At 64.1% G+C, this 113,313-nt stretch carries 110 protein-coding genes, 3 tRNA genes and 1 riboswitch (1 of these 114 running past the window's edge); of the genes, 51 read left to right on the top strand and 62 right to left on the bottom strand.

Annotation, left to right across the window (positions count from 1 at the left end; translation table 11 throughout):
* Positions 1–389, top strand: the 3' portion of a protein-coding gene (locus V8J55_RS13555; RefSeq protein WP_336446157.1) for an alpha/beta hydrolase. It extends 733 nt beyond the left edge of the window; only the last 389 of its 1,122 coding nucleotides appear in the window; its start codon lies beyond the left edge, outside the window; it ends in the stop codon at positions 387–389.
* A gap of 3 nt (positions 390–392) precedes the next feature.
* Here the strand turns inward: V8J55_RS13555 and V8J55_RS13560 are convergent, their stop codons facing one another.
* The 4 genes from V8J55_RS13560 to lepB are packed head-to-tail and all read right to left on the bottom strand — an operon-like array spanning position 393 to position 3,242.
* A complete protein-coding gene (locus V8J55_RS13560; RefSeq protein WP_336446158.1) occupies positions 393–833 on the bottom strand; it encodes a hypothetical protein in 441 nt (146 codons plus the stop codon).
* Between the two features lie 23 nt (positions 834–856).
* The gene (gene era, locus V8J55_RS13565) at positions 857–1,750 is read right to left on the bottom strand and encodes a GTPase Era (RefSeq protein WP_336446159.1); all 894 of its coding nucleotides are present in this window, start codon (positions 1,748–1,750) and stop codon (positions 857–859) included.
* Positions 1,747–2,427, bottom strand: coding sequence for a ribonuclease III (gene rnc / locus V8J55_RS13570; protein ID WP_336446160.1), 681 nt, complete (start codon positions 2,425–2,427; stop codon positions 1,747–1,749). The genes era and rnc overlap by 4 nt, the downstream gene beginning before the upstream one ends.
* Entirely contained in the window at positions 2,424–3,242 is an 819-nt protein-coding gene (gene lepB, locus V8J55_RS13575) for a signal peptidase I (RefSeq protein WP_336446878.1), read from the bottom strand. The genes rnc and lepB overlap by 4 nt, the downstream gene beginning before the upstream one ends.
* A gap of 197 nt (positions 3,243–3,439) precedes the next feature.
* On the opposite strand from lepB, the gene pgi reads away from it, so the two are divergent.
* The 3 genes from pgi (at position 3,440) to V8J55_RS13590 (ending at position 7,458) form a co-directional block, all read left to right on the top strand.
* A complete protein-coding gene (gene pgi / locus V8J55_RS13580; protein ID WP_336446161.1) occupies positions 3,440–4,945 on the top strand; it encodes a glucose-6-phosphate isomerase in 1,506 nt (501 codons plus the stop codon).
* 110 nt (positions 4,946–5,055) lie between these two features.
* Positions 5,056–6,402 carry a glutathione-disulfide reductase gene (gene gor / locus V8J55_RS13585; RefSeq protein WP_336446162.1) on the top strand — a complete coding sequence of 449 codons (1,347 nt, stop codon included), beginning with the start codon at positions 5,056–5,058 and terminating at the stop codon, positions 6,400–6,402.
* Positions 6,403–6,441: 39 nt separating this feature from the next.
* Positions 6,442–7,458: an NAD-dependent epimerase/dehydratase family protein gene (locus V8J55_RS13590; protein ID WP_336446163.1), complete on the top strand. Its 1,017-nt coding sequence runs from the start codon at positions 6,442–6,444 to the stop codon at positions 7,456–7,458.
* On the opposite strand, the gene V8J55_RS13595 is transcribed toward V8J55_RS13590, so the two are convergent.
* Positions 7,455–8,864 (bottom strand): helix-turn-helix domain-containing protein, encoded by a 1,410-nt coding sequence (locus V8J55_RS13595; protein WP_336446164.1) that lies wholly within the window; start codon positions 8,862–8,864, stop codon positions 7,455–7,457. The genes V8J55_RS13590 and V8J55_RS13595 overlap by 4 nt on opposite strands.
* Before the next feature lie 202 nt (positions 8,865–9,066).
* Here V8J55_RS13595 and V8J55_RS13600 point away from each other — a divergent pair, with 202 nt between their 5' ends.
* The 10 genes from V8J55_RS13600 (at position 9,067) to V8J55_RS13645 (ending at position 18,388) form a co-directional block, all read left to right on the top strand.
* Positions 9,067–10,599, top strand: coding sequence for an acyl-CoA carboxylase subunit beta (locus V8J55_RS13600; protein WP_336446165.1), 1,533 nt, complete (start codon positions 9,067–9,069; stop codon positions 10,597–10,599).
* 12 nt (positions 10,600–10,611) lie between these two features.
* Positions 10,612–11,070: an OsmC family protein gene (locus V8J55_RS13605; RefSeq protein ID WP_336446166.1), complete on the top strand. Its 459-nt coding sequence runs from the start codon at positions 10,612–10,614 to the stop codon at positions 11,068–11,070.
* Positions 11,067–11,504: a methylmalonyl-CoA epimerase gene (mce, locus tag V8J55_RS13610; RefSeq protein ID WP_336446167.1), complete on the top strand. Its 438-nt coding sequence runs from the start codon at positions 11,067–11,069 to the stop codon at positions 11,502–11,504. Before V8J55_RS13605 ends, mce begins: the two co-directional genes overlap by 4 nt.
* A 79-nt stretch (positions 11,505–11,583) precedes the next feature.
* Positions 11,584–13,731, top strand: coding sequence for a methylmalonyl-CoA mutase (scpA, locus tag V8J55_RS13615; RefSeq protein ID WP_336446168.1), 2,148 nt, complete (start codon positions 11,584–11,586; stop codon positions 13,729–13,731).
* Entirely contained in the window at positions 13,728–14,174 is a 447-nt protein-coding gene (locus V8J55_RS13620) for a hypothetical protein (protein ID WP_336446169.1), read from the top strand. The genes scpA and V8J55_RS13620 overlap by 4 nt, the downstream gene beginning before the upstream one ends.
* 20 nt (positions 14,175–14,194) lie before the next feature.
* Positions 14,195–15,232, top strand: a complete 1,038-nt coding sequence (gene bioB, locus V8J55_RS13625) for a biotin synthase BioB (RefSeq protein ID WP_336446170.1) — start codon at positions 14,195–14,197, stop codon at positions 15,230–15,232.
* The gene (locus V8J55_RS13630) at positions 15,229–15,438 is read left to right on the top strand and encodes a hypothetical protein (RefSeq protein WP_336446171.1); all 210 of its coding nucleotides are present in this window, start codon (positions 15,229–15,231) and stop codon (positions 15,436–15,438) included. Before bioB ends, V8J55_RS13630 begins: the two co-directional genes overlap by 4 nt.
* Positions 15,438–17,444, top strand: coding sequence for an acetyl/propionyl/methylcrotonyl-CoA carboxylase subunit alpha (locus V8J55_RS13635; RefSeq protein ID WP_336446172.1), 2,007 nt, complete (start codon positions 15,438–15,440; stop codon positions 17,442–17,444). The genes V8J55_RS13630 and V8J55_RS13635 overlap by 1 nt, the downstream gene beginning before the upstream one ends.
* 106 nt (positions 17,445–17,550) lie before the next feature.
* The gene (locus tag V8J55_RS13640) at positions 17,551–17,922 is read left to right on the top strand and encodes a tRNA-binding protein (RefSeq protein ID WP_336446173.1); all 372 of its coding nucleotides are present in this window, start codon (positions 17,551–17,553) and stop codon (positions 17,920–17,922) included.
* Between the two features lie 58 nt (positions 17,923–17,980).
* Positions 17,981–18,388 (top strand): MAPEG family protein, encoded by a 408-nt coding sequence (locus V8J55_RS13645; RefSeq protein ID WP_336446174.1) that lies wholly within the window; start codon positions 17,981–17,983, stop codon positions 18,386–18,388.
* On the opposite strand, the gene V8J55_RS13650 is transcribed toward V8J55_RS13645, so the two are convergent.
* On the bottom strand, positions 18,385–19,149 hold the full coding sequence (locus V8J55_RS13650; RefSeq protein WP_336446175.1) for a cyclase family protein: 765 nt from the start codon (positions 19,147–19,149) through the stop codon (positions 18,385–18,387). The two genes, V8J55_RS13645 and V8J55_RS13650, sit on opposite strands and share 4 nt — an antisense overlap.
* A 108-nt stretch (positions 19,150–19,257) precedes the next feature.
* On the opposite strand from V8J55_RS13650, the gene V8J55_RS13655 reads away from it, so the two are divergent.
* Together V8J55_RS13655 and alr are read left to right on the top strand one after the other, a co-directional pair.
* Positions 19,258–20,883 carry an MFS transporter gene (locus V8J55_RS13655; RefSeq protein ID WP_336446176.1) on the top strand — a complete coding sequence of 542 codons (1,626 nt, stop codon included), beginning with the start codon at positions 19,258–19,260 and terminating at the stop codon, positions 20,881–20,883.
* Between the two features lie 44 nt (positions 20,884–20,927).
* Entirely contained in the window at positions 20,928–21,977 is a 1,050-nt protein-coding gene (gene alr, locus V8J55_RS13660) for an alanine racemase (RefSeq protein ID WP_336446177.1), read from the top strand.
* Here the strand turns inward: alr and V8J55_RS13665 are convergent.
* Together V8J55_RS13665 and V8J55_RS13670 are read right to left on the bottom strand one after the other, a co-directional pair.
* Entirely contained in the window at positions 21,974–22,885 is a 912-nt protein-coding gene (locus tag V8J55_RS13665; protein WP_336446178.1) for a 2OG-Fe(II) oxygenase, read from the bottom strand. The genes alr and V8J55_RS13665 overlap by 4 nt on opposite strands.
* Before the next feature lie 155 nt (positions 22,886–23,040).
* Entirely contained in the window at positions 23,041–26,202 is a 3,162-nt protein-coding gene (locus V8J55_RS13670; protein ID WP_336446179.1) for a TonB-dependent receptor domain-containing protein, read from the bottom strand.
* A 518-nt stretch (positions 26,203–26,720) separates the two neighbouring features.
* Between V8J55_RS13670 and phaR the strand changes: the two genes are divergently transcribed.
* The 6 genes from phaR to V8J55_RS13700 all read left to right on the top strand — a co-directional run bounded on the left by phaR (position 26,721) and on the right by V8J55_RS13700 (position 33,000).
* Positions 26,721–27,263: a polyhydroxyalkanoate synthesis repressor PhaR gene (gene phaR, locus V8J55_RS13675; protein WP_336446180.1), complete on the top strand. Its 543-nt coding sequence runs from the start codon at positions 26,721–26,723 to the stop codon at positions 27,261–27,263.
* 43 nt (positions 27,264–27,306) lie between these two features.
* A complete protein-coding gene (proS, locus tag V8J55_RS13680; protein WP_336446181.1) occupies positions 27,307–28,833 on the top strand; it encodes a proline--tRNA ligase in 1,527 nt (508 codons plus the stop codon).
* 71 nt (positions 28,834–28,904) lie between these two features.
* Complete coding sequence (locus V8J55_RS13685; protein WP_336446182.1) at positions 28,905–29,255, top strand: DUF6152 family protein; 351 nt, start codon at positions 28,905–28,907, stop codon at positions 29,253–29,255.
* 10 nt (positions 29,256–29,265) lie between these two features.
* Positions 29,266–29,751: a hypothetical protein gene (locus tag V8J55_RS13690; protein WP_336446183.1), complete on the top strand. Its 486-nt coding sequence runs from the start codon at positions 29,266–29,268 to the stop codon at positions 29,749–29,751.
* 151 nt (positions 29,752–29,902) lie between these two features.
* Complete coding sequence (locus V8J55_RS13695; RefSeq protein ID WP_336446184.1) at positions 29,903–30,634, top strand: hypothetical protein; 732 nt, start codon at positions 29,903–29,905, stop codon at positions 30,632–30,634.
* A gap of 47 nt (positions 30,635–30,681) precedes the next feature.
* Positions 30,682–33,000, top strand: coding sequence for a ribonuclease R family protein (locus V8J55_RS13700; protein ID WP_336446185.1), 2,319 nt, complete (start codon positions 30,682–30,684; stop codon positions 32,998–33,000).
* Between the two features lie 59 nt (positions 33,001–33,059).
* On the opposite strand, the gene V8J55_RS13705 is transcribed toward V8J55_RS13700, so the two are convergent.
* On the bottom strand, positions 33,060–33,719 hold the full coding sequence (locus tag V8J55_RS13705) for a hypothetical protein (RefSeq protein WP_336446186.1): 660 nt from the start codon (positions 33,717–33,719) through the stop codon (positions 33,060–33,062).
* A 90-nt stretch (positions 33,720–33,809) separates the two neighbouring features.
* Positions 33,810–36,089, bottom strand: a complete 2,280-nt coding sequence (locus V8J55_RS13710; RefSeq protein WP_336446187.1) for a hypothetical protein — start codon at positions 36,087–36,089, stop codon at positions 33,810–33,812.
* 149 nt (positions 36,090–36,238) lie between these two features.
* On the opposite strand from V8J55_RS13710, the gene V8J55_RS13715 reads away from it, so the two are divergent.
* Positions 36,239–36,535, top strand: coding sequence for an Hpt domain-containing protein (locus tag V8J55_RS13715; protein WP_137888017.1), 297 nt, complete (start codon positions 36,239–36,241; stop codon positions 36,533–36,535).
* A 205-nt stretch (positions 36,536–36,740) separates the two neighbouring features.
* Positions 36,741–38,066: a tetratricopeptide repeat protein gene (locus V8J55_RS13720; protein ID WP_336446188.1), complete on the top strand. Its 1,326-nt coding sequence runs from the start codon at positions 36,741–36,743 to the stop codon at positions 38,064–38,066.
* Between the two features lie 80 nt (positions 38,067–38,146).
* Here the strand turns inward: V8J55_RS13720 and V8J55_RS13725 are convergent, their stop codons facing one another.
* Positions 38,147–38,620, bottom strand: a complete 474-nt coding sequence (locus V8J55_RS13725) for an Lrp/AsnC family transcriptional regulator (RefSeq protein ID WP_037510868.1) — start codon at positions 38,618–38,620, stop codon at positions 38,147–38,149.
* Between the two features lie 169 nt (positions 38,621–38,789).
* Here V8J55_RS13725 and V8J55_RS13730 point away from each other — a divergent pair, with 169 nt between their 5' ends.
* From V8J55_RS13730 to V8J55_RS13745, 4 genes are all read left to right on the top strand, one after another.
* On the top strand, positions 38,790–40,436 hold the full coding sequence (locus V8J55_RS13730; RefSeq protein WP_336446189.1) for a histidine kinase dimerization/phospho-acceptor domain-containing protein: 1,647 nt from the start codon (positions 38,790–38,792) through the stop codon (positions 40,434–40,436).
* Between the two features lie 33 nt (positions 40,437–40,469).
* Positions 40,470–41,507: a polysaccharide deacetylase family protein gene (locus V8J55_RS13735; protein WP_336446190.1), complete on the top strand. Its 1,038-nt coding sequence runs from the start codon at positions 40,470–40,472 to the stop codon at positions 41,505–41,507.
* 67 nt (positions 41,508–41,574) lie between these two features.
* Positions 41,575–41,650: transfer RNA gene (locus V8J55_RS13740), tRNA-Ile, on the top strand.
* Positions 41,651–41,718: 68 nt separating this feature from the next.
* Positions 41,719–43,194: a M20 family peptidase gene (locus tag V8J55_RS13745; protein ID WP_336446191.1), complete on the top strand. Its 1,476-nt coding sequence runs from the start codon at positions 41,719–41,721 to the stop codon at positions 43,192–43,194.
* Between the two features lie 17 nt (positions 43,195–43,211).
* Here V8J55_RS13745 and V8J55_RS13750 read toward each other — a convergent pair.
* From V8J55_RS13750 to V8J55_RS13765, 4 genes are all read right to left on the bottom strand, one after another.
* Positions 43,212–43,288, bottom strand: a tRNA-Pro gene (locus V8J55_RS13750).
* A gap of 39 nt (positions 43,289–43,327) precedes the next feature.
* Complete coding sequence (locus V8J55_RS13755) at positions 43,328–43,759, bottom strand: VOC family protein (protein WP_336446192.1); 432 nt, start codon at positions 43,757–43,759, stop codon at positions 43,328–43,330.
* A gap of 48 nt (positions 43,760–43,807) precedes the next feature.
* Complete coding sequence (locus V8J55_RS13760) at positions 43,808–44,143, bottom strand: hypothetical protein (protein ID WP_336446193.1); 336 nt, start codon at positions 44,141–44,143, stop codon at positions 43,808–43,810.
* Positions 44,144–44,347: 204 nt separating this feature from the next.
* Positions 44,348–45,739, bottom strand: a complete 1,392-nt coding sequence (locus tag V8J55_RS13765; protein WP_336446194.1) for a M28 family peptidase — start codon at positions 45,737–45,739, stop codon at positions 44,348–44,350.
* 130 nt (positions 45,740–45,869) lie between these two features.
* On the opposite strand from V8J55_RS13765, the gene ettA reads away from it, so the two are divergent.
* Both ettA and V8J55_RS13775 read left to right on the top strand, forming a co-directional pair.
* Positions 45,870–47,549, top strand: coding sequence for an energy-dependent translational throttle protein EttA (gene ettA, locus V8J55_RS13770; protein WP_336446195.1), 1,680 nt, complete (start codon positions 45,870–45,872; stop codon positions 47,547–47,549).
* A 14-nt stretch (positions 47,550–47,563) separates the two neighbouring features.
* Complete coding sequence (locus tag V8J55_RS13775; protein WP_336446196.1) at positions 47,564–48,013, top strand: PaaI family thioesterase; 450 nt, start codon at positions 47,564–47,566, stop codon at positions 48,011–48,013.
* A gap of 328 nt (positions 48,014–48,341) precedes the next feature.
* On the opposite strand, the gene V8J55_RS13780 is transcribed toward V8J55_RS13775, so the two are convergent.
* The 3 genes from V8J55_RS13780 to V8J55_RS13790 all read right to left on the bottom strand — a co-directional run bounded on the left by V8J55_RS13780 (position 48,342) and on the right by V8J55_RS13790 (position 50,378).
* Entirely contained in the window at positions 48,342–49,043 is a 702-nt protein-coding gene (locus V8J55_RS13780) for a DUF899 family protein (protein WP_336446197.1), read from the bottom strand.
* 101 nt (positions 49,044–49,144) lie between these two features.
* Complete coding sequence (locus tag V8J55_RS13785) at positions 49,145–49,726, bottom strand: hypothetical protein (RefSeq protein ID WP_336446198.1); 582 nt, start codon at positions 49,724–49,726, stop codon at positions 49,145–49,147.
* A gap of 13 nt (positions 49,727–49,739) precedes the next feature.
* Positions 49,740–50,378 carry a carbonic anhydrase gene (locus V8J55_RS13790; protein WP_037510889.1) on the bottom strand — a complete coding sequence of 213 codons (639 nt, stop codon included), beginning with the start codon at positions 50,376–50,378 and terminating at the stop codon, positions 49,740–49,742.
* 62 nt (positions 50,379–50,440) lie between these two features.
* Here V8J55_RS13790 and lipA point away from each other — a divergent pair, with 62 nt between their 5' ends.
* From lipA to V8J55_RS13805, 3 genes are all read left to right on the top strand, one after another.
* Complete coding sequence (gene lipA, locus V8J55_RS13795) at positions 50,441–51,376, top strand: lipoyl synthase (protein ID WP_336446879.1); 936 nt, start codon at positions 50,441–50,443, stop codon at positions 51,374–51,376.
* A 7-nt stretch (positions 51,377–51,383) separates the two neighbouring features.
* Positions 51,384–51,824, top strand: coding sequence for a type II toxin-antitoxin system RatA family toxin (locus tag V8J55_RS13800; protein WP_336446199.1), 441 nt, complete (start codon positions 51,384–51,386; stop codon positions 51,822–51,824).
* 45 nt (positions 51,825–51,869) lie between these two features.
* Positions 51,870–51,975: riboswitch (SAM-I-IV-variant riboswitch) on the top strand.
* 39 nt (positions 51,976–52,014) lie between these two features.
* Positions 52,015–53,010: a homoserine O-succinyltransferase gene (locus V8J55_RS13805; RefSeq protein WP_336446880.1), complete on the top strand. Its 996-nt coding sequence runs from the start codon at positions 52,015–52,017 to the stop codon at positions 53,008–53,010.
* Here V8J55_RS13805 and V8J55_RS13810 read toward each other — a convergent pair.
* Entirely contained in the window at positions 52,956–53,510 is a 555-nt protein-coding gene (locus tag V8J55_RS13810) for a CinA family protein (protein ID WP_336446200.1), read from the bottom strand. The two genes, V8J55_RS13805 and V8J55_RS13810, sit on opposite strands and share 55 nt — an antisense overlap.
* 4 nt (positions 53,511–53,514) lie before the next feature.
* The gene (locus V8J55_RS13815; protein WP_336446201.1) at positions 53,515–54,693 is read right to left on the bottom strand and encodes a bifunctional 2-C-methyl-D-erythritol 4-phosphate cytidylyltransferase/2-C-methyl-D-erythritol 2,4-cyclodiphosphate synthase; all 1,179 of its coding nucleotides are present in this window, start codon (positions 54,691–54,693) and stop codon (positions 53,515–53,517) included.
* 97 nt (positions 54,694–54,790) lie between these two features.
* Here V8J55_RS13815 and dusB point away from each other — a divergent pair, with 97 nt between their 5' ends.
* From dusB to hflX, 7 genes are all read left to right on the top strand, one after another.
* Positions 54,791–55,789, top strand: a complete 999-nt coding sequence (dusB, locus tag V8J55_RS13820) for a tRNA dihydrouridine synthase DusB (RefSeq protein WP_336446202.1) — start codon at positions 54,791–54,793, stop codon at positions 55,787–55,789.
* Entirely contained in the window at positions 55,786–56,877 is a 1,092-nt protein-coding gene (locus V8J55_RS13825) for a two-component system sensor histidine kinase NtrB (protein ID WP_336446204.1), read from the top strand. Before dusB ends, V8J55_RS13825 begins: the two co-directional genes overlap by 4 nt.
* Positions 56,874–58,283: a sigma-54-dependent transcriptional regulator gene (locus tag V8J55_RS13830; protein WP_336446205.1), complete on the top strand. Its 1,410-nt coding sequence runs from the start codon at positions 56,874–56,876 to the stop codon at positions 58,281–58,283. Before V8J55_RS13825 ends, V8J55_RS13830 begins: the two co-directional genes overlap by 4 nt.
* 123 nt (positions 58,284–58,406) lie before the next feature.
* Positions 58,407–60,668: a sensor histidine kinase gene (locus tag V8J55_RS13835; RefSeq protein ID WP_336446206.1), complete on the top strand. Its 2,262-nt coding sequence runs from the start codon at positions 58,407–58,409 to the stop codon at positions 60,666–60,668.
* Positions 60,658–62,037: a nitrogen assimilation response regulator NtrX gene (ntrX, locus tag V8J55_RS13840; RefSeq protein ID WP_336446207.1), complete on the top strand. Its 1,380-nt coding sequence runs from the start codon at positions 60,658–60,660 to the stop codon at positions 62,035–62,037. Before V8J55_RS13835 ends, ntrX begins: the two co-directional genes overlap by 11 nt.
* Before the next feature lie 118 nt (positions 62,038–62,155).
* Positions 62,156–62,656: an RNA chaperone Hfq gene (gene hfq / locus V8J55_RS13845; RefSeq protein ID WP_056375239.1), complete on the top strand. Its 501-nt coding sequence runs from the start codon at positions 62,156–62,158 to the stop codon at positions 62,654–62,656.
* A gap of 59 nt (positions 62,657–62,715) precedes the next feature.
* The gene (gene hflX / locus V8J55_RS13850; RefSeq protein WP_443030825.1) at positions 62,716–64,005 is read left to right on the top strand and encodes a GTPase HflX; all 1,290 of its coding nucleotides are present in this window, start codon (positions 62,716–62,718) and stop codon (positions 64,003–64,005) included.
* Here the strand turns inward: hflX and mazG are convergent.
* The 11 genes from mazG to V8J55_RS13905 all read right to left on the bottom strand — a co-directional run bounded on the left by mazG (position 63,983) and on the right by V8J55_RS13905 (position 73,844).
* Positions 63,983–64,756: a nucleoside triphosphate pyrophosphohydrolase gene (mazG, locus tag V8J55_RS13855; RefSeq protein ID WP_336446209.1), complete on the bottom strand. Its 774-nt coding sequence runs from the start codon at positions 64,754–64,756 to the stop codon at positions 63,983–63,985. The two genes, hflX and mazG, sit on opposite strands and share 23 nt — an antisense overlap.
* Positions 64,757–64,913: 157 nt before the next feature.
* A complete protein-coding gene (locus tag V8J55_RS13860; RefSeq protein ID WP_336446210.1) occupies positions 64,914–65,513 on the bottom strand; it encodes a dihydrofolate reductase family protein in 600 nt (199 codons plus the stop codon).
* A 196-nt stretch (positions 65,514–65,709) separates the two neighbouring features.
* Entirely contained in the window at positions 65,710–65,886 is a 177-nt protein-coding gene (locus tag V8J55_RS13865) for a hypothetical protein (RefSeq protein WP_336446211.1), read from the bottom strand.
* Positions 65,883–66,647: an MBL fold metallo-hydrolase gene (locus V8J55_RS13870; protein ID WP_336446212.1), complete on the bottom strand. Its 765-nt coding sequence runs from the start codon at positions 66,645–66,647 to the stop codon at positions 65,883–65,885. The genes V8J55_RS13865 and V8J55_RS13870 overlap by 4 nt, the downstream gene beginning before the upstream one ends.
* A gap of 13 nt (positions 66,648–66,660) precedes the next feature.
* On the bottom strand, positions 66,661–67,437 hold the full coding sequence (locus tag V8J55_RS13875) for a TatD family hydrolase (protein WP_336446213.1): 777 nt from the start codon (positions 67,435–67,437) through the stop codon (positions 66,661–66,663).
* Positions 67,437–69,014 (bottom strand): methionine--tRNA ligase, encoded by a 1,578-nt coding sequence (gene metG, locus V8J55_RS13880; protein ID WP_336446214.1) that lies wholly within the window; start codon positions 69,012–69,014, stop codon positions 67,437–67,439. Before metG ends, V8J55_RS13875 begins: the two co-directional genes overlap by 1 nt.
* A gap of 38 nt (positions 69,015–69,052) precedes the next feature.
* Positions 69,053–70,111: a DNA polymerase III subunit delta' gene (locus V8J55_RS13885; protein WP_336446215.1), complete on the bottom strand. Its 1,059-nt coding sequence runs from the start codon at positions 70,109–70,111 to the stop codon at positions 69,053–69,055.
* Entirely contained in the window at positions 70,033–70,650 is a 618-nt protein-coding gene (gene tmk, locus V8J55_RS13890) for a dTMP kinase (protein WP_336446216.1), read from the bottom strand. Before tmk ends, V8J55_RS13885 begins: the two co-directional genes overlap by 79 nt.
* Complete coding sequence (locus tag V8J55_RS13895; protein ID WP_336446217.1) at positions 70,647–71,885, bottom strand: D-alanyl-D-alanine carboxypeptidase family protein; 1,239 nt, start codon at positions 71,883–71,885, stop codon at positions 70,647–70,649. Before V8J55_RS13895 ends, tmk begins: the two co-directional genes overlap by 4 nt.
* Before the next feature lie 11 nt (positions 71,886–71,896).
* Complete coding sequence (locus tag V8J55_RS13900) at positions 71,897–72,835, bottom strand: septal ring lytic transglycosylase RlpA family protein (protein WP_336446218.1); 939 nt, start codon at positions 72,833–72,835, stop codon at positions 71,897–71,899.
* A gap of 13 nt (positions 72,836–72,848) precedes the next feature.
* Entirely contained in the window at positions 72,849–73,844 is a 996-nt protein-coding gene (locus V8J55_RS13905) for a lytic murein transglycosylase (protein ID WP_336446882.1), read from the bottom strand.
* Between the two features lie 212 nt (positions 73,845–74,056).
* Here V8J55_RS13905 and V8J55_RS13910 point away from each other — a divergent pair.
* Positions 74,057–74,146, top strand: a tRNA-Ser gene (locus V8J55_RS13910).
* A gap of 4 nt (positions 74,147–74,150) precedes the next feature.
* Here the strand turns inward: V8J55_RS13910 and V8J55_RS13915 are convergent.
* Together V8J55_RS13915 and V8J55_RS13920 are read right to left on the bottom strand one after the other, a co-directional pair.
* Positions 74,151–75,242, bottom strand: a complete 1,092-nt coding sequence (locus tag V8J55_RS13915; protein ID WP_336446219.1) for a flavin reductase — start codon at positions 75,240–75,242, stop codon at positions 74,151–74,153.
* Positions 75,243–75,356: 114 nt separating this feature from the next.
* Entirely contained in the window at positions 75,357–76,337 is a 981-nt protein-coding gene (locus V8J55_RS13920; RefSeq protein ID WP_336446220.1) for an NAD(P)H-dependent flavin oxidoreductase, read from the bottom strand.
* 120 nt (positions 76,338–76,457) lie between these two features.
* Here V8J55_RS13920 and V8J55_RS13925 point away from each other — a divergent pair, with 120 nt between their 5' ends.
* From V8J55_RS13925 to V8J55_RS13950, 6 genes are all read left to right on the top strand, one after another.
* Entirely contained in the window at positions 76,458–77,639 is a 1,182-nt protein-coding gene (locus tag V8J55_RS13925) for an acyl-CoA dehydrogenase family protein (RefSeq protein ID WP_336446221.1), read from the top strand.
* A 110-nt stretch (positions 77,640–77,749) separates the two neighbouring features.
* On the top strand, positions 77,750–78,844 hold the full coding sequence (locus tag V8J55_RS13930; RefSeq protein ID WP_336446222.1) for an acyl-CoA dehydrogenase family protein: 1,095 nt from the start codon (positions 77,750–77,752) through the stop codon (positions 78,842–78,844).
* Positions 78,841–80,046, top strand: a complete 1,206-nt coding sequence (locus tag V8J55_RS13935; RefSeq protein ID WP_336446223.1) for an acyl-CoA dehydrogenase family protein — start codon at positions 78,841–78,843, stop codon at positions 80,044–80,046. Before V8J55_RS13930 ends, V8J55_RS13935 begins: the two co-directional genes overlap by 4 nt.
* Positions 80,047–80,058: 12 nt before the next feature.
* Positions 80,059–80,841 carry an SDR family NAD(P)-dependent oxidoreductase gene (locus V8J55_RS13940; RefSeq protein WP_336446224.1) on the top strand — a complete coding sequence of 261 codons (783 nt, stop codon included), beginning with the start codon at positions 80,059–80,061 and terminating at the stop codon, positions 80,839–80,841.
* A 26-nt stretch (positions 80,842–80,867) separates the two neighbouring features.
* Positions 80,868–82,118 (top strand): acetyl-CoA C-acetyltransferase, encoded by a 1,251-nt coding sequence (locus V8J55_RS13945; protein ID WP_336446225.1) that lies wholly within the window; start codon positions 80,868–80,870, stop codon positions 82,116–82,118.
* 16 nt (positions 82,119–82,134) lie between these two features.
* Positions 82,135–83,265, top strand: coding sequence for a CaiB/BaiF CoA transferase family protein (locus tag V8J55_RS13950; protein ID WP_336446226.1), 1,131 nt, complete (start codon positions 82,135–82,137; stop codon positions 83,263–83,265).
* Positions 83,266–83,268: 3 nt separating this feature from the next.
* Here the strand turns inward: V8J55_RS13950 and V8J55_RS13955 are convergent, their stop codons facing one another.
* Both V8J55_RS13955 and V8J55_RS13960 read right to left on the bottom strand, forming a co-directional pair.
* Positions 83,269–83,970 (bottom strand): acyl-CoA dehydrogenase family protein, encoded by a 702-nt coding sequence (locus V8J55_RS13955; protein WP_336446227.1) that lies wholly within the window; start codon positions 83,968–83,970, stop codon positions 83,269–83,271.
* A complete protein-coding gene (locus V8J55_RS13960) occupies positions 83,967–85,106 on the bottom strand; it encodes an acyl-CoA dehydrogenase family protein (RefSeq protein WP_336446228.1) in 1,140 nt (379 codons plus the stop codon). The genes V8J55_RS13955 and V8J55_RS13960 overlap by 4 nt, the downstream gene beginning before the upstream one ends.
* Before the next feature lie 51 nt (positions 85,107–85,157).
* Here V8J55_RS13960 and V8J55_RS13965 point away from each other — a divergent pair, with 51 nt between their 5' ends.
* Both V8J55_RS13965 and V8J55_RS13970 read left to right on the top strand, forming a co-directional pair.
* Entirely contained in the window at positions 85,158–85,961 is an 804-nt protein-coding gene (locus V8J55_RS13965; RefSeq protein ID WP_336446229.1) for a crotonase/enoyl-CoA hydratase family protein, read from the top strand.
* A 2-nt stretch (positions 85,962–85,963) separates the two neighbouring features.
* Positions 85,964–86,743, top strand: a complete 780-nt coding sequence (locus V8J55_RS13970) for a tyrosine-protein phosphatase (RefSeq protein ID WP_336446230.1) — start codon at positions 85,964–85,966, stop codon at positions 86,741–86,743.
* A gap of 3 nt (positions 86,744–86,746) precedes the next feature.
* Here the strand turns inward: V8J55_RS13970 and V8J55_RS13975 are convergent, their stop codons facing one another.
* From V8J55_RS13975 to V8J55_RS13995, 5 genes are all read right to left on the bottom strand, one after another.
* The gene (locus V8J55_RS13975) at positions 86,747–88,081 is read right to left on the bottom strand and encodes a Xaa-Pro dipeptidase (RefSeq protein ID WP_336446231.1); all 1,335 of its coding nucleotides are present in this window, start codon (positions 88,079–88,081) and stop codon (positions 86,747–86,749) included.
* 74 nt (positions 88,082–88,155) lie between these two features.
* Positions 88,156–88,779 (bottom strand): phosphatase PAP2 family protein, encoded by a 624-nt coding sequence (locus tag V8J55_RS13980; RefSeq protein WP_336446232.1) that lies wholly within the window; start codon positions 88,777–88,779, stop codon positions 88,156–88,158.
* A 121-nt stretch (positions 88,780–88,900) separates the two neighbouring features.
* Positions 88,901–90,298, bottom strand: coding sequence for a dihydrolipoyl dehydrogenase (gene lpdA / locus V8J55_RS13985; RefSeq protein ID WP_336446233.1), 1,398 nt, complete (start codon positions 90,296–90,298; stop codon positions 88,901–88,903).
* A gap of 7 nt (positions 90,299–90,305) precedes the next feature.
* The gene (locus V8J55_RS13990; RefSeq protein ID WP_336446234.1) at positions 90,306–90,572 is read right to left on the bottom strand and encodes a hypothetical protein; all 267 of its coding nucleotides are present in this window, start codon (positions 90,570–90,572) and stop codon (positions 90,306–90,308) included.
* Positions 90,573–91,895 carry a pyruvate dehydrogenase complex dihydrolipoamide acetyltransferase gene (locus V8J55_RS13995; RefSeq protein ID WP_336446235.1) on the bottom strand — a complete coding sequence of 441 codons (1,323 nt, stop codon included), beginning with the start codon at positions 91,893–91,895 and terminating at the stop codon, positions 90,573–90,575.
* A 160-nt stretch (positions 91,896–92,055) separates the two neighbouring features.
* On the opposite strand from V8J55_RS13995, the gene V8J55_RS14000 reads away from it, so the two are divergent.
* Positions 92,056–92,511: a universal stress protein gene (locus V8J55_RS14000; RefSeq protein WP_336446236.1), complete on the top strand. Its 456-nt coding sequence runs from the start codon at positions 92,056–92,058 to the stop codon at positions 92,509–92,511.
* Here V8J55_RS14000 and V8J55_RS14005 read toward each other — a convergent pair.
* A complete protein-coding gene (locus tag V8J55_RS14005; protein ID WP_336446237.1) occupies positions 92,508–92,897 on the bottom strand; it encodes a hypothetical protein in 390 nt (129 codons plus the stop codon). The two genes, V8J55_RS14000 and V8J55_RS14005, sit on opposite strands and share 4 nt — an antisense overlap.
* A gap of 117 nt (positions 92,898–93,014) precedes the next feature.
* Here V8J55_RS14005 and V8J55_RS14010 point away from each other — a divergent pair, with 117 nt between their 5' ends.
* A complete protein-coding gene (locus tag V8J55_RS14010) occupies positions 93,015–93,797 on the top strand; it encodes a helix-turn-helix domain-containing protein (RefSeq protein ID WP_336446238.1) in 783 nt (260 codons plus the stop codon).
* Positions 93,798–93,893: 96 nt separating this feature from the next.
* Here the strand turns inward: V8J55_RS14010 and V8J55_RS14015 are convergent, their stop codons facing one another.
* From V8J55_RS14015 to V8J55_RS14115, 21 genes are all read right to left on the bottom strand, one after another.
* Positions 93,894–94,154 (bottom strand): DUF1467 family protein, encoded by a 261-nt coding sequence (locus tag V8J55_RS14015; RefSeq protein WP_336446239.1) that lies wholly within the window; start codon positions 94,152–94,154, stop codon positions 93,894–93,896.
* A gap of 17 nt (positions 94,155–94,171) precedes the next feature.
* Complete coding sequence (locus tag V8J55_RS14020) at positions 94,172–95,806, bottom strand: ribonuclease J (RefSeq protein WP_336446240.1); 1,635 nt, start codon at positions 95,804–95,806, stop codon at positions 94,172–94,174.
* Positions 95,803–96,588, bottom strand: a complete 786-nt coding sequence (locus V8J55_RS14025) for a type III pantothenate kinase (RefSeq protein ID WP_336446241.1) — start codon at positions 96,586–96,588, stop codon at positions 95,803–95,805. Before V8J55_RS14025 ends, V8J55_RS14020 begins: the two co-directional genes overlap by 4 nt.
* Position 96,589: 1 nt before the next feature.
* Positions 96,590–97,390, bottom strand: a complete 801-nt coding sequence (locus V8J55_RS14030; RefSeq protein WP_336446242.1) for a biotin--[acetyl-CoA-carboxylase] ligase — start codon at positions 97,388–97,390, stop codon at positions 96,590–96,592.
* Entirely contained in the window at positions 97,312–98,745 is a 1,434-nt protein-coding gene (nuoN, locus tag V8J55_RS14035) for an NADH-quinone oxidoreductase subunit NuoN (RefSeq protein ID WP_336446243.1), read from the bottom strand. Before nuoN ends, V8J55_RS14030 begins: the two co-directional genes overlap by 79 nt.
* Positions 98,742–100,295 (bottom strand): NADH-quinone oxidoreductase subunit M, encoded by a 1,554-nt coding sequence (locus tag V8J55_RS14040; protein ID WP_336446244.1) that lies wholly within the window; start codon positions 100,293–100,295, stop codon positions 98,742–98,744. Before V8J55_RS14040 ends, nuoN begins: the two co-directional genes overlap by 4 nt.
* Positions 100,292–102,340 carry an NADH-quinone oxidoreductase subunit L gene (nuoL, locus tag V8J55_RS14045; protein ID WP_336446245.1) on the bottom strand — a complete coding sequence of 683 codons (2,049 nt, stop codon included), beginning with the start codon at positions 102,338–102,340 and terminating at the stop codon, positions 100,292–100,294. Before nuoL ends, V8J55_RS14040 begins: the two co-directional genes overlap by 4 nt.
* A gap of 4 nt (positions 102,341–102,344) precedes the next feature.
* Positions 102,345–102,650: an NADH-quinone oxidoreductase subunit NuoK gene (gene nuoK, locus V8J55_RS14050; RefSeq protein WP_003051614.1), complete on the bottom strand. Its 306-nt coding sequence runs from the start codon at positions 102,648–102,650 to the stop codon at positions 102,345–102,347.
* Complete coding sequence (locus V8J55_RS14055; RefSeq protein ID WP_137887997.1) at positions 102,647–103,258, bottom strand: NADH-quinone oxidoreductase subunit J; 612 nt, start codon at positions 103,256–103,258, stop codon at positions 102,647–102,649. The genes nuoK and V8J55_RS14055 overlap by 4 nt, the downstream gene beginning before the upstream one ends.
* Before the next feature lie 12 nt (positions 103,259–103,270).
* Positions 103,271–103,759 carry an NADH-quinone oxidoreductase subunit NuoI gene (gene nuoI, locus V8J55_RS14060; RefSeq protein ID WP_037510831.1) on the bottom strand — a complete coding sequence of 163 codons (489 nt, stop codon included), beginning with the start codon at positions 103,757–103,759 and terminating at the stop codon, positions 103,271–103,273.
* Complete coding sequence (nuoH, locus tag V8J55_RS14065) at positions 103,756–104,799, bottom strand: NADH-quinone oxidoreductase subunit NuoH (RefSeq protein WP_336446247.1); 1,044 nt, start codon at positions 104,797–104,799, stop codon at positions 103,756–103,758. The genes nuoI and nuoH overlap by 4 nt, the downstream gene beginning before the upstream one ends.
* Complete coding sequence (locus V8J55_RS14070) at positions 104,796–104,933, bottom strand: hypothetical protein (protein ID WP_156419661.1); 138 nt, start codon at positions 104,931–104,933, stop codon at positions 104,796–104,798. The genes nuoH and V8J55_RS14070 overlap by 4 nt, the downstream gene beginning before the upstream one ends.
* A complete protein-coding gene (nuoG, locus tag V8J55_RS14075; protein WP_336446248.1) occupies positions 104,930–106,942 on the bottom strand; it encodes an NADH-quinone oxidoreductase subunit NuoG in 2,013 nt (670 codons plus the stop codon). Before nuoG ends, V8J55_RS14070 begins: the two co-directional genes overlap by 4 nt.
* Positions 106,935–107,645, bottom strand: coding sequence for a hypothetical protein (locus tag V8J55_RS14080; RefSeq protein ID WP_336446249.1), 711 nt, complete (start codon positions 107,643–107,645; stop codon positions 106,935–106,937). Before V8J55_RS14080 ends, nuoG begins: the two co-directional genes overlap by 8 nt.
* A gap of 5 nt (positions 107,646–107,650) precedes the next feature.
* Entirely contained in the window at positions 107,651–108,940 is a 1,290-nt protein-coding gene (gene nuoF / locus V8J55_RS14085; RefSeq protein WP_336446250.1) for an NADH-quinone oxidoreductase subunit NuoF, read from the bottom strand.
* Between the two features lie 109 nt (positions 108,941–109,049).
* Positions 109,050–109,718, bottom strand: coding sequence for a complex I 24 kDa subunit family protein (locus V8J55_RS14090; RefSeq protein ID WP_336446251.1), 669 nt, complete (start codon positions 109,716–109,718; stop codon positions 109,050–109,052).
* The gene (locus tag V8J55_RS14095) at positions 109,718–110,158 is read right to left on the bottom strand and encodes a hypothetical protein (RefSeq protein ID WP_336446252.1); all 441 of its coding nucleotides are present in this window, start codon (positions 110,156–110,158) and stop codon (positions 109,718–109,720) included. Before V8J55_RS14095 ends, V8J55_RS14090 begins: the two co-directional genes overlap by 1 nt.
* Positions 110,155–111,411, bottom strand: a complete 1,257-nt coding sequence (locus V8J55_RS14100) for an NADH-quinone oxidoreductase subunit D (RefSeq protein ID WP_058537970.1) — start codon at positions 111,409–111,411, stop codon at positions 110,155–110,157. Before V8J55_RS14100 ends, V8J55_RS14095 begins: the two co-directional genes overlap by 4 nt.
* Positions 111,408–112,310, bottom strand: coding sequence for an NADH-quinone oxidoreductase subunit C (locus V8J55_RS14105; RefSeq protein WP_336446253.1), 903 nt, complete (start codon positions 112,308–112,310; stop codon positions 111,408–111,410). Before V8J55_RS14105 ends, V8J55_RS14100 begins: the two co-directional genes overlap by 4 nt.
* Positions 112,310–112,864: a NuoB/complex I 20 kDa subunit family protein gene (locus V8J55_RS14110; RefSeq protein WP_058537972.1), complete on the bottom strand. Its 555-nt coding sequence runs from the start codon at positions 112,862–112,864 to the stop codon at positions 112,310–112,312. Before V8J55_RS14110 ends, V8J55_RS14105 begins: the two co-directional genes overlap by 1 nt.
* Positions 112,861–113,235 carry an NADH-quinone oxidoreductase subunit A gene (locus tag V8J55_RS14115; protein ID WP_037510808.1) on the bottom strand — a complete coding sequence of 125 codons (375 nt, stop codon included), beginning with the start codon at positions 113,233–113,235 and terminating at the stop codon, positions 112,861–112,863. Before V8J55_RS14115 ends, V8J55_RS14110 begins: the two co-directional genes overlap by 4 nt.
* Positions 113,236–113,313: the final 78 nt, after the last annotated feature.

The raw sequence follows: 113,313 nt of genomic DNA on the forward strand, positions 1-113,313 counted from the left end.
CCCGGCTGGCGCAGAATAATTGCGTCGCCTTCAACAAGAAGCCCAAGCTCGGCACGATCCTTGGCATCCTCACCATCGCCCGCGCGACGAAAAACAAGGACATCGCGAAGATCGAGCCCTTCGGCTCCTTCGCACGCACCAACAGCGTCGATCCCGCACGCGTGCCCGGACCGCTGCTGATCGCGCAGAGCCGCAACGACACGATTGTCGCGCCCGCGGTCACGCGCAAATTCGCCAAGGCGGTGTGCAGGCGCGGAACGCCGCTGCGCTGGATCGACATGACGGGAGATCATGGCGCAAGCGCGCGCGAAAGTTCGCAGGAAACGATCGGCTGGATCACCTCGCGCTTCGACGGCAACACGCCGCCCAACGATTGTCGGCGGACATAGCGACTAGCGGAAGGTGTCCGGATCCACGGGCGGCTTACGGTTGAACCATGCGATGGAATCGGCACGGAACAGCATGTAGGTCGCAGCGCCTTGAATGACGGTGATGACGAGCGCCACGCCCAGTGAGATACCCTGCGGCCCGAGCGGGTTGCTGAGGTTGCTCAGCATCGAAATCAGGCCGATGACGAAAAAGGCGGTCAGAATCCATTTGGCAATTTTGCTCGCCCGCGCCGAAATGAAATACCAGATGATCAGGTTGAGGATCATCCCGATGGCGAAGGATGCGATGAGAAAGCCCGTTCCAAAGCCGGTCGCTGCGAATTCCGGCGCGCGGGCGATCTTAGCCGACATATCGCTCCACGCGAACAGGAAGTTCAGTACGCCAAGCGCCAGCGATACCAGGAAAAGGCGGTCGAATAATATGATGGAATCGGGTTTGGTCATTTTCTAGCCCCCTCACTTCGTTCTCAATCGACCCAGTCGAGCCCCATGTCGCGATAGACGCCGCGGTCTTCGTCCCAGTTCGCCTTGACCTTTACGTGCAGGAACAGGTGCACCTTGCGCCCCAACAGCTCGGTCAGCTCGGCGCGCGACTTGCTGCCGATCTCCTTGATCCGCTCGCCCTTGTGGCCGAGGATGATTGCGCGCTGGTTGTCGCGTGCGACGAGGATCTGCTGGTGAATTTCGGCGCTGCCGTCGGGGCGCGTCGTGAATTTCTCGGTCTCGACCGTTGACTGATACGGCAGCTCTTCGTGGAGCTGGCGATAGAGCTGCTCGCGCGTAATCTCGGCCGCGAGCATGCGTTCGGGGGCGTCGCTGACCTCGTCCTCGGGGAAATGCCACGGCCCCTCGGGCATCAGCTTCGCCAGCGTCGCCTTGAGTTCGGGCACGCCGTCGCCGGTGCTCGCCGAGATGAAGAAGGTTTCGTCGAAGGCGACCCGCTCGTTGAGCTGCGTCGCGATCGTCAGCAATTTGTCCTTCTTGGTCAGATCGACCTTGTTGAGAACAAGGAACTTCTTCTCGGGCCGTCCCTCGATCCCCTGCAGCACGCGTTCGGCGCGCTCGCCGAGCTTCGCCGCGGCATCGATCATCACGAGGATCGCCTCGGCCTGGTCAAGGCTGTTCCACGCGGCGGCGACCATCGCGCGGTCGAGCCGGCGGGTGGGGGCGAAGATACCCGGCGTGTCGATCAGGACGATCTGCGTTTCGCCGTCCATCGCGACGCCCATCAACCGCGTGCGCGTCGTCTGCGCCTTCGGACTGACGATCGCGACCTTCTGGCCGACGAGCGCGTTGACGATCGTCGATTTGCCCGCGTTGGGCGCGCCGACGACGGCGACAAATCCGCAACGGTGGGTCATTCCTTTAATCCTTCGAGTTCGGCGAGCAACGCGGCCGCTGCCGCCTTTTCCGCTGCCTGTTTTGATGCGCCTTCGGCTTCGGCGCGCGCGAGCTTGCCGATGCTGACCGCGATACGGAAGCGCGGCGCATGGTCGGGGCCTTCGCGCGCGATGATTTCATATTCGGGCGGGCGGCGCTTGCGCGCCAGCGCCCACTCCTGCAGCGCGGCCTTCGGGTGTTTCGGCGCCGCCTGCTGCCCGTCGATCATCTCGCCCCAATGCGCCAGGATGAAGCGGCGCGCGGCGTCGGCGCCCTGATCGAGATACAGCGCGCCGATCAGCGCCTCGATCGCATCGGCGGCGATATTGTCGCTATACCGTCCGCCATCGTTGCGCGCCTGCGCGCCGAAGCGGACGAGGTCGGTGAGTTTCAGCCGCTGCGCGATCGCGGCGCAGGTTGCGCCCGATGCGAGCACGTGCAGCCGCGACGACATCTCGCCCTCGCTGGCCGAGGGAAAGCGCGTGTAGAGTTCGGAGGCGATGACGAGCCCGAGCACGCGGTCGCCGAGGAATTCGAGCCGCTGATAATCGGCGCGCCCGGTGCTGCCGTGCGTCAGCGCCAGATCGTAGAGCGCCGGGTCGTCCGGGGTGCAGCCGATGATCTCGGCGAGCGCCCCGGTGTCGAGAGGATCGTTCAAAAACCTTCCCCGATGCGGCCCCAGCGCGCCGCGGTGAACCAGCTGACCGGGTTGATCCAGCTCGCCGAGCCGTCGGTCGAGAACATGCCGACGAGCGCGTGGCCGACCAGATTTTCCTCCGGCACCAGCCCGATGCCCTGATTTTCCATCGCGGGGAAACGGCTGTCGGCGCTGCGGTCGCGGTTGTCGCCCATCAGGAACAGATGGCCCGCGGGCACGACGACGAGCGGGGTATTGTCCTCGGGGATCGTCGTGATGTCGAGGATGTTATAGCTTTTGCCGCTAGGCAGCGTTTCCTTGAACTGCTTGTAACGGCACTGGCGCTGGCCGTCGGCAGCGATTTCCTCGAACTCGGGCGAATAGCAGGGCAGCGTGCCCGTCATGCGCGAGGCTTCGACCATGTTCGGGGTCACCGGGATGACGAAATCGGCGATGGCTTCGCGCTTCAGCGGCTTGCCGTTCAGCCAAACGATGCCCTCTTTCACCTGCACGCTGTCGCCGGGCAGGCCGATGACGCGCTTGATATAATCATTGTCGGCGACCGGCGGCGCCTTGAACACGACGACGTCGCCGCGTTCGGGGGTGCGCGCGAAAATCCGGCCCGGGATCAGCGGCGCGCTGAACGGCAGGCTGTATTTCGAATAGCCATAGGCCATCTTGTTAACGAGCAGATAGTCTCCGATGAGCAGCCGCGGCTGCATCGATTCCGACGGGATGTTGAACGGCGACAGGAAAAAGCTGCGAAAAATCAGCACCGCGATCGCGAGCAGCGCGAGGAAACGGACGGTGTCGACCGCCTCTTCCTTGGCGGACACCGGTGCCGGAGTCGGGGACGACGGCGCGGGTCCGGTCGGGGGCGTGACATCGGCGGTAAAGCTGGCATTGGTCATGCCGCGCATTGGCGATGAATAGGTTGCCACGTCAAGCAAATATCGGCGGACGACACTGGCGCGCGGGGGACGGCAGGCTTAGAGAAAGTCCGCGATTCACTCCCCTTCGAGGACAATAGACGATGACAACCGCATCCGACGCCTGGCAGGCCCTTTCGAACTGGCAGCCGCAGAAGCTGACCGATCTGGTCGCCGCCGACCCCGAAATGCGCCTGCAGGCGCTGGTGCGGAGCGTCGCCGACATCCGCTTCGACTTTGCCAAGACGCACCTCGATACGGCGGCTGTCGACATTCTCTCGGGCCTTGCCGATGCGCAGGATTTCGCCGGCCGGCGCAAGACGCTTTTCTCGGGCGGCATCGCCAACCCGACCGAAGACCGCGCCGCCGAGCATAGCGCCGAACGCGGCGACGGCGCGCCGGATTCGGTCCACGCCGCGCAGGCGCTGCATCAGCGGATGCGGATGATGATCGACGCGATCGAGGCGGGTGCGTTCGGCGAGATCCGGCACCTGCTCCACATCGGCATCGGCGGATCGGCGCTCGGTCCCGATTTGCTCATCGACGCGCTCGGCCGCCACAGCGACCGTTATGACGTCGCGGTGGTTTCGAACGTCGACGGCGCCGCGCTCGACGAGGTCTTCGCCAAATTCAGCCCCGAACATACGCTGGTCGCGGTGGCGTCGAAAACCTTCACCACCACCGAAACCTTGCTCAACGCCAATTCGGCGCTGCTCTGGCTCGAAGAGGCCGGGGTCGCCGATCCGCTCGGCCGCTTCATCGCGCTGACCGCGAAGCCCGAACGCGCGATCGAGTGGGGCATCGATGAAACGCGCATCCTGCCGTTCAACGAAAGCGTTGGCGGACGCTATTCGCTCTGGTCGTCGATCGGCTTTCCCGCCGCGCTCGCGCTCGGCTGGGACGCTTTTGCCGACCTGCTCGAGGGCGCGGCCGAAATGGACCGCCATTTCCGCCTCGCCGACGGCGCCGACAATATCTGCCTGCTCGCTGCCTTCGCCGACCAGATTTATGCGAACCGGCTCGGCTGCCAGACGCGCGCGGTCTTTGCCTATGACGAACGGCTGCGGCTGCTTCCCGATTATCTGCAACAGCTCGAAATGGAATCGAACGGCAAGTCGGTCACGTTGGACGGCCAGCCGGTCGGGCGCGAGAGCGCGCCGATCACCTGGGGCGGCGTCGGCACCGACGCCCAGCATGCGGTATTCCAGCTGCTGCATCAGGGGACGCACCTGACCCCGGTCGAGTTCGTCGTCGCGCGCGAACCCGACCATCTGCTCGACGACGCGCATCACGAAACGCTCGTCGCAAACTGCATCGCGCAGGGGGCGGCGTTGATGACGGGACGCGCGAGCGAGGATGGTGCGCGCAATTATCCCGGCGATCGCCCCTCGACGACGATTCTGCTCGATCAGGTCACGCCGCGCAGCCTCGGCGCGCTGATCGCCTTCTACGAGCATCGCGTGTTCGCCAATGCGGTGCTGCTCGGCATCAACCCGTTCGACCAGTTCGGGGTCGAGCTGGGCAAGGAAATGGCGAAGGGCCTTGCCGAAGGAACGGTCGAATTCGACGCAGCAACGCAGGCGCTGATGAAGGCCGCACTCGGCGAATAGCCCTCCGCTCCATCACTGTGACCGCAAAATTCGATTGGCATCGCAAGCGGGGGTAACCACATAGGCCGCCGACGCGAACTGCACGCGACCACAAGGATCAGGGGTTTTTAATGAGCGAGTTTGATTACGACCTGTTTGTCATCGGCGCCGGGTCGGGCGGGGTTCGCGCCTCGCGCATCGCCGCTTCGCACGGCGCGCGCGTCGCGCTGGCGGAGGAATATCGCGTCGGCGGCACCTGCGTCATCCGCGGCTGCGTACCCAAGAAGCTGCTCGTTTATGGTGCGCATTTCGCCGAAGATCTGAAGGACGCACGCAAGTTCGGCTGGGACGTCCCCGACTGCAAGTTCGACTGGAACCGCCTCCGCGACAATGTGCTCGCCGAGGTCGACCGGCTCGAAGGGCTCTATGGCCAGACGCTCGACAATCACAAGGTCACGCTGTTCAAGACCCGCGCGACGGTCATCGGCCCGCAGAAGGTGCGGCTCGCCGACGGGCAGGAAATCAGCGCCGAACGCATCCTGATCGCGACCGGCGGCTGGCCGCATGTTCCTGAATTCCCGGGCAGCGAACATGCGATCACCTCGAACGAGGTCTTCCACCTCGAAACGCTGCCGAAGCGCGTCGTGATCGCGGGCGGCGGCTATATCGCCAACGAGTTTGCCGGCATCTTCAACGAATTCGGCAGCAAGGTGACGATCGTCAACCGCGGCGACACGATCCTGCGCGGCTATGACGAGCAGATCCGCGACCGGCTGCTCCAGATTTCGATGACCAAGGGCATCGAATTCAAATTCAACGCGCCCTTCCAGTCGATCGAGAAGAATGACGACGGGTCGCTGACGGTCCACCTCGAAGGCTGCGATCCGATCCAGGCCGACGCGGTGCTCGTTGCCGCGGGGCGCGTGCCGAACAGCAAGGGCCTTGGCCTCGAAGAGGTCGGCGTCGAATTCGACAAGGACGGCGCGATCAAGGTCGACGAGACGAACCAGTCGTCGGTGCCGAGCATCTATGCCGTCGGCGATGTCACCAACCGCATCCAACTCACCCCCGTCGCGATCCGCGAGGGGCAGGCGTTTGCCGACAGCGTCTTCGGCGGCAAGCCGACGGTCGTCGACTATGCCAATGTCCCGAGCGCGGTGTTCAGCCATCCGCCTATCGGCGCGGTCGGGATGACCGAAGCCGAGGCGCGCAACAAACTCGGCTCGATCCGCGTCTACACCAGCGATTTCCGCGCGATGAAAAATGTCCTCGCGGGCCGCAACGAACGCGCGCTCTACAAGATGGTCGTCAACGCAGCGACTGATCAGGTCGTCGGGTTGCACATGATCGGCCCCGATGCGCCGGAGATCCTGCAGGCGGCGGCGATCGCCGTGAAAGCGGGGCTGACCAAGGCCGATTTCGACGCGACGGTCGCGCTGCATCCGAGCATGGCCGAGGAATTGGTGCTGCTGAAATAATCCTGTTACCCTCCTTGCTCGACGAGCGAGGAGGGGCGCATGACGGGAACGGCATTGGTCACCGGGGGCAGCGGCTATATCGCGGGCTTCCTGATCCGGCAGCTGATCGAGAATGGCTGGACCGTCCACACGACCGTCCGCAGCCTGAAACGCGAAGCCGAGGTGCGCGGCTGGCTCGGCGTCGACAACGCGAAGCTGCGCTTCTTCGCCGCCGATCTCGAAAACGACGCCGGCTGGGCGGATGCGATGGCGGGGTGCAGCCATGTCGCACATGTCGCCTCGCCCTTTCCACTCGACGTGCCGAGCCATGCGGACGAGCTGGTCGTTCCGGCGCGCGAGGGTGCGCTCCGCGCGTTGCGCTTCGCCAAGGCGGCAGGCGTTAGGCGGTTCGTCCTGACCTCGTCGATGGCGGCGATCGCTTATGGTCATCGCAGGGGCCGCGACATCTATAACGAAGCCGACTGGACCAATCTCGATAACCCCGAAGTCATGCCCTATCCGCGCTCGAAGACCGTCGCCGAGCACGCGGCGCGCGACTGGGTGAGGGCGGAGGGCGGCGGCATGGAATTCGCCTCGGTCAATCCTGCCGCAGTGTTTGGGCCGTTGCTGTCGGACGACCTCTCGACCTCAATCGAGCTGGTAAAACAATTGCTCGAGGGCAAGGTGCCAATGTGCCCCGACATCGGTTTCGGCATCATCGACGTCCGCGACGTCGCCGACCTTCACTACCGCGCGCTGACCGCGCCCGCGATCCACGACGAACGCTATGTCTGTTCGGGACCGTTCCTGAAGATGATCGACGTCGCGAACCTGCTGCGTGCGAACCTTGGCGAGCAAGCGCGGAAAGTGCCAACGCGGAAGATGCCCGACTGGCTGCTCAAGCTGCTCGCGCTGGTGCGACCCGAACTCAAGCAGCTCGTCGCCGAACTCGGCAATGTCCGCGGCGGCGATAGCAGCCATGCGATGAAGTCATTGGGCTGGACGATGCGCACCCCCGAGGAGGCGATCCTCGCGACGGCGCATAGTCTGATCGAGCGGGGGATCGTGAAGGTTTAACCGATCCGGTAGGGCACAACATCCCGCCGATCCGGGTCCACCAATATCGGCCGGTCGCTCGGGGGGAAGGCGCGCTGGTCGCAATCGTCGCGCGGGCAGATCCGGCACGACAACCCGATGCGCGTCGCCGCCTGCGGCGCGGCAACATCGACGCCGTCGGCATAGACGAAATCGCCCGCATATTGCGCCTCGCAGCCGAGCGCGACGGCGTAGCGGCGGGGCGAGCGCGCATAGCTGCCCGACGGCTTCACCAGCCCCTTCGCCATCGACACATAACGCAGGCCGTCAGGCGTCTCGGCGAGCTGGAACAGGATGCGGTCGGGGATCGCCGCCGCCTCATGCACGATCCACAGCGGGCAGGCGCCACCGAAGCGTGCGAATTGCAGCCGCGTCGCCGAATGCCGCTTGGTGATATTGCCCGCCATGTCGACGCGGCAGAAGAACATCGGGATGCCGCGCGCGCCGGCGCGCTGGAGTGTCGAGAGGCGGTGGCACGCCTGTTCGAAGCTCACGCCATATTGCATCCGCAGCCGGTCGATATCGTGCCGCACCGCGCGCGCGCTGGCACGGAAGGGAGCATAGGGCATCAGCACCGCGCCCGCGGCATAATTGGCGAGGCCGACATGGAGCAACTGCCGCGCCGCCGCCGTACGCAGCGGCGACGCTTCGACGACCGCCGCGATTTCGTTCGCCAGCGCGAGCGCGGCGAGCTGGTGCGCGAGCTGGAAGCGCCGGCTTTCGGCGGGCAGCGACGGATCGATCACCAGATGGCGCATCGTCGCATCGAAATCGCGCAGCGCCTGCGCTTGCTGATAGACGATCGAAATGCCGAGCGCATCGCGTAGCCGCCGCTCGATCGTTTCGACGGACGGAGAGGGGTCGCGCCCGCGCAACTGGCCCGCCAGCGCCTCCGCCGCGCGATCGATGCTGTCGACATAATTGCCCGCGTCGTGGAACCAGTCGCGCACCTCTTCCCACGGCAGGCGGCTGCCCTCGGCGGTGCCGCCGGTCAGTGCCTCGTCGATGATCTGGAGCCGCTGCCCGGCGCGGCGATAGGCCGCATGGAGCGCGACGAACTGCTCGGCGAGTTGCGGCTGTTGCAGCGCGGCGCGTTCGAGCTGTTCGGGTGCAAGCGGCGAGGCCGCGAAAAGCGGATCCGCCGCGGCTTCGCGAAGCGCCCCCGCACGGCGGTCGCCGGCATCCGCCGCGACTTCTTCCCATTCCAGCGGAAACAGCCTTTGCAGCCTGTCGAGCAGAGCGGGCGTGAGCGGGCGATCATCATGCTCGATCTGGCTGAGGTAGGAAATGGAGATGCCGAGCCCGCCCGCGAAATCGGCCTGTTTGGCTCCCCGCGCGATGCGGAGTTCGCGGAGCTTTGCTCCAGCAAAAATGCGCTGCCTTGCCATCGAAATGGGCTCCATTGCGATGGGTGTCGAGCCGCCGCGGGAGTTTAGGGAGGGGTATTGCGACGTCTCGACACCCTTAAAACGTTTGAGCGGACAATATACGGCTATTTGCAAAGTAACAATTTACAACTTTGCAAATTCACATTTGCGCGGACGGTGCAATCGGAGCAGACGACGCCTTCCAATTCCGATGGAGAAGCCAGTGTCCGCCAATATCGCCGAAATGGAACGCCGCCGCGCCGCCGCAGCCTTGGGAGGCGGGCAGAAGCGCATCGATGCGCAGCACGCCAAGGGCAAGCTGACGGCGCGCGAACGGCTCGACGTGCTGCTCGACGAGGGCTCGTTCGAAGAGCTCGACACTTATGTCGAGCATAATTGCACCGATTTCGGCATGCAGGACCAGGTCGTTCCCGGTGACGGTGTCGTCACCGGTTCGGGCACGATCAACGGGCGCCTCGTCTATGTCTTCAGTCAGGACTTCACCGTCTTTGGCGGCTCTCTTTCGGAGCGGCATGCCGAAAAGATCATGAAGGTCATGGACAATGCGATGAAGGTCGGCGCGCCCGTTATCGGCCTCAATGACAGCGGCGGCGCGCGCATCCAAGAGGGCGTCGCGTCGCTCGGCGGCTATGCCGAGGTGTTCCAGCGCAACGTGCTCGCCTCGGGCGTCGTGCCGCAGATCAGCCTGATCATGGGCCCCTGCGCGGGCGGCGCGGTGTACAGCCCCGCGATGACCGACTTCATCTTCATGGTGAAGGATAGCTCGTACATGTTCGTCACCGGTCCCGACGTCGTGAAGACCGTGACCAACGAGGTTGTGACGCAGGAAGAGCTCGGCGGTGCGATCACGCACACGACGAAGAGCTCGGTCGCCGATCTCGCGTTCGAAAATGATATCGAGGCGCTGCTCGCGGCGCGCGATTTCTTCGACTATCTGCCCGAAAACAACCGCAGCGGCGTTCCGGTGCGCCCGACGAGCGATCCCTATGACCGCACCGATACGAGCCTCGACACGCTGATCCCGCCCAATGCGAACCAGCCGTACGACATGCACGAGCTGATCCGGAAGACCGTCGACGAGGGCGATTTCTTCGAGGTGCAGCCGGCGCATGCCGCGAACATCATCTGCGGCTTCGGACGCATCGAAGGGCGCACGATCGGCATCGTCGCGAACCAGCCGATGGTGCTCGCGGGCGTGCTCGACATCAATTCGTCGAAGAAGGCCGCGCGCTTCGTCCGCTTCTGCGACGCGTTCGAAATCCCGATCATTACCTTCGTCGACGTCCCCGGCTTCCTGCCCGGCACCGCGCAGGAATATAACGGCATCATCAAGCATGGCGCGAAGTTGCTCTTCGCCTATGCCGAGGCGACGGTGCCCAAGATCACGGTGATCACGCGCAAGGCCTATGGCGGCGCCTATGACGTGATGGCGTCGAAGCATCTGCGCGGCGACCTCAACTACGCCTGGCCGACCGCCGAGATCGCGGTGATGGGCGCGAAGGGCGCGGTGGAGATCATCTTCCGCAGCGACATCGGCGACCCCGAAAAGATCGCGCAGCGCACGAAGGAATATGAGGACCGTTTTGCGAACCCGTTCGTCGCGGCCTCGCGCGGCTATATCGACGAGGTCATCCACCCGCACAGCACGCGCAAACGGATTGCACTGGGACTGAGGAAGCTCAGGAACAAGAGCCTCGAAAATCCGTGGAAGAAGCACGACAATATTCCGTTGTAAGGATCTATTAGCATGGCGACATATCAAGCGTTGATCGAATGGGAGGCGTCGCCTTCGGACGATGTTGCGGGCGGCAAATACAGCCGCGGCCATCGCTGGACATTCGATGAGGGCATCACCGTTCCGGCATCATCGTCGAAACATGTCGTGCCGCTCCCCTGGTCGGTCGAAGCCGCCGTGGACCCGGAAGAGGCGCTCGTCGCGTCGGCTTCGAGCTGCCACATGCTGACCTTTCTGTACATCGCGACAAAGGCCGGATTTCCGGTTCGATCCTATCGCGATGCCGCCGTCGGAACGATGGCCAAGGGCGAGGACGGCCGGGTCCAAATTACGCGGGTCGAGCTTTTTCCCGAAATCGAGTGGGAGGGATCGGCTCCCGATGCGGACACCTTGAACCGTCTGCACCACGACGCCCACGACCAGTGCTTCATCGCCAACAGCGTCAAATTTCCTATCGAGGTGATGACATGAAACTCGGCCGCCTGAACCATATCGGCGTCGCGACACCGTCGATCGCCGACAGCATCATTTTCTATCGCAACGTCATGGGCGCGACGCAGATCCATGAGCCGTTCGACCTGCCCGAACAGGGGGTGAAAGTCTGCTTCGTCGACACGCCGACCGACACGGGACTGAACGGCACACAAATCGAGCTGATCGAACCATTGCCGGGCAATGCATCGATCGCGGCCTTCCTGCAAAAGAACCCCGCAGGGGGGCAGCATCATCTGTGTTACGAAGTGCCCGACATCCACGCGGCCAAGGCCGAGTTCGAGGCGCTGGGCAAGCGCGTGCTCGGCGAGCCGCGCATCGGCGCGCACGGGACATTGATCTTCTTCGTCCACCCCAAGGATATGGGCGGGGTGCTGACCGAGATTATGGAGACGCCGAAGGCGGCGCACTGACCTGTGATCCCCGGCGCAAGCCGGGGCCCACTACTTCTGGACCCCGGCTTTCGCCGGGGAACGCAAAACGAGACTGCATATGACCGACAAGCCGACCATCGACCAATGGGCCGCCGCCGCCGACAAGGAGGTGAAGGGCAAGGACCTCACCTGGGCGACGCCCGAGGGGATCGACGTCAAGCCGCTCTATACCGCCGAGGACGTGCAGACCGACCCGGGCCTGCCCGGTTTCGCGCCCTTCACGCGCGGCGTGCGCGCGTCGATGTATGCGGGCCGGCCCTGGACGATCCGGCAATATGCGGGCTTTTCGACCGCCGAGGAATCGAACGCCTTCTATCGCCGCAATCTCGCCGCGGGACAGAAAGGCCTGTCGGTCGCCTTCGATCTCGCGACGCACCGCGGCTATGACAGCGACCATCCGCGCGTCGTCGGCGACGTAGGCAAGGCGGGCGTCGCGATCGACAGCGTCGAGGATATGAAGATCCTGTTCGACGGCATCCCGCTCGACCAGATGTCGGTTTCGATGACGATGAACGGCGCGGTGATCCCGATCCTCGCCTTTTTCATCGTCGCGGGCGAAGAGCAGGGCGTCGACCGCAAGCTGCTCGACGGAACCATCCAGAACGACATCCTCAAGGAGTTCATGGTCCGCAATACGTACATTTATCCGCCCGAGCCGAGCATGCGGATCATCTCGGACATTTTCGGCTACACGAGCCGCGAGATGCCGAAATTCAACAGCATCTCGATTTCGGGCTACCATATGCAGGAAGCCGGCGCGACGCAGGTGCAGGAGCTCGCCTTCACCATCGCCGACGGCGCCGAATATGTGCGCTACGGCGTCGCGTCTGGGCTCGACATCGACAAGTTCGCGGGGCGTCTATCCTTCTTCTTCGCGATCGGCATGAACTTCTTCATGGAGATCGCGAAGCTCCGCGCCGCGCGCGTGCTGTGGCACCGCGTGATGACCAACCTCGGCGCCAAGGACGAACGCAGCAAGATGCTGCGCACGCATTGCCAGACCTCAGGCGTCTCGCTGACCGAGCAGGACCCGTACAACAATGTGATGCGCACGACGATCGAGGCGATGGCGGCGATGCTAGGCGGGACGCAGAGTCTCCACACCAACGCGCTCGACGAAGCGATCGCGCTGCCGACCGATTTCTCGGCGCGCATCGCGCGCAACACGCAGATCGTCATTCAGGAAGAGACGGGGATGACCAAGGTCGTCGACCCGCTCGGCGGCTCTTACTATGTCGAGGCGCTGACGCAGGAACTCGTCGACAAGGCGTGGGAGATCATCGAGCGCGTCGAAAAGGAAGGCGGCATGGCGAAGGCCGTCGCCGCGGGCTGGCCCAAAGCGATGATCGAGACCGCCGCCGCGGCGCGCCAGGCGCGCGTCGACCGCGGCGACGATGTGATCGTCGGGGTGAACAAATATCGCCTGAAGGACGAGGACCTGCTCGAAACGCTCGAGGTCGATAACGCCAAGGTGCGCGAAGGGCAGATCGCACGGATCAACCGCATCAAGGCGAGCCGCAACGAGGCGGCATGTGCCGCGGCGCTGAAGGCGCTGCGCGACGGCGCGGCGCAGCCTTCGAGCATAGAGAACAACCTCCTCGCGCTCGCGGTCGAGGCCGCCCGCGCCCGCGCGACGCTCGGCGAAATTTCGTCGGCGATGGAGGAGAGCTTCGACCGCTACGGCACCCAGCCGACCCCGGTGAAGGGCGTCTATGCTGCGCCCTATGAGGGCGACAGCCGCTGGCAGCAGGTGCTCGACGGCGTGAAGGCAGTCGAACGCCGCATGGGGCGCAAACCGAAGCTGCTCGTCGCCAAGATGGGGCAGGATGGGCACGACCGCGGCGCGAACGTCATCGCGTCGGCGTTCGGCGACATGGGCTTCGACGTTGTTTCGGGCCCACTGTTCCAGACCCCCGACGAGACGGTCGTACTGGCACTGGAAAGCGGCGTCGATGTCGTCGGCGCATCGAGCCTCGCCGCCGGCCACAAGACCTTGATCCCCGAACTGATCGGCAAATTGAAGGAAGCCGGGCGCGGCGACATCAAGGTGATCGCGGGCGGCGTCATCCCGCCGCAGGACTATCAATATCTCCGCGACGCGGGCGTGCAGGGCATCTATGGGCCCGGCAGCAATGTGGTCGAATGCGCCGCCGACGTGCTGCGCCTGCTCGGCCACAATATGCCGCCGCTGGAGGATGCCGCTTGAACCCTTCGCTTCGCCTGATGATCGCCGGACTTGGCGCCGTCGCGGCCGTTGCTGCGCACGCCGAGTCCGCGAGCCGCCCGAGCGAATTCCGCAAGGATGTCGCCGTCGAGTGGATCTACCGGCAGCAGATCGACGACGTCTATTTCACCAACTGGTACGGCCGCCTCGAAAAGACCGACGGCCCCTGGCGCGACATCTATTTCGAGACGAGCGACAAATATGTGAACAAGGGGCTGGTTCGGCTCAACTGCGACGATCCCGAAGCCGATATCGCCTTCACGCTCTACGGCGTCGGCGAATATGGCGATGCCGAAACCGGGCGGCAGGTAACGATCAGCTATGGCGACCGCCGGCCATGGGCGGACGGCAATTATCAGGACATGTTCGGCGAAACGCCGACGATCGAATTTTACGGCGCCGCGCTCGAGCGCTTCTGCAAATAACATCAAAGGGCCGATAATCCATGAACCTCTCCCAACCTGCAATGCAAGACGATCAACCGCGCACCGACTGGACGCGCGAGGAGATCGCCGAGCTGTTCGACCTGCCGTTCGACGAACTGATGTGGGAGGCGCAGGGCGTCCACCGCCGTCACCATGCGCATGGACAAGTCCAGCTTTGCACTTTGCTCAGCATCAAGACCGGCGGCTGCGTCGAGGATTGCGGCTATTGCTCGCAGTCGAAGAGCGCCGACAGCGGATTGAAGGCCACGAAGCTGATGGACGTGCGCGCAGTGCTGCAATCGGCGGCGCAGGCGAAGGATTCGGGCTCGAAGCGTTTCTGCATGGGCGCCGCCTGGCGCAACCCCAAGGAGCGCGACATGCCCGCGATCGTCGAGATGATCGAGGGCGTGCGCCAGATGGGCATGGAAACCTGCATGACGCTGGGCATGCTGACGAAGGAACAGGCGCAGACGCTCGCGGTCGCGGGGCTCGATTATTACAACCATAATATCGACACGAGCCCGGAGAATTACGAGAATATCATCTCGACTCGCACCTTTCAGGACCGCCTCGATACGCTCGAGGAAGTCCGCAACGCCGGGATCAACGTCTGCTCGGGCGGCATCGTCGGGCTGGGTGAGAACCGGCAGGACCGCGTCGGCTTCATCCACGCGCTCGCGACGCTCGAACGCCATCCCGAAAGCGTGCCGGTCAACGCGCTGGTCCCGGTGAAGGGCACCGTGCTCGGCGACATGCTCGCCGACACGCCGCTCGCAAAGATCGACGACATCGAATTCGTCCGCACGATCGCGGTCGCGCGCATCACCATGCCGAAATCGATGGTCCGCCTGTCGGCGGGGCGCGAAAGCATGTCGGAGGCGACGCAGGCGCTCTGCTTCATGGCGGGCGCGAACAGCATCTTCACCGGCGACAAGCTGCTCACCACCGGCAACCGCGGCGACAATGCCGACGCGGCGCTGTTCGCAAAGCTTGGCCTACGGCCGATGGAGAGCGAAGAGCCGATGCGCCAGAGTGCGCAGATGGAGGCGGCGGAGTGACTGCGAAGCGTGTCACTTCTTTTCTGCTGACGCTGCTGGCGATCGCTTTTTGGCTTTCGGCTGGCATCTACTTCAGCACCGGCGCGATCTCGATTGGGTTGAAAGCGGCGGGACTGGATTCGCGCTGGGCAGTTCTGGGCGGACTCCCGATAACTCTCGTTGGAATATTCCTGTCAATTTGGGCGCTTCGGCGCTGGAGCAAATGATGTTCAAGAAAATCCTGATCGCCAACCGCGGTGAAATCGCCTGCCGCGTCATCAAGACCGCGCGCCGCATGGGGATCGCGACCGTGGCCGTCTATTCGGACGCCGATGCGCGCGCCCCCTTTGTGCAGATGGCCGATGAAGCCGTGCATATCGGGCCGTCGCCCGCGTCCGAATCATACCTGATCGCCGACAAGATCGTCGCCGCGTGCAAGGCGACGGGCGCCGAGGCCGTACATCCGGGCTATGGCTTCCTCTCCGAACGCACCAGCTTCGCCGAGGCGCTCGCCAAGGAAAATATCGCCTTCATCGGCCCGCCGGTGAACGCGATCGCCGCGATGGGCGACAAGATCGAGTCGAAGAAGCTCGCGAAGGAAGCGGGCGTCAACGTCGTCCCCGGCTTCGTCGGCGAGATCCGCGACACCGAGCATGCGGTCGAGATTTCGAACGAGATCAGCTACCCGGTGATGATGAAGGCGTCCGCCGGCGGCGGCGGCAAGGGCATGCGCCTCGCCTATGACGAAAAGGACGTCCGCGAAGGCTTCGAGGCGACCAAGCGCGAAGGGCTCAACAGCTTTGGCGACGACCGCGTCTTCATCGAGAAATTCATCCTCAACCCGCGCCACATCGAGATCCAGATCCTCGGCGACCAGCACGGTAACGTCCTCTATCTTAACGAGCGCGAATGCAGCATCCAGCGCCGCCACCAGAAGGTGGTCGAGGAAGCGCCGTCGCCGTTCGTCACCGAGAAGATGCGCAAGGCGATGGGCGAGCAGTGCGTCGCGCTGTCGAAGGCCGTCGGCTACTACAGCGCTGGCACGGTCGAACTGATCGTGTCGGGCGCCGACCCGACGGGCGAAAGCTTCTACTTCCTCGAAATGAACACGCGGCTTCAGGTCGAGCACCCGGTGACCGAGGCGATCACCGGCATCGACCTCGTCGAGCAGATGATCCGCGTCGCCGCGGGCGAGAAGCTCGATATGACGCAGGACGACATCAGGATCGATGGCTGGGCGATCGAAAACCGCGTCTATGCCGAGGACCCGTACCGCGGCTTCCTGCCCTCGACCGGGCGGCTCGTGCGCTACCGCACCCCCGTTCCGGCGTGGGACGGCGACGAGCGCGGCGTCGATGGCGTGCGCGTCGATGCGGGCGTCGAGGAGGGCGGCGAGGTGTCGATCTTCTACGACCCGATGATCGCCAAGCTCGTGACGTGGGGCGCGACGCGCGACGAAGCCGCCGACCTGCAGATCGCGGCGCTCGACCGTTTCGAGCTCGAAGGGCTTGGCCACAACATCGATTTCGTCTCGGCGATCATGCAGCACCCGCGCTTCCGCTCGGGCGAACTGACGACCGGCTTCATCGCGGAGGAATATCCGGAAGGCTTCCACGGCGCGCCGACCGACGCGACGATCACACGCGCGCTCGCCGCGATCGCGGGCTTCATGGCGAGCGCCGAGGCCGATCGCGCCCGCCGCACCGATGGCCAGCTCGGCGACCGGCTGGAACCGCCCGCCAAATGGCAGGTCTCGATCGACGGCACGCCGCACAAGGTCAAGATCGGCGAGAAGCATATCAAGGTCGAGGGCGACCGGATCGACATCGCGCTCGAATATACGCCGGGCGACCGGCTCGTCGTTGCCGAGATCGACGATAGGGAACTCGCGGTAAAGGTCGCGAAGACCCGCACCGGCTGGAAGATGACGACGCGCGGGCATATCCATGATGTGCGTGTGCTGCCGTGGCATATCGCGGCGCTGTCGTCGCACATGATCGAGAAGATCCCGCCCGATCTTTCGAAATTCCTTATCTGCCCGATGCCCGGTCTGCTCGTCACGCTGCACGTTGGCGAAGGCGACAAGGTCGAGGCGGGCCAGCCGCTCGCGACGGTCGAGGCGATGAAGATGGAAAACATCCTCCGCGCCGAAAAAGCGGGGACGGTGAAGAGCGTCAACGCCGCGCAGGGCGACAGCCTTGCGGTCGACGCGGTGATTTTGGAGATGGAATAGCTTTTCTGCACTTCGTCATTGCGAGGAGCGAAGCGACGAAGCAATCGAGTGCGGCGTAGACCCGCTCTGGATTGCTTCGCTTCGCTCGCAATGACGGATTCAAGAAATGCATCTCAATCACGACAACGACACGCCCGCAGCCACCCCCATCAGCTTTGACGATTTCCTTCGCGTCGACATCCGCATCGGCACGATCGTCGAGGCCGAGCCCTTTCCCCAGGCGCGCAAGCCCGCGTTCAAGCTGAAGATCGATTTCGGACCCGCAATCGGGGTGAAGAAAAGCAGCGCGCAGATCGTCGATCGCTATGCGCTGGAAGAGCTTGCGGGGCGGCAGGTCGCCGCCGTCGTCAACTTCCCGCCGCGCCAGATCGGCAAATATATGTCCGAAGTGCTGACGCTCGGCTTCGCCGATGAGGAAGGCGCGGTGATTTTGTTCGCGCCCGACCGCGCGGTGCCGGATGGCTCGCGCCTCTTCTGACCTTTCCCGCACGGCACTTGCCGGTTAGGTTGCGCGCGGGAAACAGGGGAGAGGGACGATGACTTTACCGGTAACCGCTTTTGTGGCCGCCGTTTGCGCGCTGCTGCTCCTCGCGACCGCGATCGACACAGTGCGCCAGCGGCTGCGCCTGAAAGCCGCGTTCGGCGATCACGGCGATGCGAAGCTGATCAGCGCCAGTCGCAGCCACGGCAATCTGGCCGAATATGCGCCGATCACGATCATCCTGCTCGGCCTGCTGGAGACGGCACGCGCCAATCATATGGCGCTGATGATCATCGGCGCGATCTTCCTCATCGGCCGCGTTGCGCATGTGATCGGGCTCTATACACCGTCCGAGCCGGGGAAGGCACCGCTCGGACGACAGGTCGGCGTCGCAGCCACCTTTGGTACGCTGCTCGTGCTCGGTCTCTGGACGCTGTGGATCCTTGCAACGCAGAACCTCTAGTCGACCAGCGCCACCGCGCGGATCCATCCCGCGCTCGCGCGCTCGATCTTCACCGGAAAGCAGCTGAAGGTGAAGCCGGTGGCCGGGATCGCCGCCAAATTGGTAAGCTTTTCGATCTGGTAATAGGGCCGGATGCGCCCCGCCTTGTGGCCTTCCCAGATGATCGACGGGTCGCGCGTCTCGGCCCAGCGCCTTGCGGTGTGGCTGAACGGTGCGTCCCAACTCCATGCGTCGGTGCCGACCACCTGCACGCCGCGCTCCGTCAAATAGAGCGTCGCCTCAGCGCCCATGCCGCAGCCCTGGTCGGTGAAATTGTCGGTGCCGTAGATCGCCCCCGACTGGACAAGCACGATGTCGAGCGGCTGCAACGCGTGCCCGATGCGCATGAGTTCGGCCTCGACCTCGGCACCGCTGACGACATGGCCGTGCGGGCGGTCCGAAAAATCGAGCTTCACCCCGGGGCGAAAGAAGAGGTCGAGCGGCGCTTCGTCGATCGACGGGGCAGGTGAGGCGCCACTGTCGGTCGTCGAATGATAATGCCACGGCGCGTCCATATGCGTGCCGTTGTGCGTGCTGAGCGACAGCATCTCGACCGCCCAGCCTTCGCCGTCGGGCAAATCCTCCTTGGTCAGCCCGGGAAAGAACATCGCGATCTGCTCCCACGTGTTTTCGTGGGTCATATAGGTAATGTCGGGGCGCATCACCGGCGGGTCAGACACGACGTCGTTGGTGATCGGGATCGAAAGGTCGATGAACTGCATGCGCTGCATCCTGCCACCGGAATGACGCTACGCCAAGAAGGCTTGCACGGCGGCGCTTGCCCGGTAGAGAAGGGCGAAAGCTCCATGCAATGGGGCGGGGGAGAGTATATGACCGAAAGTGCCGCCGCCGGACCCGGCGCCGTTTACGAACCGACCGCGAAAGACATCCGCATGGTCATCGCCGCCTCGTCGGCGGGCACGGTGTTCGAATGGTATGATTTCTTCATCTACGGCACGCTCGCGGCGATCATCGGCAAGGCCTTTTTCCCCAGCGACAATGCGACGCTCGAAACGCTGCTCGTCTGGGCGGGGTTCGCGGTCGGCTTCGGTTTCCGTCCGTTGGGCGCGGTCCTCTTCGGTTTCCTCGGCGACCGCCTGGGGCGAAAATATACCTTCCTCGTCACCGTCACCTTGATGGGCATTGCCACGGCAGGCGTCGGGATGATCCCATCGGCCGCCACCATCGGCATCGCCGCACCGATCATCGTCATCCTGCTTCGCGTGCTGCAAGGGCTGGCGCTCGGCGGCGAATATGGCGGTGCGGCGGTCTATGTCGCCGAACATTCGCCGCCCGGAAAGCGCGGTTTCTATACCAGCTTCATCCAGGCGAGCGTCGTCGGCGGGTTCGTGCTCAGCTTGATCGTCGTGCTCGGGTGCAAGGCGCTGATGCCCGACGCCATCTGGGAAAGCTGGGGCTGGCGCGTGCCTTTCCTGCTCTCGATCATCCTGCTCGCCATTTCGCTCTGGATGCGCCTCAAGCTCTCCGAAAGCCCAGTGTTTCAGGCGATGAAGGCGGAAGGCGAGCTGGCGAAAAATCCGCTCAAGGAAAGCTTCACCTATCCCGGCAACCCGCGCCGCATCTTCATAGCCTTGTTCGGCATCGCCGCTGGCCTGACCGTCATCTGGTACACCGCGATGTTCTCGGGCCTGTCGTTCCTCAAGGGGCCGATGAAGGTCGAGGATACCGCCGCCGAAATCATCGTCGGTTGCGCCGCCGCGGTCGGCATGGGTTTCTTCATTTGGGCGGGGCGCCTCTCGGACCGCATCGGGCGCAAGAAGCCGATCGTATGGGGCTATGCCGCGACGCTCGTGCTGCTGTTCCCGATCTTCTGGTGGATGGGCAGCGTCGCGAACCCGGCGCTGTCCGCCGCCGCCGAACGCGCACCGGTGACCGTCACCGGGTCGCAGTGCAGCTTCGACCCCTTTGCGCAAAAGCAGGGAACCGCATGCGGCCGCACGCTTGGCGAACTCACCAAGCTCGGCGTCCCTTACACAATCACCCAGACCGATAGCGGCTTCGACAGCGTCAAGATTCGCATCGGCGACCGCGAGGTCGCGAGCGAGGATCCCGCGCTGCTGCAGCCCGCGCTCGAGGCAATGGGTTATGATTTCGCCAAGCAAATCCCGAGCATCGGAAGCATCGCGATTATCTTCCTCGCCTTGCTCGGCCTCAGCGCGCTGTCGGGCTTCACCTACGGCCCCGTCGCGGCGCTGCTCTCAGAAATGTTCCCGCCGCACGTCCGCTATTCGTCGCTGTCGATCCCATATCATCTCGGCACCGGCTATTTCGGCGGTTTCCTGCCACTGATCGCGAGCTTCATCATCGCGAAGACCGGCAATGCCTATGCCGGGCTGTGGTACACTTGGGGCGTCGTCCTCGTCGCTTTCCTCGTCACCGCCTTCATGCTCAAGGACCCCGTCGAAGGGCAGTGGGACAAGCCGGCGGCCCGCTGATCACCCCATTGGCGCAGCCCGCGAAGCTGTATAGGGGCAGGGGCATGATCGAAGTCCCGTCGCCGCTCCGTCTCCGTCTCGACAGCCACGCCCTCGTCGCCAACTGGCGCTGGCTCGCCGCCCAGAGCGGCGGCGCGGCGTGCGGCGCCGCGATCAAGGCCGACGGCTACAGCCTTGGCGCGCGGGCGGTAATGCAGCATCTCACCGCCGCGGGCTGCCGCGATTTTTTCGTCGCGACCTGGGCCGAGGCCGCCGCACTGATGCCCTTGGCCGAAGGCGTCTCATTGTCGGTGCTGCACGGTGTCGGCGCAAGCGATATGGTGGCGGCGCGCACCCTCGCGGTACGCCCCGTGCTGAACAGCGTCGAACAGGTCGCGCGCTGGCGCGAAGCGGGCGAGGGGCGGCCGTGCGATGTGATGGTCGATACCGGGATGAACCGCCTCGGCCTCAGCGTCGACGAAGCCCTGGGCGGTGCGCTCGACGGGCTTTCGATCGAAACTCTGCTCAGCCACCTCGCGTCGGCCGACGAGGACAGCGACCAGAATGCGCGGCAACTCGCGGCGTTTCAGGCGATCCGGCAGGTCATTCCCGCGCGGCGATACAGCCTCGCCAACAGCGCGGGCATCTGCCTTGGCACCGACTATGCGTTCGAGCTGACGCGCCCCGGCATCGCGCTTTACGGCGGAACGCCGCGCGGCGAAGCGCAGGGCCATATTCGCCAGGTCGCCTTTCCCGAGACGCGCGTGCTGCAGCTGCGCACGGTGCGCAAGGGCGAAACAGTGGGATATGGTGCAACCTGGACCGCACCGCGCGATAGCCGGATCGCGGTTGCCAATATGGGCTACGCCGACGGCTATCTTCGTTGTCACGCCGGGGCAGGTGGCGGTGCGACGTGGCAGGCGCGCGCGCTGCCGCTGATCGGCCGCGTTTCGATGGACCTCATCGCCTTTGACGCGAGCGACGTCGGCGTGGTCGGCGAGGGTGACTGGCTCAGCCTCGACTATGACCTGCCCTCGGCGGCTGCGCGCAGCGGGTTATCGCAATATGAGTTGCTGACGGGGCTCGGTGTGCGGTTCGCGCGGGTGTGGAGCTAGACTCCCGGACGATAAGTCCACGGATCATAACGAGCCTCACGGATCCACCGCGTCGCGATCCACTTGACGCCCCGAGCGACGGGCAGGCCCGCGTGCCGCGATGCCGGATCGGGCGATCCATCGCTTTTGACATTGTCGAAGACGATGACGTCGCCCTGCCGCCCCGCGATTTTCGGGCCATACTCGAACAAAGTTTCGCCGCCTTCATAGCCATGGTTCAGATAGATGATCGCGGTTTTGATCCGCTGATTGTTCGTGCCCGACAGCGCGTCGATATGCATCCGGTATTGTTGCGAGATGTCATAACGCATGACCGACAGCGGTTCGCCCTGTTCGGTGGCGGTGCCGGTGATTGCGGCAAGACGGTGATTGATCGCACGAATGACAAGGCCTTCGTTTGCGGGTCCGATCACGGCCGCCATCGCGGTCCGCACAGGATGTGGGCGGACCGCGCCGGTGGATGGATCGACGATCGCGGACGGTTCCAGCATCGGTCCGGCTACCGCCGCGATGCGCGCGCATTCCTCGGGCGAGAGCAGCGCAGGATAGCGGACGACATGGGGGACGTCGGAAAGCGGTTCGTCGCGCGGGAGCACCGCAGGTCGGCCTTCGCCGTCGAGCGTCATGCGCTCGACCAGCGCAAGCTGCTCAGCGGCGACCGGATCGCCTCGCGCCGCCGTTCTCAACAAGGCTAACGCGCCAGCCCAGTCGGGATGCGCCTGGCCCGATCCGTTTGCGACCAGCGCGACTTCCATCAACGCACCGTCGACATGACCGATTTCGACTGCGCGCCGCAGCCATTCGCGCGCCCGGCACAGGTTTCGGGGCGCGCCATGGCTCCCTGTAAGATCGAGAACCGCCAGCTGCATCAGCGCGTCGACGTCGCGGTCGTCTCCGGCGCGCGCCAACAGCGCGACTCCCTCCTCGACGCGGCCCTGCGCAAAGAACTGGTTTGCTTGTTCGATAGTCGATCCGTCCGGCATGGCCGGATTGTAACGGCCTCGACCACAAAAAAAAGGGGGCCAGATCGCTCCGGCCCCCCACTATTTTCGGTAATCGCCGATTAGAACTTGGCGGTCACGCCGGCGTAGAAGAAGCGTCCACGAACGTCGTAGATGCCGCTGCCTGCGCCGATCCCCGTCAGGCCGAACGGCGGCTTCTTGTTCATGAAGTTGTCGACGCCAAGGTAGAACTGCGAGTTTTCCTTGAAGTCCCAACCAATGCGCGCGTCATGATAGACGACCGACGGATACCACTGGCTATCTGCATAGTCGGCATCCTGCGGCGCACGGCCTTGAACCGAGAAGATATCTTCATACTGGTTCAGGACCATCTTGCCGATGTAGCGCAGCTGGTAACCAACGCTGACCTGGCCCGACTTCACGTTCAGGTCGAACTTGAACTCGTCGCGCGGGTCACCCAGTTCGTACAGCAACCGGTCGGCACGACCAGCATCCGACGGATTGAGGAACGTGTCGTTCTGCAGCACATGCGTGTAGTTCAGCTTGGCGCTGATCGTACCGAAGCCTTCGAAATTGTGCCGATAGGCGATCTCGGTGTCGATGCCGCGAACCTTCAGCGCTGCGTAGTTCAGCGGAATAACCAGCAGCGTGCCATCCAGGATCTGACCCGGATCTTCATCTTCCGGACCCTGACCCGGTCCGGCATGACGATCGAACAGATCGCAGAACTGGTTGTTCAGATCCACCGCATCGTAACAGGCGTTGACGATCTGCTGCGCCGTCGGCGAGGTGATCACATCATCGACCTTGATGCTGTAATAGTCGACAGTGAGCGACAATCCGGGGGCGAAGCTCGGCTGATACACGCCGCCGATCGTCCACGAATTCGACTTTTCCTGCTTCAGGAGTTCGTTGCCGCCGCTCAGGGTTTCGAGCGAATAGGCCGGAAGATCGAAGCCCGCGAAATTGGCACCCAGCTCAGCGCGGCAGTTGGCCTCACGCGTCGCCGACCCGGCACCGATGTTGGCCGGACGGCACGGATCCTGGAAGCCCGGCGCGAAGTTCTGACCAACCGACGAACCGGTCTCGACCAGGTTCGGGGCGCGAACCGAGCGAGCATAGTTCACGCGGAGCCGCAGATCCTCGATCGGCTTCCACTCGGTGCCCACATTATAGGCGAACACCGTACCCGTCGTACCCTTGTAGTCCGCGACGCGGCCAGCGGCGGTAACCGTCAGCTCCCGAACCAGCGGGACGTCGGCGAGCAGCGGCAGGCGAAGTTCGCCGAACAATTCCTTCACTTCGAACGCCGGAGCCGAGAAGGTCGGCAGGGCGTTATAGAAGGTCATGCCGTTTTCGACGAGCGGATCGGCCTGGAACTTCAGCTTTTCACGGCGATATTCACCACCGAAAGCAAAGCCGACCGGGCCGCCCGGGAGTTCGAACCACTGGCTCGAATCGCCGCTCACGAACGCGCTCAGGATGAACTGCGTCTGCTTCGCACGCGAAATCGTGTCCTGCACGATATAGTCGCGCGCGCCGCTCACATCGCCGCGTCCGAACGGATTGAGCGGGACGCAGGCCGCGATATCCGCAGCAAGCTGGGCGTCGGCAAAATCGCCGCCGATGCCGTCGCCGCCACCCGGACGGGGAGCGAACTGCGAGCGGCAGCGGATCGTGTTCGTCACCGGATCGAGGCCGGCGTCCATCGCCAGCAGGAAGCGCTGGACATTGATGTTGCCAAGAACCTTCGTGTCTTCCTTGAACTCGCCGTAGTTGGCCGAAACTTCATACTGCCAATCTTCGTTGAACGTGCCGCGAAGGCCGGCAACCGCACGGAAAGTGCGGCGATCCGAATCTTCGTTGCGAACGCCGAGGTCGGTGAAGTTCTTGCGATACGCGACGCGGAAGGTGCCGGCGGCGATCGCTGCGAGGTTTGCAGCGGTGAGCGCCGTCGGCGTCGTCAGATTGGGGTTCACGCCCGAAGCAAGAATCTGATCCGTGATCAGCGTGCGCATCTGCGGCGTCAGGAACGGGTTGTCGAGACGGATACGCTCGCGGTCGGCGTCGATCGAGCTACCCTGGACGAAGGCCGGACCACTGGAGCGACCCTGTGCGCGCGTCTTGGTGTATTTCACTTCGACGAACGGTTCGAGCGCGTCCGAGATCGTATAGTGAGCAAGCAGATTGGCGCTGTACCGGTTGTAGTTCGGATAGAGAACCATCAGATTCTCTTCGCGGTTGCTCGGGCCATTGCCACCGATGAACGCGCCGTTCGGGCCGAAACCCGCACGCGTGCCGGTCTGCGGCGTCAGCGTGCGCCCGTCGTCGGTCACGAGGAAGTTACAGTTATACGCCTGTTGCGACGATCCCGGGTTGGTGCCGAGGCCGCAGCGCGGGTTTGCGACACGGTTGACGAACGAGAACATGCCGGCGCTCGAGATGGTCGAGCCGCGGATGTCGCGGAAGAAGACGCGGTCGGGATTGCCGTCGCTGCCGTTCGGCGTGCCACCCGGATCCGAGTCGACCTGGACAAAGGCGTCGTTGCGCAGGATATGCGGACGCTGCGCGCCATACACGAGATCCTGATGCGCATATTCGCCGTGCAGCACGACGTTGCCGCGGCCGTCGGCGAAATTCTTGCCGATCATGCCGGCGACGACGTACGAACCGGCATCGCCATATTTGCTGAGGCCGCCCTGCGCACGCAGACGGGCGCCTTCAAAGTCCTTTTTCAGGATGAAGTTGACGACACCCGCGATCGCGTCCGAACCATAAACGGCCGAACTGCCGCCCGTCACGATGTCGACACGCTCGACCAGATCCGAAGGAATGGTGTTCACGTCGACCGACACGCCGCTGGCGAGCGGATCGCCGGCAACATGGCGGCGGCCGTTCACCAGCACGAGCGTGCGCTCGGTGCCGAGGCCGCGAAGGTCGAGAAGGTTCAGGCCGACGGTGCCAAGGAAGCGACCGGCGTTCGACTGGCTGAACGTGCTGCGCAGGGCGGGAAGCTCGTTCAGCACGTCACCGACGGAGATCTGGCCGGTCTCGAAAAACTGCTCACCCGAAATTGCCGTAACGGGAACGGCCGATTCAAGGTTAGGGCTGCGAATGCGCGAGCCAGTGACGACGATCGTTCCTTCGTCCGCCGCTTCCGCCGTATCGTCTGCAGGAGCAACCTCCTGAGCCATCGCGGGCATTGCGCTGAACAAAGCAAGAGTCAGAGCGGAGCCCTGAACTAGCAGGCTAGTCTTCTTCATGATGTAATTCCCCGGTTACCGTTCAGAAAGTGGGAGTGAACGGATTGCGCTCTAGAAAGACAGAAATTTTCGGCGGCACAAGCCTTTGATGTAAAATTTCTGACAGTCTTGAGACTCCGCTTCGGCAGTGTGGCTTTTTCGCAACAGGGTCAGCCGTTCGCCAGCACGGAGCCATTGAAATCAAAGTGCCCGACCGCGAAAGGAACAACCTTGGCGAGCACTGCCAGGCGTCAAAAATGCCAGCAGACTGATTTCCATTGAAACTAAATTACGTTTACCCAATTGGGGCCTGCGCGAGCCGGCACGCGGACCGCCGATTGCGAGGGGCGCTTCGTCGCAATCAGATGCGCCTTTTCGATCGGATGCGATTCGCGGCTCCGTGCCTTATTTCGGCACGAGTAGCGCATGTTGCGATGCATCATAATTTGATGCTAATGTGGGGCTTCGCATGCCCGGGCGGTGCCACTCGTCATATCCCGGAAATACCATGTCCCGATATACAAGGAGCGCAGGTCAAAATGGCGAAGTCCAGGGCGGGGGCGACGGAAGATGACGTCGTCACGATCAAGAAATACGCCAACCGGCGGCTCTACGATACCGAGCGCAGCTGCTACATCACGCTGGAGGATCTGGGCACGATGGTCCGCGACGGCCGCGATTTCCGCGTCGTCGATGCCAAAAGCGGCGACGACATCACGCACAATGTCTTGACGCAAATCATCATGGACGAGGAAACGCGCGGCGAAACGCTGCTCCCGGTCAATTTCCTGCGCCACCTGATCGGCATGTACGGCGACAAGATGCAGTCGATGGTGCCGCAATATCTCGAAGCCTCGATGACCGCGTTCCGCAAGAACCAGCAGGACGTCCGCTCGGCGCTCGAAGGCGCTTTGGGATCGAATCCGCTCGCCGAGCTGACGCGCCGCAATATGGAGATGTTCCAGCAGGCGGCGGGGGCGTTCATGCCAGGCGCCGGCGGCAGCAAGACCAAGGATGCCGAGATCGCTGCGCTCAAGGCCGAAGTCGCCGAACTCAAGGCGGCACTCGCCAAAAAGAATTAATCGGGCCGCCACGGCGCCCCAGCTACGGAAAATACGAAATATCATGGTCAAACATGCGCTCAGCGTAACCCGGCAGGCCGATTTCGCGGCCTGGTATCAGGATGTCATTGCCGAAGCCGATCTTGCCGAGGAATCGGGTGTGCGCGGCTGCATGGTCATCAAGCCGTGGGGCTATGGCATCTGGGAACGCATCCAGACGGTGATGGACGCCGCGATCAAGGATGCCGGGGTCCAGAATTGCTATTTCCCGCTCTTCATTCCTTTGAGCTTCTTTGAGAAGGAAGCCGACCATGTCGATGGTTTTGCGAAAGAAATGGCGGTCGTCACGCACCACCGCCTGATCGCTGATGGCAAGGGCAAGCTCGTCCCCGATCCCGACGCGAAGCTCGAGGAACCGCTGATTGTTCGCCCGACGTCGGAAACGGTGATCGGCAACGCGATGAGCCGCTGGGTGCAGAGCTGGCGCGATCTGCCGCTCAAGGTCAATCAGTGGGCAAACGTCGTGCGCTGGGAAATGCGCACGCGCATGTTCCTGCGCACCAGCGAATTTCTGTGGCAAGAAGGCCATACCGCGCACGCCGACAAGGATGACGCGATGGCCGAGACGCTGCGCGCGCTCGAAATGTACCGCGCCTTTGCTGAGGATGTGCTCGCGATGCCCGTCATCGCCGGCGAAAAGCCCGAAAATGAGCGTTTCCCGGGCGCCGTCGCGACCTATTCGATCGAGGCGATGATGCAGGACGGCAAGGCCCTGCAGGCCGGCACCTCGCATTATCTCGGCACCGGCTTCGCCGAAGCGGCGAACATTCGTTACCAGGACAAGGACGGCGGCCACAGCCTCTGCCACACGACAAGCTGGGGCACGTCGACGCGCATGATCGGCGGGGTCATTATGACGCATGGCGACGACGACGGCCTCCGCTGTCCGCCGCGTATCGCGCCGCACCAGATCGTGATCGTACCGATGCTCCGCGACAATGAGGAGGATCAGGCGATCCTCGACTATTGCCGCGACCTCGAAAGCCAGTTGAAGGCGCTCGACGCCTTCCGCGAACCCGTGCGCGTGCTGCTCGACGCGAGTGCGAACAAGGCGCAGACCAAGCGCTGGGGCTGGGTCAAGAAGGGCGCACCGATCGTCGTCGAAATCGGTCCGCGCGACGTCGCCGGCGGTAATGTCGCGGTGATCCGCCGCGACCGGCTGTACAAGGACGACGGGAAGCTCAATTCGGCGTTCGTCGCCAAGGGCGACTTCGTGGCCGAGGCGGTGGCGACGCTGGAAGATATCCAGTCGAGCCTCCACGCCGAGGCAAGGGAACGCCTGCATGCGAACATCCGCCGGGACGTCACCGACCTGAAGGCGCATTTCGCCGGCGACGACAAATTCGTCGGCTGGGCCGAAGTGCAGTGGTCGCGGCCGAGCGGTGCGGCGCTCGACGACATCGTTGCCCAGCTCAAGGCGCTCAAGCTGACGATGCGCAACACGCCGCTCGATGCGGCGCCGGCAGACGGCGCCTGCTTTTTCACCGGCGAGCCTGCGGTCGAGCGCGTGCTGATCGGGCGCACCTACTGAGCCCGGTCGCCCTTGCACCAGGGGCGCCGCACCTTTAGCCTTCGCGCCGAGGGGCTCGAAGGAGACTGTCGATGCGCTTTTCCCTGTTGATCGCGGCGGCGACGCTGGCCTTCGCCGCGCCTCCCGCCGCGGCCCACCATGGCTGGTCGTCCTATGACGAGACCAAACCGGTCACCCTGACCGCATCCTTCTCCGAATTGTCGTGGGGAAACCCGCATGGCAGCGCGAAAATGCGCTGGCAGGGCAAGGTCTGGGACGTGATATTGGCGCCGGTCGGCCGCATGGAGGCGCGCGGGCTGACGCGCGCGGAGATCGAACCCGGCAAACGCTTTCGCCTGACCGGCTATCTTCGGCGCGACGGCACCGCCGAAATGCGGGTCGAGCGCGTGATGGTCGGCAAGAAGACCGTCGAGCTGCGCTGAGGGAAGCCGCATGGAGCCCGTCCTGACCGCCGCCGCGGCGTGGCTCGATGTGGCCGGCATCGGGCCGTGGTCGCGCGGATCGGCGCTGGTCTATCCCATTGCCAATACGCTGCATCTCCTGGGCCTTGTCATGCTGGTCGGCGGAATCGGCGTCGTTGACCTGCGGATCGTGGGTTTATGGCAGAGGCTGCCGGTGGCGGAACTGTCGCGCGCCCTGACGCCGGTTGCCGTCGCCGGACTGATCCTGATGGCGGCCAGCGGCGTGATCCTGTTCGCCGCCGACGGCGCTGCGCTGGCACGGTCGGCTATTTTCGAACGAAAATTGGCCATCGTCACCGCGGCGCTGGCGAACGCCGTCGCCTTTCGATGGATCTGGAATACGCATATGGCGCGCTGGACGGATGGGGCACCCCACGCAGCACGGGTGATGGCGGGGGTGTCGCTGCTCCTGTGGCTCGCAGCGGGCGCGTCGGGCCGCTGGATCGCCTATGGCTGACAAAGGGCGGACTCAATGAGCGATCGCCCGGCACGGCCGTGAAAATGGTTCGGCGCCTGTCATAAATCTGGTAGAATGCAGCGGCAAGGATCGGGCGATGGACCCGGCCTGCGTCGGGCGCATCCTTAGACTTTTGACAGGGGAAAAGGTCATGAAAAGACAGATTGCTGGATCGACGATCATCGCAGCGATGTTGCTTGGCAGCATTGCGCCGGCCGCGGCCAAGCCGCCCTCGGACATATCCGACCTGCCCGGTTCGCGCGCCGCCGGCGCCGAAACCGCTATGGAATCGCGCGGATATGAAATGACGAAGACCAGCGGCGGCGCGCAATATTGGTGGAACAGCGAGACGAAGACTTGCGTCAGCGTCGTCGTATCCAACGGACGCTACGCCAACGTCGACAAGACCGATTCCAGCAACTGCGGCCATGGTGGAGGTGGCAATGCGGCCGCAGCCGTCGGCGCGATTGCCGCGGTCGGCCTGATCGCGGCGCTCGCCAGCCACAAGAAAAAGCATGGCGATCACGGTGACGGCGACCATGATGGCGATTATGGCCGCGGCTACAATGACGGCCTCTATGGCGGTCAATATGACCGCGACGACAGCGAAGCCTATCACGACGGCTTCATGGCGGGCGAGGCCGAGGCCGCCAATCGCCGTAATGCCAACCGCTCCTATGCGCGCGGCGGCCCCGATGCGGCACGGACCGCGTGCGAACGCCGCGCCGATCAGTATCAGAACGCTCCCTGGGGCAGCAGCGTCGCGGTCAGCCAGCGCACCACGGGCGGCGGCAACTATGAGTTCACAATGGCGACTGGCCATTATCGCTCGACCTGCAAAGCAAGCCCTTCGGGTCAGGTGATCGACATTTCGCCCTATTGATCCGCGTTGGGGGTGACGGGCCGCCCGTTACCCCCTATCCGCAGACAATGGCCCGCAAACAACATCACGGACTGCCTAGTCCTGAGCAGATCCTTCGTTTCATCGAAGAGAGCAAGGACGCGGTCGGCAAGCGCGAGATTGCGAAGCATTTCGCGCTCCACGGCAACGACAAGATCGCGCTCAAGGCGCTGCTCAAGGACATGACCGACGAGGGGCTCGTCGATCTGGCCCCCGGACGCGCGTTCCACAAGCATGGTGGTCTGCCCCGCGTGACAGTGCTGCGCGTCGCCGCGATCGAAGGCAGCAATGTCTGGGCGGTGCCCGAACGCTGGGAGGCCGCAACGCCGGCACCGCGCCTGCGCGTGATCGAGCAGGGTCGCAAGGGCGCGTTCGGCGTCGGCGACCGCATCCTCGCGCGCACCGAGGAACGCGGCAGCGGCCATGTCGCGCACCCGATGAAGCGCTTGGCAGCGAGCGCCGAGATGGTGATCGGCGTCCTTGTCGAAGACACCGGCCCCGGCGGCAAGCCGATGGTCTGGCTGCGTCCCGCCGACAAGCGCGCGCGCTATGACTTTGCCGTCGCCGACAAGGGCGATGCCGATATCGGCGATCTCGTCCGCGCCGAACTCACCGGACGCGGCCCCGCGATCAAGGCAAAGGTCGTCGAGCGCCTCGGCGATCCCTTCGCACCGCGCGCCCTCAGCATGATCGCGATCGCGCGCCACGAAATCCCGCATGTCTTCGGCGCCGAAACGCTCGCCGAGGCCGAGAAGGCGGCGAAGCTACCGCTCACCCCCGAGGGCCGCGAGGATCTGCGCGACCTGCCGATCGTCGCGATCGACCCGATCGACGCGCGCGACCATGACGATGCCGTCTGGGCGATCCCCGATGACGACACGTCCAACAAAGGCGGTTTCCGTGCGATCGTCGCGATCGCCGATGTGAGCTATTATGTCCGCCCCGACGGCGATCTCGACCGCGAAGCACGTCGGCGCGGCAACAGCGTCTATTTTCCCGACCAGGTCGTGCCGATGCTCCCCGAAACCCTCTCGGCGGGCGTCTGCTCGCTGAAGGCGGGGCAGGACCGCGCCGCGATGGCGTGCCATCTTGTCATCGACAAGCATGGCAAGGTGACGTCATGGCGCTTCACGCGCGCCCTTGTCCGGCTCCGCGCCAACATCGCCTATGAGCATGCGCAAGCCGCCTATGACGCCGACGCGCCGCGCGACGAATGGGATGCCGATGTGCTCCCGACGCTCAAGAATCTGTGGGCCTGCTGGACGCTGCTCGCCAAGGCGCGTGCGGCGCGCGCACCGCTCGATCTCGACCTGCCCGAACGCCAGGTCATTCTCGACGAGCAGGGCGGGATCGCCGAAATCCGCGTCCGCGACCGGCTCGATTCGATGCGGCTGATCGAGGACTATATGATCGCGGCGAACGTCGCCGCGGCGAAGGCGCTCGAGGCGAAGAAATCGCCCGTGATGTACCGCATCCACGAGCCGCCGAGCCGCGAAAAGCTCGTGAGCCTCAAGGATTATCTCGAAACCTTCGAACGGAGCTTCGCGCTCGGGCAAGTGATTACGCCCGCGGTCTTCAACCGCCTGATCGACGGTTTTTCCGAGGACGACCGGTTGCCCGAGATCATGCAGGCGATCCTGCGCAGCCAGACGCAGGCCTATTACGGTCCCGCCAACGCGGGCCATTTCGGCCTCGCGCTCGGCAGCTATGCGCATTTCACGTCGCCGATCCGCCGCTACGCCGATCTCGTCGTCCACCGTGCGCTCGTCGATAGCTATAAGCTCGAAGTGCCGGGCAAACCCAAGGATCTGCCCGCGCGCACTGGCCTCGGCGAAGCCGACGCCAAGGGTCTGTCACGCATCGGCGAGACGATCAGCGCGCTCGAACGCCGCGCGATGGAGGCCGAGCGCGAAACCGTCGACCGCTATGTCGCCGCCTACCTATCGACCAAAAAGGGCGAGATCGTCGCGGCGCGGATCACCGGCGTGCAACCCTTCGGCTTCTTCGCGACCGTCGACGGGCTGGGCGGCGACGGGCTGGTGCCGGTCTCGACGCTCGGCAGCGAGCGCTTCTTCTACGACGAAGCCGCGCGCAGCCTCGACAGCGAACATGGCCGCGTCAGCTTCACGACGGGCCAGCGACTCGACCTGAAGCTGATGGACGCCAACCCGATCAGCGGCGCGCTGCGCTTCGAACTTCCCGACGCGCCCGAGGGCGGTTTCCGCAATCGCCCGCCACGCCGCGACGGCGTGAAGGGGAAGGGAGCAGGGAAGGATAAGGCCGGCAAGCATATGGTCGGCAAGCGCGGCCGGCCGGCGAATATCAAGCACAAGGGCAAGCGGCGCTAAATCTCTAACTTCGTCATTCCCACGAAAGCGGGAAGGCGGGCGTTACTGACTTCCAGATGCTAGCGCATTGCCATCACGTAGGCGTCTCGTTCTATTTCAGGTAGCGTCGAGATATAGCCAGCTTCCGCAGCCTCGCCGAAGTTCCGCAATGAAATCAGATCGCCATTCTCAAATTTGCCGCATATATACTGGATAATGCGGCCATCATCCCCAACCAGTTTCAGCTCCGCACCTTTTCGATTGAAAAGATCCCAACCTCGACCCGGAAGCTGAACTCGCAGGCCATATCGAGCCAGCCCAGACGCGATTGTTCCCAAAAAATATCGCTCGATATGCTGTTCGCCCGCTGGCTGAAGCGTGATGCCATTTCCTGCGCGCGTGAACCGGAACGACGTTTCCGTCCCAAGACGTTCCACCTCACGATAGCGTATCGCCATAAACAACGGCCAGTCGAAGAGCACCAAGCAATGACGTTGAGCCGTCGAAAGCTCAGGCCAAGGCTTGGCATTGGTTGCCCGAAAAATTGCCTCATGCGACATCGGGAGCCGGTCGATAATCTTTTGTATAACCAATGCTAAGCAGACCAATAAGCAGAACAAGCCCCATGCAGCAGGAGCGGACCCGCCCGCCACATTCTGAGCAATTAGGTACAATCCCGTTGCGACCACCAACAAGCAAACGGTCGACAGGCTAATCTGGTATCGCGACATGGCGCCCACTTTTTCTCCATCGACGGGTGGTCGCGCACTTCCGGTGTGGCGGCAGCCGGATGAAACCGGCCTTTCGAGTGAACTGCAGTTTGGGTGTGCTTAGTTCCGCAGGCGATCGATCGCCTGTGCCAGCGCGACATACAGCTTGCCGATATCCGACGAGAGCAAGGTCACGCTGATCGCCGAGCCGTCGCGCGCGCCGATGAGCACGCGCAGCATCGCTTCGAAATCGTGGATGAACTGGTTCACCGCTGCGTGGAAGCCATCGTCGGCCTGATAGATGCGCAGGATTTCCTTGGCCTCGCTATTGTCGATCAGCTTGACCGCGCGCCGCGCGAACACGCCGCGATCGCCCTTGAGGTACGCGTCCCATGCGATGTCGCTGACTTCGCTCGACAGGATCTTGGTGACGTCGATCGCGGTCGATTTCAGCGACTCGGTCAGCAGACCGACCTGTTTCGCGAGCGAGTCGCGGTCCGACGCCGCGATCGCCTGTTCGGCTTCGCTGACGCGCTGCTCGACGCTCGCACTGGTGTCCATGATCGTGATCAGCTGGCGCATCAACCGGTCGGCGGCGCCGTTGGCGGCGGCAACCGCGCGCGCCGAGGCATCCTCGATCGCGGTCAGTTGTGCCATGATCTCGTTCTTGAACGCGGCGTCGATCGCGTCGGTCGCGGTCGCCTGCATCGTCTCGCGCGCGCTCGACACCAGCTTTTCGAGCGTCAGTCGCGCTTCGTCGGCCGCCGAATCGGCGGTGGCGCGAACCTCGCCGAGCGTCGCAATCATGCGCGCGCCGCCCTGTTCGGCGAAGTCGTCGGCGCCCTCGCGCAGCTTGGCGAGCGCCGTCTCGGCGTCGGCGAGCGAGCCGTTGATGCGGTCGACGAGCGCCTGCTGGCTGGTCGCATGACCCACCATCTGTTCCTCGTTCGCTTTGAGCGTCGCCTGCACGGCGTTGACGTGCGACGCCGTCGATTGCGCGACGAGTTCCGACGCATCGAGGATCGGGCGGAGCTGCGACAGCGCCGTCTGCGTCGTCTTGCCGTGCGAGGTGATCCGGTCGAGCGCGTGCGGCAGCGTTTCGTCGAGTTCGCGCGTCACGGCATCGAGCGCGAGAAGCAGCGATTCGGCATGGGTGATGAGTTGATGCGCCGAGGCGTTGCCGCTCTGCACTTCCTGAATGAAGGCGACGAGCTGCGCCTTGGTGTCGTCGATCGAACGGCCGATGACCCCGGTGCTGGCGCTGACGCTGACATCGAGGATTTCAAGCTGCTTGCCGACTTCGGCGACATGCGCGGTGATGCGTGAGGCGAGTGCGTCGCTCGCGTCGGCATGCGCCGCGAGCTGCGCGCCCATAGCATTTCCGGCGTCGCGGGCGAGGCCGAGCTTCGCATCCATGAGAGCGCCGGCGTCGTCGACGCCTTCGCGAAACTGCCGCCAGCTTTGATCCATCTGGCCCGTCATCGCCGTGACGGTCGAGGCCATTTCAGCGCGTGCCGAGGCGGCCACATTCGTCATTTGCGTTAGCGCCGCACCTTGCACGTCGGCGACCCGGGCCGACGCGGCGAGCAGATCCGATTCGGTTTCCTTCGTCTGCTCCTGCAGCGCGACGATCGCCTCGAGCATGGTCGCGGTCGTTTCGGTTCCGGTCTGCGCCGCCTTCGCCGCTTCCTCGCCGAGCGCCGCGAGCCGGGCTTCGAGGTTGGCGCCCTGCTGGTGCGCGACGAGTCCCGCCTCGCGGAAATTGACCGCGAGCCGCTGCGCGACGTCGTCGATCCGTGGTAAGCCCGCGAGCAGCCCATCCATCCGCTGCAGCGCGACATCGCCTGAGCGCGCGAGCTGGTCGTGCGCATTGGCGATGACCGAGGCGTTGCTGGCGAGCTTGTCGCTGCTTTCGCCCAGCCGCAACACGGTGTCGAGCCCGAGCTGCTGGACGATCTTCGCCTGATCGCCGAGCTGCTTTTGGGCATCGGCAAGATGCAGGCCGAGCGAATGCATCGACTGGTTGAGCGCCATATTCTCTTCGCGAAGCGCGGCCGCGACCCGGGCGAAACGCGCCTGTTCGGACCGGCCCGATCGGAGCAAGGCCATCCACAGCACCACCAGCAGCGTCAATGGCATCGCGATCGTCGCGACGAGCGACGGCCAGGCGGAGAGGGCCGGGCTGCGTGCAAAGCCGCCCGTCGCGACGGAAAGCGCAAACCCCGTCCAGCCGATCGCCAGAAGGATAAGCAGTGCCGGTGCACCGCGTTCGCGCCAGGCCGGCGCAGCGCGTGGCGCTTCGTCGATATCCCCGGCGTCATCGAGCGAGGACATGTCGAGCCAATTCCGTTCGGTGGGCGCCTCGATTTCGGGCGAGAGCGCGGGTTCGGACGCCGTCACTTCTGCCGGTTCCGCGCTGTCCGCTTCCGGGTTCGCCGCGGAATTCCGCCACAAACCGACAATTTTCTTTTCCCCCGTCATCCTGCCATCTTAGCAGCAAATGGCCGCCATGAAACGGAAACTTAACTACAAGCTGCCAATCCTGTGGAATGTCTTTCGACAGCGGCCCTCTTGACCGATATCTCAGCGCCGCTTTCGGCGATGACCCCGCTATGGCGATGGATTTGCGCACCGCCTTCACGGGCAGCGCGCGCGACCTGTCCGATCTGATGCGCCGATCGCGCTGCGATGCGAACTGGGAAATGGCGGCAATCCGCCTGAAAGGGCTCGCCGCGACCTTTGGCATCATCCCGCTGATCCAGCTCGCCGAAGCGGCGATCGAGGGCGCGCCGGGCGACCCCGCCGTGCTGCGCCGGATCAACCTGGCAATCGACGCGATCGCCTGACCGCCGGCCCTGACGCTGCGCGGCCCGGACCGGCAGACCGGGTTCAATTTCGGTTCAGCCGCTTTTCTCCATTGAAATATCGATACTGCCTGTCTTGCCTTGGCAACGCGACGGGTTTAGCCGCGTTAACGACGCGCGGCCGAACCTGTGTGCGCCAAAGGTGCATGCTTGGGCGAAGGCGGCCGAGTTCTAAGGAGAGATTTCGATGTTCAACCGTTTCCGCTCGATGCCCGCAACGGCGATAGCCGCTGTGCTGGGCTGCGCGCTGATGGCGACTGCGACCCCGGCTGCCGCGCAGAAGAAAGAAAAGCCGAAGAAGGAAGAAGCGGCGAAGGGCAAGGGCCTGTCGGCGAGCAAGGGGTTCGGCCCCGCACTCAAAAAAATGACCGACGCGACCACCGCAAAGGACGCCGCGGCGTTGCAGGCGGCGCTGACCGAAGGGCAGGGGACCGCCACTGCGCCCGACGATAAATATCTCCTCGGCTTCTACCAGCTTCAGCTCGGCATCTTGAACAAGGACCAGGCGGTTCAGGGACAGGCGCTCGACGCGATGCTCGATTCGGGGCTGACCCCGCCGGAAAATCTCGCGGTTTACAGCTTCTTCTCAGGCAATTTCGCTTATGCGGCGAAGGATTATCCGAAGGCGATCAAGCGCCTCGAAGCCGCGCGCGCCGCAGGATCGACCGAAGCCAATGTGCCCGTACTGTTGATGGACAGCTATCTCAGCTCGGGTCAGGTCGATCAGGGCATCGCGACCGCTAAGGCCGCGATCGAAGCAAGCCGTGCGGCGGGCCAGCGTCCGTCGGACGAACTTTATGTTCGGCCGATCAGGGCTCTGCAGGCCGCAAAGCGCAACGATGAGATGCTCGGCCTGATGACCTTGCGCCTGCGCGACTATAGTCTGCCGCAGGTCTGGCGTCAGACCTTGTTTTCGGTGTTGCAGGCCGGCCCGGCTACCGGGACGCCGAAAGAACAGGAATCCGTCACACTCGACGTCATGCGCCTGATGCGCGCGGCGGGCGCGATGACGGAACGCCTCGAATATGACGAGTATAGCGCGCTTGCGGCCAGCGACGGCCTGCCGGGCGAAGCCGTCGCCGTTATCCAGGAAGGCGAGCGGAAGAAGGTTTTCCCGGGCACCGACGCGAAGCTGGCGGCCCGACGCGATGACCAGAAGGCGCGCGCCGGCAACGAGGCATCGACCATCGTGGCCTATTCCAAGCAGCCTTCGACGCTGACCAACCCCAAGACGGCGGGGGCCACGGCCGACGCGCTGGTCGGCTATGGTCATTATGCCGATGCGATTCCGCTCTATCAGGCGGCAGCAAAGGGCGCAGCGGACAAGGACATGTGGACGTATCGCCTCGGCGTTGCCCAGGCACTGTCGGGCGACAAGGCAGCCGCCAAGGCCAGCTTCGGCCAGGTAGCTGGCCCCCGCAAGCGGCTGGCCGACCTGTGGGTGGTCAAGTTGGATGCACCCGCGGCGGCTCCCGCTGCGGCGGCCACCCCGGCGGCTCCCGCGACGAACTGATCGCGCGCTTCGCACAGCACAAAAGAAAAGGGCGCCATCCGGTCAGGATGGCGCCCTTTTCTTATGGCCGACCGGCAATCTCAGGGTTCGACGGGAATTCCCGCCAGCTGTTTCGCGGTGCGAATCGTCAGCGACGTTTTGACGCTGGTGACATTGGGCGCCGACGTCAGGTGCGCGGTCAGGAACGACTGGAAGCTCTGCAGGTCGCGCGCGACGACCTTCAGCAAAAAGTCGATCTCGCCGTTCAGCATATAGCATTCGCGCACCTCGGCGAGCCCGCCGACATAGTCCTCGAACGCCTTCAGGTCGGACTCGGCCTGGCTGCGCAGGCTGACCATCGCAAAGACGGTAATTCCATAGCCGAGCTTCGATGCATCGAGGTCGGCGTGATAGGACCGGATGACCCCCGATTCCTCGAGCGCCCGGACTCGGCGGAGGCATGGCGGCGCCGTCAGCCCCACCATCTGTGCCAGTTCGACATTCGTCATCCGCCCGTTTTTTTGCAGCTCGCCCAATATCTGCAAATCAATCTGATCGAATTTCTGACTAGCCATCGTTGAAACATCCGCTTTCCAAAACTGCGGCGACCATAATATTATTTCAGGCGATTGCAATTGTCCCACAATGCGACGTGGACGGTTAAGGCACTTTCATGGCCGGATGATTCACGCTAGCCGGTAAGCATATGCTAACCAACGACCAGGGCTGTGGGGCTGATTTCGCGTGACTGCTGACTCGATGATTGCGACCATCTTGCGCCAGGCGCCTGCGGATCGCCGGGCGAGCATCACTGCCTGGCGGCAACTTACCGATATTCTGGCGCAGCGCGGCAATCAACTTTCCGATGACGATATTCGCCGCAGCCTGCACGCGCTCGCCGTGCTCAGGCCGCGCGTTCCCGAATCCGTACGCCGCGACTGTGCGCGCGCCGTCGCGCGCCATGGCCGCTTCGCACCGCTGGTCGCGCTTTACGCCAACGATGTTCCCGCGGTGTCGGCGACCATGCTGCGCGATGCGCGGCTCGCCGAAGCTGACTGGCTAGCCCTCTTGCCGGCAACGAGCGCGATGGCGAGGTCGGTGCTGGCGGGCCGTTCCGACCTGCCCAGAGGTGTCTATCGCGCGCTCGCCAGTCTTGGCTGTGCGTCGGTGGCTTTGCCCCAGCCCGAAGCCGTGGTGCAGGAGGAGCCTGCGCCGTCAACGGACGCGGCGCCCGTACCGGCAACCGCGACCGAGAGCCATCCGAGCCAGATCAGCGAGCTCGTCCGCCGTATCGACAAATATCAGTCCACGCGCGCCCAGCCCGCCCAATCGCGGGCGCCGCGCGCGGCATTCCTGTTCGAAACGGGCCCCGACGGCGTGGTCCATTGGGTCGAGGGCGTAACGCGCGGCGCGGTGATCGGCCTGTCGATCGCCGAGGCGGCCTATGGCGGTGAGCCCGGCACCGATGGCGTTGCGGCCGGCGCCTTTCGCCAGCGCGCCGAGATCATCAACGCGCGAATGCTGCTGGAGGGGGCGCCGGCGGAGGCGGGCGAGTGGCGTTTTTCGGCGCTGCCCTGGTTCGACCCGGCGACGGGGCAGTTCCGCGGCTACCGCGCGAGTGCGCGCCGCCCGCACCGCAATGAAATACCCTATGGGCGGCCGACGGCCGAAGATTCGGGCGATTCGATCCGTCAGCTCATCCACGAGCTTCGCAGCCCGCTGAATGCCATTTCGGGTTTTGCGCAGATTATTTCGGGGCAGATGTTCGGACCCGTCAGCCACGGTTATCGGGGGATGGCCGAAACGATCGTCGCCGATGCGGCGTCGGTGCAATCGATCATCGACGATCTGGAAACCGCGGCACGCAGCAGCTCGGCGGGCACCGGCGCCCCGTCGGAAGAGGTCGTCGACATCGGCGCGGTGGTGGCGCAGGTCGAAAGCGAACTTGCGGCACTGCTCGCCGACCAGCGCGTCGATCTCAGCATATCGCGGGTCGGAGGGCCGTTCCGTGGGCTTGCCAGCGACGCCGATGTCCGGCGGATGGTCGGCCGCCTGCTGACCGCGCTGGTCGATGTGTCCGAACCGGGGGCAATTTTAGTCGGGCAATTGGTGACCGAGTCGCGGCACGACGACATGCTTCAGCTGCGCATCGTCCGCCCCGCGGCGATCCGTTTTGCCACGGCCGCCGAGCTGCTCGACCCGGGCTTCAGTCCCGAAGGCGAAGCGCCCGGCGCCGCGGTGCTCAGCCTCGGTTTCTCACTCCGCCTCGTCGACAGCCTCGCGCGCGCCGGCGGCGGACGCCTCGATATCGGGCATAACGCCTTGACCTTGCACCTGCCCTCCGCCAACTCAAAGGCCGAAGTCGAGCTGGAAGCCCAGCAAGGCGAATAGGCCGGTCCGTCGGCTTTCGGGGCAAAGGGGAGCATGGTGCAGCCTGCGGGCAATTTCTTTGCGTATCCGGCCGCATCGGACTTGATCGAGCTGGAAGCGGACGAACGGCCGCGCTTTTGGGTCACGATCGATACCGAAGAGGATTTCGACTGGGCGGCGCCCTTTTCGCGCACGGGTTACCGCCTCGCATCGGTCCCCGCGCTTGCCGAATGCCAAAGCTATTTCGAGCGCGCCGCGGTTCGACCCATCTATCTGGTCGACTGGCCGATCGTCGCCGACGACCGCGCGGTCGAAATTCTCGGCGCCGCGCGGGATGGCGGCCGATGCGAAGTCGGGGCGCAGCTCCATCCCTGGGTGACCCCGCCGCACGACGAGGATGTGAGCGAGCGCAACAGCTACACCGGAAACCTGCCGGCCGATTTGCAGCGCGCGAAGATGATGGCGCTGCGCGATGCGATCCGCGACCGTTTCGGCATTGCACCGATCGTCTATCGCGCCGGGCGATATGGTCTGGGCCCCGATAGCGCCGCGATGCTCGCCGAACTGGGCGTCCGCTGCGACACGTCGGTTCGCAGCGGCTTCGATTATCGCGCCGGGTACGGCCCCGACTATCGCGAGGCGCCGCTGCATCCGTGGTGGGTTCGTACCGGGCAGGGCGCCGTGCTTGAGATGCCGGTCACCACCGTCTTTGGTGGCTTGTTCGGGGCGGCGGGGCGCCGCGTCTATCACCGCGTTGCACGAAACGGCACGCACGCCGGCGCCGCGCTCGCGCGTCTGAGGCTTGTCGAACGGATCGCGCTGACGCCCGAAGGAATTCCCGCCGAACGGGCGTGCAAGGCGATCGATATCGCGATCGCGGCGCGTCTGCCGGTGCTCAACTTTTCGTTCCACTCGCCGTCGCTGCAGCCGGGTAACACGCCCTATGTCCGCAGCATTGCGGATCTCGACCTCTTCTATCGCTGGTGGGACATCGTGCTCGACCACCTGGCGCGTCGCGGCGTGGAGGCGACGACCGCCGCCGAAATATTGGCGATGGCCGAACGGAAGGCGCTGACAAAGCCCGCATCCTGATCGTTCACGCTTGCCAATGCGGCGCGGCCTCCGCTATCGCCCGCACACCCCCACCGGGTTGAAAAGGGGGCCTGTAGCTCAACGGTTAGAGCTGGCCGCTCATAACGGCTAGGTTGCGGGTTCGAGTCCTGCCGGGCCCACCATTTCCCTCAAGTTTCCCTTGCAAATCGAAACCGATACCTCTCCATTGCGCGGGCAGAAGGAGAGGGACATGGGGAAGCGGCGGACGATTTTGCTCGGCGGTCTTGCGATCGTTGCGGTGGTTGCGGGGACGGTGGCGGTACGGACCGCGACCTTTGCGCCCAAGGACATCGCGGACGGCAGCGCTATCCGGCTCGCCGCCGTGCCGGCCTATGATCTCGATGCCGCCGTCGGGCATCTGAGCGCCGCGGCACAGATCAAGACGATTTCGCATCAGGACCCGGCCGAGAATGACATTGCCGAATGGGACCGGCTACACAGCTGGCTCGCGGCGACTTATCCGGCGACCCACCGCGTCATGGCCCGCACGATCCTGCCGAACCGGACGCTCGTCTATCATTGGCCGGGCAGCGACGCGTCGCTCGCGCCGATCATCGTCATGGCGCATCAGGATGTCGTGCCGGTCACCGAGGGGACCGAGGGCGACTGGAAATATCCGCCCTTCGCCGGGACGATCGCCGAAAAGGCGGTGTGGGGCCGCGGCACGGTCGACGACAAGGGCTCGCTCATTGGCCTGTTCGAGGCGATCGAGGCGCTGGCGGCGCAAGGCTTCCAGCCCAGGCGCGGCATCTACCTCGTGTCGGGGCATGACGAGGAAGCGGGCGGATCGGGCGCTGTCGCAGCCGCCGCCAAGCTGAAGGCCGAGGGCGTGCGCGCGCTCTACACGCTCGACGAGGGCAGCGTCGTGCTGCGCGACACGCCGGTGATCGACGGGCCCGCCATCCTGATCGGCGTCGCCGAAAAAGGCTATGCGACGCTCAAGGTCACCGCCAACGCACCCGGCGGGCACAGCTCGATGCCGCCCGCCGAAACCGGCGTGACGACGCTGGCGCGCGCCGTGCTTGCGATCACCGAAAACCCGTTCCCGATTGAGATGCGCGGCCCGGGCGCCGCGATGGTCGAGGCGCTCGCTGCGCACAAGGGCGGCACGACGAAGCTGGCGGTCGCGAACCAGTGGCTGCTTGGTTCGGTGCTGAACAAGCAGCTTTCGGCGTCGCCCTCCTCGGCGGCCGCTTTCCACACGACGATAGCACCGACGATGCTGCAGGGGAGCCCCAAGGAGAATGTCCTGCCGCAATCGGCCAGTGCGTTGATCAATTATCGGATCGCGCCATGGAACAGCTCGGCCGATGTGATGGCGCGCGCCAAGGCGGCGGTCGGCGATGCGCCGGTCGAACTCAGCTGGGTGAAGCCGCCGAACGAGCCGTCGCGCGTGTCGTCGACCAGCTCGCAGGGCTGGAAATACGTCGTAGCGGCGGCGCGTGCCGATGCACCCGATGCCATCGTCGCGCCTTTCCTGGTCGTCGGTGCGACCGACAGCCGCAGCATGGGGCCGATTTCAGAGGATGTGTATCGCTTCATGCCGATGCATTTCACGCTCAAGGAAACCGCGATGATCCACGGCACCAACGAGCATATGACGATCGACAGCTTCAAGCGGATGATCGATTTTTACGCGCGTTTGATTGCGACGTCGGCCGGGTAAGATTGTTGGGAGGATAGTGGTCGGGGAGACAGGATTCGAACCTGCGACATCCTGCTCCCAAAGCAGGCGCGCTACCGGGCTGCGCTACTCCCCGACTACTGCCCCGCGCCTTAGACAGCGCGGGGCCGCAAGTCTATATGCTGCTTGTCGCGGGACCCTTGAGTTCGATCAGATTTCCCTCGGGATCGCGGAAATAGAGCGACGGGCCTTCACCCTCTGCGCCGTATCGGGGTCCCGATTGCTCGATCGCGACGCCGTGGTGATCGAGGTGTGCGCGGATCGCGGCTTCGTCGAACGGGTCGATGGCGAGCGCGAAATGGTCGACGTTGCGCCCCTCGGCCCCCGGTGCGGTGCCGCCGGCCGCGCCGAGCGGGCCGTCGATCGTCACAAGGTCGATCAGCGAATGGCCGGCGCGAAGCTGGAATAACCCGATTTCCGCCTGTTCGCGCTCGTTGCTGCAGCCAAGGATCTCCTGGTAAAAGGCGCGCATGCGGTCGAGGTTTGTGACCCGCAAGACGATATGATCGAGCCCCTTCAGCGAAAAGGGCGGGTTGGCGATCGGCATCAGTGCAGTCCTTGCAAAAATCGGGATGATGCAATGACGCTCCATCCCCTAGACGGGTTTCATGTCCGCCGCGTAGGCATAAAAAAAGACGGCCTTCCCGAAGGAAGACCGCCCTTTTTTTGTTTCAGTCAACGCCCCGAAGGGCTGCGACTTACTTCTTTTCTTCAGCCGGAGCAGCAGCGGCCGGAGCAGCAGCGGCGTCAGCCGGAGCAGCGGTGGCAGCAGCAGCGTCAGCAGCCGGAGCAGCAGCTTCTGCACCAGCAGCAGCAGCGTCGGCACCAGCGGCAGCGGCTTCAGCGCCAGCAGCAGCGGCGTCGGCGCCTTCTTCAGCAACCGCTTCAGCGGCCGGAGCTTCGGTGGTGGCTTCTTCAGCAGCCTTTTCACCGCAAGCGGCGAGGGCGAACATGCTGGCAGCAACGGCGATAGCAGCAAACTTCTTCATGATGTGTGGGCTCCCTAAAATGCCTTAACGCGTCCGGGAAAACTTCCCGTACCGCGAGCCGCGGGATTTAGCCGTTCCGCATGAATCGTCAACAAAAATAATTGAGATGGTCGGCGGCGGCGGGATTCTGTCATTTCTCCGTCACACTAGGGAAGCTCGTCGTTCGAGCTGTTCGCCAGAATCGCCAGAGTCGCGGCCCAAACCGTCACATTTTGCCGCAATTGCACGGGGTCGATCTTGTCGAGCGTGTCGTCCGGCGTGTGGTGGAGGTCGAAATAACGCGTGCCATCCTGGGCCAGATCGATCGCCGGAACCCCGGCCTGCACGAGCGCGCCGATATCGGCCCCACCGTTCGCCGGCAGCTTGCCGCGGACGACCCCGAACGGCATCACCGCGGCGGCGATCCGGTCCGAAAGCCCCTTGGCGCTGTCGGGCAGCTTGAAGTCGACCCGCCATACGCGGTCGGCGCCGAAATCGGATTCAAGAGCGACGGCATGCTTCTCTTTCCCATGCGCATCGAAATAGGCCTTGCCGCCGAATACGCCGACCTCTTCGGCGCCCGCCCACAATATGCGGATCGTGCGGCGCGGCTGGCCGGCCGCCATGACGTGCTTCGTGGCGGCGGTGATGATCCCGCAGCCCGCGGCATCGTCGATCGCTCCCGTACCGAGGTCCCAGCTGTCGAGGTGGCAGGCGATGATGATCGGACTCGCACTGGGGTCGCTGCCCGGCACTTCGGCGATGACATTGCCCGACTTGCGGGTGCCCAGGTTCTGCGGGGTCAGGATGAGTTTCATCTTGAGTAGTGGGGTTGTGCTGGTGCGCACCGGCTGCGGGCGCCGCCACTGCCGGACAAGCTGATCGGCATCGGGGTTCGAGATCGCGCCCGCCGGGATCGGCTTCACTCCGGCGTCGAAATTGGTGATGCCGGTGTGCGGGTTCCGGTGGTTGTCGGTGCCGATCGAGCGGATCACGATCGCGATCGCGCCCTTCTTCGCTGCGACATTGGGTCCGGTGAACCGGCCGCGCCCATAATAGCCATAGCCGCTTCCATCCTGCGTCGGCTTCATGTCGTGGTCGATGAAGACGATCTTGCCCCTCACCGCCGCGTCGGGCGCCGCGGCGAGCGCGTCGAAGCTCTCGAAATAGGCGATTTCGCCCTCGATCCCCTTTGGTCCGGTCGAGGCGCTGTTCCCGAGCGCGGTGATCGCGAGCTTCTGCGGCACGAGGCTGCTGGTCAGCCAGGCCTCTTCGGCGCCGCGTACCCACACGGGCATGTCGAACGCTTCCTCGCGGACATGAGCGAAGCCCATTGCCTGCAGCCGCTGCACGGCCCAGCGGCGCGCGACGGCTTCGGCGTCGGTCCCGGCCATGCGCGGACCGACGTCGGTCGTCAGGTCGCGGGTGATCGCCCATGCGGGATCCTCGCCTTGCTGCGCCAGTTCAGCGGCGCTCTGAGCCGGTTGGGCGGAAGCAGCGGAGGAAAGGAGAAGGGCGGCGATCCCGGCTAAGCGGGTGGAGCTATGGGGGATTTTCATGCCGCTTTCGTAACGGCGCGCCCCGCGCGCGCAAGCGCCGATTGCCAACCGCGCGCCCATTCGCTAACCGGCGCGCAACTCAAACTCTCCCCGGCCGCGCCCGCGGCCCAGCCCATACCGGAGCATATCCATGGCCGCCCAATATAGTTTCGTGATGAAGGGTCTGACCAAGACCTATCCCGGCGCGCAAAAGCCGACACTGAACAACCTCAGCCTGCAATTCTATCCCGATGCCAAGATCGGCATCGTCGGCCCGAACGGCACGGGTAAGTCGACGCTGATGAAGATCATGGCGGGCATGGACACCGAGTTCACCGGCGAAGCATGGCCGGGCGAAGGGATCACCGTCGGCTATCTGGCGCAGGAGCCCGAGCTCGACCCGACCAAGACGGTCAAGGAAAATGTCATGGACGGCGTCCGCCCGGTTGCCGACATGATGGAGCGTTTCAACGAGATCAGCACACTGATGGCCGATCCGCCCGCCGACGCCGATTTCGACGCGCTCATGGAGGAAATGGGTACGCTCCAGGAAAAGATCGACGCGGTCGATGGCTGGACGCTCGACAACCAGCTCGAAATCGCGATGGAAGCGCTCCGCTGCCCGCCGGGCGACTGGAGCGTCGAGAATCTGTCGGGCGGCGAACGCCGCCGCATCGCGCTGACCCGCCTGCTGCTCGAGAAGCCTTCGATCCTGCTGCTCGACGAACCGACCAACCACCTCGACGCCGAAAGCGTCGCCTGGCTCGAAAAGCATCTCGTCGACTATCCGGGCAACGTCATCCTCGTCACCCACGATCGCTACTTCCTCGACAATGTCGTGAACTGGATCCTCGAACTCGATCGTGGCCGCTATTTCGTCTACGAAGGCAATTATTCGACCTATCTCGAAAAGAAGGGCAAGCGCCTCGAACAGGAAGCGCGCGAGGACGCCGGCCGCCAGAAGGCGATCAAGGACGAACTCGAGTGGATCCGCCAGTCGCCGAAAGCCCGTCAGGCCAAATCGAAGGCGCGTATCAAGAGCTTCGACCAGCTCATCGAAGCGCAGGAAAAGCGCATTCCCGGCAAGGCGCAGATCGTCATCCAGGTCCCCGAACGCCTCGGCGGCAAGGTCATCGAGGTCGAGGGCATCTCGAAAGCTTATGGCGACAAATTGCTCTTCGAAGACCTGTCCTTCACGCTCCCGCCCGGCGGCATCGTTGGGGTCATCGGCCCGAACGGCGCGGGTAAATCGACTTTGTTCAAGCTGATTACCGGGCAGGAAACCGCCGACAGCGGCAGCGTCGCGATCGGCGACACGGTGCGCCTCGGCTATGTCGACCAGAGCCGCGACGCGCTCGATCCCAACAAGAATGTCTGGGAAGAAATCTCGGGCGGCTCCGAGATGATGAACATCGGCAAGCACGAGATGCAGACGCGGGCCTATGTCGGCGCGTTCAACTTCAAGGGCGTCGATCAGCAGAAAAAGGTCGGCCAGCTCTCGGGCGGTGAACGCAACCGCGTCCATATGGCCAAGATGCTGAAACAGGGCGGCAACGTGCTGCTGCTCGACGAACCGACCAACGATCTCGACACCGAAACGCTCGCGGCGCTCGAAGAAGCGCTCGAGAATTTCGCCGGCTGCGCCGTGGTCATCAGCCACGACCGCTTCTTCCTCGATCGCCTCGCGACGCACATCCTCGCGTTCGAGGGCGACAGCCATGTCGAATGGTTCGAAGGCAATTTCGAAGCCTATGAAGAGGACAAGATTCGCCGCCTCGGTGACGATGCGACGCGCCCGCACGCGACGTCGTACAAGAAACTGACGCGCTGACCGGCATGACCGGCATGACCGGGGAAGGACAGTCGCCAATATCGTCGAGCGCAATCCGTTTGGATGCGGACGCGCTCAACGCCTTCATGGCGGAAGCCTTCCCCCATTCGGCCCCGGGGTCGCGCGGTCATGTGGTTTCGGCGTCACCCGGGCATATCCAGGCACGGCTTGACCCGAATGAAAATGCGCTGCGTCCCGGCGGGCTGATCTCCGGCCCGACGCAGATGGGGTTCGCCGACATGGCGGCCTATGCGCTCGTCCTCGCCCATATCGGCCCGGTCGCGATGGCGGTGACGAGCGCGCTCAACTACCAATTCCTGCGCCCGTGCCGCCCGGGACCGCTGTTCGCCGACGCGCATATGCTGCGCCTTGGCAAGCGGCTCGCGGTGATGGATGTGCGGATATGGACCGACGACGCCGACAAGCCGGTCGGGCAGGCGAATGTAACCTACGCGATTCCCTGACGGGATTGCCGATCGTCCGTTGTCGGTCAGTTGCTGCCGCTAGAGATGCTGCCGCTAGAGATGTGTGCCCCGGCGAAAGCCGGAGTCCAGAAGCCTGGCGCAAACCTAGCATTTTTTGCACTGGGCCCCGGCTTTCGCCGGGGCGCACAAAAGGAAGTTCCCGCCCTATAGCAGACCCGTCGCAGCTCAAAACACAGCTTTCCTACATTGTGTCGCTGTGCCAGCATCCCTGCTGGCTCTTTGAACCGTCAGAATTCCGCTCTTTCGCCTAAAGCGACAAAGGACACAATTCCGATGCGCGCATGCGGGGCTTTTGTGGCTTTAAGCCTCAATATTCCAGCGACGGATACCAGTCGGTCCCGCGGCCCGAGGGCGTGAGGTCGAGGATGTTCCACAGGCTCGCAATGTCGGGCGCGTCGCGCGGGTCCTGGCCCGGATCGGCCATCTCGCTCGTCATCTCGCTTCGCCAGAACAGCCGCACGTCGTTGCCGCGCTTCTTGAACACCGCGAGCGCAGGATTTTCGCTGCCGTCGGCGTTCAGCAGCCGGAAGTCGCGAGCGTAGTCATCGCCAACCAGTTGCAGGAAATCGAGCGCCTGCCATCCGCGTTCGAGCGCAAACGCCTTTTGCCGCTCGACCGGGCTGCGGCCGAAGATCTTGAACGCGACGCGCTGTTTCAGGTCGTTGGCGTTGCCGTCGACCGAGCCCAGCCAGTTCGTGCACATCGGACAAGGACGCTCGCGCTCGGGGCCGTACATCCAGAAATAGGCGACCAGCGTATCATGCGCGCCGAACAACTCGGCTAGCCCCAGTTCGGCGCCGTTGGCGTCCTTGAACCGGTAATCCTTCATCAGCGGCCCCGGCGGCAGCTGACGCCGCTGTTCCGCGATCCGCGTCATCTTGCGCCGCAGGTCGATTTCTTCGGCCAACAGCGATTTTCGGGCCTTGGTGTAGGATTCGTCTTCGCCGGGAAAAGCACGTCTACGGGAAGCAAGCGCCGGCGCAGCCGACAGGGTTTGGCGAAGGGCCATCAAGTTCTCCTTTTTTGGGAGAACGTGCCGTTAACGCCATTGTTGCAGCGGGATTTCACGGTTGCCCGCAGCCCTGCGTCGGTTCGTCGCGCGCGGTCGCGTCAGGCGGTCGCGGCCTCCCACAGCATCAGCTTGGTCGCGTGGACATTCTCTCGCGCGCTTTTGGCGTCGAGCCGGGTCAGTTTCACGTCGCCCTTGAGCGCGCCCATTTCGATCATCGCGTGGATTACCACGACGCCGCCCGCGCCGATATCGATCTCGAACTCGGCGGGCCGCGCGAGGCTCGCCTTTGCGGTCGCGACGTGGAGATGATGCTTGCCGGAATCGATATCGGCCATCAGCATCTGGCCCGATTTGATCTGGCCGCTGGTCGTGCCGTCGAGCGTGACGTTCATGCCCTGGAGCGCGGCGACGAAGCCGCGGCGACAGACATAGATGCGCGCTTTGCCTTCAGGGGGTTCCATCCTCCGGGCATCGGCGACAAGGCTCTCGTCGGCCTTCACCGCGCGCTTGTTGCTCGACAGCGCCCAAACGATAACGCCGATGAACAGGATAAGCAGGATGGGCGCGACGATCATCATCGTCTCGTCGCCGATCGCTTCAAAGACTGGCGGGCCGATGAAGGCGCCGAAAACGGCCGCGATCGCAATGATCGTCAGCCACATGGCATTTTTGCCGCTCATCCCACTCTCCCTCTCAGGCGGGAGAAAATTCTCCCGATGTTTCGTCCATCACGTGCAGTACGCCGTCGCTGATCGCGAAAAAGGCGCCGCGCAGCTTCAGCGTGCCGCGATTTTCCTTTTCCTGGATACAGGGGAAAGTCCTGAGATTCGCTATGCTCACGCGCACAGCTTCCATCTCCATGGCGCGGCCCGCATCGCGATTATCGAAATCGGGATATTGCGCGCGAATCTCTTCGCTCGCCTCGTCGAGCATCGCGATCCAGTCGGCGATGAAGCCGCCGCGGCCTGGCTCGGCGCCCGCCATCGAACGGTGCAGTGCGGCGTGGCAGCCGCCGCACATGCCGTGACCCATCACGACGATTTCCTCGACCTTCAGAAACTGGACCGCGAATTCGAGCGCGGCGGAGACGCCGTGACGTCCGGGTGTCGTTTCGAACGGCGGCACCAGCGCCGCGACATTGCGAACGACGAAGATTTCGCCCGGATTGGTGTCGAAAATCTGCGACGGTTCGGATCGGCTGTCCGAACAGGCGATCACCATCACCTTGGGCGATTGGCCCTCGGCAAGTTCGTTCCAGCGTTCGCGCTGTTGCTGCCAACCGCCGTTACGGAAACGACGGTAGCCATCGATCATATCTGCAAAGTGAGTCATGCGTCGCCCTTAGCATAGGTAGAGAGGTTGAGAAGAGGCGCGTGCGCGACTATGTGGGCGAAATGAACGCTCCCGCATCGCCCGCCACCACGCCCAGTCAGCGCCAGCGCAAGCCCGACTGGATCCGCGTCAAAGCCCCGACCAGCCCGGGCTACGCCGAAACGCGCAAGCTGATGCGCGAGCTCAACCTCAACACGGTGTGCGAAGAAGCCGCGTGCCCGAACATCGGCGAATGCTGGACGAAAAAGCATGCGACGGTGATGATCCTCGGCGACACCTGCACGCGCGCCTGCGCTTTCTGCAACGTTAAGACCGGCATGCCGCGCCCTGTCGACCTGCTCGAGCCCGAGCATACCGCGATCGCCGCGGCGAAGATGGGGCTCAGCCACATCGTCATCACCTCGGTCGACCGCGACGACTTGCCCGACGGCGGCGCGAGCCAGTTCGTGAAGGTCATCAACGCGCTGCGCCGCGAAACGCCGCAGACGACGATCGAGATCCTGACGCCCGACTTTCGCAACAAGCCCGAAAGCGCGGTTGCCGCGATCGTCGATGCGCGCCCCGACGTCTATAACCATAATCTCGAAACCGTCCCGCGACTCTATCCGACGATCCGCCCCGGCGCGCGCTATTATGCCTCGCTCCGCCTGCTCGAAAGCGTGAAGCGCCGCGATCCGTCGATCTTCACCAAGTCGGGCGTGATGCTCGGCCTCGGCGAGGAGCGGATGGAGGTGCATCAGGTGATGGACGACATGCGCAGCGCCGACATCGATTTCATGACGATGGGCCAATATCTCCAGCCGACCCCGAAGCATGCGAAGGTGATCGACTTCGTGACCCCGCAGGCGTTTGACGCCTATGCGCAGATCGCGCGCGCCAAAGGCTTCCTGCAGGTCGCTTCGTCGCCGCTGACGCGTTCGAGCTATCACGCCGGCGACGATTTCGAACGCATGCGCGCCGCCCGCGAAGCGCAGCTGGCGCGCGTCAAGGCCGGCTGATCGGTCTTTGCCAAGGCACCACGAAACCCGCGTCCTGCCGTACAGCGACGAGCAGATGTTCGCGCTCGTCACCGATATTGCGCGCTATCCCGAGTTCCTGCCGTGGGTCATCGCGCTGCGCATCCGCAGCGACAGCGAGCATGAGGCGGTCGCCGACATGATCGTCGGTTTCAAGGGACTGCGCGAAAGCTTTTCGTGCCGCGTTCACAAGCAGCGGCCGGGCGAGGTTTGCGTGAGCTATATCGACGGGCCGATGAAGCATCTCAACAATGAATGGCATTTCCAGCCCGCCGAGGGCGGGGGCTGTCGCGTCGATTTCCTCGTCGATTTCTCGTTCCGCAGCCGGATGTTCGAGGCGCTCGCCGGGCAAATGTTCGACAAGGCGCTGCGCAAGATGATCGCGGCGTTCGAAGCGCGCGCCGACGAACTTTACGGCGTTGTGGCCTGACTCAAAACCGGCCGTTGCCGAATCAGCGCCAGCGACGTAAGACAAAATCAGCATCAAGAGTTGGGGCGACGCCCAACGCCAACCTGCCGATCCGGGCAAGGTGGCACTCCGCAAGGAGGATGTGGCCGGGCCGGCAACTAAAGCGGATCAAGCCACCAAGCGTCGAACCCGAAACAGGAAACGACGCACCGTGCCCATAACGATACCCGATCAACTCCCTGCTCGACATACTCTCGAAGCCGAGGGCGTCATGGTGATGGGTGAAGCCGACGCCGTACGCCAGGACATCAGGCCGCTGCGGATCGGCTTGCTGAACCTCATGCCGAACAAGATCGACACCGAAACCCAGCTAGCCCGGCTGCTTGGGGCAACTCCGCTTCAAATCGAATTGACGCTGGTGCGGATGACGGATCATGTTTCGCGCAACACGCCGGCCGATCACATGGCGGCCTTCTATCGGCCGTGGAGCGACGTCAGCGCCGAGCGATTCGACGGCTTCATCATCACGGGCGCACCGGTCGAGCGGCTACCTTATGAGGATGTTCGCTATTGGCCCGAACTGCGGTCGATCCTTGATTGGACCCAGACGCATGTCCATCGCTGCTTCACGATCTGCTGGGCTGCTCAAGCCGCCCTTTTTCACTTTCACGGCGTTCCAAAGCGCGACCTGTCGCGCAAAGCTTTCGGCGTGTTCAGGCACCAAAATCTGGCCCCCACGTCGCCTTATCTAAGGGGTTTTCCGGACACATTCGATGTACCCGTCTCGCGCTGGACAGAGGTTTGCCCGTCCGCTTTGGTCGGCGCCAAAGGGCTGCATGTTCTTGCAGGCAGTGTCGAAGTCGGCGCCGGCCTTGTCGACGACCGCGCCAACGGAATGCTGCACATGTTCAACCATCTTGAATATGATACCGGCACGCTTGCCTCCGAGTACAACCGCGACGGCGCCACGCATTTACCGAAAAGCTATTTTCCTGCCGACGATCCTGAGCGGCCCCCGCAGAACCGGTGGCGCGGCCATGCTCACTTGCTGTTCGCGAACTGGATCAACGAAATTTATCAAACAACGCCATTTGATTTCACGGATAGCGTGAACGCGAAAACTCCGAAGCCGAAGGCGCCGCTCCTGCGCCCTCAAGCCGGCAGGGTGATATCTTCCGACGGCCGCAGTTCGTCCTTGCCGGGCTGAAGCAGGTCGAGCGCGAACAGCGTAGCGGCATGGCGGATCGCGGCGCGATCGGTCGATTCGAATTGCACCCGCTGGGTAAAATAATCGTCGGGATCCTGCCCGCGCAGTGCGCGTGCAAACACGACCTGACCCACCGGCTTCTTCTCCGACCCGCCCCCGGGTCCGGCGATTCCGGTGATCGCGACCGCGACATCGGCGTCGCTGTTGGCCAGCGCGCCCGCCGCCATCGCCCACGCGGTCGCGAGCGAGACTTCGCCAAAGGTTTCCAGGATCTCGCTGCTGACGTCGAGCTGGCTCTGCTTGGCATGGCCCGAATAGGTGACGAAGCCCGCGCTGAACACGTCCGAGCTTCCGGCAATATCGGTCAGCGCGACCGATACCATGCCGCCCGTGCAGCTTTCGGCCACGGCGACTTTCCGCCCCGCGACGCGGTTGTTCGCAAGGACGGTTGCGGCAAGGTCGTCGCGCGCGGTAAGGCGCGTTTCAGCATCGGACAGCACGAGTTCAATTCTCCGGAAGTTGCAGGGTCGCGACGGCCTGGGCCGCGATCCCCTCGCGGCGGCCGGTGAAGCCCAGCCGCTCTGTCGTAGTCGCCTTGACACTAACCCGTTCGAGCGGAATCGCAAGGATTTCGGCAATCCGTGCCCGCATCGCGGCGCGGTGCGGGCCGATCTTCGGCGCTTCGGCGATGATCGTCAGGTCGACATGGTCGATGCGCCCGCAGCGTGCGGTCACACGCTCGGCGGCAAAGCCAAGGAAGCGGTGCGACGCCGCGCCGCGCCATTGCGGGTCGCTCGGCGGGAAATGATCGCCGATATCGCCGTCGCCGAGCGCGCCGAGGATCGCATCGGTCAGTGCATGAAGCGCGACGTCGGCATCACTATGGCCTTCAAGTCCATGACTATAGGCGATTTCTATTCCCCCGATCCACAGCGGCTTGCCCGCCACAAGGCGGTGGACGTCATATCCCATACCGACGGCAGTGCGCGTCATTCGATCGATCCCCAGCAAGCCGTTCAGGATCGCCATATCCTCGGCATATGTCAGTTTATGGAGGCGGGCGTCGCCGGGCACCGTAGCGACCGGCACGCCGAGCCGCCGGACGAGTTGCGCGTCGTCCGTCGCGGCCGCCTCGACGGCTTCGGCATGCGCGCGGCGCAATGTGCCAAGATGGAACGCTTGCGGCGTCTGGACGCGCGCCAGCGCGCTGCGGTCGACAACATCACCGGCAAGATGGGCGGCTTGTTCGACCAGCGTGTCGGGAACCGGAAGCGTCGGGATCGCCGCTTCGGCATCGTACATCGCCGCGAGCAGGCGATCGATCACCTCGGCGGTCACGCCGGGCCGCGCGGCGTCATGGACGAGCACGAACGCATCATCGCCCCAATCGGCCAGCATCGCGATCGCATTCGCGACCGATTGCTGTCTTTCGGCGCCCGGATCGGCAGAAATCCATCCCTTCGGCAGGCTGGCGATTGCTGCCGTGACGTCATCGTTGGCCACCAATACGCCGCCGTTGATCGCGGGATGCGCGGCAAAAGCGTCGAGGCTCCAGCGCAGCACCGGCTTGAGCCCAAGCGGCGCAAGCTGTTTCGGCAGCTCGAAGCCCGCGCGCGTTCCCTGGCCGCCGGCGAGCAGCACGACCGCGACAGGCGGCAAGAGGGAAGGGGCGGACTCGGTCATCTCGCGCGCCGTTAGCGTAGCCGCGGCTTGCGGGAAAGCTGCTTAACGTGTAGGGGCGCTGCTTATTTTTTAGGCAATTTGACGAAAGCATCCCGCCATGGCGCCGCTGCGGCCCATTCAGATCGGCAACATTACCATCGCGGATCCCGTGATCCTCGCGCCGATGACGGGCGTCACCGACCTGCCGTTCCGTAAGCTCGTCCGCTATTATGGCTCGGGACTCAACGTCACCGAGATGATCGCGAGCCAGGCTGCGATCCGCGAGACGCGCCAGTCGATCCAGAAGGCGGCGTGGGATCCGGTCGAAGAGCCGGTGTCGATGCAGCTTGTCGGCTGCACGCCTTATGAGATGGGCGAAGCGGCCAGGCTCAACGAAGATCGCGGTGCGTCGATCATCGACATCAACATGGGCTGCCCGGTACGCAAGGTCACCAACGGCGATGCGGGCTCGGCGCTGATGCGCGACCTGAAACTCGCGGCGGCGCTGATCGAATCCTGCGTGAAGGCTGTCTCGGTGCCGGTGACGGTCAAAATGCGCATGGGCTGGTGCCATGACAGCCTGAACGCGCCCGAACTCGCGCATATCGCAGAGGATCTGGGCGCAAAGCTTGTCACCGTCCACGGCCGCACCCGCAACCAGATGTATCGTGGCGAGGCCGACTGGGGCTTTGTCCGCAGCGTCAAGGATGCGGTGTCGATCCCCGTTATCGTCAACGGCGACATCTGCTCGGCCGAGGATGCGCGTACCGCGCTGGCGCAAAGCGGCGCCGATGGTGTGATGATCGGCCGCGGTGCTTATGGCCGTCCTTGGCTGCTCGGACAGGTCATGGCGGCGCTGCGCGGCGAAACCAATCGGCCCGATCCCGGCATCGACGAGCAATATGACGTAATTACATCGCATTACCGCGCGATGATCGACCATTATGGCGAAGTGACCGGCGTCAATATGGCGCGCAAGCATCTCGGCTGGTACGTCAAGAGCCTCCACGGCTCGGCCGAGTTCCGCAACAAGGTCAACCGGATCCCCGACAGCAAGGGCGTGCTCGACGCGCTCGAAGCCTTCTACGGCCCGCATCTGACCAAGGCGGCGGCGTGAGCGCGCTCACGTCGAGCATCCCGAATTTCGACCACGACGAGCTGATCCAGTCGCACCCCGTTCCGACGCTGTTGATCGACGGCGGCGGGGTGGTGCTGTTCGTCAATGCTGCCGCCGAGCAGCTCTGCAACGTCAGTCGCTCGGCGATGGTTGGCCGTGTCATCTATGACGTCATCGAGATGGATCGCAGCTATCGCCAGCGGATGAGCGACGCCTCGACGTCGGCGCTCTTCGCGCATCGCACTGAGATTTCGGCGGCCGGTCGCCGGTCCTTTTTCGTCGATATGCAGATGGTGCCCTATGGCCAGAGCGGCCACCGTATCCTCGCGCTCGTGCCGTCGCAGAGCGACGCCGAGTTGATGGGCGGCGCGATCGGGCGTTCGGGCCGCGCGGCGGGCGCGGCGGCTTCGATGCTGGCGCACGAGATCAAGAACCCGCTCGCGGGCATCAAGGGTGCCGCGCAGCTCCTCGCGCGCAAGACCGACGCTGGGGGCGAGCGCTTCACGACGCTGATCTGCGCCGAGGTCGACCGGATCGCGACGCTGATCGACCAGATGGAGCATTTCTCGCGCGGGCAACCGATCGCGTGCGGCCCGATCAACCTCTATCAGCCGATCCATCAGGCGATGGAAACTGCGCGTGCGCGGCAGTTCGCTGGCGTCCGCTTTGCCGAGGATTTCGATCCGTCGCTGCCGTTGGTGCACGGGAACCATGACGCCATGGTGCAGATATTGCTCAACCTGCTCACCAATGGGTGCGAGGCATTGGGCGGGCGCGACGATGGCGTGGTGCGGCTGACGACCGCCTATCGTCACGGCCTGTCGATCGACAATGGCGATGGACGCGGCCGCATCGCACTGCCGATCGAGGTCAGCGTCAGCGACAATGGTCCGGGCGTCCCCGCCGACATCCGCGGCGATCTGTTCGATCCCTTCGTAACGACGAAGCGCGAGGGAAGGGGGCTCGGCCTTGCGCTCGTTGCGAAGCTCGCGCGCGATATGGGCGGCACCGTCCAGCATATCCGCGACGGCGAATGGACCCGCTTCCGCGTCCACCTGCCCGTCGCGCAAAAAGGACGCCCGGTATGAGCAAGGCGAAGACGATCCTGCTGGTGGAGGACGACCCGACGATCGCGATGATCATCCGCGAAACGCTCGTCGGCGAATGCGGCCATTTTGCATCGGTAGCCAGCATCGCTGAACGCAATGCCTGGCTCGCCGACAACCGGCCCGACCTCGTCATTACCGATGTCGTCCTGCCCGACGGCGACGGCATCGATTCGCTGCGGGTCGATGCCCGTACGCCGGTGATCGTCCTGTCGGCGCAAAATACGCTCGACACCGCGGTGCGTGCAACCGGGATCGGCAGCTATGATTATCTGCCCAAGCCGTTCGATCTCGACGAACTGACCGCGAGCGTCCGAGCCGCGTTACAGAGAAAGGCGGAACCCGCGGCAAGGGACGCGGCGGCGCCGGCGGACAGCCATGGCCTCGTCGGCCGCGCCCCGGCGATGCAGGCGGTTTATCGCACGATCGCGCGGCTCGCCTCGAACGATCTGGCAGTGCTGATCCTCGGCGAATCGGGGACGGGCAAGGAGGTCGTGGCCCGCGCGATTCACGCGACCGGCCTGCGCCGGAGCGGACCTTTTGTGGCGATCAACATGGCAGCAATCCCGCGCGAACTGATCGAAGCCGAACTGTTCGGCCACGAAAAGGGCGCCTTCACCGGCGCGCACAGCCGCAATGCCGGTCGCTTCGAACAGGCTGCGGGCGGCACGCTCTTCCTCGACGAGATCGGCGACATGCCGCTCGAGGCGCAGACGCGCCTCCTCCGGGTTCTGCAAAGCAACGAATATTCGACCGTCGGCGGTAGCCAGGCGTTGCGCGCCGATGTGCGCGTCATCGCCGCGACGCATCGCGACATGCGCACCCTGGTCGCCGACGGCCGCTTCCGCGAGGATCTCTTTTACCGTCTTAACGTCATTCCCGTGACGCTGCCACCGCTCCGCGACCGGCGCAGCGACATCGCGGCGCTCGTCCGCCACTTTGTCGAGGCCGGGCGCGGTTCAGGGCTGCCCGATCGACAGTTCGCGCCCGCCGCGATGCAATGGCTCGAACGTTACGACTGGCCGGGCAATGTTCGCGAACTCGGCAACGTCGTCCAGCGGCTCGCTGTCCTGTCGCGCGATGTCGTCGTGACGGTGCGCGATGTCGAGACGGTGCTGCACGAAAGCGGCGAGGGCGGCGGCACGGTCGAGCCCGCCGCGCTGATCGCCCGCGCGGTCGATGATTGGGCGCGCGAGCAGATGGCGGATACGGCGAGCGACGGCGATATCCACGACCAGCTGGAGGCAATCGTCGAGACAGCACTTTTTCGTCGCGTCTTGCGCGACGTTCGCGGTAACCAACTGGAGGCGGCGCGCCGCCTTGGTATCAACCGTAACACGCTGCGCAAGCGCCTCGGTCAGCTCGATATCGATCCCGCTCAGCCTTGATTGGCAAAGACAAACCCGGAATCGGGGCAATTGGGCGACACTCGCGTAGATTGTGTGTTTTCTATGCAACAGGATTGTCGTAGCGTGGCAACAATGACGCAATCCCCCACTCTGGCTCTCGACATGGATTCGGACGGCCAGGAAGTGCGCTCGGGCTTCTGGCGCTTTGCCGCACCGGAATATTATACGCTCGCCATCATCATCAGCGTGGCCATCGCGACCTACATCTTCGTCACCGGCGATGCGCAGAGCGAGCGGTTGCTGACCCCCGCGCTGGTCGCGGCGATCATGGTCGTCAATCTCGTGCCGGCGATGGCGCTGATCGTGCTCATCGGCAGCCGCGTTGCGCGTGCGCGCGCCGTGCGATCGATGGCGGGCGGCAACGGCCGCCTTCATGTCCGGCTCGTCGCACTCTTTTCGTTGATCGCCGCGGCGCCGACGTTGCTCGTCGTGATCTTCGCCTCGTTGCTGTTCCAGTACGGCGTCGATTTCTGGTTTTCGGATCGCTCGCGCGGCATGTTCGAAAATGCCGCCAATCTTGCAGAGGGATATTATCAGGAAAACCAGCGCCAGGTCGGCGCGAACACCTATGCCATGGCGACCGATCTCGGCAAGCAATTGAGCCTCGTTCCGATCGATAGCCCGGCCTTCAGCAACTATTATCTGCAACAGGTTGTGGTGCGCAGCCTCAATGAATCGGCGATCATCGAAATCGGCAGGGATGGCGTCGCGCGCACGGCGACGGCGATCAACCCTGACGACCGGGCGGCCGAAACCCGTCTCGGTTCGGCGATGGTTGGCCGCCTCGACGCGGGCGAGGATGTCGTCGTTGTTCGTCAGCCCACGCGAATCGAAGCCGCGGCGCGGCTGCCCGGCACTGATCGCGCCTACGTCTATGCCTCACGCGACACCAACGTTCCGGGCTTCCAGCAGTCGGCCCGCGCGAGCGCGGTTCTGGCCGACTATAACAACCTGTTCGAACGCTCGCAGCAACTCCAGCTGCAATTCAATGGCGCGCTCTATCTTGGTTCATTGCTGCTTCTCGCGCTTGCCGTCATCGCGGCGATCGTGGTTGCGGATCGTATCGTTCGTCCCCTCGGCACATTGATCGGGGCGACGCGAACCGCTGCCGGCGGCGATCTGTCGGTCCGGGTTACCCCGCCGGCACGCGATGATGAAATCGCGGTGTTGACGCGCGCTTTCAATAGGATGACCGAGCAGTTGCAGGGCCAGACCGGCGCGCTCGTCAGCGTGAACGAGCAGCTCGAAGCCCGGCGCAGCTTTATCGAGGCGGTGCTGAGCGGCGTGTCGTCGGCGGTGGTCTCGGTCGATGCCGATCACCGCATCCTGCTCGCAAATGCCGCCGCCGAGCGCTTGATTTGCCAGTCGGCCGAATGCCTGACGGGGCAGCCCCTCGACGATGTCGCGCCCGAACTGGCGCGTCTGCTGATCAGCGACGAGCGCGAGGCGATTGTTCAACTCTCGCGAAAGGATGCCGAGCCCGCGACGCTTGCGGCGAAAGCCGTGGCGCAGGGCGATGGTTTTGTCCTGAGTTTCGAGGACATCACGCAGCAATTGCTCGATCAGCGCCGCGCCGCCTGGTCCGACGTGGCGCGGCGCATCGCGCACGAGATCAAGAACCCGCTCACCCCGATCCAGCTCGCAGCCGAACGGCTCCAACGGCGGTTTGGCGATAAGGTGGAGGGCGATAGTGCCACCTTCCGCAAGCTCACTGACACGGTGATCCGGCAGGTGCACGACATGCGGCGCATGGTCGACGAATTTTCGAGCTTTGCCCGGATGCCGAAACCAACCTTCGGGGTCGAGGATGTCCGCGATATCCTGCGCCAGACGGTGTTCCTGTTCGAAGTCGCAAAGCCCGACATCGCGTTCGCGGTCAAAACGCCCGCCGAGATCGAGCCGCTTGTCTGCGATCGTCGCCTGTTGTCGCAGGCCATGACGAATATTGTGAAAAATGCTGTCGAAGCGATTGAAGAAAAATACAAAAATTCAGACTCGATTGTCACCGGACATATTGCGGCCGAACTTTTTTCGGGCGCGGATGGCGAGATCATCATTCGCGTCTCCGACGACGGCATCGGGCTGCCCGAGGCGCGCGACGCTATTGCCGAGCCTTATATGACGACGCGCCAGGGCGGGACGGGCCTCGGGCTCGCAATCGTCAAGAAGATCGTCGAGCAACATTATGGCGAACTTGAATTTTCGGACAATCCGGCGGGGCAGGGGACGTGCGTCACCCTGACGCTCCACCCCGACCGGCTGAAGTCGTTGGCCGGCAAGGGCGGGGAAGCAAGCATGGGGCATAGTGAATCGGTTCCCGGACGCATCCGGAACCGGCAGGACAGAGAAGATCATGGCGCTTGATATTCTGATCGTCGACGACGAACGCGACATTTGCGACCTTGTCGCCGGCGTCATGGAAGACGAAGGTTATGAGGCGCGCACCGCGTCGGACAGCGACTCTGCGCTGGAAGCGATCCGCCAGCGGCGGCCGTCGCTCGCGCTGATCGACGTCTGGCTGCAAGGGTCGCGGCTCGATGGGCTGGGGCTGGTCGAGGCGATCAAGGCGTTCGATCCGACGCTGCCGATCATCGTCATTTCGGGTCATGGCGGGCTCGATACCGCGGTCGCGGCGATCCGCCGGGGCGCGTTCGATTTCATCGAAAAGCCGTTCGAAGCGTCGCGACTTCTTCACCTCGTCGCGCGCGCGACCGAGAGCGAGCGGCTGAAGTTCGAATATGAGCAATTGCGCGAGAAGGCAGGCCCGTCGGACGAACTGACCGGCACCAGCGCCGCGATCAACAATGTCCGCGCGACGCTGAAGCGCGTCGCGGGGACGGGAAGCCGGGTGTTGATCACGGGTGCGCCCGGCGTCGGCAAGGAGGTGGCCGCGCGTGTGCTGCACGGATGGAGTGGCAGGCATAACGCGCCGTTCCGCGTCATTTCATCGGCGCGGATGGATCCCGAGACGGTCGAAACCGAATTATTCGGGTCCGAAGCCGAGGATGGTTCGATCCGCGTCGGCCTGCTCGAACAGGCGCATGGCGGGACCCTGTTCCTCGATGAGGTCGCCGACATGCCGCTGACGACGCAGGGCAAGATCCTGCGCGTCCTCACCGATCAGAGCTTCGCGCGGGTGGGTGGCCGCACGATGATCCGCGTCGATGTGCGGATTATTTCGGGGTCGGCGCGCGATCTGATGACCGAAATCGCCGAAAGCCGCTTTCGCGAGGACCTCTATTACCGGCTGAACGTCGTGCCCGTCCACATCCCGCCGCTGCGCGAGCGGCGCGACGATATCGCCAGCCTCTGCGACCATTATATCCGTCGTTATGCCGCCGACCGCCGCGTCGCGCCGCCCGAAATCAGTTCCGAGGCGATGGCCGCGCTCCAGGCGCACGAGTGGCCAGGTAACGTCCGCGAACTGCGCAATGTGATCGAGCGCGTGATGATTTTGGCGCCCAGCGACCGGCTGGCGCGGATCGACGCCGATATGCTGCCGTCGGAGCTGGTGCGCGGCGGGACCGACATATTGCCTAATTCGGAATCGATCACCGCGATCCCGCTGAAGGAAGCGCGCGAGAATTTCGAGCGCGAATATCTGCGCATCCAGATCAACCGTTTTTCGGGCAATATTTCGCGCACCGCGACCTTTATCGGCATGGAGCGCTCGGCGCTGCACCGCAAACTGAAACTTTTGGGGCTTACCGAGAGTTCGGACGGCGAGGGATAGCGGCTTTGCGCTAGACCTTGCGCGTCCTTTGCCGCATATTGCATTGGCAAAGTAGGTCTTGAAAGCCGGAAAACCGGCACCGTACCCGCGGTTTTACCGCCAAAAACAGGAGGCAAATGTGTCCGATAAAAACCAGAATCTCCAGGATATTTTCCTCAACGCCCTCCGCAAAAGCAAAACCCCGGTGACCATGTTCCTGGTTAAGGGCGTCAAGCTGCAGGGCATCATCACCTGGTTCGACAACTTCTCGCTGCTGCTCCGCCGTGATGGTCAGTCGCAGCTTGTCTACAAGCACGCGATTTCGACGGTGATGCCTTCGCACGATTTCGACCTGTCGCTGCTCGGCGACAATCTGCGCGATGCGCCGGCGAGCAAAGGCAAGGCGCTGCAAGATGTCTTCCTCAACGCGGTGCGCAAGTCGGACGAGTCGGTGACGATGTTCCTCGTCAATGGCGTGATGTTGCAGGGCGATATCGTCGCATTCGACCTGTTCTGCATGCTGCTCGAGCGCGAGCGTCAGGTTCAGCTCGTCTACAAGCATGCGATTTCGACCGTTCAGCCGAACGGCCCGATCAACCTAACCGACAGCGAGCCGGACGCAGAAGCGGACAACGCCTGATCGACCCGATAATCGACAATGAAGACGAGGTAACGCGCGGCGCCGCCGCGCTTATCGTCGTGCCCGAATGGCATAGCCAGCGGCTTGCCCGCGATCTCGACGCGCGCGCCGAGGAGGCGCGGGGGCTTGCGCTTGCGATCGGGCTCGACGTCGTCGCGGTGCATACGCTCCGCCTGCGCCAGACGCGCGCCGCGACTTTGCTCGGCGTCGGGCAGATCGATGCGATTACGCCCGATATCGCGGCAAAGGATGTCCAGCTGGTCGTCGTCGATGCTGCGCTCAGCCCGATCCAGCAGCGCAATCTCGAAACCGCGTTCGGGACGAAGGTGATCGACCGCACCGGCCTGATCCTCGAAATCTTCGGCGAGCGCGCCGCGACCTCCGAGGGGCGGCTGCAGGTCGAACTCGCGCATCTCGATTATCAGGCGGGGCGGCTGGTGCGCAGCTGGACCCACCTTGAGCGTCAGCGCGGCGGCTTTGGCTTCCTCGGCGGGCCGGGCGAAACGCAGATCGAGGCCGACCGGCGGATGATCCGCAACCGCATGGCGCGTATCCGGCGCAGCCTCGAAGATGCGCGCCGAACGCGGCAGCTACAGCGATCGAAGCGGCAGCGCGCACCGTGGCCGGTGGTGGCTCTTGTCGGCTATACCAACGCCGGAAAATCGACGTTCTTCAATCGGTTGACCGGAAGTGACGTCATGGCGGAAGATATGCTTTTCGCCACGCTCGACCCGACGATGCGCGAAATCCGGCTGCCCGGCATCGACAAGGCGATCCTGTCGGACACGGTGGGTTTTGTGTCCGACCTGCCGACCGAATTGGTCGCGGCGTTCCGCGCGACGCTGGAGGAAGTCACCACCGCAGACCTGATCGTTCATGTCCGCGATATCGTTCATCCTGACAGCGAAGCGCAATATGACGACGTGCGCGCCATTCTGAACTCGCTCGGTGTCAACGGGCCGCAGGATGGGGAGGAGGGCGATGCGCCGCCGGTGATCCAGCAGATTGAAATCTGGAACAAGATCGACACCGCCGATGGCGATCGCCGGGCGGACATTGAAGAGATGGCAGCGCGGCGCCCCGACGTGGCCGTGATATCGGCCGTGACGGGCGAGGGCGTCGAAGCCGCGCGAACCCTTATGGCGTCACAATTGACCGCGCTGCATAAGGTGCGGCGCATCTATCTGAGCTACGGCCAGGGCGAAGCGGCGGCGTGGCTTCACGCGCGGGGCGAAGTACTCGCGGACGAGCCCGAGGCGGAAGGTCATGTGCTGACGGTGCGGCTCGATCCCGCCGACAGCGCGCGGTTCGAACGGCTCTGGCCGGCTACGGACGCTCCGACGCCTTAACCGCCAGCCAGTGGCTTTCCTGCGCGTCGAGCGACAGGCCCGACAGGCTGCCACCCGCGCGATCTTCCATGGCGGCAAAGCGCCGCGCGAATTTGGCGTTGGCATCGCGCAAGGCGCCTTCGGCGTCGACGCCAAGGTGGCGTGCATAATTGACCACCGCGAGCAGCAAGTCGCCGACCTCTTCGTGGCGTTCGGCATCGGTGGTTGCGGCCGCGACCTCGGCGAGCTCCTCGGCAATCTTGTCACGCGGGCCATCGATGTCGGGCCAATCGAAACCAACGCGTGCTGCACGGCCTTGCAGCTTTTGCGCGCGGAGCAATGCGGGCAATGACAGCGCGACGCCGGCAAGCGCGCTTGCGGGACCATCGGCGGTGCGCTCGGCCGCCTTGATCTGCTCCCATTGCTGGCGGACATCGTCGGTCTTGCCGCCGCCGAATATATGCGGATGGCGGCGTTCCATTTTGTCGCTGATCGCGTTGGCGACATCGTCGAAACCGAACAGGCCATCATCGGTCGCGATCTGGCTGTGGAACACGACCTGGAGCAGCAGGTCGCCAAGCTCGTCGCAGATCGCATGGGGGTCGCCGCCGGCAATTGCATCGGAAACCTCATAGGCTTCCTCGATTGTATAGGGCGCGATCGTCGAAAAGCTTTGCGCCAAATCCCATTCGCAACCGCCGTCAGGATTGCGCAACTGCGCCATGATAGCGAGCAGGCGATCGATGGGAGATAGCGCCACAGCCTCGGTCATATCTTAAACTCGTTTTGAAAAGGGACATTGTTTACGCGACTGGAAATGAAGTCGCTGGGGCAGCGTCTAGCCTCGACATAGCGCAACGCGGCCTCAGCTCAAGTATGAGGTATCGAGAGGTCACGAACTCGGGCAATGCCCTTCCGCTTTTCCGCCGTCATCGCGCCCGTTCGTAATGGAGGAGAATCGTGCCCCGCTCGAACGTCCGGACATGTTTGAGGCGTAGGTCGGTGCGCCCGTCAATGTCGGTGAACAGATGCCGACCCTCGCCGACGACGACGGGATGAAGCAGAATGCGATATTCGTCGACCAGCCTGGCGTTGGTGAGCGACCGAACGAGGGCAGGGCTGCCGAATGTTATGATATCGCCTCCGTCCTCGGCTTTGAGAGCTCCGATCTGTCGCTCGATATCATGGCCAACAAGCTGCTTCGGCGGATCGAAATCGCCCCATTTGATATCGGGAATTTCGCGTCCGGTAACGATCAGCTTGGGCGTTTTGTTGACGATGTCGCCGAGGTGCAGGCTGACATCGTCGACGCCCGGCCAGTCCCGGACATAGGGCCATTTCCTCGACAAATCGTCATAAGTGCCATGCCCCATCAAGATCGTGTCGACGGTGTCGAAATTCTCGTGAAATGACGAAGCACTGTCCTCGATGCCAGCGCCTGCCCAGAGCATGAAGTTGGTTTCGTCATCCGCGGGCCCGGTGACCACGCCGTTGAGCGTGCTGTGGATTGAAACGATGAGCTTGCGCACCGACTGTCTCCTTATATTCGAGCCGACCAGACCGACTTGATATTGAGACGACGAATGGAGCTGTCGGAAATCGACATCGTTCCACAATTATTTTTTGTCGGATGGCGTGCGGGGGAGCCCTTATCGAACTAGAAAGTTTATTCGATAATATATATTATGTTAAATTCCTTGAGGCCCACGAGAGGCAAGGCCCCCGCTATGTCATCATCTGCCACGTGCGGATGACGAGGAATATGAGCCCAAAGATCGCCACCCACGCCAGCGCCATTTTGAGCCAGTCCGCCATTGGCAAGCGCCGCGCCAGCAATGAACTCAGGACCAATGTGAACGCGCCGGCGAACCACAGGATTTGAACCGTCGTGTCGCCACTCATAGTTGCACCTCCAGCCCGTCATATCCGGGTTCGACACCCGGCGGCAATTCGGCCGCAAGGTCGTCATAATCCATCGTATTGTCCATATGTGTGATGATTGCGCGCGGATTGCCCACCTTGCCAAGGCCATCGAGCGTCATCGCCAGATGCGGATGCGTCGGGTGCGGATAGCGGCGCAGCGCGTCGATGACGAACAGGTCGACGCCTTGGAAGAAGTCGACCATTTCGTCAGTAAACTTCGAAAAATCAGTTGCGTAGGCGATCTTGTGCGCACCGTCGCTGAAGATCAGACCACTGGCCTTGATCGGCCCGTGCGGCATTTCGATTGCTGACACTTCAATGGGGCCAATCGACTGATGATCGTGGAGATCAATCGGGTCGACCGACGCTGGATAGCCGGCATTGCCCGCAAAGGCATAGGTGAATCGCCATTTGAGGATATCGAGCACATGGTCGCGCGCATAGACGGGAACGGCGGACCGGCGCAGGTGCATGACCTGGCGCAGATCGTCGAGGCCATGCGTATGGTCGGCATGCTCGTGGGTCCAGATGACGGCATCGATTTCGCCCACGCCGGCATCGAGCAGCTGCAACCGCATATCGGGGCTGGTGTCGACGAGGATACGAAAGCCCCCGAGCGACACCATGATCGACGCCCGGCTGCGCAGGTTGCGGGGGTTGTCGGGATCGCACTGCCCCCAGTCGTTGCCGATCCGCGGAACCCCCGAAGACGTTCCGCAGCCGAGGATTCTCAACCTCATAATGTTTGTAACATCATGGCAGCGCCTTATTGAAAAGGCGGTAAAAGTTAACACTCGTCGCCTCGGCGAGCACATCTTCATCCTCGTTGCGCAAATGTGCGAGGAACGTAAGCGTATCGGCGACGAAGGCGGGCTCGCCGGTTTTGCCACGATGCGGGACGGGGGCGAGGAAGGGGGAATCGGTCTCGATCAGCAGCCGGTCCTGCGGCAACCATTTGGCTGTGGCCTGGAGATCGGCGGCATTCTTGAAGGTCACTATCCCCGAAATCGAGATGAAGAGCCCGAGGTCGAGCGCCTTATGGGCAAAATCGTCGCTCGCGGTGAAACAGTGGATCACGCCGGGGAACACCGCCCTGCCCATCTCTTCGCCGAGCAGCGCCAGCGTATCGGCTTCGGCATCGCGCGTGTGGACGATGATCGGCAGGCCGGTTTGCTGCGATGCGTGGATATGGCGGCGAAAGCTATCCTGCTGCCGCTCGCGGTCGCTCTTGTCGTAGTAATAATCGAGCCCGGTTTCGCCGATCCCGATCACGCGCGGATGCGCGGCGCGTTCGAGCAGCTTCGCGGTATCGACATCAGGATGGTGGTCGGCGTCGTGCGGGTGGATACCGACGCTCGCCCACACATCCTTGTTCGCTTCGGCAGCAGCGAGCACATCGTCCCATTCGCTTTCGCGCGTTGCGATGTTGAGCATCGCGGTGACGCCCCGCGCGCGCGCGCGCTCCAGCACCTCGCCTTGCTGCTCGGCGAGGCCCTTGTAGTTGAGGTGGCAGTGCGAATCGACGAGCATTACGCCTCCCCTTCCCCTTCAGGCAGCTCGAGGCGGGGGAAGATCGGGACAGGCTGGCCGACCGTGAAGCCGCTGGCAGATAGTTTTGTCAGCCAATCCTTGTCATCCAGCGCAGTAAAGTCGCGCGCGTCGGTGGCGATACCCATCTGGTCGAGGAGCTTATCGGCGGCCGCGGGCACGACCGGGCGGATCGCGATTGCGAGGGTGCGCACCGCCTGGAACAGGGTCATCAACACCGCACCCATGCGCTCAGGGTCGGTCTTGCGCAGTGCCCAAGGCGCTTGCGTGTCGACATATTGGTTGCAGGCGAAGACCGCGCGGATCCAATCCTCAATGCCGATCGAGAAGGCGAGTTGTTCGAACTCGCGCGGCAGGCGGACGGCCGCCATGTCGGCGAGGTCCGCGAGCAGGTCGATATCCCCTTGCGTGGATACATAGTTCGCCGAAAGTTTGCCGTCCAAATTCTTGAAAATCATCGACAAGCTGCGCTGAGCGAGATTGCCGAAGCTGTTCGCGAGGTCGGCGTTCGCGGTGCGCACGATCGCATCGGCCGAATAGGTGCCGTCCTGGCCAAAGCTGACTTCGCGGAGGAGATAATAGCGTAGCGCGTCGACGCCGAACTGATCGGCAAGCGCCATCGGATCGACGACATTGCCGAGCGATTTCGACATCTTCTCGCCACGGTTGAGCAGGAAGCCGTGGCCGAACACTTGGCGTGGCAAGGGCAGCTTTGCGCTCATCAGGAAGGCCGGCCAGTAAACCGCATGAAAACGCACGATATCCTTGCCGATCATGTGGATATTCGCTGGCCAATATTTGCCGAAATCGCTGTTCAGGTTGGGATAGCCGAGGCCCGAGAGATAGGTGGTGAGGGCGTCGACCCACACATACATCACATGACCCGGCGAGCCCGGCACCGGCACGCCCCAGTCGAAGCTAGTGCGCGACACGCTGAGATCCTTGAGTCCGCCTTCGACGAAGCGCAGCACCTCGTTGCGGCGGGTTTCGGGCCGAATGAAATCGGGCTGGTCGTTGTACAGCGCGAGCAGCTTGTCCTGATATTCCGACAGCTTGAAGAACCAGCTTTCCTCGACGGTCCATTCCACCGGCGTTCCCTGCGGCGAGAGGCGGACGCCCCCTTCCCCGTCGGTCAGTTCGCTTTCGTCGTAAAAGGCTTCATCGCGAACCGAATACCAGCCTTCATAACGGTCGAGGTAGAGATCGCCATTGGCTTCCATCGCCTTCCAGATCGTCTGCGAGGCCGCGTGATGCGCGGCGTCCGACGTGCGCATGAAATTGTCATAGCTGATATTCAGCCTAGCATACATCTCACGGAAATATCCCGACATTTCATCGGCAAGGTCGATCGTCGCGCGGCCCTGATCGCGCGCAGTCTGGAACATTTTAAGACCATGTTCGTCGGTCCCGGTGATCAGCCGGACATCGCGGCCGCGCGCGCGCTGGAAACGCGCCATGACGTCGGTCGCGATCGCTTCGTAAGCGTGGCCGATATGCGGACGGCCATTGGGGTAGCTGATCGCGGTGGTGATGTAGAAAGGTTCGGTGTTTTCGGACATGCGCGCGCCTTAGCCGCTGGCGCGCGCGAGGGAAAGCGTCAGCGTGCCATCTGGCCCGTCCTCGGCGCCAATTCGGCGAGGCAGTTGCCGATTTCGAAACCGACCATCGCGCCGTCGTACGATCCGCGGATCGCGTCGCGGACGGTGCGCTGGACGCGGTCCCACTGTGCGAGGATCGGTGCGATTTCAGCCACCGGCCGTTCGCGCGCCAGGCGCGCGAGCAACCCTGGAACAATGTCGATGACCAGTTCGAGTCGGGCGCGATTGCTGGTCCCGCCGACTTCGCGCGCGAGCGCCTCGCGCAGCCGGTTCTCGGGATCTCCCGACGTGGCAATGGCGAGCAATTTCTTCTCCATCAACGCGACATCGCTGTCGATCAATGCAAGCGCTTTACCCGGTACACCGCCTGACGCGGCGACGATCGCGCGCACCTCGGCCACCTCCAGCATCGGGCGCAACTCGTGCAGCCACGGCGTCATGGCGTCACGTTCAACCGGTTGAAAACGCAGTGTTCTACAACGTGACCGGATCGTCGGAAGCAAGCGTCCCGGCGAATGGCTGACGAGCAGGAAGAGCGTTTTTGCCGGCGGTTCTTCGAGCGTCTTGAGCAGCGCGTTGGCGCCATCGGTCTCCAGATCGTCCACCGCGTCGACGATGATCACGCGCCACTCGCCGAGCGACAGCGACAGGTGCAGGCGGCGGATCATCTGCCGGACCTGTTCGATCGTGATGTTGCGGGCGAGTTCCTTGGCCTTGTCTTTCGGCTGGCGCGCGAGGCGGAGGATCTCGGGATGGTTTCCAGCGTCAACAAGGCGTGCTGCCGCACCGTCGCCCGGATCGTCGAGACTCATCGCCTGACCGTCACCGCCGCGGCCATGGGTCACGAGAAAGCGCGCGACGCGTTCAGCAAATAGGCCCTTCCCCATACCCTGCGGTCCGGCGAGGAGCCAGGCGTGGTGAAGGCGGCCGCCCTGCCAGGCTTCGAGAAAGGCCTTTTCGACGTTCTGATGGCCGATCATCACAGCCATTCGGCGAGTTCGGTGAGGATCGCAGCGGTGACATCCGATGCTGCCGCGTCTGCATCGACGATTCGCCATCGCGCGGGTTCGGCTTTCGCCATCTCGACAAAACGCGCCGCGAGCCGCGCCTGATAGTCGGCGGGCTTGTTGCCCATGCGGTCGCTTCCGCCGCGTTCGGTCAACCGCCGTGCGGCTTCGCCGGCGCTGACGGTGAGCAGGAAAGTGCGGTCGGGCAGCAAGCCCATCGAACCGAATCCGTGCAGCGTCAGCAGGTCGGCGTCGGTGATGCCGCCGCCGCCGCCCTGATAAGCGCGGCTCGAATCGACGAAACGGTCGCAGAGCACCCACGCCCCGCGTTCAAGCGCGGGACGGATCGTCCGCGCGACATGATCGGCGCGCGCGGCGGCGAAGAGCAGGGCCTCGCTACGCGCATCCCAACGGTCGTCGCTTCCCTCCATCAGCAGCGCGCGGATCGCCTCCGCGCCCGCGCTGCCGCCGGGTTCGCGCGTTGCGACGGTTTCGATGCCGCGCGCCTCGATCGCGTCCGCGAGCGCGCGAATCTGGGTGGACTTACCAACCCCTTCGCCGCCCTCGAGCGTGATGAACCGCCCGGTCACAGCCCGGTCAGCCGGTAAAAACCTGTTCGTGCGCGCGCCCACACGCCGCCCTCGGCGACGTCAATGGCGGCGATCAGCGGCGTCGTTTGCGGCGGCAGGCCATCGGGCGTGACGACAAGGTCGGCGACCGGCGTCCCGCGCGTCAGCGGCGCGGCGATGGGGGCTCGGGTGCGCATCACCGCGCGATAGCCGCCCTCATAGCCCTTGGGAACCGTCATCCGCACGGCGATCCCCGCCCGAGTGGCGACCGAGGGAATGGCGCCCTTTCGGACGTCGATCCGGCCGAGGCTGGCGCCCGCGGGCACGAGTTCCCTTCCCTCCCATTCGTCGAAGCCCCATTTCATCAGCCGTTCGGCCTCGTCGCGCCGTGCTTTTTCGCTGCTCATGCCGGCAACGACCATGATCAGGCGACGACCGTTCCGCTTCGCCGAACCGAGGAAGCAATAGCCGGCTTCGGCGGTGTGGCCCGTTTTCAGGCCGTCGGCCCCCTCGAAACGCCCGAGAATGGGGTTGCGGTTGGGCTGGATGATCGGCTTGCCCTCGGGCGACTTGCCGTGTTGGAGCTTCGGCAGCGAGAAATATCGACTATAGCCATCCGGATGGTCGCGGATCAGCCGGTCGGCAAGCGTGATGAGATCAGCCGCGCTGACTTTGGTGATGCCGCCGTCGGGCCAGCCGCTCGGCGTTCCGAAGCGACTCGATGCCATCCCAATTTTGGCCGCTATGGTGTTCATTCTTTTGACGAATACATCCTCGCTTCCGTCGATGCCAACAGCCAGAACCGCTGCGGCATCATTGCCCGAGACGGTGATCAGTCCCTTGAGCAATTCGTCGACCGAGACTTTTTCGTTCGGGCGCAGGAACATCGTCGATCCGCCGGTGCTGCCGTTCCATTTCTTCCACGTCGCCTCGCTGACGGTGAATTGCTTGTCGCGCGCGAGTTCGCCCTTTTTGATCAGGTCGAGCACGACATAGGCGGTCATCACCTTCGCCATCGACGCCGGGGCGAAGCGCTTGTCGGCGCCGCGCGAGAAAAGAATCGCGCCCGAATCGAGATCCTTGAGCATGATGATCGGCGCTTGCGTGACATAGAGCGGGCGGCTCACGGGAGTATTTTTGGCCGACGCGCTCTTGGGGCGGGTATCGCCTGCCGATGCTGCCGGAAAAGCCAGCGTCAACGCAAGCGCGGTCAGGCCCGCCGCCGCGCCCTTCACGATAATCCCTGGCCTCCCCACGCGCAGGCTCGTTAGCGATCGCGCTGGACCACCGCGTCGCGGAAGCCTTTGGCTTTGACTTTGCCGAGCGCGCCTCGCGCCTCGGCGTCGCTTGCGAAGGGGCCGACGCGAACGCGCCACAGATTGCCGGCCTTGGTGACATGGCCGCCGACCGACTTGGCGGCCGCATTGGCACGGGTCTCGCTGCTGAACGCTCCGACCTGAATAGCATATTTCCCCGCGACCGCGACCGCGGCAGCGGGCTTGGGTGCGGGTTTTGTCGTCCCCGGACCTTCGACGACGAAGCGGTCGTCACCGGGCTTGGCCTTGCCCGATGCGATCGGCGCCGCCGGCTGAGCGGCGACAGGCGGTGCCGCAGCGACCGCCTTGGGCACCGGCAGTGCCTTTGCCTTGCTGCGCAGGATCGCCAGCAGCGATTCGGGTGTTGCAATTCGTTCCGGAACGGGCTTGCCCGACCGAAGCTGCGCACGTTCGGCTGCGGGCGGATTAGTGCGGCGGACGCGGACCGCGGCGACGCCGTCGGTCAGGCCCAATTGTTCGGCAGCGCCGCGCGACAGGTCGATCAGGCGGTCGCCGACCATCGGGCCGCGGTCGTTGACGCGCACGAGGATCGTCCGCCCCGTATCGAGTGCGGTGACCTCAACATAGCTCGGCAGCGGCAGCGTCTTGTGCGCTGCCGATATGCCCGCGGGATCGAAAGTCTCGCCGTTCGCGGTGGGGCGCCCGGCAAGTTCCTCGCCATACCAGCTGGCATAGCCGACATCGTCATAATCGGGGATATCGGCGGGCGTATAGGTGATGCCGCCGACCGAATAGGGATCGCCGACCTTGACCGGCACGTCGGCCACTCCCGCGACTGAAGATGCCGGCGTCGGGCTTGCCGTCGGCCCACCTTGGCGCTTGCCATCCACACTTCCACAGCCGGCGAGCATCAGCATCGCTCCGGCCATCAGGCCCCCGCCCCTAACGATCGATTTCATCCGCCAGCAACCCCACAGACAGTGCGTAAAAGTTGGAACAATTATAGTCCAATATCGCACGATAGTTACCGGTCAGCAAATAAGCCGTTCGACCGGGGCCATCGGGTTCGAGAAGCGTCGCCTGCACATTGCCGTCGGGCCAGCGGCCGCCAAGCGGCGCGATGCCGTCGGCGCGCCATTCAGCGATCGAGCGCCAGCGGCTGTGGCGATCGAAAACGCGCGGGCAACGCGTGGGGGTAAGGCGGTTGGCGACCGCGCCGCGGTTGAAGCCCGCGGGAACGGTGACCGCAACGCCCCATGGCTGCCCGGCGCGCCACCCGGCGCGGCGAAGGTAGGAGCCGATCGATTCGATCGCATCGGCCTCGCTCGACCAGATGCGCGCGACGCCGTCGCCATCGCCGTCCTCGGCGACCTGCAAATAGACCGACGGCAGGAATTGCGGATAACCGAAGGCCCCGGCCCAGCTTCCCTTGAGCGCGCTGCGCGGTACGCCGCGTTCGACCATCACCATCGTCGCGATCAGTTCGGGTTCGAACAGGCTGCGGCGGCGCCCTTCATAGGCCAGCGTCGCCAGCGCTTCGGGGAGGTCGAAATTTCCGGTCACTTGACCATAAGCGGTTTCGTGGCCGTAGATCGCGATCATTATGCTGGTGGGAACGCCCGTGCGCTGTTCGATCCGCGAGAGCAGCGGGAGCAGCCGGTCATGGACGCGGCGACCGCCGCCGATGCGCGCCGCGTCGACATGTTTCGCCTTGTAAGGCGCGAACGACGGGATCGGGGTGTTGGGGCTCGGCGGACTGCCGAGGTTGTCGCGATCGAGCGCGACGACGCGCGGATTATAGGTCAGCCCCGCGGTTACCCGGTCGAAGGTCGTGCGCGACACACCGCGCGCCTGCGCCTTCGGCCAAAGCGACTGGACATAGGTGTCGAATCCGGACTCGTTACTCTGTGCAAGGAGCGGCGCCGACGCCGTGAGCATCCATGCCGACAGAAACGCCGTGACAAATTTGAAAAGGCGTCCGATTCTGAAACCTATAGCGTGCATCATGTCCCCACCATAAGACGTGTCTCGCACAGATGCGAGCGGCTTGACTAGGTTGCCGCGAGACAAAGCGAGTCATTCGCGGGGCGGGCCGAACGGGCAAGGTTTCGCTTGCCGCAAGGACATCACGCGCTATGGCGACGCCGTGCGGACAGGTGGCCGAGTGGTTTAAGGCAGCGGTCTTGAAAACCGCCGTGGGTGCAAGCTCACCGTGGGTTCGAATCCCACCCTGTCCGCCAACCATCAGGCGAAATGCAGCCGCCGATACTTCCCGCGAAAATAGAGCAACGGATCGCGGTGCGGTTCGAACTGCGCACGCACGACCCGGCCGACGAGAATGAAATGGTCGCCCGCTTCGTGCAGCGATTCATGCTGGCACTCGAACGAGACGAGCGAACTGCCGAGCAACGGCACGCCGGTTGAGCCGGGCGCCCACGGCTGGTTGGCGAAACGGTCCTCGCCCTTTGCCGCAAAGCGGTTCGACGTTGGCTGCTGGCCGATCTGTAGGACATTCACGCCGAAATGTTCGGCCTCGCGGAGGGCCGGCGCGGTTCCCGCCGTGTTGGCAATGCACACGAGCAAGAGCGGTGGATCGAGCGAGACTGAGGTGAAGCTGTTCGCGGTGAGCCCGACCGGCGTGCCAGCATTGTCGAGCGCGGTGACGATCGTGATACCGGTGGCGAAGCAGCCCATCGCGTCGCGCAGCGTGCGCGGATCCGATCCAGCCTTGAACTCCATCGCCTCGCGCGGCTGACGTCGTTCAAGGAATTCGAGCAGCTGGCCGAGTAGCGCCTCCTTGCGGTCGGACGCGAGTTCGAGGTCGCATTCGTTGATGTCGACGCTCTCGCCCATGGGTAGTGCGGCGTTGAACGTGTCGCTGACCGCGCTGCACTGCGCGGGTGAAAAACCGCCGCGGACGACAAGCGCCGGGACGGCCAGTCGCGCGGGCACGTTATTCGCGATCGCGTCTTCGTCGACCGGCATGTCGACCAGCACCAACCCGGCGGCGAGGAGGGCGCCATCGAGCGCCAGTGCGCGCGTCGCGATCCATCCGCCGCGCCCAGCGGTCACGACGACCGGGCGTGAGCCCATTTGTGCGAGCACCGCGCGCATATCCTCGATATGCGGCGCCAGTCCGTCCGTCTCGCTCGCTTCGCGAAGGTCGAGATTGACGACGCGGCGCCCCGAAAGCACCAGCGCGTCGGCGACGTCGCGCCATGCGGTGCGGCCCTGCCCCAGGTCGGGAATGAGCAGCACGGCGGGGTCGTTTTCGTCGCCCAGCATGTCGGCCGACAGAGGGACGCCGCCGAAACCCTTATATTCGATGAGACTCAAAAACCCCCCTTGCCGCGCCGGCTGGCGCGGGCGCCGGCGGCTTTCGATGTGATCAAGTTGCGAAGAATCGGATCATATCGAAAGCTACCGCGCCGCGCCAGCACGCCGGGCAAATTACGCGCGCATCGACGCGAGCCGCTGATCGACGATGGCATCGGCCTCGGCGATAATGCGGTCGATGAGTTGCTGGCACGTCGGAATGTCGTGGATCAACCCCTGAACCATGCCCGCCCAGAACACACCCTTGGTGAGGTCGCCGCTCTCCAGCAATTCGCGGCCCGCCTTGCCGTTCACCAGTTCGGCGACGTCGGCGAAGGTCGCGTCGGGCACCGCAAGGCGGCGCACCACCTCTTCGCTCACGTCGCTCTTGCCGACGCGCGCGGTATTCTTGAGGCTGCGGAAGATCAGGAAGCTGCCGCGTTCGTCATTGTCGACATAGGCTTGCTTCACATTGTCGTGGATCGGCGCCTCGACCGTCGCGCAGAAGCGCGTGCCCATGTTGATGCCCTCGGCGCCCAGCGACAGCGCCGCGACGAGGCCGCGACCATCGCCGAAGCCGCCCGAGGCAAGCATCGGGATCTTCACCTTGTCGGCGGCGGCGGGGATCAGGATCAGGCCGGGGATATCGTCTTCGCCGGGGTGCCCAGCGCATTCGAAGCCGTCGATCGAGATGATGTCACAACCCGCGCGCTCGGCCGACAACGCGTGCCGCACCGCAGTGCATTTGTGGAGGATGGTGACGCCATGGGGTTTGAGCATCTCCCAGATTTCGCGCACCGCCTGTGTACCCGCGGTCTCGACGATCTTGACCCCGCCGTCGATGATCGCCTGCGCGTAGGCCTTGTAATCGGGGGCATTGATCGTCGGGAAGACGGTCATGTTTACGCCGAAGGGCTTGTCGGTCATCGACCGGCACTTTTCGATTTCCTCGCGCAGCGCTTCGGGGCTCGGCTGTGTCAACGCCGTGATGATCCCAAGGCCGCCGGCGTTCGATACCGCGCTCGCCAGTCCGGCATAGCCGACGCTCTGCATCCCGCCCTGGACGATCGGATGTTCGATACCCAGCATTTCGGTGATGCGTGTCTTGAAAGCCATTCGATCTCTCCTGTGCGGTCCTGCCCTTACGGCACCTTCGCCCCGATCCATGAAATAACTTGACGCTTACGTCAACGTCGGGTTGACTAGGAAAATAGTTAGATAGCGAAGGGAATCGAAATGACGGCGGGCGAAGGCATATCGGATCGGGCGCTGGCCATTGCCGCAAAGGTCGAAGCGTTCGTTCGCGAAGCCATCATTCCCTACGAGCAGGATCCGCGCCGCGACCATCATGGCGCGCCGACCGACGAGCTGGTGATGGAAATGCGCGAACATGCACGCGCAGCTGGCGTATTGACGCCGCATATCTTCGATGATGGCAGCCACCTCAACCAGCGCGAGACCGCAGTTGTGCTGATAAAGAGCGGCCTGTCACCGCTCGGCCCGCTCGCGTGCAACACGATGGCGCCCGACGAGGGCAATATGTATCTGCTCGGCAAGGAAGGAAGCCCCGAACTCAAGGAGCGTTTCCTGAAGCCGATGGTCGAGGGGCGCGTCCGCTCGGCCTTCTTCATGACCGAGCCCGCCGAGGACGGCGGGGCCGGGTCCGACCCGTCGATGATGAAGACGACGTGCCATCCCGATGGCAATCATTGGGTCATCAACGGCCGCAAGACCTTCATCACCGGCGCGCAGGGCGCGCGCGTCGGGATCGTGATGGCGAAGTCCGAGCAGGGCGCGTGCATGTTCCTCGTCGACCTGCCCGACCCCGCGATCCGCATCGACCATGTTCCCAACACGATCGACAGCTCGATGCCCGGTGGCCATGCGACGCTGACCATCGACAATTTGCGGGTGCCTGCCGACCAGATGCTGGGCGAGGCCGGCGAAGGCTTTCGCTACGCGCAGGTCCGTTTGTCCCCTGCCCGCCTGTCGCACTGCATGCGCTGGCTCGGCGCGTGCATCCGCGCGCATGAGATCGCGACCGACTACGCCAATCGCCGTGAGGCGTTCGGCAAGCCGCTGATCGAGCATGAGGGCGTCGGCTTCATGCTCGCCGAAAATATGATCGACCTGAAACAGGCCGAACTGATGATCGACTGGAGCGCGGGCGTGCTCGACACCGGATCGCTCGGCACCGTTGAAAGCTCGATGGCGAAGGTTGCGGTGTCGGAGGCGCTGATGCGCATCGCCGACCGCTGCGTCCAGGTGATGGGCGGCACCGGGGTGACCGACAAGACCATCGTCGAACAGGTGTTCCGCGAGGTTCGCGCGTTCCGCATCTACGACGGCCCGACCGAGGTCCACAAATGGAGCCTCGCCAAGAAGATCCGCCGCGACTGGAAAGCCGGGCTCGCCTGACACGACCGCCAGTTGCGCGGCGAAAAGCGTAGCGTCAAAGGGCTTGACGTTTACGTCAACGTCCGGTTCACTGGCCGCAACGAGATAATGGGAGAAGGACGGGTGCGCGCATGACGATCCTCTATGACGAAGGCCAGCAGGCGATCGCGACCGAGTCCCGGCGCGTTCTCGAAGCGCGGGTCAGCAAGGATGCGCTGTTGCCGCTGCTCGAAGCGACCGGCGAATATCATCGACCGTTCTGGGACACCGCAAAGGAACAGGGCTGGACCGCGCTCGCGCTTCCCGAAGCCGTCGGCGGACTGGGTCTTGGTCTCATCGAACTGGGTCTGATCGCGCATCAGGCGGGACGCAGCATCAGCGGTGCACCATTCCTGACGTCGGGTTTCGGCGCGGCGAAGGCGATCGAGCTTTTCGGATCGGGCGCACAAAAGATGCGCTGGCTGCCGGGTCTGGCGAGCGGCCAAATCATCGGCGCGATCGCCTTTGCGGCTGGCCCTGACGCCCTTCCTGCACGCCCCGACGTGACCTTTACCGGCGATAGGCTCGACGGCACAGTGCGCGGTGTTTCTGCGGGGCTCGCGGCCGATGTCGCAATCGTCTTTGCGAACGGACCGGGCATGCCGGTGCTCACGCTGGTCGATCTCGCCGGCGCACAACGCTCTCCCGTCCCAAGCTTCGACAATAGCCGCCTGATTACCGACCTCAGCTTTTCTGGTGTGCCGGCCCAAACGCTCGCGGTTGGTAGCGCGGCGCGCGATGCGGCGCTTCACATCCTCGCATTGCAATCGGTCGTCACCGCGCATGAACAGACCGGCGGCGCCGAGGCGCTGATGGAAATCGCGCGCGACTATGCCCTCACCCGCCGCGCGTTCGGCCAGCCGATCGGTGCTTTTCAGTCGGTGAAGCATCGTATTGCCGAACTGTACGGCCTCGTCGAACTTGCCCGCGCGAACTGCATCCACGCCGCGGCGCGCGAAGGCGCCGCCGATTTCATCACCGCGGCGGCTGCGGCGCGCCTGTCGGCGACCGAAGCCTATGATACCGCGGCGCGCGATTGCATCCAGATCCATGGCGGTATCGGTGTGACCTGGGAAATTGGTCTGCACCTTCATATGCGCCGGGCGCGCAGCCTCGCGATCGAGCAAGGCAGCAGCCTGTTCTGGGAGGATGTTCTCGTCGACCGGCTGGCAGGAGAAGCCGCATGAGCGATCTTGAAGCCTATCGCGCCAAGGCCGCAGCCTGGCTCGCCTCGATGGCGCCGACCTATGGCCGCGACGCGCGCAAGGGCCTGGCCGAAGCCGATGATCTGGCGCTGGGTCGCCGGTATCAGAAAGCTAAGTTCGACGCGGGCTATGCCGGGATCAACTGGCCGACCGAGTATGGCGGTCAGGGCCTTGGCCACCTCGAAAAAGTTACCTTCGATGCCGAGGAAATGAAGCACGGCTTCCCGAGCTTCTATTTCGGCATTTCGCTTGGCATGCCGGTGCCCGTGCTGATGCAGTTCGGCAGCGACAAGGAATTCGTCAAGGAGCGCGTGCTCAAGGCGCTGCAGGGCGAGGAAATCTGGTGCCAGCTCTTTTCGGAACCCTCGGGCGGATCGGACCTTGCAGGGCTGCGCACGAAGGCCGAGCCTGACGGTAACGGGTGGAAGATCAACGGCCAGAAGGTGTGGACGAGCTGGGCGCATTACAGCGATTATGGCGTCATCGTCGTCCGCACTGACCCGACCGTTCCGAAGCACAAGGGCCTCACTTACTTCTGGGTCGATATGAAGGCGCCGGGCGTTACCGTGCGGCCTATCAAGCTCGCGGGTGGTGACAGCCACGTCAATGAAGTGTTTTTCGACGATGTGAAAATCACCGACGATCACCGCATGTCGCCGGTCGGCGGCGGCTTTGCCGTTGCGATCGCGACGCTGATGATCGAACGCTATGTCGCGACCGACAGCGCGGGTTTCGGGCCGCATCTCGACCTGTTCGTCGAACTGGCGAAAGAGGTCCAGCTCAATGGGCGTCCGGCGATCGAGGATGGCCGTATCCGACAGCAGATCGCGCGCAACCATGCGATGCGCGCGGGACTTGATTCGATCAATGTCCGCGCGCGGCTGATGATGCAGGCGGGAATGATGCCGGGGCCCGAAGGTTCGCTCAACAAGCTCGTCGCGGTGCGCTCGCGCCAGAAGCTGTCGGAGCTTGCGCTCGATCTTCAGGGCAGCGACGGCTTCCTGTTCGACGAGCACGCCTCGCAGAAAGAAGATTGGGCGTCGAGCTGGATCAACGCCCCTACCGGCCGCATCGCGGGCGGATCGGACGAGACGCTGCTCAACACGATCGCCGAAAAAGTCCTGAGACTGCCGCAGGACCATCGCCCCGACAAGGGCATCCCTTTCAACCAGATTCCGGCCTGAGGAGGCGCGCGCATGAAAATCGATTCCTGCATTTCCGCAGTTGTCACCGGCGGCGCGTCGGGCCTCGGCCGTGCGACCGCCGAAGCGCTGGCCGCGTCGGGCGTGAAAGTTGCGATCTTCGACATCAACGACGCGCTCGGCGAGGAGGTGGCGGCGTCGATCGGCGGACTGTTCGTGCATGTCGACATCACCGACGAACAATCGGTCTTGGATGGCTACGCCAAGGCGCGCGCCGCGCATGGGCAGGAGCGCGTGTGCGTCCATTGCGCAATGACCTCGCGCCGCGGCAAGACGCTCGCTTACGACAAGGAAACGGGCACGTTCCGCCGCACGCCGACCGAAGATTATGCCTATGGCGTCGCGGGCATATTGACTGCGAGCTACCGCATCGCATCGATCGCCGCCGAGGGCATGGCGAACCTTCCCGAAATGGACGACGGCGAGCGCGGCGCGATCATTTTCACCGCATCGGTCGCCGCGCAGGACGCGCAGATCGGGCAGGTCATCTACGGATCGGCCAAGGCCGGCGTGAACGGCCTCGTCCTGCCGATGGCGCGCGACCTGATGGACCTCGGCATCCGGGTCAATTCGATCATGCCCGGCGTGTTCGGCACCCCCTTGCTCGGTAATATGAACCCGAAGGTGAAGGAGAGCCTCGAAGCCTCGGTCCCCTTCCCCAAGCGCCTCGGCAAGGCCGAAGAATATGCGAGCCTCGCGATGGAGATGGTTCGCAACACCTATTTCAACGGCCAGGCGGTCCGCCTCGACGGCGCGATCCGCATGGCTCCCCGTTAATCTCGCCGACCAAAAGGAATTTCATCATGGCCGAAGCCTATATCATCGACGCCGTTCGCACCCCCCGCGGGGTTGGCAAGCCCGGCAAAGGCGCATTGTCGCACCTCCACCCCCAGCATTTGGCCGCGACGGTGCTGGCCGCGATCCGCGACCGCAACAATCTCGACACCGCGACGGTCGACGACATCGTCTGGTCGACGTCGAGCCAGAATGGCAAGCAGGGCGGCGATCTCGGCCGCATGGCAGCGCTGTCGGCGGGTTATGACACCAAGGCGAGCGGCACGACGCTCGATCGTTTTTGTGGAGGCGGGATCAGCTCGGTGAACTTCGCCGCGGCCAGCGTGATGAGCGGCATGGAAGATTGCGTCATCGCGGGTGGCACCGAGATGATGAGCTACACCACGGCCTACGCTGCGGAACAGGCGAACGCCGGCCTGCCACCGCGCCTGATGGGATCGGGCCACGAGGCGCTCGACGAATTGCATCCGCAATCGCATCAGGGCGTGTGCGGCGATGCCATCGCGACGATCGAAGGGATCAGCCGCGAGGCGCTCGACGCCTTGGCGCTGGTCAGCCAGCAGCGCGCCGATCGCGCGATCAAGGAAGGCCGCTTCGCCAAGTCGGTTGTGCCGGTGTTCAACCCGGACGGCAGCGTCGCGCTCGACCACGAGGAATTCCCGCGGCCCGAAACGACGGCCGAGGGGTTGGCGTCACTCAAGCCCGCCTTCACCGGCCTCGCCGATTTCGACCTTGGAGGCGGCTTCACCTTCCGCAAGCAGGTCAATCGCCGCTATCCCGACGTCGAGATCCAGCATTTCCACCATGCGGGTAACTCGTCGGGCGTCGTCGATGGCGCCGCGGCGTTGCTGCTCACCTCAAAGGATTACGCCGACAAGCATGGCTTGAGGCCGCGTGCGCGCGTCGTCGCCTATGCCAATATCGGCGACGATCCGACGCTGATGCTCAACGCCCCCGTCCCGGCGGCCAAGAAGGTGCTCGAAAAGGCCGGGCTGACCAAGGACGACATCGACGTCTGGGAAATCAACGAAGCCTTTTCGGTTGTGGCCGAGAAGTTCATCCGCGACCTCGACCTCGACCGCGAGAAGGTGAACATCAACGGCGGCGCGATGGCGCTCGGCCATCCGATCGGCGCAACGGGTTCGATCCTTATCGGCACCGCGCTCGACGAACTCGAACGGTCGGGCGGTCGCTATGGCCTCGTCACCATGTGCGCCGCGGGCGGCATGGCGCCCGCGATCATCATCGAACGCATTTAAGGCACAGGAGAGTCAAATGACCGGGCCGTTGAAGGGTATCAGGATCATCGAATTTGCCGGCATTGGTCCCGGTCCCTTCTGCGGCATGATGCTCGCCGACCATGGCGCCGAGGTGATCCGTATCGATCGCCCCGGCGGCTTCATGGACCCGCGCGATCCGCTGAGCCGCAACCGCACCTCGATCGCGCTCGACATGAAAAATCCCGCGGCGGTCCAGATCGCGCGCGAGCTCTGCAAAAGCGCCGACGGGATCATCGAGGGTTATCGGCCGGGCGTGATGGAACGGCTCGGACTTGGGCCCGACGTGCTGCTCGCCGACAATCCGAAGCTGGTTTATGGCCGCATGACCGGTTGGGGCCAGTTCGGCCCTTATGCGCAGGCGGCGGGGCACGATATCAATTACATCTCGCTGTCGGGCGTCCTTCACGGCATCGGACGCGCGGGCGAAAAGCCCGTTCCGCCCGTCAATTATGTCGGCGATTTCGGTGGCGGCGGGATGATGCTCGCCTTCGGCATGTCGAGCGCGCTCGTCCACGCTGCGCGCACCGGCGAGGGTCAGGTGATCGACTGCGCGATGACCGACGGCTCGGCGCTGCTCGCGGGAATGACGTGGGGGTTTCACGCGGCGGGCCGGCTCAAGGACGAAGCCGGGGTCAACATGCTCGACGGCGCGGCGCATTTTTACGACAGCTATGTCTGCGCCGACGGCAAGTTCATCTCGATCGGGTCGATCGAGCCGCAATTCTATGCGCTGCTGCGCAAAAAGACCGGGCTGACCGACGACGCCGATTTCGATGCGCAGCTCGACCCGTCGAAATGGGGGGCGCTCAAGGAAAAGCTGACCGCGCTGTTCAAGACAAAGACGCGCGACGAATGGTGCGCGATCATGGAGATGACCGACGTCTGCTTCGCGCCGATCCTGTCGCTGAGCGAAGCGCCGCAGCATCCGCACAATGTCGAACGCGAAACCTTCCTGACGGTCGGCGGCGCGGTTCAGCCGGCCCCTGCCCCGCGTTATTCGGCGACGGTCAATGACACACCGCGCCCGGCACCGGCGGTCGGTGCCGATGGTGACGCGGTGCTGGCTGGGCTGGGCTATGATACAGACAAGATTGCCGCGCTCCGCGAAGGCGGTGCGGTGCGCTGACGCCTAGGCGCCGCGCGCGGTCATCGCTTCCCAGAGGCCGCGCCCGCCAAAGCCGGCAACCTGACGCCCCAGCCGCGCCGCCCAAAAGGCATCGTTTCCGTGTGCTCCGCGCCAGCGCATTAGCGGGACGGTCACCCGGTGGAGGTCGTATTCTTCGGTGAAGCCGATCGCGCCATGCACCTGATGCGCGATGGCGGTGACGACGCCGACGGCGCGATTGGCGCGCAGTTTCGCTGCGGCGATCTCGAAATCGGCTGCTGCTGCATCGAGCCCCACGGCATCAAGCCGCGACGCCAGCGCCGCCGCTGCCGCCTCGACCGCGCGGACTTCGCACGCCATCGCGGCCAGCGATTGCTGCACCGCCTGGAACTTGCCCAGCGGGCGGCCGAATTGCTGGCGGGTATTCACATGGTCGATCGAGAGCGAAAGCGCCCGCCCCATCGCGCCCGCCATCAGGCTGACCGTTGCCGCAGGCTGGAACGCTTCACCCGCGATCAGCTCGGCGACCGGGAGATCCGGCACGATCACACCGGCGATCTGCAGCACCGCGTTCACGTCGCCCCAGTCACCGCCGAAACCATTGTTTTCCTCGGGAACCAGCAGCAGGCCAAAGCCCGCTTCCTCGACCGGAGCGATCCCCGCCGTCGCGGCCTCGGCGAAGACCGCGCGTGCCGTATCGCAGAGCATGTCGCGTGCCGCGCTCATCTGAGGCCCAATCCGCGTGCGATGATCCCGCGGATCACCTCGCGCGTTCCGCCGCGCAGCGAGAAGCTGGGCGATGCGATGAGGAGGGCGCGGAGCAGTTTCGCGAGATCATTTTCATCGTCCCAGCCGCTTGTCACAATCGCCTGCACCCGGCGCGGCATATCCTGTTCAAAGGCATTGCCGAGTTCCTTGACCACCGACGCCTCGACCATCGGGTCTTCGCCAGCCGCGAGCTTCGCCGCGGTGGACATGGAGAGTTGGCGCAGCGTCCATATTTCGGCGGTGAGTTCGCCGATCAGCGTGGTGATTGCCGGATCGGGTTCGGGGCCCGCTGCATCGATGAGCGCCACGAGCAGCGCATGGCTCGACAGATAACGTTCGGGGCCCGAGCGCTCGAGGCCGAGTTCGGCGGTGACCTGCTTCCACCCCTGCCCGCGTTCGCCAACCAATGCGCCGTGCGGGACGAGTACATCGTCGAAGAAAACCTCGTTGAAATCATGATGCCCCGCCATGTCGATGATCGGACGGATCGTGATGCCTGGGGTGTCGAGATCGATCAGCAATTGACTGAGCCCCGCGTTGCGTTCGCTCCCTTCTTCGGTGCGGACGAGCGCGAGCATGATATGCGAGAAATGTGCGCCGGTGGTCCAGATCTTCTGGCCGTTGATCCGCCAGCCCTCAGCAGTTTCGCGTGCCGTCGTTCGCACTGCGGCGAGGTCGGAACCGGCGCCGGGTTCGGACAGGCCGATGCAGGCATAAAGCTCGCCCGCCGCAATTCCCGGGAGGTAGCGCTGCCGCTGTTCCTCGCTGCCATAACGCAGGATCAGCGGGCCGGTCTGGCGATCGGCGATCCAGTGCGCGCCGACGGGCGCTCCGGCGGCCAGCAATTCCTCGATCACGACATAACGTTCGAGCGGATGGCGGTCGCTGCCGCCGTATTGCGTCGGCAACGTCATGCCGACATAGCCCGCTGCGCCGAGCGCGCGACTGAAACTGGCGTCAAAACTCGCCCAGCAATTCGCTCGCGCTACCACGTCGCTCTGCGGCTGGTTCGCCGCAAGCCAGTCCCGCAAATCGGTACGCAGTGCGGCAATGTCGCCGGGCGGATCGAAAGGATAGAGCGCAAAGCCTTGCATGTCGCACCAGCCATGCAATAGCTTTGGTTAGTCAGCAAAGGATAATTGAAGATGGGCGAATTTCTGAGTGTCGAGCGGCGGGGCAAGATCGCGATCCTGACGATGATCAAGCCCGAGAGTATGAATGCGATCGGCACGCACGAAGATTGCCAGGACATCATCGACACGCTCCGCGCCCTTGGCGACGACCGCAGCGTCAGCGCGATTATCCTGACCGGCAGCGGCAAGGCGTTCAGCGCGGGCGGTAACCTCAAGGGTATGCAGGATCGCCAAGGCATCGGCGTGCTCGATCAGCCCGATTCCACGCGTGCCAACTACCGCAAGGGCGTGCAGGCGGTGATTCGTGCGCTGATGGATTGCGAGGTGCCGATGATCGCCGCGGTTAACGGCCATGCAATCGGCCTCGGCGCCGATCTTGCCTGCACCTGCGATATCCGCATTGCCGCCGAGAGCGCGAAATTCGCGTGCAGCTTTATCAAGGTCGGGATCGTTCCCGGCGACGGCGGAGCGTGGCTGCTCCAAAAGATACTCGGCTATCCGCGTGCCGCCGAGCTGTTCCTGACCGGGGACCGCTTTGACGCGGTGCAGGCAAAGGAATATGGTCTGGTCACGGACGTCGTGCCCGATGCGGAACTGCTCGACCGTGCAATCGCCATTGCCGAGCGGATCGTCTGCAACCCGCCGCGCGCGCTGCGTCTGACGAAGCGTTTGCTGCGCGAAGCGCAGCACAGCCGGATGAGCGATATTTTGGAACTTAGTGCAGCCTATCAGGCGATCGTCCATGAAACCGCGGATAACCGCGAGGCGATCAACGCGTTCGTCGAAAAGCGTCCGCCGGTGTTTACAGGAGAATGATGATGATTGCCGAGCGTGTCCTGCCACTGGCCGGCGTCCACAATTTCCGGGACTATGGCGGTTACGCGGTCGAGGGTGGCGGGCGGCTGCGTGACGGGACGCTCTGGCGCTCGGCGCACCATGAGGCCGCGACCGACGATGATCTGGACGCACTCGATACGCTGGGGCTGGAGACGGTGATCGACCTGCGCGGTGACGACGAACGCGAGTTGCACCCGTGCCGGCGCTCCGAGACTTTCTCGGCGCGCGTGCTGTTCGCGGGCGGCATTACCGCCGGGCTCGCGCCGCACCTGCAGGCGGCGGGCGGGACGATCGACGTAGAGACGGCGCGCGAGCGGATGATCGATACCTATGCCGGCATGCCCTATCGCCCCGCGCTCGTCGCAACGCTGCGGCTCTATCTGGCCGCGCTCACGGAATATGATGCGCCGAGCCTTGTCCACTGCGTCGCGGGCAAGGACCGCACCGGATTTGCGGTGGCAATCGTCCACCGGCTGCTCGGGGTCCACGAGGACGATTTGATGCAGGATTATCTCCTCACCAACACCGCGGGCAAGATCGAGGAACGCATCGCGCAGGGCGCGGCGCATATCCGCTCGCGTTACGGCGCCGAAATCCACGACGATGCGATCCGCGCTTTGATGTCGGTCAACCCCGCCTATCTCGACGCCGCGCTCGCCACGGTGCGACGCGACCATGGCGACATTCCGACCTATGCCGAGGCGGTGCTGAACTTCACCCCCGACATGCGCGAAGCATTGGTCGACCGGCTGGTGCTGTAGGGGCTATTTGCCCCTGACGAGCACCCCGCCCTTCACCACCGCGTCGACGCTTTCGAGCTGGCGCACTTCGGTCAGCGGATTGCCGTCGACCGCGACGATATCGGCGTAGCGCCCAACCGCGATCGCGCCGACATCCTTCTCGCGGCCCAGCGCCTCGGCGGCGTTCTTTGTCGCGGCCTGGATCGCCTGTAGCGGGGTCATTCCATATTCGACCATGACGCGGAACTGGCCGCCGACCTGCCCGTGCGGCATCACGCCCGCGTCGGAACCGAACACCATGCGCACGCCGGCCTTCACCGCTTTCCGGAAATTGTCGCGCTGGATTTGTGCGACTTCGCGGTCCTTGCGCAGATTATCCTCGAGCACGCCATTCTTCGCGCCTTCGGCCTGCGTATAGTCGGTGTTGTAGATATCCATCGAGAACCACACCGGCTGCTTGCGTGCGAGCGCCATGCGGATGCCCTCGTCATCGACGAGGCTGACATGCTCGATCGTGTCGATCCCGGCGGCAATTGCGGCGCGGATGCCCGAAGCGCCGTGCGCGTGCGCCGCGACGCGCAGACCCCATTGATGCGCCTCGTCGGCGATGGCGGCGAGCTCCTTTTCGGAGACCTGCAACTGGCCGGGTTCGGTGTTGCGCGAGAATACGCCGCCGGTCGCGCAGACCTTGATCACCTCGGCGCCATATTTGCGTTGGCGGCGGACCTGGAAGCGCAGTTCTTCGGGCGTGTCGCCGATCCCCTCTTCCTTGCCGTCCTTCTTCTCAAGGCTGGGCGGCAGGAAGGTGCTGTCGCAATGCCCCCCGGTCGCGCCGAGCGCATAGCCCGCAGGGACGATGCGCGGACCCGTTGCGTAGCCCGCGTCGATCGCCTGCTTCAGCCCAATATCGTTGCGGTTGTCCGACCCGACGTTGCGCACGGTGGTGAAGCCCGCGCCGAGCATGTCATTGGCATTTTTGACCGCGGTCATGCTCCAGAAGCTGTCGGTGAATTCGAGGCCGCGATAGCCGCCGATGTCGGCGGGCCCGTCGAGATGGACGTGCATATCGATCAGACCCGGGACGAGCGTCTTGTCGCCGAGGTCGATATGTTTGACGTTCGATCCCCAGCGCACGGTGCGCGCATCGGCGATGTTCGTGATGCGGCCGTCGGCGCCGACGAAGATCGCAGGAAACTCAACCGTCTTGCCGGTCAGCACGTCGACGTAGCGCGCGGCTGTGATGACGGTCTGGCCGGCATCTTCCTGCGCCTTCGCGGGGGCGATCGAGGCGACGAAAAGCGCCGTCGAGCCCAAAGCGATTCCCCGCAGAAAACTGCCTAACTTCACTCGCGATTGCATATCTTACCCGCCTGTTGTTGGTGCCCGGATATCGTGATGGCAAAGCGGTGCGAAATAGGACAGCGGAAAATGCGTCAGGCGGTCGCCCTGTGCCTTGCGACCCACCAGACGCCGAGCAACGCGAAGCCGGTGCCGAGCATCGTGCCGCCGACGATGTCGCTCGCCCAGTGGACGCCGAGCATGATGCGCGAGAAGCCGTTGAGGATGATCATCGCCGCCGCGAGCGTCCAGGCATAGGGGCGCCAGCGCGGCGGCGCGAGCCAGGCGAGAAGCAGGTAGACGGCAGCGGCGCTGGTCGCGTGGCCGCTGGGGTAGGAATAGCTGGTCTGATGGTCGAGGTGATCGATCAGGTCGGGGCGCGCACGGGCGAAGCCGAGCTTGAGCAGGCTGGACGCGAGGTTCGAGAGTAGCGACGCGCCGCCGAGCGCGACGGCACAGCGCGGGCCGCACCAGTGCCAGACGAGCCCGCAGAGCAGGATCACGATGATCCAGCGCGGTGTGCCGCCGCCGATCCAGCTCGCGCCTTGCATGAAGGCGATGAAGGCGGGATCGCGTTCGTCGACGCGGATCGCCAGCGTGTGCGAGATTTGCCAGTCGGCGGTCTCGGTCCAACCCGCGCCGACCGCGAAGCCGAGCAGGATGACGGCGAGGAGGAGCGCCGCCGCGATGGCGGGAAAGCGATAGGATTCGGCGTTCACAACTCCCCCTTCGTCATTCCCGCGAAAGCGGGGACCCAGTTGCGACCTCGGCTCGCTGGGTTGCTTACCAGAGTCACGTGCCTCTGGCCGCCTTTCGCGGGAATGACGAGGTTGGTGAAGATCAAATATGCAGCGGCCGTCCGAATGCCGCGAGCACGCCTTCGTGCATCGTTTCGCTGAGCGTCGGATGCGGGAAGACGGTGCCGATGAAATCATCCTCGACCAGCTCGGCGGTCTTGCCGATCGTATAGCCCTGGATCAGCTCGGTCACCTCGGCGCCGATCATGTGCGCGCCGAGCAATTCGCCGGTCTTCGCGTCGAACACGGTCTTGGTGAAGCCTTCGGACTCGCCCAAAGCAATCGCCTTGCCGTTGCCGATGAAGGGGAAGGTGCCGGCCTTGACCTCGTAACCCAGCTCCTTCGCCTTCGCTTCGGTCAGGCCGACGCTGGCGATCTGCGGGCGGCAATAGGTGCAGCCCGGGATGTTGCGCGGGTCCATCGCGTGCGGATGGTTGCCCGCGATCGCCTCGACCGCGATCACCGATTCGTGCATCGCCTTGTGTGCGAGCCACGGCGGCGCGGTGACGTCGCCGATCGCCCAGATGCCGGGGACGTTGGTGCGGCACATCGCGTCGGTGTCGATATGGCCCTTGGTCGTCTTCACGCCGAGCGCTTCGAGCCCGATATTCTCGGTATTCGGGACGATGCCGATTGCGACGATCGCGTGGCTGAACTCGGCGCTTTCGGTCTTGCCGTCCTTGGTCTTGATCTTCGCGGTGACGCCGGTCGCGGTCGCTTTCAGTTCCTCGACGCCCGCGCCGGTGAAGATCGTCATGCCCTGCTTCTTGAGCGCCTTTTCGAGGAAGGCCGAGACATCGGCATCCTCGACGGGGACGAGGCGGTCGAGCATTTCGACGACGGTCACGTCGACGCCCATGTCGCTGTAGAAGCTCGCGAATTCGATCCCGATCGCGCCCGATCCGATGACGAGCAATTTCTTGGGCATTTCGGGCGGGACGAGCGCGTGGCGATAGGTCCAGATGCGCTTGCCGTCGGCGGGCGCGAACGGCAGGTCGCGGGCGCGGGCGCCGGTCGCGACGATGATATTCTTCGCAGTGAGGGTCTCGGTCCCCTTCTCGCCCTTCACTTCGAGCTTGCCGGGTGCGGTCAATTTGCCCTCGCCCATATGGACGGTGATCTTGTGCTTCTTCATCAGGAAGGCGACGCCCTGGCTGAGCTGTTTCGCGACGCCGCGCGAACGCTTCACGACCGCGTCGATGTCGGCGCTGATCTGCTGCGCGATCAGGCCATAGTCGCCCGCATGCTGCATATAATGATAGATTTCGGCCGAGCGCAGCAGCGCCTTGGTCGGAATACAGCCCCAGTTGAGGCAGATGCCGCCAAGGTTCTCGCGCTCGACGATCGCGGTTTTCAGCCCGAGCTGCGCCGCGCGGATCGCCGCGACATAGCCGCCGGGGCCCGAGCCGAGGACGATGAGGTCGTAGTTGGTGTCAGCCATTATCCGTTCAATCCCTCGTCATTGCCCAAGCAAATGCTGCAAAGAATGCAGCCACGGCGAACACGCCAAACGCAATGGGCCAACTTGAATCCGTTTCGTCTTTTCTAACGATCTCAATCGTGATTTTGCCGTCTTTCGCCGCTTCCACAGCTTCTCGACCAATCACGATTGGTTCTCTATCATTTTGGGCAACCAAGAAAGTGGCCGTGCCGCCGATTCCTGCCGCTAAAAGGGGAATGGCGCCTAGATAGATAAGCTTCTCTTTGGGCGACATTTACGCGACCAAGCCTAGCGGCGCCTCCACCAGTTCCTTGAAGGTCTTCATCAACAGCGCGCCGTCGGCGCCGTCGATCGCGCGGTGGTCGAAGCTGCCGGTCGCCGACATGACGGTCGCGATCGCGAGCGCGTCGTCGACGATATAGGGCCGCTTCTCGCCCGCGCCGATCGCCATGATCATCGCTTGCGGTGGGTTGATCACCGCGGTGAACTGCTTGATCCCCATCATGCCCATGTTCGAGATCGAGGCGGTGCCGCCCTGATATTCAGCGGGCTGGAGCTTGCCTTCCTTCGCCTTCGCCGCGAGCTCGGACATTTCGGTCGAGATTTTCGACATCGACTTGCCGCCCGCATCGACGATGATCGGGGTGATCAGGCCGCCCGGAATGCTGACCGCGACCGAGATGTCGGCGCGTTTATACTGGCGCATCACATCGCCGCCGAAGCTGACGTTGCACGCGGGCACGCGTTCGAGCGCGACCGCGAGCGCCTTGATCAGCATGTCGTTGACGCTGAGCTTGACGCCGCGGCTTTCGAGGCTGGCGTTGAGCTCGCCGCGAAGCTTGAGCAGCGCATCGAGACGGATGTCGACCGTGAGGTAGATGTGCGGCGACTGCTGCATCGATTCCGTCAGGCGCCGCGCGATCGTCTTGCGCATGCCCGACAGCTTCGTGTCCTCGTGCGGGATGCCGAAATCGGGGATGGCCCCGGCGGTGGCCGGTGCGGGAGCTGCTGCCGGAGCAGCGGTGGCGGAGACCGGTGCGGCGGTTGCGGCGATTGCGGCAGGTGCCGCGGCGCCAGTGGGGGCGCCTTCGAGGTCGGCCTTTACGATGCGGCCACCCGGGCCGGTGCCGGTCAGACTCTTGAGGTCGATACCCTGCTCGGCGGCGAGGCGCTTGGCGAGCGGGCTGGCCTTGATGCGGTCGCCCGACGCAGCGGGGGCGGCTGCCGGAGCCGGGGCCGGTGCGGGAGTCGGAGCAGACGCAGCGGCGGGCGCTGGCGCTTCGGTCTTCTGTTCAGCGGCGGGAGTCGCGGCCGGGGCCGGCGCCGGCGCAGCCTTCGCGCTCCCGGCATCTTCGCCCTCACCCGCGATCACCGCAATCACGGTGCCGACCTTCACATTGTCGGTGCCTTCGGCGACGAGAATCTGGCTGACGACGCCTTCGTCGATCGCTTCGAATTCCATCGTTGCCTTATCGGTCTCGATCTCGGCGAGCAGATCACCCGATTTGACCGTGTCGCCTTCCTTGACCAGCCATTTGGCAAGCGTGCCCTCCTCCATCGTCGGCGAGAGAGCGGGCATTTTGAGTTCGATTGGCATATTCGGGCTTGTCCCTGTCAGTCTTGCAGGCTTGGGCCTGCCGCTACGGATTCTTCCTCGCCATAAGCCCTGCGTCGGTCAAGGTCTAGCGGGCCAACTTGCGTTTCATACGAATGTGACGCACTCTTCGCCCCAAGCAAAAACACGAGGGGTCGGGGTGATGCGGACATATCTGGTGGTGATCGACGATAGCCCGGAGGCGACGCTGGCGCTGCGCTTTGCCGCGCGCCGCGCGGCGCGGACGGGCGGCGGCCTCATCGTGCTGGCGATCATCCCGCCGCAGGATTTCGTCGCATTCGGCGGCGTCCAGGCGACGATTGAGGCCGAAGCGCGCGAGCATGCCGAGGAACTGGTGGCCGCTGCCGCCGATGCGGTGGTGCAGGAAGCGGGTGTGACACCGCAGATCATGGTGAAGTCGGGCAAACCCGCCGAGGTGGTGCGCGAAGTGATCGGTGCGAGCGACGAGATTGCGGCGCTGGTGCTCGCGACGGCGGCGTCGGGTGCGCCCGGCCCGCTGGTCGCGCATTTCACCGGACAGGATGCGGGTACGCTTCCCTGTCCGGTGATGCTGGTGCCGGGCGGGATCGATATCGCCCGGCTCGATGCGCTGAGTTAGACGACAAGGCTGCGCGGCGCGCCCGCGTCCTTCCATTCGAGGATGGCAAAGCCGAGCACGCCGAAGGCTTGCGCCACGACGACCGCGATGCCGAGGCCGGTCATCTGCGCGGCAAAGGTCGCGACCACGGCGAAGCTCGCCGCGACCCAGCCGAGGTTGCCGATTGCGATGAGCTTGACCAGCGCCGGGCTCGGCACCGCCTGCCGGGCGGCGACGATCATCAGCAGCGCGGCGGCGAGACAGATCCAGCCACCGATCGCGACGATATTTTCGGGCAGCCCGAGCAGCGCGCCGACCGGCGCGGCGGCGAAGAGGCCGATGGCAAAGACACCCCCGCAGGTGATGGCGTCGGCGACGAGGATATTCTTCAGGTTGAGGATCGACATATGGGTTCTCCTTTCGACCTCCTCAAACTGGACTCGAAAAGGAATGGCGTCGATTACGCCGGAGGTAATGGAAAACAGGAAGGCGGAGGTATAGCTCTCCGGACGAAGGAGACGATCATGCAAGTCGCGACGCTGGGCGAGCAATTGCGCGAATGGCGCACCCGCCGCCGGATGAGCCAGATGGACCTCGCGCTCGATACCGAGATTTCGACGCGCCACCTGAGCTTTATCGAAACGGGGCGGTCGAAGCCGAGCGCGGCGATGTTGCAGCGAATCGCCGACTGCCTCGACGTGCCGCACCGCGCGCGCAACGCGATGCTGCTCGCGGCGGGCTATGCCCCCAACTATCAGGAGCGGCCGCTCGACAGCGCCGAAATGGCGGGGATGCGCGCGATCGTCGAGCATGTGCTGAAGGGGCACGAGCCCTATCCCGCGCTCGCGGTCGACCGGCACTGGAATATGGTGGCGGCGAACAGCGCCGTCGAAATCCTCGCGGGGCTTGCCGCACCACACCTGTTCGAACCACCCGTCAACGTGCTCCGCATTGCGCTGCATCCCGAGGGGCTCGCGCCGCATATCGCCAATCGGGGCGAATGGCGCGCGCATCTGCTCGAACGGCTCGATCACCAGATCGATGCGAGCGCCGACGCCGGGCTGATCGCGCTGCGCGAGGAACTGGCGGGCTATCCGGCGACGGAGGATGTGCAGCATCGCAGCGCGGCGAACGGCATTGCGGTGCCGCTGATTCTCGACACGCCGATGGGTCAAATTCGCTTTGTGTCGACGGTGACGATTTTCGGCACGCCGGTGGATATCACCTTGTCTGAACTCGCGATCGAGGCATTTTTCCCGGCCGATGCGGAGAGCGCAGCACTGTTGCAGAAGCTGGCAAACCAATAGCTCGTTATTCCCGCGAAAGCGGGAACCCAGCAGCAACGCCGGAATAACCGCCCATCCGCTCCCGACGCCAAATTGGGCCAGTCAGATCTGCGCTACTCAGGCCCGCCCGGTCAGCACGTCGGGATCGGCCCAGCCATTCACATAGGCGACATAATAGAGGACGAAGGTGGCCGTCGCGGCAATCGTCATCTGGAGCAGGATGCGTCCGGGACGGAAGGTCGCCGGTGCGCCCGGTTCCTGCCCCCGCACGAGCGGCGTCGCGTCATCGCTCGCGCGGCGGCCATGGAAGGGCAGCACGAAAAAGGCGCTGAACGCCCAGAACAGCAGGTAGATGGCAAGCGCCGAGGTCCATTTCATCGTCGTGTTTCCGTGTGTCAGATGGTGACGAGCATGACATCGACGACGGGCTTCTTGCCCGTCCAGTCGGTTGCGACGCGGCGCACGCCGAGGCGGATCGCCTCGCGCAGCTTTTCCTCGTCGCGCGCGGGTCCGGTCGCGGCCTGTTCGGCGGCTTCGCGCATCTCATCGATAAAGGCTTCGCGCTCATCCTCAACGGGCACGCCGCGGTAGCTGACCGCGCTTTCGATAAAGCGCTTGTCCGAAAAGATCACCGCGACGGTGATATGCCCGTTGAGCGAGAGTTTGCGCCGTTCGTTGATCGTCTCGCCGTCGGCGGGCAGGATGACGTCGCCGTCGAGGATCAGCCGCCCCGCGCGCACGCGCTCGACGATCTTCGCGGTGCCGGGCGCCAGCTTCACCAGGTCGCCATTTTCCTGCACGAGCGCGTCGGGAACGCCCTTTTCGAGCGCGAAGCGCGCCTGTTCGTGCATATGGCGGATCTCGCCATGCACCGGCAGGACGAGCTTGGGGCGCAACCAGCCGTACAGCGCGGCAAGCTCGGGCTGTCCCGGATGGCCGCTGACATGGATATGCGCCTGCTTCTCGGTGACGGTCAGGATGTCCTTCGCCGCGAGCTGATTCATAATCCGCCCGATAGCGACCTCGTTGCCCGGGATCTGCTTCGACGAGAAGACGACGGTGTCGCCCGCTTCGAGCTTGATCTGGTGGATGTCGGCCGCCATGCGCGCGAGCGCCGCGCGCGGTTCGCCCTGCCCGCCGGTGGCGATCACCATCACCTTGTCGCGCGGCAGCCGCATCGCTTCGTCGAAATCGACCGTCGGCGGGAAGTCCTTGAGGTAACCGACCGAGCGCGCGACGCCTAGAATGCGGTCGAGCGAACGGCCCGCGACACACAAGGTGCGTCCAGTTGCTTTGGCGACCGCGCCCAGCGTCGCAAGCCGTGCCGCGTTCGATGCGAAGGTGGTGACGACCACCCGGCCCTTCGCCGCACCGACCGCCTGCTCCAGCCCTTCGCGCAAGCCGCCTTCGCTGCCCGAGGCTTCAGGGTTAAACGCATTGGTCGAATCGCAGACGAGGACGTCGATGCCCTCGTCGCCGACCGCGGTCAGTGCCGCGGCGGTGGCAGGAACCCCAAGGATCGGTTCCTCGTCGAGTTTCCAGTCGCCGGTGTGGAAGACGCGGCCATAGGGCGTGTCGATCACCACCGCGCTCATTTCGAGGATCGAATGCGCGAGCGGGATCAGCCGGATGCCGAATGGGCCGATCTGGAAATTGTCGTCGATGTCGACAGTCTTGAGCGTGACCGCCTTCTCCAGCCCCTCTTCGGCGAGCTTGTGCGCGATCAGCCCCGCGGTGAAGCGGTTGGCGTAAAGCGGCACACCGAGGTCGGCGGCGAGATAGGGCAGCGCCCCGATATGATCCTCGTGCCCGTGCGTCAGCACGATGCCGAGCAAATCCTTCTTGCGGTCCTCGATGAATTCGAGATCGGGCATGACGATGTCGATGCCCGGATAATCGTGGCTACCAAAGGTCACGCCGAGGTCGAGCATGATCCATTTGCCGTCGCAGCCATAGAGATTGGCGTTCATGCCGATCTCGCCCGATCCGCCCAATGCGAGAAAAAGCAGCTCCTTGCCCGGAGTCGTCATATTGTTGGCTTCCGTTGATGATAGAGGTGCATCAGCCCGTTCAGCGTCAGGTCGGGCTCGATACGATCGAACAGGTGCGCCTGTTCCTGAAAAAGTGTCGCAAGGCCGCCCGTCGCGATAACGGTGAGCGGCTTGCCGATTTCGGCCTTCATTCGCGCGATCAGCCCTTCCATCATCGAGACATAGCCCCAATAGACGCCGATCAGCATCTGGCTTTCGGTAGTGCGCCCGATAACGCTGCTCGTTGCCGGGGCTTCAATCGCAATACGGGGGAGTTTTGCGGCCGCCGCGACGAGCGCCTCAAGCGAGAGATTGACGCCCGGCGCGATGATCCCGCCCAGATAGGCACCGTCGGGGCCGATATGGTCGAGCGTCGTCGCGGTGCCGAAGCTGATGACGAGCTTGTCCTTGCCGGGCTCGACCGCCTGCGCCGAGATTGCATTGACCGCGCGGTCGGCGCCGACCGACTGCGGCTCGTCGACCTTGAGCGCGATACCCCAGGTCACGGGCTCGCGGCCCGCGACCAGCGCATCGACGCCGAAATATTTATGGGCGAGCAGCTGGAGATTGTGGAGCGCGCGCGGGACGACGGTCGAGATGATAACCGCTTCGACGTCGGCGCGGTCGTGCCCCTCGATCCGCATCAACTGGTCGAGCCAGACCATATATTCGTCGGCGGTGCGCCGGTCGTCGGTCGCGATGCGCCAGCGCGCGAGCAGCTCGGTGCCGCGAAACAGCGCGAATTTGGCGTTGGTATTGCCGACATCGATCGCGAGCAGCATCTCAATTCCCCTCGACCGGGCGCCGCAGTTCGACGTCTCCCGCGTGAATCAACATGGTCTCGCCACCCTCGCGGCGCAAGCGCAGCGCGCCATCCTCGGCAAGGCCGTCGAAGAAACCGTCGATGCCCTGTTCCGAGACGCGAAGCGGCGTGCCGACGGGATGCGCCTGCGGAATCCACGCGCGCACGATGCTTGCCACGCCTTCCTGCCGCCACGTCCACAGCGCATCGATCATCGCGATGCCGAGCGCGCCCGCGAAATGATCACGGTCTATGTCGGCGCCCTTAGCCGCCAGCGTCGCGGTCGGACGGTCGGGGAGTTCGGGCGCGGCGGTCAGATTGACCCCGATGCCGATCACCACCGAATTGCCCGTGCGTTCCATCAGGATGCCGGCGCATTTCGCGCCATCGATCAACAGGTCGTTCGGCCATTTGAGCTGCGCGTCGACGCCCGGCGCGAGCGCCGAAACGGTCTTGGCGAGCGCGACTCCGGCGACGAGCGCCAACGTTGCGGCAGAAGGATCGCCGATCGTCAGGTGGACGACGGTCGAGCCCATGAAATTGCCCTGCCCGTCGTTCCAGCCGCGGCCGAGGCGCCCGCGCCCGGCGGTCTGGCGGTCGGCGACGAGCCAATGGCCTTCACCGACATGCTCGCCGCCTGCCAGCCGCGCCAGCAGGTCGGCGTTGGTCGAACCTGTCTGCGCGATCCGCTCGATGGGCGGTATCAGAACAGCACCGCGGCGGCGCTGGCCGAAAGGACCGCCAGCACGGGAATGAAGAGATAGCCGATGACCGAGAGCCACAAGGCGCTCGCGGTAATCACCGCATCCTCGACGATCGCACCGCCGCCCGCGGGGAATTCGGTGTCCGATTTGTCGTCGAAGTACATCGTCTTGATGATCGCGATATAATAGAAAGCGCCGATCACCGAGGCGACGATACCCGCGACCGCCAGCGGCACGAGGTTCGCGTTCACCGCGGCCTCGAAGACCAGATATTTCGGCCAGAAGCCGAAGAGCGGCGGGATACCGGCGAGGCTGAACAGGAACACCGCCATCGCCGCGGCAAGGCCGGGGCGGCGCTGCGACAGGCCGGCGAGCGCCGGGATGCTCTCGACCTGGTTGCCATCGGCATCGCGCAACTGGAGCACGACGAGGAAGGCGCCGAGCGTCGTCAGCATATAGACGAGCAGATAGGTCAGCACGCCCTCGACCCCCTGCTGCGTTCCGGCGGCGAGGCCGACGAGCATGAAGCCGACATTGTTGATCGACGAATAAGCGAGCAGGCGCTTGATATTCTTCTGCCCGATCGCGCCGACCGCACCAAGGATGATCGAGGCGAGCGACAGAAAGATGATGATCTGCTGCCAGGCGCCGACCGCGGGGCCCATCGCGTCGATCACCACGCGCGTCATCAATGCCATCGCCGCGACTTTCGGGGCGGTAGCGAAGAAGGTCGTCACCGGGGTCGGCGCACCTTCATAGACGTCGGGGGTCCACATGTGGAACGGCACGGCGCTGATCTTGAAGCCGAGACCCGCGAGCACGAACACGATGCCAAAGATCAGCCCGATGTTGAGCTCGCCGCCGAGCACCTTCGCGATCCCGGCGAAATCGGTCGTGCCGGTGAAGCCGTAGAGCAGCGAAATGCCATAGAGCAGCATGCCCGACGCGAGCGCGCCGAGGACGAAATATTTAAGACCCGCTTCGGTCGACCGCTCGTCGGTGCGCATGAAGCTGGCGAGCACATAGGCGGCAAGGCTGTTGAGCTCGAGCCCGACGTACAGCGTCATCAGGTCGCGCGACGAGGCCATGATGCCCATGCCGAGCGCCGCGAACAGGATCAGCGTCGGATATTCGGCGCGCATCCCGCCGTTGAAGAAGCGCGGCGCGATGACGATGCAGACGAAGCTCGCGGCATAGATCAGCAGCTTGGCGAACCCGCCGAAGCTGTCGACCGACAGCGTGCCCGAGAAGACGGTCGTTTCGATGCCGAACAGCGCGACGACCGCGGCGGCGGCGGCGGCGAGCGTCAGCAGCGAGCTTAGCTGATAAAGACCGACATTGCGGTCACCGAAGAAGGTGCCGAGCATCAGCGTGATGAGCCCGCCGATCGTCAGGATCAGTTCGGGCCAGATGAGCATCAGGTCGGCGGTCATTGGACGCCTCCTGCATGGCTCGATCCGTGGGCGGCTTCACCATGCGCCTCGGCGGGTTTCGGCTTGCCGGCGGCAAGATGCGCGTCACCCGCGGGCTTCGCCGGCGCGAGGCGCGCAACGACGGTGGTCACGTCACCGCGCATCGGCGCGAGGAAGCTTTCGGGATAGACGCCCATCCACAGCGCCACGGCGGCCAGCGGCACCATGATCGTCCATTCGCGTGCGTTGAGGTCAGGCATCGCCTTCACATCGTCCTTGGTCAGTTCGCCGAACACGACGCGGCGGTAGAGATAGAGCATGTACGCGGCACCGAGGATGATCCCGGTGGTGCACACAAAGGCGACCCAGCTCGACGCTTCATAGATACCGGCGAGGCTCAGAAATTCGCCGACGAAGCCGCTGGTGCCGGGCAGGCCGATCGACGCCATGGTGAACAGCATGAAGAACAGCGCATAGGCCGGCATGTTCACCGCGAGGCCGCCGTAACGGTCGATCTCGCGCGTGTGGAGCCGGTCATAGATCACGCCGACGCAGAAAAAGAGCGCGGCCGAGACGACACCATGGCTGAGCATGATGATCAGTGCGCCCTCGATACCCTGCTGATTGAACGCGAAGAGGCCCGCGGTGACGATCGCCATATGCGCGACCGACGAGTAAGCGATCAGCTTCTTCATGTCGCTCTGCGCCAGCGCGACGAGGCTGGTGTAGACCACCGCGATCATCGACAGGCCAAAGACGATCCACATCAGCTGCGCCGACGCGTCGGGGAACATCGGCATCATAAAGCGGATGAAGCCATAGGCGCCGAGCTTCAGCAGCACGCCCGCGAGGATCATCGAACCCGCGGTCGGCGCCTGCACGTGCGCGTCGGGAAGCCAGGTGTGGACCGGCCACATCGGCATCTTGACCGCAAGGCTGGCGAAGAAGGCGAGCCACAGCCACGTCTGCATCTGAACCGGGAAATCATAGTTCAGCAGCGTCGGGATGTCGGTCGTCCCTGCCTCGGCGATCATCGCGATCATCGCGATCAGCATCAGCACCGATCCGAGCAGCGTGTAGAGGAAGAATTTGAACGCCGCATATTTACGGTTCGCGCCGCCCCAGATGCCGATGATGAAATACATCGGGATCAGGCCGGCTTCGAAGAAGATGTAAAAGAGCAGCAGATCCTGCGCCATGAAGACGCCGATCATCACGACTTCCATGATCAGGAACATCGACATGTAGAGGCCGACGCGGCTCTTGATCGCGTCCCAGCTCGCGAGGATGCAGAGCGGCATCAGGAAGACGCTGAGCATGATCAGCATCAAGGCCATACCGTCGATGCCGAGCGCATATTGGAAACGCCCGAACAGGTCGGCGCGCTCGGTGAACTGCCACTGCGCGCCGCCGATGTCGAACTGCGCCCACAGGATACAGCCGAGGACGAAGGTCGCGAGCGTCGCGCCGAGCGCAACCCAACGCGAGGTCTTGTCGCCGACGAACAGGCAAAGGATGGCGGCGACCGCGGGGACCGCCAGCATCAACGAAAGGATCGGAAAGCCGCTCACAGGAAATTCACCATGGCCCAGCTGGCGAGGCCGACAAGACCGAGCAGCATCACAAACGCATATCCATAAACATAACCCGATTGCAGCCGGACCGCGAGACGGGTCCCCCCAGCGACGAGCGCGGCGGCGCCATCGGGACCGAAGCGGTCGATGGTGCCTTCATCCCCGCGCTTCCAGAAGAAGCGGCCGATCGCGAAGGCGGGCTTCACGAAGAGGATGTTGTAGAGCTCGTCGAAATACCATTTATTGTACAGGAACTGGTGGAGCAGCTTGAACTGCGCCACGAAGCGCGCCGGCAGACTGGTGTTGCGAATATAGCTGTTCCACGCGAGGAACAGGCCGATCGCCATCACCGTGAACGGCGTCCACTTCACCCAGAGCGGCACTTCGTGCGCGGCGTGCATCAGATGCTCGTCGAACGCGAGGCTGCCCTTCCAGAACGCCATGCCCTCTTCGGGATAGATGAACTGGTGGTGGAACGCGATGCCCGCGAACACCGCACCGATCGACAGCACGATCAGCGGGATGAGCATCGAAAGCGGGCTTTCGTGCGGGTGATAGCCCGCGGTGCCGTCGCCGTGCGTTTCATGGTGATGCGCGTGCGCATGATCGTCGGCCGAATGTTCTTCGGAAGGATCTTCATGCTCGCCATGAACCGCGTGCTGGATATGCTCGCTCTGTTCCCAGCGCGCCTTGCCATAGAAGGTCAGGAAGACGAGGCGCCACGAATAGAAGCTGGTGAGGAAGGCCACGAAAATGCCGACCCAGAAGGCCACCACACCGCCGCCACCGCTCGCATAAGCGGCCTCGAGGATGCCGTCCTTCGAATAGAAGCCGGCGAAGCCCGCGACGCCCGCGATACCGACGCCGGTGATCGCCAGCGTGCCGAGCATCATCGCCCAATAGGTGATCGGGATCGATTTCCGCAGATTGCCATAATAGCGCATGTCCTGTTCATGGTGCATCGCATGGATGACCGAACCGGCGCCAAGGAACAGCAATGCCTTGAAGAAGGCGTGCGTGAACAAGTGGAACATCGCGGCGCCATAAGCGCCCGCGCCCGCGGCGAAGAACATGTAGCCGAGCTGCGAACAGGTCGAATAGGCGATGACGCGCTTGATGTCCCACTGCGTCGTCGCGACGGTTGCGGCGAAGAAGCAGGTCGCGGCACCGACGAACATCACCACGCCCTGCGCGATGTCCGAGGTTTCGAACATCGGCGACAGGCGGCAGACCATGAACACGCCCGCGGTGACCATCGTCGCGGCGTGGATCAGCGCCGACACCGGGGTCGGGCCTTCCATCGCGTCGGGAAGCCAGGTGTGCAGGCCAAGCTGCGCCGACTTGCCCATCGCGCCGATGAACAGCAGCAGGCAGAGGATCGTCATCGTGTCGAGACGCATCCCCAGGAAGCTGATCGTCGATCCCGCCATGCCCGGCGCGGCGGCGAGGATCTCGGGGATCGAGACGGTGCCGAAGACAAGGAAGGTACCGAAAATGCCAAGCATGAAGCCGAGGTCGCCGACGCGGTTGACGACGAACGCCTTGATTGCCGCGGCATTGGCGCTCGGCTTCTTGTACCAGAAACCGATGAGCAGGTACGACGCGAGTCCGACGCCTTCCCAGCCGAAGAACATCTGGACGAGGTTGTTCGCGGTCACGAGCATCAGCATCGCGAAAGTGAACAGCGAGAGGTAAGCGAAGAAGCGCGGCTGGTCCGGGTCTTCCTCCATATAGCCCCAGCTATAGAGGTGGACGAGCGCCGACACCGTCGTGATCACGACGAGCATCACCGCGGTCAGCGCGTCGACGCGAAGTTCCCAGTTGAACTGGAGCGCACCCGACTGGACCCAGTGCAGAACCGGGGTCACCGTCGCCTCGCCGCTTCCCGTCACGAACGACAGGAAGATCGGCCAGCTCAAGGCGCAGCTGATGAACAGCGCGCCCGTGGTCAGGATTTTCGACGGCACATTGCCGATCACGCGCTGGCCGAGACCTGCGATAAGTGCCGCGAGCAGCGGCAGGAAAACGATCGCCTGGATCACCGGTTTACCCCTTCATCCGGTTGGCATCGTCGACGGCAATGGTGCCGCGGCCGCGGAAGTAAATAACGAGAATGGCGAGACCGATCGCGGCTTCACCCGCCGCAACGGTCAGCACGAACATCGAAAACACCTGCCCGACGAGATCGCCGAGCGCCGCGCTGAACGCGACGAGGTTGATGTTCACCGCCAGCAGGATGAGCTCGATCGCCATCAGGATGACGATGATATTCTTGCGGTTGATGAAGATGCCGAGCACGCCGAGCGTGAAGAGCACCGCCGAAACGGCGAGATAATGGCCGACCGAAATCACAGTTCCATCCCCTGCCCGACGCCCGGATCGACCAGCCGCGTTGCGTCCTGCGGACGGCGCTGGTTCTGCTTCGAAATATTCTGCGTGCGCACCCCGCCGCGCTTGCGGTGCGTCAGCACGATCGCGCCGATCATCGCGACGAGCAGGACGATACCCGCCGCCTCGAACAGGAAGATATAGCGCGTGTAGAGCAGTTCGCCGATCTGCTGGATATTGCTCTTGTCGCTGACGACCGGCGCCGCGCGCGCCGCGAGGTCGACCCCGCCCGCGCTCCATGCGCCGACCGCGAACACGAGTTCGGCAGCCAGGATGATCGCCACCAGCGCGCCGAGCGGCAGGTAACGCACGAAACCGGCGCGCAGCTCGGCGAAATCGATGTCGAGCATCATCACGACGAACAGGAACAGCACCGCGACCGCACCGACATAGACGATGACGAGCAGCATCGCGATGAACTCGGCGCCCGCGAGCAGCATCAGCCCCGCCGCATTGAAGAAAGCGAGGATCAGCCACATGACGCTGTGGACCGGGTTGCGTGCGAAAATAACCATCGCGGCCGACGCAATGACGATCGTCGCGAACAGGTAAAAGGCGAAGAGTTGGATCATGTGCGCGCGCCCTTATCGATAGGGCGCGTCGGCGGCAAGATTCGCCGCGATCGCGCGTTCCCATTTGTCGCCATTGGCGAGCAGCTTGGCCTTGTCATAGAGCAGTTCTTCGCGCGTTTCGGTCGCGAATTCGAAGTTCGGCCCCTCGACCACCGCATCGACCGGGCACGCTTCCTGACAGAAGCCGCAATAGATGCACTTGGTCATGTCGATGTCGTAGCGTGTCGTGCGGCGCGAGCCGTCTTCGCGCGGCTCGGCCTCGATCGTGATCGCCTGCGCCGGGCACACCGCTTCGCACAGCTTGCACGCGATGCAGCGTTCCTCGCCGTTCGGATAACGGCGCAGCGCATGCTCGCCGCGGAAACGCGGCGACAGCGGGTTCTTCTCGAACGGATAGTTGATCGTCGCCTTCGGCTTGAAGAAGTACTTCAGCGTGAGGGCATGCGCCTTCACAAACTCCCACAGCGTGAAGCTTTTGATGAGGTGGGCAATGGTACTCATGAATACCTCGTCAGCATCAGATAGCCGGAGATCAGGAAGATCCAGAGAAGCGAGATTGGCAGGAAGACCTTCCAGCCCAGCCGCATCAGCTGGTCATAGCGATAGCGCGGTACGGTCGCCTTGACCCAGCTGAAGACGAAGAAGAAGAAGAGGATCTTCGCGAACAGCCAGACAATGCCCGGAACGGCATAGAGCGGCGCCCAGTCGATCGGGGGCAGCCAGCCGCCCCAGAAGAGCACGGCATTAAGCGTGCACATCAGCAGCACGTTGGCATATTCGCCGAGCCAGAAGAGCGCGAAGCTCATCGACGAATATTCGGTCTGGTAACCCGCGACGAGCTCCGATTCAGCTTCGGTCAGGTCGAACGGCGCGCGCGCGGTTTCGGCGAGCGACGAGATCAGGAACATCACCGCGAGCGGGAAGAGCAGCAGGTTGAAGCCGAAGGCGTTGACGATGCCGAGCCCGTGGCCCTGCTGCGCCTTGACGATCTCGTTCATGTTGAAGCTGTCGGCGAAGAGCACGACGCCGATCAGGATGAAACCGATCGACACTTCATAGCTGATCATCTGCGCCGATGCGCGCATCGCCGAGAAGAAGGGATATTTCGAGTTCGACGCCCAGCCCGACAGGATCACGCCATAGACGCCGAGCGACGAAATCGCGAGGATATAGAGCAATCCGACGTTGATGTCGGCGAGCACTGCGCCCGAATTGAACGGGATCACCGCCCAGGCGAGCAGCGCCACCGTGAAGGTGATGATCGGCGCGATCAGGAACAACCCGCGGTTCGCGCCCGACGGGACGATCGTTTCCTGAAGGAACACTTTCAGGCCGTCGGCGAAGCTCTGCAGCAGACCGAAGGGGCCAACGACGTTCGGACCGCGGCGCAGCGCGATCGCCGCCCAGATCTTGCGGTCGGCATAGATGATCATCGCAACCGCGAGCATCAACGGCAGCGCGATGAGCAGGATGCCGACGATCGTCGCGACGCCCCACGCCCAATTCGGGTCCATGCCCCAGGAGATGAAGGTCTCGGTCATTTCCGGGTCCCGTCCTGGTTGCGCCAACCGTTATGCGGGCCGGGCTTTTCCGACTTGCGCGGATTGAACCCGCGCCAGACCGAATAGCCCATCCCGACCAGCAGGATGCTGGCAATCGCATGCACCGGGGTCATTCCGCGGCCTCCGCAAAGTCTGCGCCATGGATCAGCTCTTCCGAGCAGCGCTGCATCGTCGGCGACGCGCGGCAGATGGCGTTGGTGAGATAGAAATCCTTGATCGGCGACGGGATCGCGCGCGCCTCGGGCTTCGCGGGCAGCTTCGGCACCGTCCAGCCATAGTCGGCAATCCCTTCGACGCCGAGCGCCGGCACCGCGGTGATCATCGCCGCGCGGCACTGGGCGAAGCTGTCGAAGCCGAGCGACACGCCGAGCGCATCGGCGAGCGCGCGGAAAATGCTCCAGTCCTCGCGCGCGTCGCCGGGTGCGAACACGGCCTTTTCGCTGCGCTGGACGCGGCCCTCGGTGTTGACCGTGGTGAAGTCCTTTTCGGTCCACGCCGCGGCGGGCAGGATGACGTCGGCGGCATGCGCGCCCTTGTCGCCATGGTGGCCGACATAGACTTTGAACGTGTCCGGCAGCGCCGCGAAATCGACCTCGTCGGCGCCGAGGAAGAAGGCGAGCTTCGGCTTCGCCGCGATCACGTCCTTGATCCCGCCAGGCAGGCCGTAGCCGAGCATCAGCGACCCCATACGCGCGGCCGAGAAATGCACGACATTATAGCCGTTCCAGCCGTCCTTGATCGCGTTCACCGACTTGGCGAGCGCGAGGCCCGCGCCGTGGACGCCGGGCACCGACAGCGCGCCGCCGCCGAAGACCAGCATCGGCCGCTCGGCGCCCTTGAGCGCGTCGAGCACCGCTGCGGGCAGCTTCGAAACGAGCGAAGCGTCGTCGCCGAGCCACTGCGCCTTGTACGTCAGGTCGGTTTCCGGGCCGATGGCGAAAACCTTCGCGCCCTTCTTCCACACCGCCTTGCGGATGCGCGTGTTGATCAGCGGCGCTTCCCAGCGAAGGTTCGTGCCAACGAGCAGGATCACGTCGGCATTTTCGGCCTCGGCGATACCGGTGTTGAAATTGACCGCCGACAGGCTGGTGACATCATAGTTGAGCCCGGTCTGGCGTCCTTCGAGCAGATTGCCGCCGAGCGCGTTCACCAGCGACTTCGCCGCGAACATCGTCTCGCAATCGGCGAGGTCGCCCGCGATCGCAGCGACCGACGAACCGGCGTTGACCGCCGCGATCGCGGCAAAGGCTTCGGCCCAGCTGGCGGGCTGAAGCGCGCCGTTCACGCGAACATAGGGCTGATCGAGGCGGCGGCGCGTCAGGCCGTCGACATGGTGGCGCGTCTTGTCGCTCGCCCATTCCTCGTTCACGTCGTCGTTGACGCGCGGCAGCACGCGCAGAACCTGACGGCCGCGCGCATCGATGCGCACATTGGTACCGACTGCGTCCATCATGTCGATGCCGAGCGTCTTCGAAAGCTCCCACGGACGCGCTTCGAACGCATAGGGCTTCGACGTCAGCGCGCCGACCGGGCAGAGGTCGACGATATTGCCCGACAATTCGCTGCCTACCGCGCGTTCGAGGTACGACGTGATCTGCATATTCTCGCCGCGATAGATCGCGCCGACATCTTCGACGCCCGCGACTTCCTCCGCAAAGCGGACGCAGCGCGTGCACTGGATGCAGCGGGTCATCACCGTCTTGACGATCGGACCCATATACTTCTCGGTGACCGCGCGCTTGTTCTCGTCATAGCGCGTCGCGCCGCGGCCATAGGCGACCGACTGGTCCTGCAGGTCGCATTCGCCGCCCTGATCGCAGATCGGGCAATCGAGCGGGTGGTTGATGAGCAGGAACTCCATCACCCCTTCGCGCGCCTTCTTGACCATCGGGCTGTCGGTCTTGATCACCTGCCCCTCGGCGGTCGGCAACGCGCACGACGCCTGCGGCTTCGGCGGGCCCGGCGACACTTCGACGAGGCACATGCGGCAATTGCCGGCGATCGACAGGCGTTCGTGGTAACAGAAGCGCGGGATTTCCTTCCCCGCCAGCTCGCACGCCTGCAGGACGGTCGCGCCCTGCGGGACGTCGAGTTCTACGCCATCTACGGTGACTTTAGGCACCCGACACCTCACTCATTCGATACAATGCGTCTGCGATATGATTGCGCACGTCGCGGACGTCGACCCGATATTGCGCGCTTTCTGGCATGCAACCGGACAGCGCGGCGGCCATGGCGCGCATGGCGGCAGTTTCCTCATGCGAACCGACGGCCGTGCCGAGGAGCGCCAGCGATCCGGCTGGATCGGCCGCGGCGATACAGCCGGAAAAGCTGGCGACAAAAGCGCGGCCGCGCGCAACGGGGACGCGGACTGCGGGAACGGGAGCCAGAGAGTCAAGCTTCACCTTGCGGTCCTTGTCGGCGTGGATTGCGTTCTCCGCCAAAGCCCCACGAAACTCGCCGCTCCTGCCGCTGATGAACGGCACCTTGGCGCAAGCGTCAAATTGCGCAATCGAATTGAGCGCCGCGCGCTCCGCCGGAGTATCGACCGCGGTGCCGAGCGCCGCACGCACCCTGTCGGGTGCCTGCCGCCAGATGCAAGCGGCGAAATCGTTTATCACCTGCTGTTTCGGTACAAGCTGCTGCGCCAACGCCGGTCGCGCATCGCGCATCTCGTCCTGCCGGTCGAGTTTCTCGCGAAGTTCACGGTGCTTATCCCACTGCCCCATATTGGTGGGCGTTGTGACGGACGAAGGCTGCGAACCCTGCGCGAAGGTTGACGCAGGTCCGGCGAGCAGAGCCGACACAAGCAGCGCGTGCTTCATACCCATCACTCCGCAGCCTCCAGCGCGCCGCCATTCTCGCGGATGCGGCGTTCGATTTCGGGGCGGAAGTGCCTGATCAGGCCCTGGATCGGCCACGCCGCGGCATCGCCGAGCGCGCAGATCGTGTGACCTTCGACCTGCTTGGTCACGTCGAACAAGGTGTCGATCTCGCTGATGTCGGCGTCGCCGGTGCGCAGGCGCTCCATCACGCGCCACATCCAGCCGGTGCCTTCGCGGCACGGGGTGCACTGGCCGCAGCTTTCATGCTTGTAGAAATAGCTGATGCGGCTGATCGCCTGGACGACGTCGGTCGACTTGTCCATCACGATCGCGGCGGCGGTGCCAAGGCCCGATCCGACGGCTTTCAGCCCGTCGAAATCCATCGGCGCGTCCATGATTTCGGCCGCGGGGACGAGCGGAACCGACGAACCGCCCGGGATCACCGCGAGCAGATTGTCCCAGCCGCCGCGGATGCCGCCGCAATGCTTGTCGATCAGTTCGCGGAAGGTGATGCCCATCTCTTCCTCGACGACGCACGGGCGCTCGACATGACCCGAGATCTGGAAGAGCTTGGTGCCCTTGTTGTTCTCGCGCCCGAAGGAGGCGAACCACGGCGCGCCGCGGCGCAGGATCGTCGGCACGACCGCGATGCTCTCGACATTGTTCACCGTCGTCGGGCAGCCATAAAGGCCGGCGCCCGCCGGGAACGGCGGTTTCAGGCGCGGCTGGCCCTTCTTGCCCTCGAGGCTTTCGATCATCGCGGTTTCTTCGCCGCAGATATACGCGCCGGCGCCGCGGTGGACGAATACGTCGAAATCATAACCCGACTTCGCGGCATTCTTGCCGAGCAGGCCGGCGTCATACGCTTCCTGCACCGCGGCGAAGAGCGTCTCGGCTTCGCGGATGAATTCGCCGCGGATATAGATGTAGGCGGCGCGCGCGCGCATCGCGAAGCCCGCGATCAGCGCGCCTTCGATCAGCTTGTGCGGATCGTGGCGGATGATTTCGCGGTCCTTGCACGAACCCGGCTCGGATTCGTCGGCGTTGATGACGAGGAAGCTCGGGCGGTCGGCGCGCGGTTCCTTCGGCATGAACGACCATTTAAGGCCCGTGGGGAAGCCCGCGCCGCCGCGGCCGCGCAGGCCCGACGCCTTGATCTCCTCGATGATCGCGTCCTGGCCGCGCTTCATCAGGTCCTTGGTATTGTCCCAATCGCCGCGCGCCTGCGCGGATTTGAGGTTCCACGGCTGGAAGCCGTAGAGATTGGTGAAGATGCGATCTTTGTCAGCGAGCATGGCGGGCCTCACTCACCCTTCTTATTGTTGTCGCGGCGGGCGATGGTCGCAGCGAAGAATATGATGCCGATCCCGATGAAGGCGGAACCCAATGCAATCCAGACCGCCATTACCAATCCTTCCGATAGTCATGGTTGGCCTTGACCATTTCCTTCAGCGTCGTCGGGCCGCCCTCGGGCTCGCTCGTGTGGCGCTTCGGTGTCTGGGGGCCGGTCTTGGGCTGTTCGCCCGCGGCGAGCGCATCGAGGATGCGGACGGTGCTGTCGTAGTCGAGATCTTCGTAGTTATCGTCGTTGATCTGGACCATCGGCGCGTTGGTGCAGGTGCCCATGCACTCGACCTCGGTCAACGTGAACAGGCCATCGGGCGTGGTCTTGCCCTTCACCATGCCGCGGTTCTTGCACGCGGCCATGACATCGTCCGACCCGCGCAGCAGGCACGGCGTCGTGCCGCAGACCTGCACATGATAGCGGCCGACAGGGACGAGGTTGTACATGGTGTAGAAGGTCGCGACCTCATAGGCGCGGATGAAGGGCATATCGAGATGCGCGGCGACATATTCGATCACCGGCACGGGCAACCAGCCCTGCGTCTGCGTCTCGGCGCCGACCTGGCGCTGCGCAAGGTCGAGCAAAGGCATCACCGCCGAGCGCTGGCGTCCCGCGGGATAGCGCGCGACGATCGCCTTCGCCTTTTCGGCATTTTCCGCCGTCCACGCAAAGGCGCCCCAGCGCGCGCGGGTTTCGGCTTCGTCGGGAATATTGGGTGCGTCGGCCATTATTGCTTACCACTTTGCGAATTGGGCATTGGCGGTGCCGGCGGGGCAAAAACCACTCCGCCGAAGTTCGAGATCGTAACCGACTGGCCCATGTCCGAAACCTGCGCTTTCCAATTGGCTCCGCTACAGTTCCAAATGACTTCAAAACTCTTGCTCTCAGCGTCGGTGAACACCGTGCTCCGAACTCGTTCAACATCGCAATTTCGGATCGTTTCGACAAAAACCGCACCGTCGATGGAATATTGCCCCGGGAAGGCGGGCAAGGGACGGGAAAGGCCGACCGAACCATCGATCATCACTTTTGCGGTTGCAGCTTCGCCGGAAAACAATTTTGCAATGAAGCCGGCGGCCGGACTGGGTTGTGCCGCATGCGCGGTGGAACAACACGCGACGATGCCAACACACGCACCAAAGGCTTGGGTGATCCGCGACACCTTCACCGGTCACACTCCCCGAACACCACGTCGATAGCGCCGATAATTGCAGTGGTGTCGGCGAGCATGTGGCCTTTCGACATCATGTCCATCGCCTGAAGATGCGAAAACGCCGTCGGGCGGATCTTGCAGCGGTACGGCTTGTTGCTGCCGTCGCTGACCAGATAGACGCCGAATTCGCCCTTGGGGCTTTCGGTCGCCACATAGACTTCGCCCGCGGGGACGTGGAAGCCCTCGGTGTAGAGCTTGAAGTGGTGGATCAGCGATTCCATCGACTGCTTCATCTCGCCGCGCTTCGGCGGGACGACCTTGCGGTCGAGGCTGGCGATCGGGCCCGTGGGCATATCACGCAGGCATTGCAGGATGATGCGCGCCGACTGATAGACTTCCTGCACGCGGACCATGAAGCGGTCGTAACAGTCGCCGCGCGTGCCGACGGGAATGTCGAATTCCATCGACGCATAGGCGTCATAGGGCTGCGACTTGCGCAGATCCCACGCGATGCCGCTGCCGCGGATCATCGGGCCCGAGAAGCCCCACGCCAGCGCGTCTTCCTTCGACACCGTCGCGATGTCGACGTTGCGCTGCTTGAAGATGCGATTGTCGATGACGAGGCTCATCGCGTCGCCGAACAGTTTCGGCAGGCGTTTTTCGCACCATTCGCCGATGTCGTAGAGCAGCCGTTCGGGCACATCCTGATGGACGCCGCCCGGACGGAAGTAGGCCGAGTGCATCCGCGCGCCCGACGCGCGCTCGAAGAAGTTGAGGCAATCCTCGCGCAGTTCGAACACCCACAGGTTCGGGGTCATCGCGCCGACGTCCATGACGTGCGAGCCGATGTTGAGCATATGATTGCAGATGCGCGTCAGCTCGGCGAACAGCGTGCGGAGATATTGTGCGCGCGCCGGAACTTCGAGGTCGAGCAGCTTCTCGATCGCGAGGACATAGCTGTGCTCCATGCCGAGCGGCGAGCAATAGTCGAGCCGGTCGAAATAGGGCAAAGCCTGCAGATAGGTCTTATACTCGATCAGCTTTTCGGTGCCGCGGTGGAGCAGCCCGACGTGCGGGTCGACGCGTTCGATAATCTCGCCGTCAAGCTCAAGCACCAACCGCAAGACGCCGTGCGCCGCGGGATGCTGCGGGCCGAAGTTGATCGTGTAGTTGGTGACGGCCTGATCGCCCACCGTATTGGCGGTGTCGACCGGATAGCCTTCGAACAGATCGCCACCATAATGATGGACATTCGGAGAGTCGGTCATGCGTCACCTCCCGTTTTGCGCTTGCGAGGCGCACGCGGTTTCGGCGGGGCCTTTTCGGCCTTCGCTGTCGCCGGCGTTTTTGCGGCCTTGGTCGAAGGCTTCGCGCTCGCACCATCGCGGCTCGTCTTTGCGGCCTTGATGTTGGCCTTCGCCCCTGCCCCGGTTTGTTCCGGCTTTTCGGTCGTCTTCGGGGTCGGCGGCGGCGGCGCCTTCGCCGTGTCATCGGCCTTCTTGACCTCGACCGCGGTCATCGGCGTCGGTGCACCCTTGCCCGGCGCTTCGCCGGTGCCGCCGGCCTTTTCATCGCCGGGCAGCACATAGTCGGCGCCTTCCCATGGGCTGAGGAAGTCGAAATTGCGGAAATCCTGCGCGAGCTTCACCGGCTCGTACACGACGCGCTTGTCTTCTTCGGAATAGCGCAGCTCGGTATAGCCGGTCAGCGGGAAATCCTTGCGCTGCGGATGCCCCTGGAAACCATAGTCGGTCAGGATGCGGCGCAGGTCGGGATTGCCGGCGAACAGCACGCCATACATGTCGAACACTTCGCGCTCGAGCCAGCCGGCGACCGGCCAGACAGGCACGATGCTCGGCACCGGCGTCGCTTCGTCGGTGCAGACGCGGACGCGCAGGCGATGGTTCTTGGTCACGCTGAGCAGGTGATAGACGACCTCGAACCGCTCGGCGCGGTCGGGATAGTCGACCCCGGCGATTTCCATCAGCTGCTGATATTCCATCTTGTCGCGCAGCGCGATCATCACGCCCGCGATCGCTTCGCGATCGACGGTGATGCTGTCTTCATCGGCGGCATGGACGTGCACGAGCAGGTCCTTGCCGAGCAGCGCCTTCAGCTCCGCGTCGATATGGGCGCGGCGGGCGACGAGGGGTGCGGCATGGGTCATCAGCGTTCGATCGTCCCGGTGCGGCGAATCTTCCGCTGGAGCTGCATCACGCCGTAAAGCAAGGCTTCGGCCGTCGGCGGGCAGCCGGGGACATAGATGTCCACGGGCACGATGCGGTCGCAGCCGCGCACCACCGAATAGCTGTAATGATAATAGCCACCGCCATTAGCGCAGCTGCCCATCGAGATGACATATTTGGGGTTCGACATCTGGTCGTACACGCGGCGCAGCGCCGGGGCCATCTTGTTGCAGAGCGTACCCGCGACGATCATCACATCCGACTGGCGCGGCGAAGCGCGCGGCGCGGCGCCGAAACGCTCCATGTCATAGCGCGGCATGTTGACGTGGATCATTTCGACCGCGCAGCAAGCGAGGCCAAAGGTCATCCACCAGAGCGAGCCGGTGCGCGCCCAGTTGAACAGATCCTCAGTCGAGGTGACGAGAAAGCCCTTGTCGCCGACTTCGCTGTTGAGGTCGTCGAAAAATGCCATGTCGGGGTTCGTCCCCGGGGCAACCGGCATCTGGCCGGGCGGCAGGATGATCGAGCTGCTCATTCCCAGTCCAACGCCCCTTTCTTCCATGCATAGACAAGGCCGAGCGTCAGTTCGGCGAGGAAAATCATCATCGTGGCCCAGCCGGCCCAGCCGATTTCCTCAAGGCTGACGGCCCAGGGAAAGAGGAAGGCGGCTTCGAGGTCGAAGATGATGAAAAGAATGGCGACGAGGTAGAAACGCACGTCGAACTGGCTGCGTGCGTCTTCAAAAGCGGGGAAACCGCATTCATATTCGGTCAGCTTCGCCGGATCGGGCTTGTGCGCCCCGGTCAGCCGCGCGACGCCCATCGGCAGGAAGACGAAGGCGGACGACAGGCCGACGGCGACGACCAGAAAGATCAGGATCGGCAAATATTGCGTCAGATCGACCATGGGAGCTCGCAGTTCTGTTGTTCATATTTTGGGGTGCCTGGCACCCGTTTATCGGGGGCGCTTTAGGCCACGAAGCCG

This window comes from Sphingopyxis sp. CCNWLW2 (genome assembly GCF_037095755.1).
Classification (GTDB): Bacteria; Pseudomonadota; Alphaproteobacteria; order Sphingomonadales; family Sphingomonadaceae; genus Sphingopyxis.

What these genes read in the sequence shown, in the direction of transcription:
- V8J55_RS13560 (WP_336446158.1), bottom strand. Translation starts at nt 833, where the DNA reads ATGACCAAACCCGATTCCATCATATTATTCGACCGCCTTTTCCTGGTA.
- era (WP_336446159.1), bottom strand. Translation starts at nt 1,750, where the DNA reads ATGACCCACCGTTGCGGATTTGTCGCCGTCGTCGGCGCGCCCAACGCG.
- pgi (WP_336446161.1), top strand. Translation starts at nt 3,440, where the DNA reads ATGACAACCGCATCCGACGCCTGGCAGGCCCTTTCGAACTGGCAGCCG.
- gor (WP_336446162.1), top strand. Translation starts at nt 5,056, where the DNA reads ATGAGCGAGTTTGATTACGACCTGTTTGTCATCGGCGCCGGGTCGGGC.
- V8J55_RS13590 (WP_336446163.1), top strand. Translation starts at nt 6,442, where the DNA reads ATGACGGGAACGGCATTGGTCACCGGGGGCAGCGGCTATATCGCGGGC.
- V8J55_RS13595 (WP_336446164.1), bottom strand. Translation starts at nt 8,864, where the DNA reads ATGGCAAGGCAGCGCATTTTTGCTGGAGCAAAGCTCCGCGAACTCCGC.
- V8J55_RS13605 (WP_336446166.1), top strand. Translation starts at nt 10,612, where the DNA reads ATGGCGACATATCAAGCGTTGATCGAATGGGAGGCGTCGCCTTCGGAC.
- mce (WP_336446167.1), top strand. Translation starts at nt 11,067, where the DNA reads ATGAAACTCGGCCGCCTGAACCATATCGGCGTCGCGACACCGTCGATC.
- scpA (WP_336446168.1), top strand. Translation starts at nt 11,584, where the DNA reads ATGACCGACAAGCCGACCATCGACCAATGGGCCGCCGCCGCCGACAAG.
- bioB (WP_336446170.1), top strand. Translation starts at nt 14,195, where the DNA reads ATGAACCTCTCCCAACCTGCAATGCAAGACGATCAACCGCGCACCGAC.
- V8J55_RS13635 (WP_336446172.1), top strand. Translation starts at nt 15,438, where the DNA reads ATGTTCAAGAAAATCCTGATCGCCAACCGCGGTGAAATCGCCTGCCGC.
- V8J55_RS13640 (WP_336446173.1), top strand. Translation starts at nt 17,551, where the DNA reads ATGCATCTCAATCACGACAACGACACGCCCGCAGCCACCCCCATCAGC.
- V8J55_RS13645 (WP_336446174.1), top strand. Translation starts at nt 17,981, where the DNA reads ATGACTTTACCGGTAACCGCTTTTGTGGCCGCCGTTTGCGCGCTGCTG.
- V8J55_RS13650 (WP_336446175.1), bottom strand. Translation starts at nt 19,149, where the DNA reads ATGCAGTTCATCGACCTTTCGATCCCGATCACCAACGACGTCGTGTCT.
- V8J55_RS13655 (WP_336446176.1), top strand. Translation starts at nt 19,258, where the DNA reads ATGACCGAAAGTGCCGCCGCCGGACCCGGCGCCGTTTACGAACCGACC.
- alr (WP_336446177.1), top strand. Translation starts at nt 20,928, where the DNA reads ATGATCGAAGTCCCGTCGCCGCTCCGTCTCCGTCTCGACAGCCACGCC.
- V8J55_RS13670 (WP_336446179.1), bottom strand. Translation starts at nt 26,202, where the DNA reads ATGAAGAAGACTAGCCTGCTAGTTCAGGGCTCCGCTCTGACTCTTGCT.
- phaR (WP_336446180.1), top strand. Translation starts at nt 26,721, where the DNA reads ATGGCGAAGTCCAGGGCGGGGGCGACGGAAGATGACGTCGTCACGATC.
- proS (WP_336446181.1), top strand. Translation starts at nt 27,307, where the DNA reads ATGGTCAAACATGCGCTCAGCGTAACCCGGCAGGCCGATTTCGCGGCC.
- V8J55_RS13685 (WP_336446182.1), top strand. Translation starts at nt 28,905, where the DNA reads ATGCGCTTTTCCCTGTTGATCGCGGCGGCGACGCTGGCCTTCGCCGCG.
- V8J55_RS13690 (WP_336446183.1), top strand. Translation starts at nt 29,266, where the DNA reads ATGGAGCCCGTCCTGACCGCCGCCGCGGCGTGGCTCGATGTGGCCGGC.
- V8J55_RS13695 (WP_336446184.1), top strand. Translation starts at nt 29,903, where the DNA reads ATGAAAAGACAGATTGCTGGATCGACGATCATCGCAGCGATGTTGCTT.
- V8J55_RS13700 (WP_336446185.1), top strand. Translation starts at nt 30,682, where the DNA reads ATGGCCCGCAAACAACATCACGGACTGCCTAGTCCTGAGCAGATCCTT.
- V8J55_RS13715 (WP_137888017.1), top strand. Translation starts at nt 36,239, where the DNA reads ATGTCTTTCGACAGCGGCCCTCTTGACCGATATCTCAGCGCCGCTTTC.
- V8J55_RS13720 (WP_336446188.1), top strand. Translation starts at nt 36,741, where the DNA reads ATGTTCAACCGTTTCCGCTCGATGCCCGCAACGGCGATAGCCGCTGTG.
- V8J55_RS13725 (WP_037510868.1), bottom strand. Translation starts at nt 38,620, where the DNA reads ATGGCTAGTCAGAAATTCGATCAGATTGATTTGCAGATATTGGGCGAG.
- V8J55_RS13735 (WP_336446190.1), top strand. Translation starts at nt 40,470, where the DNA reads ATGGTGCAGCCTGCGGGCAATTTCTTTGCGTATCCGGCCGCATCGGAC.
- V8J55_RS13745 (WP_336446191.1), top strand. Translation starts at nt 41,719, where the DNA reads ATGGGGAAGCGGCGGACGATTTTGCTCGGCGGTCTTGCGATCGTTGCG.
- V8J55_RS13755 (WP_336446192.1), bottom strand. Translation starts at nt 43,759, where the DNA reads ATGCCGATCGCCAACCCGCCCTTTTCGCTGAAGGGGCTCGATCATATC.
- V8J55_RS13765 (WP_336446194.1), bottom strand. Translation starts at nt 45,739, where the DNA reads ATGAAAATCCCCCATAGCTCCACCCGCTTAGCCGGGATCGCCGCCCTT.
- ettA (WP_336446195.1), top strand. Translation starts at nt 45,870, where the DNA reads ATGGCCGCCCAATATAGTTTCGTGATGAAGGGTCTGACCAAGACCTAT.
- V8J55_RS13775 (WP_336446196.1), top strand. Translation starts at nt 47,564, where the DNA reads ATGACCGGGGAAGGACAGTCGCCAATATCGTCGAGCGCAATCCGTTTG.
- V8J55_RS13780 (WP_336446197.1), bottom strand. Translation starts at nt 49,043, where the DNA reads ATGGCCCTTCGCCAAACCCTGTCGGCTGCGCCGGCGCTTGCTTCCCGT.
- V8J55_RS13785 (WP_336446198.1), bottom strand. Translation starts at nt 49,726, where the DNA reads ATGAGCGGCAAAAATGCCATGTGGCTGACGATCATTGCGATCGCGGCC.
- V8J55_RS13790 (WP_037510889.1), bottom strand. Translation starts at nt 50,378, where the DNA reads ATGACTCACTTTGCAGATATGATCGATGGCTACCGTCGTTTCCGTAAC.
- lipA (WP_336446879.1), top strand. Translation starts at nt 50,441, where the DNA reads ATGAACGCTCCCGCATCGCCCGCCACCACGCCCAGTCAGCGCCAGCGC.
- V8J55_RS13815 (WP_336446201.1), bottom strand. Translation starts at nt 54,693, where the DNA reads ATGACCGAGTCCGCCCCTTCCCTCTTGCCGCCTGTCGCGGTCGTGCTG.
- dusB (WP_336446202.1), top strand. Translation starts at nt 54,791, where the DNA reads ATGGCGCCGCTGCGGCCCATTCAGATCGGCAACATTACCATCGCGGAT.
- V8J55_RS13830 (WP_336446205.1), top strand. Translation starts at nt 56,874, where the DNA reads ATGAGCAAGGCGAAGACGATCCTGCTGGTGGAGGACGACCCGACGATC.
- V8J55_RS13835 (WP_336446206.1), top strand. Translation starts at nt 58,407, where the DNA reads ATGGATTCGGACGGCCAGGAAGTGCGCTCGGGCTTCTGGCGCTTTGCC.
- ntrX (WP_336446207.1), top strand. Translation starts at nt 60,658, where the DNA reads ATGGCGCTTGATATTCTGATCGTCGACGACGAACGCGACATTTGCGAC.
- mazG (WP_336446209.1), bottom strand. Translation starts at nt 64,756, where the DNA reads ATGACCGAGGCTGTGGCGCTATCTCCCATCGATCGCCTGCTCGCTATC.
- V8J55_RS13865 (WP_336446211.1), bottom strand. Translation starts at nt 65,886, where the DNA reads ATGAGTGGCGACACGACGGTTCAAATCCTGTGGTTCGCCGGCGCGTTC.
- V8J55_RS13870 (WP_336446212.1), bottom strand. Translation starts at nt 66,647, where the DNA reads ATGAGGTTGAGAATCCTCGGCTGCGGAACGTCTTCGGGGGTTCCGCGG.
- V8J55_RS13875 (WP_336446213.1), bottom strand. Translation starts at nt 67,437, where the DNA reads ATGCTCGTCGATTCGCACTGCCACCTCAACTACAAGGGCCTCGCCGAG.
- metG (WP_336446214.1), bottom strand. Translation starts at nt 69,014, where the DNA reads ATGTCCGAAAACACCGAACCTTTCTACATCACCACCGCGATCAGCTAC.
- V8J55_RS13885 (WP_336446215.1), bottom strand. Translation starts at nt 70,111, where the DNA reads ATGGCGAATCGTCGATGCAGACGCGGCAGCATCGGATGTCACCGCTGC.
- V8J55_RS13900 (WP_336446218.1), bottom strand. Translation starts at nt 72,835, where the DNA reads ATGGCCGGAGCGATGCTGATGCTCGCCGGCTGTGGAAGTGTGGATGGC.
- V8J55_RS13905 (WP_336446882.1), bottom strand. Translation starts at nt 73,844, where the DNA reads ATGCTCACGGCGTCGGCGCCGCTCCTTGCACAGAGTAACGAGTCCGGA.
- V8J55_RS13920 (WP_336446220.1), bottom strand. Translation starts at nt 76,337, where the DNA reads ATGGCTTTCAAGACACGCATCACCGAAATGCTGGGTATCGAACATCCG.
- V8J55_RS13925 (WP_336446221.1), top strand. Translation starts at nt 76,458, where the DNA reads ATGACGGCGGGCGAAGGCATATCGGATCGGGCGCTGGCCATTGCCGCA.
- V8J55_RS13930 (WP_336446222.1), top strand. Translation starts at nt 77,750, where the DNA reads ATGACGATCCTCTATGACGAAGGCCAGCAGGCGATCGCGACCGAGTCC.
- V8J55_RS13935 (WP_336446223.1), top strand. Translation starts at nt 78,841, where the DNA reads ATGAGCGATCTTGAAGCCTATCGCGCCAAGGCCGCAGCCTGGCTCGCC.
- V8J55_RS13940 (WP_336446224.1), top strand. Translation starts at nt 80,059, where the DNA reads ATGAAAATCGATTCCTGCATTTCCGCAGTTGTCACCGGCGGCGCGTCG.
- V8J55_RS13945 (WP_336446225.1), top strand. Translation starts at nt 80,868, where the DNA reads ATGGCCGAAGCCTATATCATCGACGCCGTTCGCACCCCCCGCGGGGTT.
- V8J55_RS13950 (WP_336446226.1), top strand. Translation starts at nt 82,135, where the DNA reads ATGACCGGGCCGTTGAAGGGTATCAGGATCATCGAATTTGCCGGCATT.
- V8J55_RS13955 (WP_336446227.1), bottom strand. Translation starts at nt 83,970, where the DNA reads ATGAGCGCGGCACGCGACATGCTCTGCGATACGGCACGCGCGGTCTTC.
- V8J55_RS13960 (WP_336446228.1), bottom strand. Translation starts at nt 85,106, where the DNA reads ATGCAAGGCTTTGCGCTCTATCCTTTCGATCCGCCCGGCGACATTGCC.
- V8J55_RS13965 (WP_336446229.1), top strand. Translation starts at nt 85,158, where the DNA reads ATGGGCGAATTTCTGAGTGTCGAGCGGCGGGGCAAGATCGCGATCCTG.
- V8J55_RS13970 (WP_336446230.1), top strand. Translation starts at nt 85,964, where the DNA reads ATGATTGCCGAGCGTGTCCTGCCACTGGCCGGCGTCCACAATTTCCGG.
- V8J55_RS13975 (WP_336446231.1), bottom strand. Translation starts at nt 88,081, where the DNA reads ATGCAATCGCGAGTGAAGTTAGGCAGTTTTCTGCGGGGAATCGCTTTG.
- lpdA (WP_336446233.1), bottom strand. Translation starts at nt 90,298, where the DNA reads ATGGCTGACACCAACTACGACCTCATCGTCCTCGGCTCGGGCCCCGGC.
- V8J55_RS13990 (WP_336446234.1), bottom strand. Translation starts at nt 90,572, where the DNA reads ATGTCGCCCAAAGAGAAGCTTATCTATCTAGGCGCCATTCCCCTTTTA.
- V8J55_RS13995 (WP_336446235.1), bottom strand. Translation starts at nt 91,895, where the DNA reads ATGCCAATCGAACTCAAAATGCCCGCTCTCTCGCCGACGATGGAGGAG.
- V8J55_RS14000 (WP_336446236.1), top strand. Translation starts at nt 92,056, where the DNA reads ATGCGGACATATCTGGTGGTGATCGACGATAGCCCGGAGGCGACGCTG.
- V8J55_RS14005 (WP_336446237.1), bottom strand. Translation starts at nt 92,897, where the DNA reads ATGTCGATCCTCAACCTGAAGAATATCCTCGTCGCCGACGCCATCACC.
- V8J55_RS14010 (WP_336446238.1), top strand. Translation starts at nt 93,015, where the DNA reads ATGCAAGTCGCGACGCTGGGCGAGCAATTGCGCGAATGGCGCACCCGC.
- V8J55_RS14015 (WP_336446239.1), bottom strand. Translation starts at nt 94,154, where the DNA reads ATGAAATGGACCTCGGCGCTTGCCATCTACCTGCTGTTCTGGGCGTTC.
- V8J55_RS14020 (WP_336446240.1), bottom strand. Translation starts at nt 95,806, where the DNA reads ATGACGACTCCGGGCAAGGAGCTGCTTTTTCTCGCATTGGGCGGATCG.
- V8J55_RS14025 (WP_336446241.1), bottom strand. Translation starts at nt 96,588, where the DNA reads ATGCTGCTCGCGATCGATGTCGGCAATACCAACGCCAAATTCGCGCTG.
- nuoN (WP_336446243.1), bottom strand. Translation starts at nt 98,745, where the DNA reads ATGACCGCCGACCTGATGCTCATCTGGCCCGAACTGATCCTGACGATC.
- V8J55_RS14055 (WP_137887997.1), bottom strand. Translation starts at nt 103,258, where the DNA reads ATGATCCAACTCTTCGCCTTTTACCTGTTCGCGACGATCGTCATTGCG.
- nuoI (WP_037510831.1), bottom strand. Translation starts at nt 103,759, where the DNA reads ATGAGTACCATTGCCCACCTCATCAAAAGCTTCACGCTGTGGGAGTTT.
- nuoH (WP_336446247.1), bottom strand. Translation starts at nt 104,799, where the DNA reads ATGACCGAGACCTTCATCTCCTGGGGCATGGACCCGAATTGGGCGTGG.
- V8J55_RS14070 (WP_156419661.1), bottom strand. Translation starts at nt 104,933, where the DNA reads ATGACCCCGGTGCATGCGATTGCCAGCATCCTGCTGGTCGGGATGGGC.
- V8J55_RS14080 (WP_336446249.1), bottom strand. Translation starts at nt 107,645, where the DNA reads ATGAAGCACGCGCTGCTTGTGTCGGCTCTGCTCGCCGGACCTGCGTCA.
- nuoF (WP_336446250.1), bottom strand. Translation starts at nt 108,940, where the DNA reads ATGCTCGCTGACAAAGATCGCATCTTCACCAATCTCTACGGCTTCCAG.
- V8J55_RS14090 (WP_336446251.1), bottom strand. Translation starts at nt 109,718, where the DNA reads ATGGCCGACGCACCCAATATTCCCGACGAAGCCGAAACCCGCGCGCGC.
- V8J55_RS14100 (WP_058537970.1), bottom strand. Translation starts at nt 111,411, where the DNA reads ATGACCGACTCTCCGAATGTCCATCATTATGGTGGCGATCTGTTCGAA.
- V8J55_RS14105 (WP_336446253.1), bottom strand. Translation starts at nt 112,310, where the DNA reads ATGACCCATGCCGCACCCCTCGTCGCCCGCCGCGCCCATATCGACGCG.
- V8J55_RS14110 (WP_058537972.1), bottom strand. Translation starts at nt 112,864, where the DNA reads ATGAGCAGCTCGATCATCCTGCCGCCCGGCCAGATGCCGGTTGCCCCG.
- V8J55_RS14115 (WP_037510808.1), bottom strand. Translation starts at nt 113,235, where the DNA reads ATGGTCGATCTGACGCAATATTTGCCGATCCTGATCTTTCTGGTCGTC.